This is a genomic window from Oxalobacteraceae sp. CFBP 8761 (assembly GCA_014841595.1).
Classification (GTDB): Bacteria; Pseudomonadota; Gammaproteobacteria; order Burkholderiales; family Burkholderiaceae_D; genus Telluria.
The window spans coordinates 1-115343 of sequence record JACYUE010000002.1 but is presented as its reverse complement, the minus strand read 5'-3'; the positions used below and the strand labels follow the sequence as shown (position 1 = coordinate 115343).

Genomic DNA, 115343 nt, shown 5'->3' with positions numbered 1-115343 from the left:
TCGTCGTCGAACGCCAGCTGGACGCGCAAAAGATTTCGCGCCATGACCTGGGCCGCGACGCATTCCTCGAAAAAGTCTGGGAGTGGAAAGAAAAATCGGGCAGCACCATTACCGGCCAGATGCGCCGCCTGGGCACGTCGCCAGACTGGCAGCGCGAATACTTCACGATGGACGAGCCGCGCTCGAAATCGGTGGTCGAAGTCTTCGTGCGCCTGTACGAGCAGGGCCTGATCTACCGCGGCAAGCGCCTGGTGAACTGGGACCCGGTGCTGGGCACGGCCGTGTCCGACCTCGAAGTCGATTCGCAGGAAGAAGACGGCTTCATGTGGTACATCCAGTACCCGCTCACCGACGGCAGCGGCCACCTGACGGTCGCCACCACGCGCCCTGAAACGATGCTGGGCGACGTCGCCGTCGCGGTCGACCCGACCGATGAGCGCTACCTGCATTTGCATGGCAAGACGCTCACGCTGCCATTGACCGGTCGTGAAATCCCGATCATCGCCGACAGCTACGTCGATAAAGAATTCGGCACCGGCTGCGTGAAGATCACGCCGGCCCACGACTTCAACGATTACGCGGTCGGCCAGCGCGCCGGCCTCGCACCGATCAGCATCTTCACGCTCGACGCCAAGATCAACGAAAACGGCCCGGCCCAGTATCAGGGGCTGGACCGCTTCGCCGCGCGCAAGCAGATCGTCGCCGACCTCGAAGCATTGGGCCTGATGGAACAGATCAAGCCGCACAAGCTGATGGTCCCGCGGGGCGATCGCACCAACGTCGTGATCGAGCCGATGCTCACCGACCAGTGGTTTGTCGCGATGACCAAGCCGGCGCCGGAAGGCACGTTCAATCCGGGCAAGTCGATCACCGACGTCGCGCTGGAAAAAGTCGCCAGCGGCGAGATCAAGTTCGTCCCCGAAAACTGGAGCACGACCTACAACCAGTGGCTGGGCAACATCCAGGACTGGTGCATTTCACGCCAGCTGTGGTGGGGCCACCGCATTCCGGCCTGGTTCGCCGAAGACGGCCAGATCGTCGTCGCGCGCGATGAAGCCGAAGCGCAGGCCAAGGCCGCAGCTGCCGGCATCACCGGCGCACTGCGCCGCGACGACGACGTGCTCGACACGTGGTTCTCGTCGGCGCTGGTACCCTTCTCGACCATGGGCTGGCCCGAAGAAACGCCCGACATGAAGATGTTCCTGCCGTCGTCGGTGCTGGTCACGGGCTTCGACATCATCTTCTTCTGGGTCGCGCGCATGGTCATGATGACCGCGCACTTCACTGGCAAGGTGCCGTTCGAGACCGTCTACGTGCACGGCCTGGTACGCGATTCGCAGGGCCAGAAGATGTCGAAGTCGAAGGGCAACACGCTCGACCCGATCGACCTGATCGACGGCATCGACGTCGAGACGCTGGTGGCCAAGCGCACCACGGGTCTGATGGACCCGCGCGCCGCCGAAAAGATCGGCAAGGCCACGCGCCGCGAATTCCCTGAAGGGATCCCGGCATTCGGCACCGACGCCGTGCGCTTCACGATGGCCAGCTACGCGTCGCTGGGCCGTAACATCAACTTCGACCTGGGCCGCGCCGAAGGCTACCGCAACTTCTGCAACAAGCTGTGGAATGCGACCCGCTTCGTGATGATGAACACCGAAGGCAAGGATTGCGGCGCCCCATTGCCTGAAGACTTATCTCAGGCCGATCGCTGGATCATCTCGCTGATGAACCGCGTCGAGCAGGATGTCGCCAAGGGCTTTGCCGACTACCGCTTCGACAATATCGCCAACAGCATCTACAAGTTCGTCTGGGATGAATACTGCGACTGGTACCTGGAAGTGTCGAAAGTCCAGGTCCAGCAAGGCACCGAAGCGCAGCAACGCGCGACGCGCTACACGCTGCTGCGCGTGCTGGAAGTGATCCTGCGCCTGGCGCATCCGATCATTCCGTTCGTGACCGAAGCACTGTGGCAGAGCATCGCACCACTGGCCGGCAAGACCGGCCCGACGATCATGCTGCAACCGTATCCGCAAGCCGATGCGACGCAGATCGACGAAGGCGCCGAAGCCTGGATGGAACAGTTGAAGGCGCTGGTGGACGCCACCCGCAACCTGCGCGGCGAGATGTCGCTGGCGCCGTCGCTGCGCGTGCCGCTGATCGTCGAACCGTCGAGCGACGCCGGGCGCGCCGACATGGCGGTGTTCGCACCGTACATCCAGCTGCTGGGCAAGCTGGCCGAAGTGCAGATCGTCGATGCGCTGCCGGAATCGCCAGCGGCCGTGTCGATCGTCGGCACGACCAAGCTGATGCTCAAGGTCGAGATCGACGTCGCCGCCGAACGCGAGCGCCTGTCGAAGGAAATCGCACGCGTGGCCGGCGAAATCGCCAAGGCCAACGGCAAGCTGTCGAACGAGAGCTTCGTCGCCCGCGCCCCGGCCGCCGTCGTGGCGCAGGAGCAGGAACGCGTGGCGAACTTCTCGGCCACGCTCAGCAAGATGCAGGAACAGCTGGAGAAATTGGCAGCAGCGTAAGCAGCCAGTCCCCAAAGAAAACGCGGCCCCGGCCGCGTTTTTTGTTTCTGCTCTGCTTACTCTAATCCATAAATTCAGCACAGCCGGGGTAAGGTCTGACATTAGGACACGACCTCAGCCCTAACTACTTGAGCACAGCCGGGGTCAGGTCTGACATTCGGACACGACCTCAGCCCTAACTACTTGCAATGGCTTCTTGCCCGGTATTAGCATGGCCCGGTGCAAGCTGGTTCCGACTACCCAATTGTCGAGTTCGTGTCCGAATGTCAGACCTGACCCCGGCTTTTAGTCGAGTTCGTGTCCGAATGTCAGACCTGACCCCGGCTTTTAGTCGTGGACCGCAACGTCGGTCAATGCAGGCCGGGCGGCCGTGCATGGCATCGAATTAGAAGGCAAGGCCACGATCGACCGGCTGGCGGCACGAGCGGGCGCATCGACGTCGGCGGCACCTATACCCACACCAGCGGCGTTGTCAGCCGCAGCAGCGCATCGATCGTCGATGCAGACAGCATGAAACGCCAGCTTGACCTTTACACACTGTGGAAGCGTGATGCAAGATCGCGCCTGCGACTGTCGGTCTCGGGCCTGCTGCAGCAAGACGTTCGCGAACGGCGCACGTTCGAAGGCAACGCGCCGTTGCTGCGCGTAGCGACATATCGGGTACGCGCAACCTGGCGCCTGGTTTGGGAACACTCCCTGTAGACGATGGCAGCAATCACCCTGGAAAGCACCGCATGACGACTTCCCGTCCCCACTGGCACGCCGCGCGGCGCAACGTCGGCATCGATTGCCTGCGTGGCCTGGCGATCCTGCTCGTGATCGTGCACCATCTGGCCTTGCCGTTTCGCCTGCCGCTGGGCCCAAGCCTGCTTGGCCAGTGGCTGCCCAAGCGACTGATCGACGCCATCAGCTTCAACGGCTACGAAGCAGTCTTCATCTTCTTCACGTTGTCGGGCTTTCTGATCACGCTGCGTATCATCGAACGCGATGGCGACGTTGGACAGGTCGACCTGCGCCGTTTCTACCGCGCCCGCGCGCGGCGCATCCTGCCCCTGCTCGGCCTGGCCCTGACGCTGCTCTCGCTGCTGGCCGTGTGCCAGGTACCGGGATTCGCGCCAGAGACCGACCGCCAGTCGCTGGCCGGCTTGCTTGGTTCGGCACTGACGTTCACGTTCAACTGGTACGAGGGCCGCACTGGCTGGGCGCCGCCGGGCTGGGATGTGCTGTGGTCACTGTCGATCGAAGAAGTGTTCTACGTGGGCTTTCCGCTGCTGTGCCTGTGGCTGCCGCGCCGTGTCCTGATCGGCATGCTGGTCATGCTGGCGCTGGGACTGCAACCGTTGCGCGCGCTGGTGCCGATGAGCGACGAGGTCTGGTGGGAAAAGGCATACCTGCCCGGGATGGCCGCGCTGGCCTGGGGCGTGCTCGCTGCACTGCTGGCGCGCCGGTGGCAGCCAGGCAAACGAGGGGCCCGCATCATGGGTCTGGCTGGTGCGCTGTGCCTTGTGCTGGTATTGGGCTGGTCGGACGTGGTCTACCGACATCTGTTCAAGTCGAACCTGTATGTGATTTGCGTCGGCGCCTGCCTGCTGCTGCTGGCCTTTCACGCGCAGCCACCTGCGCCGCGCCGTGGTCTGGGATGGCTGGCGCGCATGGGAAGCCTCAGTTATGAGCTGTACCTGTTCCACATGTTCATCGTGCTTGCCACGCAGTGGCTGTACAGGTCACTTCTGGGCGACGTGCAAACCTGGACCTTTGTCGTCTATTTGCCGGTGCTGCTGTGCTGTTACGCGCTGGCGCGCCTGCTCGAACACGGCGCCATGCATCTGGGTTTGCAGCGCAGACCATCCGTGGGCCAGGCGCCCGTCAAAGGCGTGTGATGCGACGACGAACCCGTTGGCTGTCGATCCTGCCCGCGATGGTGGCGGGCTATCTGCTCCTTGTCGTCATCTGGGCCTGGGCTACCTTTGACACTGTCACTGCGCACATGCCTGCAATCGCTGACGCGCCCCTGTCCGCGCGGCAGACGCAGATCCTGCTGCGCGTCGAAGATCCTGCCTTCTTCGTACACCACGGCGTGAGCCTGACCAGCGGCCAGGGCTTTGCGACGATCTCGGGCGCGGTGGCGCGCGACGTCTACCTGGAAGGGGCGGATCTGGGCGGGGCCGGCGGCGCGTTGCAGGCGCTGTACCGCAGCGTCTTCGCGTGCTGCAAACGGATCGATCTGGGCCGTGATGCGATGGCCGTGGTGCTCGACGCCAGGCTATCCAAGGCGCGACAACTGGCGCTGTACACCACCCATGTCTATTTGGGAACGCATAACGGCAGGCAGATCATGGGCTTGTCAGCGGCGTCCCGGAATTATCTCGGCAAGTCGCTGGAACAGACCAGCGAAGAAGAATTCATTGGCCTGGTTGCCATGATCAAGGCACCCAACGCGTACCATCCTGTCAGGCAGCCAGCCGCACATGCCACGCGCGTGGCACGGGTGCGTGCGCTGGTACATGGCACCTGCAAGGCGCAGGGCTGGTTCGATACAACACTGGCGCACTGCGGCGCGTGATCATTTGAGGCCATGCCACCAGCGCCCGCCGGCCTGCGGTGCATTCAGGTTCAGCGCTTCGCCCATCTGCGGCGTCGTCAGCTTGATCCCGCGCTCGTTGGCCAGCGCCTCGATCCGGTCGAGCGGCTCCTGCCAGCGGTGCAGCGCCAGGTCGAACGTCCCGTTATGCATCGGGAGCAACCAGGCTGCGTTCAGGTCCACGAACGCTTGCAGGGTTTCTTCCGGCTGCATGTGGATGTCCGGCCAGAGCTTGTCGTAGGCGCCGGTTTCGATCAGCGCCATGTCGAATGGCCCGAATTTGGCGCCGATCTCCTTGAAGCCCTTGAAATAACCGGTGTCGCCGCTGAAGAACAGGCGCAGGTTCTCGTGCCGGATCACCCATGATGCCCACAGCGTCGAGTTGCCGTCGCGCGGCCCGCGGCCCGAAAAGTGCTGGGCCGGCGTCGCGACGAACTGCACGCCGTCGATCTCGGCGCCCTGCCACCAGTCGAACTGGCGCACCTTGGCGCGGTCGATGCCCCAGTCGACCAGCCGGTCACCCACGCCCAGCGGCGTGATAAACACGGCTGTCTTTGCCGCCAGCGCCATGATCGCCGCGTAGTCGAGATGATCGTAATGGTCGTGCGACAGGATGATCGCCTTGATGGGCGGCAGGTCGTCGATCGAGATGGGCGGCGCATGAAAGCGCGCCGGGCCGAACCACTGCACGGGCGATGCGCGCTTCGAGAACACCGGGTCGGTCAGGTAGAACTCGCCGGCAAGCTTGATCAGCATCGTCGAGTGGCCGAGGCGGTACAGCGTGTTGTCGGGCGCGGCCAGCAGGGCTGCCCGGGTCAGCGGCTGCACCGGCACCGCCTGCTGTGGCGTGGTCCCGGCCGGCTTGTGGAACACGAAGGCCCACCACAGCTTGGCGATCTCGCCAGGACCGAGCTTGTGCATGGCGACCGGATTGCGGTATTTGCCGTCGTGATATTGGGGCGACTGCGGCGTGGTCGTGGTGGTCGCCGAGACCGGAGGGGAGATTGCCATGGTAGCGAGAGCTCCCAGAAGGATGATGCCGATCAGCGGGCGCATGAACGCGTCGATTCGATAAAAGTGCACTGCGGCCAATTCGGACGTTCGGGCGTTGGCGCGGGTGGAGGACGATCCGGCGGACGCCCCGGCCTGGATGGCCGGAGCATCACGCGACGCTATTTGACTGCCGCCGCGTCGCGCGCACCGTCGCCTTGCACCTTCAGCGCAGCAGCACGCCCCTCCCAGTAATGCGCATTCTTGATCCCCAGCGCGACCGGATCGAACTCGGGTTCCTTGCCGGCCTTCTTCTGCGCCTCGTAATCGCGCAGGCACTTGAAGGCGTCCTTGCGCAGCAAGAAGATCGCGACGATGTTCAGCCAGGCCATCAGGCCGACACCGATGTCGCCCAGGCCCCAGGCCACGTCGGCGGTCTTGACCGCGCCGTAGATCGTCGCGGAGACGATGCACAGCTTGAGGAGCACGCCCAGCCACGGATGGCGGTTATGGCGGTCCATGTAGGCGATATTGGTCTCAGCGATGTAGTAGTAGGCGACGATGGTCGTGAACGCGAAGAACAGCAGCGCGATCGCGACGAACAGTGCGCCGAAGCCCGGCAGCACGTTCTCGAGCGCCGTCTGCACGTAACCGGGGCCCGACGCCACGCCCTGCACGCCGATGAAGCGCGCCGTGCCGTCAGTATTTTCGACGTTGTACTGGCCTGTCACCAGCAGCATGAAGGCGGTCGCCGAGCACACAAACAGCGTGTCGATGTACACCGAGAAGCCCTGCACCAGGCCCTGCTTGGCCGGGTGGCTCACTTCGGCCGCCGACGACGCGTGCGGGCCGGTGCCCTGCCCGGCTTCGTTCGAATAGATGCCGCGCTTGACGCCCCACTGGATCGCCATGCCGAGCATGGCGCCGAAGCCAGCGTCCAGGCCGAAGGCCGAGCTGACAATCAGGCGCAGCACCCCTGGCAGTGCTTCGATGTTCATGGCCACCACCACGACGGCCACAAGGATGTAGGCGGCCGCCATGAACGGCACCACGATCTCGGCGAAATGGGCGATGCGCTTGACGCCGCCGAAGATGATCGCAGCGAGCACCACGGCCAGGCCGATGCCGGTGTAGAGCGGATCGATGCCGGCGGCGGTCTTGAGACCTTCGGCGATCGAGTTGGCCTGCACGCCCGGCAGCAGCAGGCCCGTGGCGAACAGCGTGGCGATGGCGAAGGTCCACGCGTAGCGCTTCATCCCAAGTCCTTTTTCGATGTAGAACGCCGGGCCGCCGCGGTACTGGTTGCCGATCTGCTCCTTGTAGACCTGGCCCAGCGTCGATTCGACGAAGGCCGAGCTGGCGCCCAGGAAGGCGACGGCCCACATCCAGAACACGGCGCCCGGGCCGCCGAACGTGATGGCGGTGGCCACACCAGCGATATTGCCGGTACCGACCCGGCCGGCCAGCGTCATGGCCAGCGCCTGGAACGACGACACGCCCTGCTCCGAGCTCTTCCCTTCACGCATCAGGCGCAGCATCTCGCGAATATGCCGCACCTGCAGGAAGCGGCCGCGAATCGAGAAATACAAGCCCGCCCCGAGGCACAGGGCGATCATGATGGGGCTCCAGATGATACCGTTGACTGCGTTGACCAGGTCGAGCATGGTGGTGCGACTCCTGCGTTGAGGGGTTCCGGAAGAGCGGCATGTGGCCGCCGTGACGTCGCACAAGTTACATGATTCCGTAAGGAATTCACATCATTTTTTCGGCCCTGTGGCGCCGTCGGCCGGGCTGACTCAGGATGGGCAGGAAATGAGCGCTGCTGGTGCAGGCGCGCCCGGTCGGTGCACCAATTGCTGGCGATCTAAAGCGTGGTGGACATGATACGATCCCACCATGGACCGACGAAGCGATTACAAGACCGCCCTCCTCATCGACGCCGTGCTGCACGACGTGTCGATCGAGGCCCGCCCTGCAGCGCGCGAACTGGCCACGCTGGGCGTGCCGCTCGAAGTGAGCCTGCGCGTGCTGACCCGCCCGGCCGAGCGGCGCCACCAGGTCACCCCGGAAGACGTGCGCAACGCGCCATAGGCCCGTGCTGCGCGATTGGAAGACATCCTCGGGCGTCAACCTGTCACACGGGCGAAGCGGTAGGCTACACTGGCGCCGTACCTACAACAACACTGGAGACACCACCATGCGCCACCTGATCCAAGCAAGCCTGATTGCCGCCGCCATGCTCACCCTGCCCGCCGCCGCATGGGCACAGGCCACCTCGCCTGTCGGCACCTGGAAGACCATCGATGACAAGACCGGCAAGCCGAAGGCGCTGGTGCGGATCACCGAAGAAGGCGGCATCCTGACCGGCAAGATCGAAAAACTGTACCGCGCGCCATCCGAAGAGCAGAACCCGCTGTGCGGCAAATGCAGCGACGCGCGCAAGGACCAGCCGATCATCGGCATGACCATCCTGTCGGGCCTGAAAAAAGACGGCGGCGACTACACCGGCGGCGAAATCCTCGACCCGGCCGCCGGCAAGACCTACAAGAGCAAGGCCACGCTGGCCGACAACGGCAACAAGCTCGAAGTGCGCGGTTATATCGGCGCGCCGATGTTCGGACGCACCCAGACCTGGCAGCGCGAGCAGTAATCGTTACCACGGCCCGGCAACGGGCCGTTTTCATTTTCCATGACCCTGAACCTCGCTTACCTTTATCTCGGATTTGCCATCGTTGCCGAAGTGATCGGCACCACGGCCCTCAAAGCGTCCGACAGCTTTACCCGTCCCCTGCCCAGCCTGATCACCGTCGGCTGCTATGCCCTGTCGTTCTACCTGCTCACCTTCAGCCTGCGCGTGCTGCCAACCGGCATCGCCTACGCGATCTGGTCGGGCGTGGGCATCGTGCTCATTTCGATCGTCAGCTGGTTGTATTTCAAGCAAAGCCTGGATCTGGCGGCGATTTCCGGGCTGGCGTTGATCATCGCCGGCGTGCTGGTCATTAACCTGTTCTCAAAAAGCGTCGGGCACTGACCATGTCAACCGCGCCGTGCGCCCGGACGTTACATCCGGCCCCATCCCGATCATCCCCCCCATGAAATCCACTCCGATCACGCGTACCGCACGCCCCGTTTTTCGCGGGCGCGAAATGCGCGTGCTGCGGCTTCTGAGCATGGCCGCCGGCGTGTTCGCCATCCTGCTGCCGGCTGCGCTGCTGGCCTCGACGGCGCATGGCATCCCGGACTGGCTCGAGCCGTACATCGTGCTGGTGGGCGTGGCGCTGGGTTCGGGCGGGTTCTTCCTGGTGGCGATGGCGGGCCATCGCATGGGGCGCGACGCCATGCTGCGCTCGTTCGCGGCGCTGCTGCTGATGGTGCCGTTCGGCGCCAGCGGCATCGTCATCTGGCATGGCAGCAATATGCTGATGGTCTACCTGTGCACGTTCTTCCTGGTGCACACGGTCCTGCTCTATTGCAGTTTCATCTATCCGCTGATGCATGTGCCACAACCACCAGCGCCACCCCGGCGCGCTAATAAAACGGTCGCCTGGAACCAGTTGAGCCGGCCCCGCCGCAATCCCGACGACTACAACCAGCCGGCATCGCGCGCCAACCGGTAGGCTTCGACGCGGTTCCCGGCCCCCAGCTTGCTGATCGCCTCGGACAGGTAGTTGCGCACCGTGCCTTCCGACAGGTGCACCTGGCGCGCGATCTCGCCGCTGCTGCGCCCTTCGCCTGCCAGCCGCAGCACCTGCCGCTCGCGCTCAGTCAGCGGATCGCTGCCGCTGTTCCAGCTCTCCAATGCCAGTTCGGGCGCGATTGCGCGGCCACCGCCGTGCACGACGCGGATCGCCGCGGCCAGCGCATCGACCGGCGCGTCTTTCAGCAGATAGCCGCGCACGCCAGCTTCCATCGCGCGGCGCAGGTAGCCGCTGCGCGCAAACGTGGTCACGACCACGACGCGGCAGGCCAGCTTGCGCTGAGCCAGGCCCTGCGCCAGTTCGAGGCCCGTCATGTGCGGCATCTCGATATCGGTCAGCACGATGTCCGGCACCAGCCGCTCGCACAGCGCCAGCGCCGCGCGCCCGTCTGCAGCGCCGCCCACGACGTCGAAATCCGGTTCGAGCCGCAGCAGCGCGCTGAGCGCGCCCAGCACCAGAGTCTGGTCTTCGGCGATCAGGATGCGGATCATGCCGATGCTCCCGCCGGCACGTGCAGTTCGAGCGCCAGACCGGCGCCGGCCTGCAGCGACAAGCGCCCGCCCAGGGCCGCGACGCGCTCGCGCATGCCGGCCAGGCCGTTGCCCGGCTGCAGGCCATCCGTGCTGCGCAGCTTGCCGTCGTCGAGCACGCGCAGCACGGCATGCGTCTGGCCATCCTGCTGCTCTTGCACCAGGCTCAGCGTGCAGCGCGACGCGCCGGCATGGCGCACGATATTCGTCACCGCCTCGCGCACGGCCAGCGCTACCACGTGTTCGGCCGCCGGCGCCAGGTCGATGCGCTCGATGCGCTCGTCGAGGAGTACGTCGGCGGCAAGCAGGCTGGCGCGGGCGCTGGCCAGCGCCTGCACCAGGCCACTGTGGCGAAACCCCGTCACGGCGGCGCGCACCTCGGCCAGCGCACCGCGCGCATTGGTTTCGATGTCGGCGATTTCGCGCTCGCAGGCAGCCAGGTCGCGCCGCGCCAGCTTGCGCGCCAGTTCGGCCTTCAGCGCGATCATCGACAGCGAGTGGCCCAGCAGGTCGTGCAGGTCGCGCGAGATGCGTTCGCGCTCGGCGATGCGCGCCATGTGCTCGACCTCTTCCTGCTTGCGCATCAGGAGCGTGCGCGACGTGCGCAGCCGTGCATCCATGATGCACGACAGGCCGACCGGCATGCCGGCCATCAGGATCGGCAGCAGGAACACCATCTGCATCTGCGGGATCAGCAGGGCAACCACCGCGCCACTGGCGATCACGGCCAGCATCGCGCCCACGGCGCGGGCCGTGCCGGGGATGCGGGCGCACATGGCACAGGCAAAGATGAAGAAGCAGGCAGCGCCCGGATTCCACGGCGCCCAGGCTGCGCCGATCAGGCAGGTGGCTGCCACGCAGGCGCCGACGCGCCAGCCGCGCGGCCAGAAGCTGGCGCAGTACAGCGGCACGAACAGGACGATCGTCAGCGCCAGCAGCACCGCCTCGGCCACGCCGGGCCTCACGTAATAAAACTTCCAGAACAGGTAGCCCAGTGACAGCAGCCACGTGTATTGCAATGCGCCGTAGTCGGCCGGCATCCACGGTCGCGCCAGTACCTGCCTGAAGGTCGTTGTCATCGTGACTCCGTGATGGTTATTGCGCCAGCAGGCGCACGTCGGCGAGCTCGAAGCGGTACTCGCCCGGCTGTGGCCCGGCACTGAATGCTAGCATGGCAACCGCCGCCGGATCGATGCCGGCAAAGGCCGACAGTGGCACGCTGATGTCCTCCCACTCTTTGCCAGCGACGAATGGCACGCTGCTCGGCCGGTTATTGGCCGCGCCCATGATCATCACCTGGTAGGTCTTGCCGTCGCCGCGCACCTTGAAACGTAACACCCGGGCCGCGCTCAGGTCGGCCGGCTGCATCGGCTGCGCGCCGGGCATGAACGCGACGCTCGACCACGCATACGGCAGGCCGGGGGCAACGCTGGCCTGCACCGCCAGCGGTATCTGCCCGTCGGGCAGCGCCGGCAGCACGTCGAGCTTGACGGTCGACTTGCCGCCGGCGAACTGGTCGGTCGACGGCATCCAGCCGCTGCCGAACGGGCTGGCCAGTTTCGCCGCGCTGAACTGGCTGATGCGTCCATCGGCCGGCAAGTTCTGGCGCGTCGATCCGCCGCGCTCTTGCGCGACCCGTTCACGCCTGGCGTCGCGCAACGCATTCGCGCTCTGCCCGTCCTTCCACACCTCGACGATGCGGCGCGTGGCCGTGATATCGCGTGTCGGGTCGCCCTCGACCAGCAGCAGGTCAGCCTTGCAGCCCGTGGCGATACAGCCGCGCCGGCCCAGCCGGAAGGCGGCGGCCGGTGCGCTGGTGGCGGCGGCCAGCGCGGCGGTCGGCGTCAAACCTGCCTCCACCAGCGCGGCCAGTTCGCGGTGCATGCTGATGCCATACAGCGTGCCGGCATTGCCGGCATCGGTGCCGGCCAGGATCGGCACGCCCGCCCTGGCCAATGCCGCGGTGACCGCCTTCGGCATGGCCAGCAATTGGGGCTGCACCTGCTGGCCGTAGCGCGCCTTGAGGGTCGTCGCGCCCTCGCGTTCGACCAGCGCCGCCAGATCCGCATCGCCCAGCAAGTCGTCGACGCGCACGCCGGCCATGCTTTCCATGACGCTGAACGTCGGGATCACGAAGGCGTTCTTGCGTTTGGCCAGTTTGGCCAGGCTGTCGACCGCCGTTGGATCGGGCGCGGCGCCCAGGAACAAATGGACCAGCGCGTCGGCGCCGGCCTCGAGCGCGGCGCGGGCGTCATGTTCGGTGCTGACGTGTACAACGGCCAGCTTGCCGCGCCGGTGCGCCGCCTCGATCAGCGCGGTGGCAGTCGCGATGTCGAGCGAGTGCATCTTGCCTGTGCCATGGCCGCCCGCTTCCAGCACGATCTTGATGAAGTCGGAGCCCTCGGCAATGCGGGCGTCGACAAAGGCCTGCGCCTCGCCCGGGCTGCTCAGGGTCGGGATCGGCACGCCGAACTGGGTGCCATGGCCGCCCGGCGCCGTGGCCAGGGTGCCGGCCGAGAACAGGTCGGCCTGCCCCGCATGCCTGCCTGCGGCCATGCTGCGTTTGGCGTCCTGCATGACCGGCACGGCGGTAAACATGTCGATCTGGGTCGTTACGCCAAACAGCACCGGCAAGTCGAATTGCCTGAAGGCGTGGGTATGGGCGTCGATCAGGCCCGGCAGCAGCGTGCGCCCGGCGCCTTTGACGATGCGCGCCCCTGCCGGGGCCGGCCCGCGAAAATCCGCATCGACGACGCGCGCATCATCGAACAGCACCGAGCGCCGTTCGTGCACGGCCTTGCCGTCGAAGACGCGCACGTCCTGGACCAGGGTAGCGGCGCCCAGCGCCAGGCAGGAGAGGGACAGACCGGCTGCGGCAAGTGCCGCTTTTGCGACGATGGTGGACATGGTTTCCTCACGGGTTGGTGTGAAACCAGTATGGCGATCGCGCTGGTATGCCGACAGGCGCAGTTGCCATCACTATCAGATGACAACTGTCATGTCCGGCCAGGCTCCCGCTACATCTGAACGACACATTCACGGCAAAACAAGGACAAATCTGTCGTGTGCCGATCACCTTATTCGGGCCCGCAATATTGCCTGTGTGATATCTTTATCACACTGCCGTGCTGGCTGAATAATACAATCGATCTCGTATGAGCCAGAACACCGTCCCTGTCAAATTTGCCGCGCGAAAAATCGCCATGACGATCCTGCGCCTGCTGTGCTTTGCCGCCGGCATGCTGGTGCTCGTCGCGCCAGCAATCGTGCTGCCGGCCGGCGCCATGACGCCGCACGCGGGCAAGGCAGCGGCAACGCTGGCCTGCCTCGTGCTCGGCGCGTGTGCCTTCTTCGTGACCGGGATGGCCGGGCATCTGCTGCGCCGCTCTGGCCTGCTGCGCGCACTGGCCGCCCTGCTGCTGGCCGTGCCCCTTGCGTTCTGCGCCGCGTTGTTGTGGCGCGGCGCCGCGCCTGCCTTCATGTGGACCGCCGGCGTGCTGCTCGGCTTCACGCTGACGCTGTACCTGACCATGGTGTATCCGGTACTGCGTACGCAGACGCAAGCGCTGCTGCGCTGGCGCGCCGCGCGGCAGGTGGTGTTGGTTCCCTGAACGTGGCGCGGCATCCTCATTGCCCGACAGTTGCGCAGCAAACCTGCTGCTATAATTTCGCCAAACCCACTGGTGATCGCCTTGCGTCGGATTCTTCACATCCTCTTGCTGCTGTGCCTGCCTCTGTACGGCTTCGCCATGCAGGGCGGCGTGCCATCAAACGGCAATCCAGTGTCGCTGGTGCACGAGCTCGAACATGACCAGGGTATTTCTCACCACCACCACGCCGACGACGGCACCATCCATTACGACGATTCCGACGCGTCGCGCGATCACGCGCAAGACCATACGTCGCCTTCCCAGCCCGCAGGCGTTGGCCTGCCGCCACTACCTGTCGCGCCCCAGCAACTGGTCTCGAAGCTCGTTTCGCATGTGACCCAGTGGGTTCCGGAACCGTTCCTCGACGGTCCGTCAAGACCGCCTTCCCCCGCCCCCGGCCAAGCTGCCGGGGGGCCGCTGCACGCATGATCGCAAGATAACGGCGCGACGCCTGTCGCGCCGGTGTGCTCGCCCCCGGTGATCGTCACTATCACCCGATGGAGAACACATGCGCATAATCCGCGTGTCGCTTTACCTTGCCGGTGCCGGCCTCGCGCTTCAATGCGTGGCAGGAGCAACACCGCCAATCATGCCGCCAATGAAGCCGCTTCCGGTCGGCACCACCCTGCAACAAGCCGTCGATAGCGCCTGGCGCCGCGCACCCGTTGCCCGGACGCTGGAAGCGCGCCAGGACGAAGCCGCCGCGGCCCGCGGCCTGGCCGGATCATGGCTGGCGACCAGTCCGACGCTTGGACTGTCGCAGCGCAATGACACCGGCGCGTCCGGCCGCGATCAACGCGAATCCGACCTGTCGGTATCGACCTCGATCTGGCTCCCGCACCAGAAGCGGGCGCGCGAAACGCTCGCCGAGCGCAGTAACGAAGAAATCGCCGCCCACCTGGGCGCCACGCGCCTCGAGATTGCCGGCCTGGTGCGCAGCCGCCTGTGGGAAGCGGCCGCCGCCAGGGTCACGCTCGATGAACGACAGGGCCACGTGCAGCATCTGGAGCAACTGGCCGAAGAAGTGCGACGGCGCGTTACCGCGGGCGACCTGGCCCGCAGCGACGGTCTGCTGGCAGAGCAGGAAGTGCTCGCTGCCAGGGTCCAGGTCCTGCATGCGCGCACCGCCGCCGCCGACGCGCTGGCGCGCTATCGGGTCCTGACGGGCCTGCCCGAACTGCCTGCGCTCGAACCGGAGCCGCTCCACGACACCGATGCGCCTGCCAACCCCAGGCTCCAGGCTGCGCAGGCGTCCGAGGGGCGTGCGCGGGCGTCATTGCGCCTGGCCGAGGCGAGCCGCGCGGCGCCGCCGACGGTGGCCCTGTCGGTGCGGCGCGAAGATGAGCGGGCCTTGCGCGAACCCGCTCGCAGCATCGGCATCGCCCTGCAGATCCCGCTTGGCAGCGCAGGACGCAATCGCAGCATCGAAGCGCAGGCCAGCACGGTCATCGCGACAGCGGCCGCCGAAGCGGCGCAGGCACAAGCGAGCGCCGTCGCCGACGTCGAGGTCGCGCGGGAGCGCCTGGTGAATGCCCGGCTTGCCCTTGCCACCGCCGAGGCACGCGCGGTCGCGCTGCATGAACACACGGCGCTGTTTGCCAAGGCATTCCAGCATGGCGAACGTGGCCTTGCAGAACTGCTGCGCTCGCATGCCCTGACCCACGAGGCCGACGTCGCCGTGGCGCAGCAACGCGTTGCGCTCGGCCTGGCGCATGCCTCCCTCAATCAAGCGTTGGGAATCCTTCCATGAAACACCTGTATCTGCTGCTGATCGCCATGCTGATCTCGTCGACCGCCTGTGCCAGCCCTGGCGCCCACGGCCCCAATGGCGAGCACCTTGACGGCCAGCCAACGGCCACCGGCGCCGTCACCTCCATACCGCGCATCGAAACCTTCACCGAATCGTTCGAGCTGCTTGGCCACCTGGCCGGTGGCGAGCTGTCGATCATGATCGATCGCTACGAAACCAACGAGCCGGTCCTGAACGGCGCGCTCGAGGTCCAGTACAAGCAACTGACAGCAAGGGCAACGTTCCACGCCGACCAGGGCGACTACGCCGTCGACGATCCGGCGTTGTTGGCCGCGATCGCGAGACCGGGCTCACACCCGCTGCTGTTCACGCTGGTCACTGGCGAGGAAAGCGACTTGCTGGAAGGCGTGCTGACGGTGCCAGAGCCTGCCACCGAGCACGACCACGAACATGGCGCTGACCGCCGCTGGTGGCTGGTGGCCGCTGCTGCCCTGGCGCTCGTTGCCGTTGCCGTTGCCGTTGCCGTTGCCGTATTCCTGGCGCGCCGTCGCCGCCAACGCAAGGGAGCCTGACATGATGATTTCACACCGTGTTATTGCCGGCATCATCGCCGCCGTCTGGGCAACCTCCCTGCTGGCCTCACCAGGTGCGCATGGTCCGAACGGCGAGCATCTCGACGGCGCGGCAAGCCAGTCGGCCGGTGGACTGGCGCGCCTGCCGGATGGCAGCGTCAACGTGCCCAAGCCAGCGCAGCGCCGCATGGGCGTGCGCACGCTGATGGTCAAGGAAGGCGAGTTCGCGCGCAGCGTGACGCTCAACGGGCGCGCTGCCATCGACCCGAACGCCGGCGGCCGCGTGCAAGCCCCGTTTGCCGGCCAGATCGCGCCCGGACCGCAGGGTTTGCCGGTCGCCGGCCAGCGTGTCGTCAAGGGCCAGCTGCTGGCACGGATTGCCCCTGTCGGCGCGGCCATCGAGCGTGGCAACCAGGCGGCGCAACTGGCCGCGCTGCGTGCCAGCCGCACCGTGCTGGAAAAGCGGGTGCAGCGCCTGGCGTTGCTGGAAGGCGTGGTGCCGGCCAAGGACATCGACGCCGCCCGTGCCGAATTGCAGGGCACCATCGGCCAGGAGCGCGCCGTCGCCAACTCGATCAGCGGCACGCAGGCGATCGTTGCGCCGGCCAGCGGCGTCATCGCCGGCGCCGCCGTGCTGGCCGGCCAGATCGTCGAGTCGCGCGACATCCTGTTCGAGATCGTCGATCCGCAGCGCATGGTGATCGAGGCCTTGACGACCGACGCATCGATCGCGCGCAAGATCCGCGGTGCGGCGCTGGTCGACGCCCCGGATGCCGAACTGACGCTGCTTGGGGGTGGACTGAGCCTGCGCGATGGCGCCGTACCCATCAGTTTCCGGGCGCGCGGCGCCGCACTCGGCCTGGCGGTGGGGCAGCCAGTGACGGTCCTGGCCAGACTGGACACGACGATCAAGGGCATTGCCTTGCCGGCGGCCGCCCTGGCGCGCAATCCGGCCAATGAAACGGTGGTCTGGATCAAGTCCGGCGCCCAGCGTTTCATTGCCCTGCCGGTCGAGACCACGGTGCTCGATGCCCGCACCGTCATCGTGACGAGAGGGCTCAGTCCCGACAACAGGGTGGTGATCATCGGGACCTCCCTGATCAACCAGATCAGGTGAGCGGCGATGTTCAATGCCATTGTCCGTTTCAGCCTGCATAACCGCCTGTTTGTCCTGGCGGCGGCCCTCCTGTTGATGATCTACGGCGCGGTGACCGCAACGCGCACGCCGGTCGACGTGTTCCCCGACCTGAACAAGCCGGTGGTCACCGTCTTGAGCGAAGCCGGCGGCATGGCGCCCGAAGAAGTCGAGCAGCTCGTGTCGTTCCCGATCGAGACGGCGCTCAACGGGATGCCTGGCGTGACACGGGTGCGTTCGGTGTCGGGCGTCGGCCTGTCGATCGTGTATGCCGAGTTCGACTGGGGTACCGATGTCTATCGCAACCGGCAACTCGTGTCCGAGCGCATCACGCTCGTCAAGGAGCAGCTGCCGGGCGCGATCTCACCCGTGATGGGCCCGGTGTCCTCGATCATGGGCGAGATCATGCTGATCGCGCTGCCGATCGACACCGCCAAAACGGATCCGATGAAGGCGCGCGAGTACGCCGATTTTGTCCTGCGCCCGCGCCTCTTGTCGATCCCGGGTGTGTCGCAGGTGATTCCGATCGGCGGTGAGGTGCGCCAGTTGCGCGTCGAACCCGACACGGCGCGCATGGCGCAATTCGGTGTCTCGCTGGCGCAGGTCACTGACGCATTGCGCGGGTTTGCCGCCAACACCAGCGGCGGCTTCGTCGACCTGAACAATCGTGAATACCTGATCCGCAACCTGGGCCGCACCAACCGCCTGGACGACCTGCAAGGCCTGGCCGTCGCGTTCCGCAATGGCGCGCCGGTCGTGCTCGACCAGGTTGCCAACGTGCGCTATGCGGCAGCCTTCAAGCGCGGCGACGCGGGCCTGAACGGCAAGCCGGCCGTGATCGTGAGCATCCAGAAGCAGCCTGCGGGCGACACGGTCAAGCTGACGCAGGCCATCGAGACGGCGCTGGCCGAACTCAGGCAGGGACTGCCGGCCGGCATCGCGCCGCCCGTGGTCCTGTTCCGGCAAGCCAGTTTCATCGACGCGTCCATTGGCAATGTCGTCGAGGCGCTGCGCGACGGGGCGATCCTGGTTGCCATCGTGCTGTTTGCTTTCCTGCTCAGTGTGCGCACGACGGTCATTTCGCTGGTCGCCATCCCGCTGTCGCTGGCCGTCACGGCGCTGGCATTTCACCTGCTGGGCCAGTCCATCAACGTCATGACGCTGGGCGGGCTGGCGATCGCCATCGGCGAGCTGGTGGACGATGCGGTGGTCGACGTGGAAAACATCGTGCGCAGGCTGAAGCAGCGCAGCGAGTCGGGGCAGTCGGTGCTGGACGTGATCTGGCACGCCTCGGTCGAGGTACGCTCGGGGATCGTCTACGCCACCGTCATCGTCGTGCTCGTGTTCGTGCCGCTGTTCGCGCTACCCGGCATCGAAGGCCGCCTGTTCGCGCCCCTCGGCATCGCCTACATCACGTCGATCCTGGCATCGATGCTGGTGTCGATGACCGTCACGCCGGCCCTGGCGTACTACCTGCTGCCACGCATGAAGCGCCTGCACCGTGGCGACAGCCCGGTCGTGCGGCGCATGAAGCAGTGGGATACCGCCGCACTGAACTGGTCGCTGCCCCGTACCCGCATGCTGCTGTCGGTGGCGCTCGTCGCCGTGGTTGCGGCGGCGGCCTCGGTACCGTTCTTCCCGCGCGCGTTCCTGCCGGCCTTCAACGAAGGCTCGCTGGTCATGGGGATGACCTTCACGCCGGGGACTTCGCTGGCCGAAGCCAACCGCATGGGCGCCCTGGCCGAAACCCTGATCGCCCAGGTGCCGGAGGTGACCCGGGTCGGGCGCCGCACCGGGCGCGCTGAACTGGACGAGCATGCGGAAGGCGTGCACTCGTCCGAGATCGACGTCGACCTCAAGCCGTCCGGACGCAGCCGCGAAGACATCATGGCCAGCATCCGCAACCAGCTCGCCGTGATCCCTGCCTCGGTGGCGATCGGCCAGCCGATATCGCACCGGCTCGACCATCTGCTGTCCGGCGTGCGCGCGCAGGTGGCGCTGAAGATCTACGGCGACGACATCGACACGCTCCGGGGCCTGGCGGAAACCCTGCGCACGCGTCTGGCGAGCGTGCCGGGGCTGGTCGACCTGTCGGTGGAGCGGCAGGTCCTGATCCCGCAGATCAAGGTGCGGATCGACTACCGCAAGGCCGCCCAGTACGGCCTGGCGGCGGGCGACGTGCTGCAGGCCTTGCAGGCGCTGGCCGAAGGCACGCGCGTGACCCAGGTCATCGATGGCCCCCGCCGCTTCGATCTGGTCGTGCGCCTGTCGGACGCCGACCGCACACCCCAGGATCTGGCGCGGATCATGCTGACAGCACCCGCAGGCCAGATTCCGTTGTCCGCGGTGGCCACCGTCGAGGAAGGCGACGGGCCGAACCAGATCGGGCGCGAAAATGGCCGGCGCCGCATCGTCGTCTACGCCAATACCGACGGCGCCGATATGGCACGGGTCATCGGCGACGTGCGCCAGGCGGTGGCCGCCAGCGCGCTCCCCGGCGGCTATTTCATCCGCGTCGAAGGGCAGTTCCAGGCGCAGGAACAGGCGCAGCAGCTGATCGCCGGCCTGTCGCTGGCCTCGCTGGTGCTGATCTTCCTGGTGCTGTACTCACGCTACCGCTCGACCACGCTGGCCCTCGTCATCATGGGCAACATCCCGTTCGCGCTGGTGGGCAGTGTCATCGCCATGTGGATCGCGGGGGTTGCGCTGTCGGTGGCGTCGATGGTCGGCTTCATTACCCTGGCCGGCATCGCGACCCGCAACGGCATCCTCAAGGTCAGCCACTACGTCAACCTGTGCAAGTTCGAGGGTGAGCAGTTTGGCTGGCCGATGATCGTGCGCGGCTCGATTGAGCGCCTCACACCCGTGTTGATGACGGCACTGGTGGCGGCATTCGCGCTGACACCACTGCTGCTGGCGGCCGATGCACCGGGCAAGGAAATCCTGCACCCGGTTGCCGTCGTCATCTTTGGCGGATTGATCAGTTCCACGCTGCTCGACTCGCTGCTGACACCGCTCATCTTCTGGAAGGTCGGCCGGCGACCGCTGGAGCGGTTGCTGGCGGACGACCGTGGCGAAGTGATGTGATGTGATGTGAGTTACATGGGCCATATGGCGGCGCCCATCCCGAGCCGCCATCGTTTTCTGGAGCAAACAATGAAGACCATCTTTGCAGTAGCGGCCCTCGCGGCCAGTGTCATCCTGTCGGGTAACGTCCACGCGCACGGCGCGAAAGCAAAACATGGCGGCATCGTGCAGAGCGCGGGCGACCTGTCGTTCGAGCTGGTGGCCAGCAATGGCGCCGCAACCATCCATGTCGACGACCATGGCAAGGACAAGCAGACCGCCGGCGCGACCGGCACGTTGACCGTCCTGAAAGGAAACGAAAAAACCGAACTGCCGCTCGTGGCCGGCGGCAGCAATACGCTGGTGGTCAAGGGTGACCCGAAGCTTGCTGCCGGCAGCAAGGCCGTCGCGGCGATCACGTTCGCTGACAAGAAGACGGTCAGCGTTCGTTTTTCGGTCAAGTAAGGTCTTGCCGGGCAGGTTCAGTGGGGCTGCAACGCCGGTGCCAGGGGCGACACGTCGCCCCGCCCCACCAGCCGCGCCACCGCCCGGATCAGCAGATGCGGCTGCAAGGGCTTGATCACGTACGCCTGATACCCCGCCTGCAAGGCGCGCTGCTGGTCCAGTGGCCGCGCGAATGCGGACATCGCCACCGCCGGCAGCATGTGTTCATCGAGCCGCATGTCGTTGCGCACCGTGCGGATCAGGTCATAGCCATTGAGCTTGGGCATGCTGATATCGCTGACCAGCACCTGCGGGTGCACATCGCCCAACTGCGCGAGCGCCGCCACGACCGAATTGACGGTGACAACACCGGCGCCCCGCTCTTCCAGAACACGCCTGCTCAGTTCCAGGATGTCTTCGTTGTCATCGACCAGCAGCACGCTCACGCCGTGCAGGTCGATCAGCATCAGCTGGTCGGCTTCCGCATTCGCTTCTGCTTCAGCAACCATGCCGGCCGCGTCGTCGCCTGCCGCATCGACAACGCGCAGCGGCAGCATTACCGTGAAGGTCGCGCCCTGGCCGACGCCCGCGCTGTCGCCGCTGACCGTGCCGCCATGCAGCTCGGTCAACTGCTTGACGATCGACAAACCGATCCCCAGCCCGCCATGCACGCGCGCAGCCTTGCTGTTTTCCTGGCTGAAGCGCGTAAACAACTGCGGCAGGAAACGCGCATCGATGCCCTCGCCGTTGTCGCGCACCGTCACCGCGACCTGTCCGTCATTGCGGCGCTGGGCTGTCAGGGTGATCGCGCCACCGCCCGGGGTGAACTTGAGTGCATTGCCCAGCAAATTGGCGAAGATCTGCTGCAAGCGGATCGGGTCGCCATCGAGGTCCAGCGGCGCGCCGTCATGGGTATCGATCCGGATGGCGACGCCCTTCTCGATGGCGAGCGGACGCAAGAATTCGGCGGCCGAATCGAGCAGTGCGCTCAGGTCGAGCCGCTGCAGATGCAGAATCAGCTTGCCGGTCACGATGCGGTTCATGTCCAGCAGATCGTTGATCAGCTTGGCCTGCAGGCCGGCATTGCGCGCGATCGCGTCGACGCCCCGCTTGACGGTGGCAGGGTTGTCCTGCGCGCGTTGCAGCACGCCGGCCCAGCCGACGATCACGGCCAGCGGCGTGCGCAGTTCGTGGCTGAGCGTGGCGAGAAATTCGTCCTTCAGCAATGCCACCCGTTCGCTTTCCAGACGCGCCGTGCGTTCGGCCTCGAACAGGTATTGGCGCTGGTTGTCCATCAGGTGGCGTTCGGCCATGACTTCGCGCGCGATCTTGCGCCGCTCGATGGCGTTTTCGACGGCCCAGGTCAGGCTTTCGCGGCCCAGCCAGGCCTTGCCCACGAAATCCTGGGCGCCGTGGCGCAGCGACGCGCGGCTCTCCGTCCCGGCCACGCCGGTGAGGATCACGACAGGCAGGTGCGGAATCCTGTCGGCGTCGCACGGCAGGCGCGCCAGCACGTCGAGCGCGTCGCCGTCGGGCAAAAAGAAGTCGAGAATCATGCAGTCGAATGGCGCCGAACTCGCGCACAGGTGCATCGCCTCGTTCGCCGACGTCGCTTCGACGAACTGGTAGCGGCGATCGTGCCCACCCAGCAGCGCCGCTTTCGCGTCGGCGCGGTCCAGCGCATTGTCATCGACCAGCAGGATGCGCCAGGGACGATCGGTGTCGTAAGTCACGGGCATAAGGGTTTTCCAGTCGATGATGTGTCTGCGCCCGGCAGCACGACGTGCGTCAGCCAGTAGCGGAAGATGCTCTCGAGGTTGGCCAGGCCTTCTTCGAAGCTCACCAGTTTGACGTGATAGGCGTTGCCGCCGGCCGCGTAGAATGCATCGCGGTCGCGCGGGTTGATGCTGGCGGTCAGCACGATGACGGGTAGCGTGCGGCGTTGTGGATGGCGGCGCACTTCTTCCAGCAGCGTCAGGCCGTCTTCACCGGGCAGATTGCAGTCCAGGAGCATGAAGGCGTAGGCGTCACCAGCCGCGGCGAACAGCCGGCGCCTGGCGTCATCGGCGTCACGGGCATGCACCAGCAGGTTGCCGATGCCGGCGCGCCGCGCGGCAATCGACACGGTGTCGACATCGTCGTCGCTGTCGTCGACGACCAGAATGGGCGGCAGGTCGCTCCGCACCAGGGGCATCATGCGCCGGACTGCTTCATGCCGGCGCCGATCAGCGTGAAGTAAAACGTGGTGCCGACGCCCACTTCGGACGTGAACCAGCTATGGCCATTGTGCTGCTCGACGAGCTTCTTGACGATCGCCAGGCCAGCGCCACTGCCGCCCCCGTAGGCGTCGCGCGTGTGCAGACGCTTGAACATCATGAAGACGCGCTCGCTGTGCTTGGCGTCGATGCCGATGCCGTTGTCGCGCACGTAGAACGTCGAGACGGCGTCGGCGCCATCGGCCGGATCGAGATAGCCGATCTCGATCCGGCGCTGCAGCTTGTCGTTGTACTTGGCGGCGTTGGAGATCAGGTTGGCGAACACTTCGCGTACGCGGATACGGTCGCATGAGATCGTCGGCAGCGGCCTTGGAATCTGTACGTCGATGTCGCGCCCCAGCAGACTCGCGCCGAGCATGTCCGTCGCTTCGGCCACCACGTCGCCCAGCGCGATCGGCTGGCGCGCGAGCGAGAGCCGGCCGACGCGCGAAAAGTGCAGCAGCGCGTCGAGCAGGCTGTCCATGCGCACGGTCAGCCGCAACATGGCGTCGATGCGTTCGCGGCCATGCGCATCGAGCGGGCGACCCGCCTTCGTTTCTTCGAGCAGGAAGTGCGCGTACTTGTGGATGCCGCGCAGCGGCTCTTTCAGGTCGTGGCCGGCGACGTAGGCAAAGGCGTCGAGTTCGTCGTTGCTGCGCACCAGATCCGTGTTCAGCGCCGCCAGCTGTTCGGCGCGGGCGACGACGACATCGAGCATCAACAGGCGCAGGTTTTTGGCCGCCTCGATCTCGACCGGCTTCCAGGGTTCGGCGCGGCCCCGCACTTCTTCCTGCCACACGGCGAAGCTCTGACGCGGCGTCAGGCGCGTGCCGTGCTCCCCGGTGGCCTTGCCGGCTTCGTACGGATTACCGCCCCAGCGATAAGTCTGCAACTGCTCGGGGCGGAACCAGATGACCCAGTCGCCCTGGCTGCGCTGCGAAATCGGAAACGCCAGCAGGCCGCTGCAGCAACCAAGCGCGTCGCCGCCCTCAGGATAAGCGCGGCCCAGGTCGTCCAGCGCGATGACTGTGCCGCCATCGGCAAGGCGCGCGCTGTGCAGCGTCAGCCAGGCTGCCAGTGCCGTGAGCTGCTGGGCATCCGGGGTGGCGCCGGCCATGCTCCAATGACCGTTTTCCGATACCGCCACGCCGCCCGCGTCGATGCCGTCGAGGAGCGAAGGCGCACCATGCGTCAGCGCGGCGTAGTTGCCGTCCGCGAGCGCCTGGCCCAGCACCGCATGGTGCGCGGCCTCGAGCTTCAGCCGGTATTCCAGATGCTCCCGGCCCTCGGCCGAGGCGATTTCGAGGGACGTGACCTGGCCGAGGAATTCGGCGGCCGCGCGCAGAGTATAGGGCAGGACGATCGGCGCGTAATGGTGGCAGGCGATCAGGCCCCACAGCCGGCCATCGCGCAGGATCGGCATCGTCAGCGTGGCCGCCACGCCCATATTGCGCAGGTAATCGGTGTACATGACGGAGGCGCCGCGCAGGGCGCAATAGGTCATGTCCAGTGGCCGCCCCGTCACGGGGTTCAGCAGCGGTACGATCTCCATCAGCGCGCCGTCCACGTCCGGCAAGGGCCGCACGCCGATGCGCTTGAAGATGGCGCGCGCGGGCACCGGAATATCGCTGGCCGGATAACGCAATCCCAGCCACGAATTGAGGTCGCTGCGGTGCGCGTCGGCGATCACTTCACCGGTCTCGTCACGATGGAAGCGGTAGATCATCACGCGGTCCAGGCCCGTCGTGCGGCGTACCTCGTTGGCGGCAATGTCGCAGAACGCGCTCAGGCTGCTGGCCGATTTCAGGCGCACCAGCGTCGTTTTCACCATCGAGTAATAGTCGCTGTCGGTCACGACCGTGTCGCCCGGGCGGCTGGCCGGCTCGATCTCGACGATCAGGACGCCGTCGGCCTGGTGGACCGAAAAGTCCATCGCGATATCGCGGCAAGGGGCATGGGGCAGCGGCGCGGTCAGCACGTACAGCGCATTGCGCTCCAGGACTTCGGTGCGCATCGCTTGCACGATGCACTGCACCGCCTGCGGGCCAATCACGGCGGCCAGGGGCTGGTCCAGGACCTGCTCCATGGCCAGGCCGGTACGCTGCGGCCAGTTTTCACTGGCCTGGCGCACGATCAGATCATCGGGGCTGAGCGCCAGCAGCAAGCCGTGCGCCTGGATGCAGCCCGGGGTCTGCACCGGTTCATCGTCGCAGTTGGACAGGGAGACGCCATGGCGCTTGATACTATACGGGAACGGCAGGGTGCTGCGACTCATTGAGTGACTCTTTATCGCATGGCCGTTTGCTAGACGAAGGGGCGAAGAGTAACACTAACGTCGGAACTGCGGATAATCGTCGCGCGACGACGGCACCTTTCGCTCTTGCGCCAGACGATGCTTACTCCATCAGCCTGCTACTGCAGTCACGGTTCACACGTTTCAGTCGGGTAGTGCCCTGACTGAAAAAATAGCGGCCCTGTGCGGCGCCATCGATATCGCGATTGTTGACAGCGCGACTCCATTGCAGTGCGGCGGTATCCGCATCGAGCTCGAGAAACGCATAAGTCTGGATTTCCACCCAATCAGGCTGCGTCGGCGCTGCGTGGAGATAGTAAATCATGTGACTGTCAGGAAGCGATTGGACGCGGTATTTCGTCCCCAGTCGCACATAGGCGCTATCCGGGAATTGGGGGCCCACGTCTCTCGCCCAGATGCGTACGACGCCCTTGCAGCTCGCGACCAGAAGGTCCGACGTGCCTTCCGCCACCGAATCATCAGGGCTGATCGTTTGCGACGTCAACGTCCCTGACCATACGCCGTCTCCCAGCGGAGAGGGTACGTCGCCCTGGATTGGCGGCGCGGCGCAGCCCAGCAGGGCCAGGGCCAGGACGGCCGGGAATAGCATTTTCACGATTGCTCCAAAAAGAGAATATTGCTGTGCGCTGACCATCGCGCGCACGAAGTCACATCAGGCCACGAGCCACTTCAGCCGCCCTGCCCTGGCGGCAGACTGTCCCACAGGTCGCCCGTCGGGCTGATGCGTGGCGCGGTCACGCCAAAGTGCTGGTAGGCCAGCGGCGTGGCGATGCGCCCGCGCGGGGTGCGCTGCAGATAGCCTTGCTGGATCAGGAAGGGTTCGAGCACGTCTTCGATCGTGTCGGCCGCTTCGCCGATGGCGGCGGCCAGGTTGCCGATGCCGACCGGGCCGCCGGCAAACTTGAACAGCACTGCTTCGAGCAGCTTGCGGTCCATCACGTCAAAGCCCACGCTGTCGACGTCGAGCATCTTGAGAGCGCGGTCGGCGATGTCGCGCGTGATCTCGCCGGTGCCTTTCACCTGCGCGAAATCGCGCACGCGGCGCAGCAGGCGGTTGGCGATCCGCGGCGTGCCGCGGGCGCGCTTGGCCACTTCGCGCGCGCCTTCTTCGTCGATCGGCGCCACCAGCAACGCGGCGCTGCGCAGCACGATCTTGGTCAGCTCGGGGACGTTGTAGAACTCCAGGCGCGCCACGATCCCGAAACGGTCGCGCAGCGGATTGGTCAGCATGCCGGCGCGCGTGGTCGCGCCCACCAGCGTGAACGGCTGCAGGTCGAGTTTCACGGAACGCGCGGCCGGGCCTTCGCCGATCATGATGTCGATCTGGTAGTCCTCGAGCGCCGGGTACAGGATCTCTTCGACCACCGGCGACAGGCGGTGGATCTCGTCGATGAACAGCACGTCGTTCGGCTCGAGATTGGTCAGCAATGCCGCCAGGTCGCCCGGACGTTCGAGCACGGGGCCCGAGGTCTGGCGCAGGTTCACGCCCATCTCGCGCGCGATGATGTGCGCGAGCGTCGTCTTGCCCAGGCCCGGTGGCCCGAACAGCAGCGTGTGGTCGAGCGCCTCGCGCCGGTTGCGCGCGGCCGTGATGAAAATCTCGAGCTGGTCGCGGATTTTTTCCTGGCCGACGTATTCGTCGAGCTGCTTGGGCCGCAGCGCGCGCTCGATCGCCTCTTCGTTGGGCGAGGCCGGCGCGGCGTCGATCACGCGCTGTTCGGTAAAGTTGTCGGTCTGGATACTCATTGCTTACATCCGGTCAGGCTTTGGAGAGCGCCTTGAGCGCAAATTTGATGCCATCCGAGACGCTGGCGCCGGCTGGCATGTTCTTGATCGCGAGCAGCGCTTCCTTGTCGGAGTAACCCAGCGCGGCCAGCGCGTTGAGCACGTCGGTCTGCGTGTCGTCGCGCGGGACACCGGCCACCATGCCGATATCGGCACCGAGTTTGCCCTTGAGTTCGAGCAGCAGGCGCTCGGCGGTCTTCTTGCCGATGCCGGGCACCTTGACCAGGCGGCCCGTCTCTTGCAGCGTGACGGCCTGCGACAGCTCGGCCACGGTCATGCCCGACAGGATCGACAGCGCCATGCGTGCGCCGACACCCGTGATCTTGATCAGTTGCCGGAACAGCGCGCGTTCAGACGCGGTGCCAAAACCGAACAGCAGGTGCGCATCTTCGCGCACGGTCAGGTGCGTAAACAGCACGACTTTTTCGCCCGTGTGTGGCAGGTTGTAGAACGTGCTCATCGGCACATCGACTTCATAGCCGACGCCATTGCAATCCACCAGCACGTGCGGCGGCGCTTTTTCGAGCAGGGTTCCGGAGAGACGACCGATCATCGAATGAGTTCCTTGTTATGAGACGAGACGGCTGTTTTTCATGCGCAGCCCGATCATGTCGGGCGCAATCGCGCCCAAGAGGGCCAGCGTGTCGATCGTGTGGGCATGGCAGATCGCGACGCCGAGCGCATCTGCGGCATCGCTGCCCGGCAGGCCCGGCAGCTTGAGCAGGCGCGCAACCATGTCCTGCACCTGCGGCTTGGCCGCGCGGCCTGTGCCCACCACCGCCTGCTTGACCTGCACCGCCGTGTATTCGGCTACATCGAGATCGGCGCCCACGAGCGCCGTGATGGCCGCGCCGCGCGCCTGGCCCAGCAGCAGGGTCGATTGCGGATTGACGTTGACGAACACTTTTTCGATGGCGGAACAGGCCGGCTGGTAGGTCGCGATGATCTCGCTGACGCCGTGCAGGATGACTTTCAGGCGTGGCGGCAAGGCGCCTTCCAGCCCGGTCTTGATGGTGCCCGAAGCGATGTAGCGCAGCTTCGTGCCGTGTTTTTCAATGACGCCGAACCCCGTCGTGCGCAGGCCCGGGTCGATGCCGAGAATAATCATGCTGGAATGTTACCCCGGCTGGGGGTGTTCGTGGGGAAAATACTGTGCAAAAACACAGGGGCGCACCATTTCGGCACGCCCCTGTTGGACTTCAGCGGGGGCGACAGGTTTCCCGCCGCCCTCGCCTTGTCATCGAATCAATGACGGAAGTGACGCGTGCCCGTGTACAGCATGACGACGCCGCGCTCGTCGGCGGCATCGATGACTTCCTGGTCGCGCATCGATCCACCCGGGTGGATCACGCAGGTCGCGCCGGCATCGACGACGACGTCCAGGCCATCGCGGAACGGGAAGAATGCATCCGACGCCACGGCCGAGCCGGTCAAGCTCAGGCCGGCGTTCTGGGCCTTGATCGACGCGATGCGCGCCGAGTCGATGCGGCTCATCTGGCCGGCGCCGACGCCCAGCGTCATGCCATTACCGCAGAACACGATCGCGTTCGACTTGACGAACTTGGCCACGCGCCACGCGAACATCAGGTCTTGCAGCTGCTGCGGCGATGGCTGCAGCTTGGAAACGACACGCAGGTCTTCCATGCCGACGTTCTTCGCGTCCGGCGATTGCACCAGCAGGCCGCCGCCGACGCGCTTGACGTCGTAGGCATTCTGGCCGGCGCCCAGCGCGATTTCCAGCAGACGCACGTTCTGCTTGGCCGACATGATCTGGCGCGCTTCGGCGGTGAAGCTCGGCGCGATCAGTACTTCGACAAACAGCTTGGCCAGCGCTTCGGCTGCCTTGCCATCGACTTCGACATTGAAGGCGATGATGCCGCCAAAGGCCGAGGTCGGATCGGTCTGCAGCGCGCGCGAATACGCGTCCAGTGCATCGACGCCGATGGCCACGCCGCATGGATTGGCGTGCTTGACGATCACGCAACCTGCCGCCTGGCCGAGACCGCCGAGCGACTTGACGCATTCCCAGGCCGCATCGGCATCGGCGATGTTGTTGTACGACAGCTCTTTACCCTGCAACTGGCGGTAGTTGGCCAGCGCGCCATCGATCGTGACGAGGTCGCGGTAGAAGGCGGCGCCCTGGTGCGGGTTTTCGCCGTAGCGCATTTCCTGGACTTTCTCGAAGCCCATGTTCAGCGTGGCCGGGAAGTTCGAGCGGGTCGCGTGTGCGCGGTCGTCGCCCAGGCTGGTCAGGTAATTGGTGATCGCGCCGTCGTACTGGGCGGTATGCGCGAAGACCTTCTTGGCCAGTCGGAACTTGGTCTCGTAGCTGACCGGACCGGCGTCGCCGCCCGAGCCCTTCATTTCCGCCAGCACGACGCCGTAGTCGGCCGGATCGACGACCACGACCACGTCGCGGTGGTTCTTGGCGGCCGAACGCAGCATGGTCGGACCACCGATGTCGATGTTCTCAATTGCATCTTCCAGCGAGCATTGCTCTTTGGCGACGGTTTGCTGGAACGGGTACAGATTGACCACGACCATGTCGATCTGCGGAATATTGTGCTCTTCCAGTTTCGCGATGTGCTCGGGGAAATCGCGACGGGCCAGGATGCCGCCGTGCACTTTCGGGTGCAGCGTCTTGACGCGGCCATCGAGCATTTCCGGGAAACCGGTGTAATCGGCCACTTCCGTGACTGGCACGCCATTTTCTTGCAGCAGCTTGGCGGTGCCGCCAGTGGACAGGATGTTCACGCCCAGCTGGTTCAGGGCGCGCGCGAAATCGAGCACGCCGGTCTTGTCGGATACGGAAATGAGAGCTTGTTTGATCATGGTGAGGCCTATGGTTGAGAATTCCTGGCGCCGGACGTGGAGACCGTTGGGTCTCCGGGGCCGCGCAGGAAGCGCAGCCAACCGGCAACGCTTAGAGCAGCCCGTGCTCTTGCAGTTTCTTGCGCAATGTATTGCGATTGATGCCCAGCATCTGCGCGGCATGCGACTGGTTGCCGTCGGCGCGCGACATGACCACTTCGAGGACGGGCTTTTCGACGGTCAACACCATCATGTCGTAGATGTTGGTCGGTTTTTGCTCGCCGAGATCGTTGAAATAGTCTTCAAGACTCTTCTGGACGACTTCCTGGATACTTTCTTTGCTCATGTCTTTGCTGCTTCATCCTGGTTGTGTGATTGCTGCCCGGCTTGCTGCACTGGCTTGCTGCATCTGCGGGCAGCGCGTCCCCAATTGTTCTTCTTGTCGCTTGTTGTGCTGGTCTTCTATGCCGCGATCGCGTCCACGGCGGGAAGCGCGGGGCGGTATTGTAACCGCTCGCCATGGCGGTGCTGGGATTTCAGGAAGTCATCCATCGCCGCAAGTTGCTCGGCGGTCGATTCCAGCAGATTCATGCGTTGACGGAATTCCTCGCCATCTGGCAAGTCCTGGACATACCAGCCGATGTGCTTTCGCGCGGTCCGCACGCCGATGAACTCGCCATAAAAAGCGTAGTGCGCCGGCAAGTGCTCGTGCATCAGTTCGCGCACCTCTTCCACCAGCGGCGCCGGCATGTGCTCGCCCGTGCGCAGGAAGTGGTCGATTTCGCGGCAGATCCATGGCCGGCCCTGGGCCGCCCGGCCGATCATGACGGCGTCCGCCCCCGTGTAGTCGAGCACGAACTTCGCTTTCTCGGGCGTGGTGATGTCGCCATTGGCCACCACCGGGATGCCGACCGACGCCTTCACGGCGCGGATGGTGTCGTACTCGGCGTCGCCCTTGTAGCCATCGGCCCGGGTGCGGCCATGCAGGGTCAGCATCTGGATGCCGGCCTGCTCGGCCAGGCGCGCGATGCGCAGCGCGTTCTTGTTTTGGCGATCCCAGCCAGTGCGGAACTTCAGCGTGACCGGCACGTCGACGGCCTCGACCACCGCGTGCAGGATGCGCTCGACCAGGTCTTCGTGCTGCAACAGGGCCGACCCGCACCAGCTGTTGCAGACTTTCTTGACCGGGCAACCCATGTTGATGTCGATGATCTGCGCGCCACGCTCGACGTTGAACTTCGCACAATCGGCAAGGTCTTTCGGATCGGCGCCGGCGATCTGCACCGCCTTGGGCTCCATCTCGCCCGCATGGTCGATCCGGCGTGACGTCTTTTCGCTGGCCCACAGGCGCGGATTGGACGCGGCCATCTCGGACACCGCATAGCCCGCGCCGAGCTGCTTGCACAGTTGCCGGAACGGACGGTCCGTCACACCAGCCATCGGCGCGACAAAGACGTTATTACGCAGGAGATAAGGACCTATTTGCACAGCTGGCAGACTCAAAAGTGACACGAGAACCTGCTATTTTACCTCAAGCGCTGCTCAATTTATCAGCACAATTTTTCAAATTGTTGTGTGTGCGATATTGGCAAGGCCAGGAAATGGGGAATGAGACGCTCACGTAGGGTGGACGGCTTTGCCGTCCACCCGGCGATCGCTATCGGCGACGGTCACGCGAGGGGCGAGCCCACCGCTAACCAATCGGTGCCGGTTGCGTGCCGGATAACCCCACCACCAACCATCACCGCGTGGAAGGCGGAGCCTTCCACCCTACGGCAACTCGTCGAGGGCGGGTTGCCGCAGGTGCTCGACTTCGCCCCAGCTCGTCAGGCGCAGCTTGCCCTGCTCGACCGCAAAGCGGTTGATGCTGGCATTGTGCACCTTGAAGTCGCGCGGGGTGTCCAGGGCCAAGCCCAGTGCAGCCCGGTAGGCGCACTCGAGCACGCCACCGTGTGCCACCAGCGCCAGCGTCTGCCCTGGATGGCGTGCGGCATGGGCCGCGATCGCCGTCGTGACGCGGTCGAAAAAGGCACGGAACGATTCACCCTGGTTCTTACCCGGTGGCAGGGTCGCGTCGACATTGCGCGCTTGCCAGGCGGCAAAGTCTGCCGGATAGCGGGCCGCGATCTCACTATAGAGCAAGCCTTCGAAGCCGCCGTAGCAGCGTTCGCGCAATTGGGGATCGACCTGCAAAGCCATTGTTGCGCCGCGCGCGCGCAGGATCGCCTCGGCAGTCTGCCGGGCACGGCCCAGGTCGCTGGACAGCACGTGGTCGATGGCTTCACCGGCCAGTGCCCCGCCAAGCAGCGCTGCCTGGCGCTCGCCTTCGGCGTTGAGCGGGATATCGAGATGGCCCTGCAGCCGGCGTTCGGCATTCCAGGCGGTTTCGCCGTGGCGGATGAGCAGGATCGTGGTCGCGCCCCGGGGCGCTGTGGTCATGGTCATGAGGTTCTTGTGCCCGAACCTCGGGGCAATCGGATGGAAGCGCTATTTTGGCAGATCGGCGACGGCGTGGGGATTGAGTGCATAGGTGCCGAAGATGCACGCCTCGTCGAGGATGTGCCCGTAGATCGCCATGCGCGCCTCGGGCCCCGTGAAGCGGCCCGTAAGCGGCAGGCGTGGCATATCGAGCGCATACAGGGTAAAGACATAGTGGTGCACGCGCTCGTCGTTCCAGGGTGGACACGGGCCGTCATAGCCATAGAACTCGCCGGCCATACCGGGCGCGCCGGCAAACCAGTCGGTATAGTCATTGAGGCCATGGCGCAACTGGTGCTCGGTGCCGTTCTTGATGGTGAATGGCACCAGCGGCCCCGGTTTGCCATGCGGCGTGACGCGATTGGAAAACCTGCCCTCGGCCAGCGTCGTGAGGCACACAGGGATATCGGCCAGCGTCCAGTGGAAAAAATCGATGCGCGGGGCCCTCAGCGGCACCGTGCAGCCGTCGACATTGACGCGGCGGCCATCGCGCGGGACGTCGGGATTGTGGCAGACCAGCACCAGCGATTCGGTGCCGTTCGGTACGTCGTCCCAGGCGATGTGCGGGTTGCGATTGCTTGACAGCCTGACATGGGCGGCAGAGTCGCCCACGGCAAACGCGCAGGCGGCAGGAATGGCGGCCCCGTTGGTAAACGAATTGCTCCAGATGCGCATGGCTCCTCCCGGCTACTGGTTTTGACACCTGCAGCCAGCCGGGGTTTCAGCGCGTTGTCACGACCGGATCAACCCGCAGCCAGAATGTCACCGGCCCGTCATTGATGAGTGACACCTTCATGTCGGCGCCGAACACGCCGGTTTCCACCTGCCCGTGACGCGTGCGCGCCTGGCGCACGGCGTAATCGAACAGGCGCCGGCCGTCTTCCGGTGCTGCCGCTGGCGTGAACGATGGCCGCGTGCCGGATTTGGTATCGGCCGCGAGCGTGAATTGCGGCACCAGCAGCAGGCCGCCATTGACGTCGGCCAGGCTGCGGTTCATCTTGCCCGCCTCGTCCGAAAAGACGCGGTAACCGAGCAATTTGGTCAGCAGTAAATCGGCTTCGCGCTCGGTGTCACCCTTTTCGGCGCACAGCAATACCAAGAGGCCGGGACCGATGGCGCCAACGGTCGCGCCATCGACGCGCACTGCCGCTTCGCCCACGCGTTGCAGCAGGCCGATCATGCCAGCGTCACGCGCGCGAACTTGCGCTTGCCCACCTGCACGACGAGTGTGCCGGCAGCCACCTGCAACCCTTTGTCGGCCACGACGGCACCGTCGATGCGCACACCGCCCTGGTCAACCATGCGCATGGCCTCGGACGTCGATGCGCACAGGCCAGCTTGCTTGAGCAATTGCGCCACGCCCATCGGCGCGCCCGACAGCGCCACTTCCGGCACGTCGTCAGGAATGCCACCCTTGGAACGGTTGACGAAGTCGGCCAGCGCATCGTCCGCCGCCTGGACCGAGTGGAAGCGCGTCACGATTTCCTTGCCCAGCGCCACCTTGGCGTCGCGCGGGTTGGCGCCGCCGTCGATCGTCGCCTTCAGTTGTGCAATGTCGTCCAGCGAGCGGAACGACAGCAAATTGAAGTACTTCCACATCATGTCGTCCGAAATGCTCATCAGCTTGCCGAACATGGTGTTTGGTGCTTCGGTGATGCCGATGTAGTTGTTTTTCGACTTGGACATCTTCTCGACGCCGTCCAGGCCTTCGAGCAGCGGCATGGTCAGGATGCACTGCGGCTCCTGGCCGTAGTCCTTCTGCAGTTCGCGGCCAACCAGCAAGTTGAATTTCTGGTCCGTTCCACCCAGCTCAAGGTCGGACTTCAATGCGACCGAATCGTAGCCCTGCATCAGCGGATACAGGAACTCATGCACGGCGATCGGTGTCCCACTCTTGTAGCGCTTGGTGAAATCGTCGCGCTCCATCATGCGCGCTACTGTATAGCGGGACGCCAGCTGAATCATGCCGCGCGCGCCGAGCGGGTCGCACCACTCCGAGTTGTAGCGCATCTCGGTGCGGCCGGCGTCCAGCACCAGCGATGCCTGACGGAAGTACGTCATCGCGTTTTCTTCGACCTGCTCGCGTGTCAGCGGCGGCCGGGTGGCGTTGCGCCCCGACGGGTCGCCAATCATCGACGTGAAGTCACCGATCAAGAAGATCACCTGGTGACCCAGATCTTGCAATTGACGCAACTTGTTCAGCACCACGGTGTGACCCAGATGCAGGTCTGGCGCCGTTGGGTCCAGACCCAGTTTGATGCGCAGCGGTGTGCCGGTTTGCTCCGAACGCGCCAGTTTTTGCGCAAAATCGGCCTCGACCAGCAACTCGTCCACACCCCTTTTTGCGATGGCGAGGGACTCGAGAACGCGGTCAGTCAGAGGAAGGCGCACAGGCGCATTTACCATGGAATTGCCGCCAGGAACTGCTGTTGAGGTCATAAATTCGTGTAGGAAATTGGCTAAAACGGTTGTAGGACCACATCTTTTGGTATAATTCACGATCCTGTTTTCGTTTCCCAAAGAAAACTTTGTTAAACGTCATGAACATGGCCCTTGAAAGTTCAGCCGCAAATTTTAACTGATTGCATGAACCCTATACAGAAAATTACCCGTCAGACACTGCTGCAGCTGGTGCCGAAGACCCGCAAAGCCCGCGTTTTGAGCGCCGGCGCCGTCTTCCTGAGCATGTGCGCCTTTGGCGCAGTAGGTGTCGCCCCGATCGCCAACGATCCTTCCGACCTGCCCGTGACCTCGGTCGCGACGAACCTGGAACTGCCAAATCTGGCATCCCAGATCGCCGCGCTCCAGCAAGACGAGCAGCAATTCATCCACGAAGAACGCATCCGCCGCGGCGATTCGCTCGGCTCGCTCTTCACCCGCCTTGGCATCGAAGATGCACAGGCACAGAAATTCGTTCGTTCCGACAAGCTGGCACGTCGCCTGCTGTCGCTCCAGACCGGCAAGCGTATCCAGGCCGAGACCGATGAAAACGGCCTGCTGCTGTCGATGCGCGCCACCGTCATCGATGGCAAGAACGGCAACGCACGCACGATCAGCATCGAACGCAAGGGCGAATCGTTCGTCGCCCTCGAAGCGCCGGCCAAGCTCGAGCGTCGCGTCGAAATGCGCTCGCGCGACATCGCGTCGTCGCTGTATGCAGCCACCGACTCCAACGTCGACGGCGGCAGCCTGCCCGATTCGATCGTTGGCCAGATCATCGAGATGTTCTCGACCGATATCGACTTCCGCACCGACGTCAAGCGCGGTGACCGCTTCAATGTGGTCTACGAGACCTTCTGGCTCGACGGCGAACAGGTCAAGACCGGCCGCATCTTGGCTGGTGAGTTCGTCAACCGTGGCGTGGCGTACCAGTCGGTCTGGTACGAAGATCCGATCACCAAACAGGGCGGCTATTACACCCTGGACGGCAAGGCACTGAAAAAGGCCTTCCTGAAGTCGCCACTCGAGTACTCGCGCATTTCGTCGGGCTTCTCGATGCGCGTGCACCCGCTGTCAGGCAAATGGAAAGCGCACAAGGGCGTCGATTACGCAGCATCGACCGGCACCCCGATCCGCGCCGTGGCTGACGCTACCGTCGACTTCGCCGGCAACGGCAATGGCTACGGCAATATGGTCGTGCTCAAGCACTGGTCGGCATATAGTACCGCCTACGCGCACATGAGCCGTATCGCACCGGGCCTGCGCAAGGGCGCCAAGATCAGCCAGGGTCAGGTCATCGGCTACGTCGGTTCGACCGGCTGGTCGACCGGCGCGCACCTGCACTACGAATTCCGTGTTGCAGGCGTGGCCAAGGATCCAAACCAGTACAAGTCGCTGGCACAGCAACCGCTGAGCCAGGCTGAACTGGGTCGTTTCCGCATGGCTGCCGCCGAGATGAATCACCGCTTCTCGCTGCTGGGTCCAAGCGGTTCGGCCATGGCCGCCCGCTAAGACAGCTTCACCCCTGTCCCGACGCCCTCCGCTGCATCTCGATGTCGGAGGGCGTTTTGCTTTGTATGGCCTGATTTTTTCATAACACCATGACCGAGACCCCGTCCCTTTTCATCGGCCTGATGTCAGGCACCAGCCTCGACGGCGTCGATGGCGTGCTGGCCGACTTTTCGCAAGGCGCGATCCGCACGATTGCAGCCGCGTTCACGCCCTTTCCTGCCGACTTGCGCGATGAGCTGATGGCGCTGCAGGCAGCCAGCCACAATGAGCTCGAGCGTGAGGCGCTGGCCGCCAATGCGCTGGCACTGGCGTATGCCGACTGCGTACGTGCGCTGTTGCCGTCCAGCCCCGGCAAGGTCGCTGCCGTGGCCGTGCATGGCCAGACGATCCGCCATCGCCCCGAACTGGGCTTTACGCGCCAGACCAATAATCCGGCGCTGCTGGCCGAACTCACCGGCCTGGACGTGATCGCCGACTTTCGCAGCCGCGATGTCGCTGCCGGTGGCCAGGGTGCGCCGCTGGTGCCGGCCTTTCACGCGGCCGCATTCGGCGCGCCAGGCACCGCGCGTGTCGTTGTGAATATCGGCGGCATCGGCAATATCAGCGTGCTGCATGGCGACGGGCGCGTGACCGGCTTCGATACCGGTCCGGGCAATGTCTTGATGGATCTGTGGATCGCGCGCCACCAAGGCCGCGCCTATGACGAGGATGGCGCCTGGGCAGCGAGTGGGACCGTGCACCCGCCATTGCTGGCAGCGTTGCTCGATGAGGCGTACTTTGCGCTGCCGGCACCCAAGAGCACGGGGCGCGACCTGTTCCATGCGGACTGGCTCGATGCCAGGCTGGCCGCTTTCCACGATGTCGCCCCGGCCGACGTCCAGGCCACGCTCACGCGCCTGACGGCTGTGACGATCGCACGCGCCATCCGTGATGAAGGCATCGCGCCGGATGCGGTGTACGTGTGCGGTGGGGGCGCCTATAACGGCGCGCTGCTGCGCGCAATCAGCGCCGAACTCGATGGTGTAAAAGTGGTATCGACGGCCGAACTGGGCGTGGCGCCGAACAGGGTCGAGGCGCTCGCGTTCGCCTGGCTGGGTTGGCGTTTTACGCAGCGCGAACCAGGCAATCTGCCAGCCGTCACGGGCGCACGCGGCCTGCGTGTCCTGGGTGCGCTGTACCCGGCGTGAACGCAAAAAGGCCCGCTCGAAGCGGGCCTTTTTCGATACTCCGGCAATTGCCGGGCAGCGCTGCGCTGCTTACGCCGAGAACGACGAACCGCAACCGCAGGTCGAGGTGGCGTTCGGGTTCTTGATCACGAACTGCGCGCCTTCGAGGTCATCCTTGTAATCGATCTCGGCGCCGACCAAGTACTGGTAGCTCATCGAATCGATCAACAGCTGGACGCCTGCTTTTTCCATCGTCGTGTCATCGTCGTTGATGATCTCGTCGAAGGTGAAGCCATACTGGAAGCCCGAGCAACCGCCACCCTGCACGAAGACGCGCAGCTTGAGGTCAGGGTTGCCTTCTTCTTCGATCAGCTGGGCCACTTTCTGTGCCGCGCTGTCGGTGAAGTTGATTGGTACGGGAATCGTGTCGAAATCTACTACTTCGGCGACTGCGGTCATGGAATGCTCCTGGATAATCAAACTCCGCCCATTATAGACGGTTGGGGGAACTCATGCTGCCGACCCTCAGGGAAAGTCGGCCAGATGAGACACCAGTTGTCACTCAGACAGGGTACCGTCCCTTGATGATATCAAGAGGACATGATCCTTCTGCAAGAGCTGGTGCAGTAGCCTCGAAGATGCGGCCAAGTGGCCGCAATTCAAGTCTGGCAGGCACCAGCGACGCCTGTTACGGCAGCAGCGCGATCTGCTTCAGCCCAGTCGCTTCATCCAGCCCGAACATCAGGTTCATGCACTGCACGGCCTGACCCGATGCGCCCTTGACCAGATTGTCCTGCACCACCAGGATCACGACCGTGTCGCCGCCATCCGGGCGATGCAGCGCCAGGCGCAGCACGTTCGAGCCGCGGGTCGAACGCGTCTCAGGGTGCGAGCCGAACGGCATCACGTCGACGAACTCGCTGTCCTTGTATTCATCTTCGAACAGCGCCTGCAGCGCCGCATCGTCGATCTCTTTCGTCAGGCGCGCGTACAGCGTCGCGTGCATGCCGCGGATCATCGGCACCAGGTGCGGCGTGAAGATCAGGCCGACCTTCTGGTCGGTGAAGCGCGCCAGCTGTGCCGTCGTTTCCGGCGTGTGGCGGTGACCGCTCACACCATAGGCCTTGAAGTTGTCGCTCGACTCGGAGAACAGCGTGGCGATCTCGGCCTTGCGACCGGCACCCGACACGCCCGACTTGCAGTCGGCGATCAGGTTGCCCGCGTCGATGATGCCGGCCTTGAGCAACGGGTAGTAGCCAAGCTGCATCGTGGTCGGGTAGCAGCCCGGGTTGGCGATCAGGCGCGCGCCCTTGATCGCGTCACGGTTCAGCTCTGCCAGGCCGTACACGGCTTCTTCAAGCAGTTCGGGCGCCGTGTGGTCGATCTTGTACCATTTTTCGAACGTGGCCTGGTCTTTCAGGCGGAAGTCGGCCGCCAGGTCGATCACTTTCACGCCGGCTGCCAGCAGCTCGGGCGCCTGCGCCATCGCCACGCCGTGCGGGGTGGCGAAGAACACGACGTCGCAGCTTTTCAGGTCGGCTTTATCAGGGCTCGAAAACGCCAGGTCGACGCGGCCGCGCAGCGACGGGAACATGTCGGCCACCGGCAGGCCGTCTTCCTTGCGCGACGTAATTGCCGTCAGTTGCACATCCGGATGCACGGCCAACAGCCGCAGCAATTCCACGCCCGTGTATCCGGTGCCGCCAACGATGCCAACTTTGATCATGTTCTGTTCCTCGATAATGGTAGAAAGGCCCTGCTTTCAGGACGAAGGGTGCATTTTAACAGCCTGGGAAATGCGGGGCGTACCGCTCTGAAAAGCAAAAAAGCCGCCCAACCTTGCGGTGGACGGCTTTTTCGGCACAGCGCCCAAAGGCGCTGGCAACAGCGAATTAACGCTTCGAGAATTGCTTTGCGCGACGTGCTTTGCGCAGACCAACTTTTTTACGCTCGACTTCACGCGCATCGCGGGTGACGAAGCCAGCACGGGCCAGATCTGGCTTCAGTGCTGCGTCGTAGTCGATCAGAGCGCGGGTGATGCCGTGACGGACGGCGCCAGCCTGGCCCGACTCGCCGCCGCCGTGCACGTTGACTTTGATGTCAAAACGCTCGACGTTGCCGGTCAGTTCCAGCGGCTGGCGAATGACCATCAGGCCGGTTTCGCGCGAGAAGTATTCCGAAGCAGGCTTGCCGTTCACGATGATCAGGCCGGTGCCAGTTTTGATGAACACGCGAGCGACTGCACTCTTGCGACGGCCGGTGCCGTAGTTGTAGTTACCGATCATGTCAGTTCCTTAGAGGGTCAGTGCTTGTGGTTGCTGAGCAGCGTGTGGGTGCGAACCTTCCGCGTACACTTTCAGCTTCTTGATCATTGCGTAGCCGAGTGGGCCTTTAGGCAGCATGCCCTTGACCGCTTTCTCGAGTGCGCGACCTGGGAAACGCTGTTGCATTTTCAGGAAGTTCGTTTCGTAGATACCGCCCGGGTAGCCCGAGTGACGGTAGTACGTTTTTTCGGTGGCCTTGGTACCGGTCACACGCAGTTTGCCTGCATTGATCACAACGATGAAGTCACCGGTGTCGACGTGCGGGGTGAATTCCGGCTTGTGCTTGCCGCGCAGTCGGAGTGCCACTTCGCTGGCAACACGTCCGAGGACCAGGTCCGTCGCGTCAATGACAAACCAGTCGCGCTGGACTTCATGGCCCTTAGCGGAAAAAGTTTTCATGTTTATTCCAAAATAAAAAATTGCTCAAATGGTGGTTCCGCCCTGTACTTCAGCGGACTCGGCCTTGTTATCTTTTCCTGAGCAAACGGAAAGCCGACGATCATAACCTGCACGGGCACTGCCGTCAATCGCCATCTGGTGATTTTCAGGGGCCAGCGCGACCACAATCCTGACCCGGTCCGCATGCCTTGATGCATAGTTGAAACAATGGGTTGACCATAGAAACAACGCGAACTTATCATCGTTGCAACCTGAGGAGATGTTGTGACGATATTCAAGATTTTGCCCACCCTGCTGGCGCTGCCTCTGCTGCTGGCCGCGGGTAGCGCCAGCGCTGCTGCACCGGCCATGACGGACCGCAGCTGCCACCTGCCCGGTGTGGTCGAGGCGCTGCGCTGCGTCAGCGTGACGGTGCCGCTCGACCATGCGAAGCCGCAGGGTCCAACGCTGGCGCTGCATGTGACCGTGGCCCCGGCCTTCCGCCAGGGCAGCCGTACCGATCCGCTATTCGTGCTGGCCGGTGGCCCGGGCCAGGCGGGCAGCGATGTGCTGGTGTTGCTCAAGGCCGCGTTCGACCGCGTGCGCGCCACGCGCGACATCGTCTTCATCGACCAGCGCGGCACCGGCCGCTCGGGCAAACTCGGCTGCGTCAGCAAGCCCGAACACGAAACCATGGGCGACGCCGAACTGATGGCCGAACTGCGCGCCTGTATCGCGGCCAACAAGTCGCCTTTGAGTGCGTACACCACGCTGGCCGCCGCGCGCGACCTCGAACGCGTGCGCCTTGCGCTGGGCTACGGCCAGGTCAATCTGTGGGGCGGCTCGTACGGCACGCGCCTGGCGCAAACCTACGCCCGCGCCTATCCATCCAGCGTACGCGCCCTCGTGCTCGACGGCGTGGCCGCGCCCGACCAGGTCATCCCGGCCGGGGGCCGCGACTCGCAGACCGCGCTCGACGGCGTGTTTGCTGCCTGCGCCAAGGACGCCGCCTGCCACAAGGCGTACCCGAACCTGCGCACCGAATTCGATGGCCTGGTCACCCGGCTCGAAGCGGGCGACCTGCGCCTGTCGCTGCCCAATCCGCGCACGGCCGAGCAGACCAGTTTCACGATGTCGTCCGACCGCTTCCTGGGCACCGTGCACAACATCCTGTATGCGCCGGCCGATGCGCGGCGCCTGCCATTCCTGATCCATAACGCGAGCCAAGGGCGCTGGCAGCCGTTCATCGCGCGCCAGAACCTGGCCGGTGACTTCGGCAACGATGCGAGCATGTCGATGCTGCTGCACTTCGCCGTGGTGTGCGCCGAAGACGTGCCCCGTTTCACGCCCGAGTTGATGAAGGCTGACGCCGCCGTGCTGGCGCGACCGCTGGCCGAGATGATGCCGAAGCTGTGCAGGGACGACATCAAGGTGCCGGCCGTGCCGTATGCAGAACCGACCCGCATCGACGCACCGGCCCTGCTGCTCTCGGGCGCGCTCGATCCGGTCACGCCGCCACACCGCGCCGCGAGCGCCGCCAGGTCGATGGCGCACGCCCAGCAGATCGTGGTGGCCAATGCCGGCCACGGCGTCTCGCAACTGGGCTGCGCACCGCGCCTGCTGCGCGCTTTTCTGGACCATCCGCAGGACAAGCTCGACGCGGCCTGCATGGCCGAGATCCCGGCGCCCACCTTCCAGCTCGGCAGCGCCGGGCCGCAACCATAAGATTCGGACACGCCATGATCGAAGTTCACGATGTACGCAAGGCCTTCGGCGCCGTCCAGGCGCTGGGCGGCGTTTCCTTTACCGCGCGCGATGGCCAGATCACCGCGCTGCTCGGCCCCAACGGCGCCGGCAAGACTACCCTGCTGCGCACGCTCGTCGGCCTGCTCAAACGCGACCACGGCAGCATCCTGATCGGCGGCGTCGACCCCGAACAGGACCCGATGGCGGTGCGCCGCAATATCGGCTTTCTCACCGACCAGTTCGGGCTGTACGAGCGCTTGACCACCCGCGAATACCTGCATTATTTCGGCGAACTCAATGACATGCAGGCCCCGGCACTGCGCACGCGCATCGGCGAAGTGGCCGAGCTGCTGGGCATGGAAGACATCCTGGATCGCCGGGCCAAGGGCTTCTCGCAGGGCCAGCGCATCAAGGTCGCGCTGGCGCGCACGCTGCTGCACCGCCCGCGCCACCTGCTGCTCGATGAACCGAGCCGCGGCCTGGACGTGATGAGCACGCGCGCGCTGCGCACGGCCCTGAACGCGCTGCGCGAGGACGGCAGCTGCGTGATCATGGCCACCCACGTGATGCAGGAAGTGACGCACCTGTGCGACGACGTCATCGTCATCGCACAGGGCCATACCGTGGCCCAGGGCTCGCCCGAAGAACTGTGCCGGCGCACCGGCATCACCAACCTGGAAGACGCCTTTGTCAGCCTGGTCGGCACCGAAGAAGGTATCGCATGAAGTCCAAGATCCGGATCGTGTTTTTGAAAGAGCTGCGCGAGATGCTGCGCGAGCGCCGCACGCTGGCGTTCCTGCTGGCCGCCTCGCTGATGTACCCGGCCATCATCGGCCTGCTGCTGAACCAGATGATCGAACGGAACACGCGCACCGAGCGTGAAGGCATCGAGATGGTCGTCATCGGCGGCGCCAAAGCGCCGACCCTGATGGCCCAGCTGCGCGAGCGCAGCGTGACCGTCACCGAGGCCGCGCCGATGAATGAGGACGCCATCGGCGACCTGCTGCGCGCAAAAAAAACCGTCGCCGTGCTGCGCGTGACGGACGACTACATCGCCAACTACCAGGCCATGCGCCCGGCGCGCCTGGAGCTGTGGTTCGATTCGTCCACCGAAAGCGGCCCGCAGCGGCGCGACGTCGAAGACATCCTGCAGGCCTACAGCAGCAATATCGCCAGCGCGCGCCTGCTCGCGCACGGCGTCTCGCCCGCCACACTCTCGCCCATCGAACTGCAGCGCCATGACACCGGCACCAATGCCTCGCGCTCGGCAATGGTCATCGGGGGCATCATCGGCATCCTGTTTTTGCCGGCGTTTTTCCTGAACCTGTCGGCGGCCGTCGACAGCACGGCGGGCGAACGCGAACGGCGCTCGCTCGAAGTGCTGATGGCGCAGCCGGCCCGCAGCTGGGAACTGGTGGTCGGCAAATGGCTGGCCGCGAGCGTGCCGTCGCTGCTGGGCGTGACGCTGATCCTGTGCGTCGCCCACGCGATCCTGCGCTGGCTGCCACTTGAGGAAATCGGCATGTCGTGGAACCTGGGCTGGGGTGAGCTGATGCTCGTGTGCCTGGTCACGGTGCCGCTGTCGCTGCTCTCGAGCGCCCTGTTCATCGGCCTGGCGATGAACGCGAAGACCTTCAAGGAAGCCCAGACCACGGTCAGCTTCGTGACCATCCTGCCCGTGATTCCGGGCTTCGTGGTCTCGTTCATGGAACTCAAGACCGCGACCTGGATGTACCTGGTGCCGATGCTGTCGAACCAGACGCTGGTCAAGGAACTGGCCAAGACGGGCGACATTGGCCCGCTGCCCTTCGTGCTGACATTCCTGTGCGCGCTGCTCCCGGCGCTACTGGTGGTGGCGTTCGCGAGCTGGCGCATGAAGAGCGAGAAATACGTGCTCGGTGTGTAATCCCGCCGTACAATCGAAGCCCCTTTTCAAGAACACAGCACAGCGGAGCAGAACATGGATGTAAAAGTCAGCTGGAACGGCCCGTCGGGCATGAGCTTCCGGGCCCAGACGGGCAGCGGCCACATGGTGGCGATGGATGGCGCACCGGAAGGCGGCGGCCACAATCTGGCGCCACGCCCGATGGAAATGGTGTTGATCGGCACCGGCGGCTGCGCCGCGTATGACGTGGTGCTGATCCTCAAGCGCGGGCGTGAAGACGTGCGCGGGTGCGATGTGACACTGCAGGCCGAGCGCGCCGAGGTGGATCCGAAGGTCTTCACGAAGATTAACTTCCACTTCGTGGTCACGGGCCGCAACCTGAAGCCGGCGGCCGTCGAACGCGCGGTGCAGCTATCGCATGACAAGTACTGCTCGGCGTCGGCCATGCTGGCCAAGACCGCCGAGATCACGCACTCGATCGAGATCGTCGAAAGTTAAGACGGGGCCTCAGATGCGGTAGGCGGCGGTGGTCATGACCTTGGCCATCGCCCGCATCGCCATCTTGACCGGCATCGGCAACGGGGCTGCGCCCATGCTTTGGGCCGCGTCGGCGTGCGCGATTTCATCGATGCGCATCTGGTCGACGATCGCGCGCGATTTGGCGTCCTGCTGCGGCAGCAGTTCGAGGTGGCTGTTCAAATGCGCCTCGACCTGGCGTTCGGTCTCCACCACGAAGCCCAGGCTGACCGGGTCGCCGATCCGGGCCGCCACCGCGCCCATCACATAGGCGCCCGCATACCACAGCGGATTGAGTACGCTCGGCTGCGAACCCAGTTCGTCCAGGCGCTGCGCGCACCAGGCCAGGTGGTCTTCTTCTTCCTGGCCGGCTTCTTCGAACTGCGCGCGCAGTTGCGGCGTGTGGGCAAAACTGGCCTGCGCATCGTACAGCGCTTGGGCGCACACTTCGCCGACATGGTTCACGCGCATCAGGCCCGCGCTGTGACGGCGCTCGGTGTCGGACAGTTCGCTGTCCATGGCGTGCGTGGCCGGGTTCGGGCGCGACATGGCGGTCACGCCGCCGACGACGCGCAAGGCCTTGTCGACGCCGACAATCAGGTGGTCCAGGGGGCTGATGAAACGATTCGCGGTCATGGCTGGCTCGGTAATCTAGTCGCTGAGGCCTTCATTATATGCCTTAGTTCTCGCGATCCACTCGACCAGCGGGCCTTCGGGTTCGATGCCCGAGATGTTCTTGGCCACGCCCAGGTTCAGTTCAAGCAGGTATGGCACCGACACGATCGGCACACCGGGACAGTGGCGCGAAAACGCGTCCAGAAAACGACTCGATTCCACGGTGGGCATGACCTTCTCGCCGCTCATGAACTGCAGCACGCTGGTGATCGTGTGGCCGTTGCCCAGCGTGTGGTAGATGAAGCGGTTGAATTCGCGGTCGACCGTCTTGAAGTCGATTTCGTCCTTCGTCATCAGGCCGGCCAGATACACCAGGCCCAGGCCGACGCGGAACCAGTCGGTCGATTCGGCCCGGCTGCGCCCTTCGCGCATCAGGATTATCAGTTTGTCTTGGGTGGCGGCGTCCATGTTGCCATTATCCATAATTTGGGCGGGCGCGGGCCGCACACCCGTTGCGCAGGACAACAAATTTATAGAAAGAAACCCGGCATGCACCCTGTCACCGGATAATGCAGCCTGTGGCCCGCTTTGGCCCGTGTATCGCACCGTGCCTGCCCTCGCCGTGACGATTGAATACAATGCCAGTGTGAAAAAAGAGTAGCTGCGATGTAAATACATCACTGCAGCCAGGAGTTGTCATGCAATTAAAGATCCGCAATTTGTCCAAGACCTACGCCAACGGCGTGGTCGCGCTCGACCGTGTCACGCTGAATATCCCGGCCGGGATGTTCGGGCTGCTCGGCCCGAACGGCGCGGGCAAATCGACACTGATGCGGATCCTGGCCACGCTGCAGGAATGCGACGCCGGCTCGGTGTTCCTCGACGATATCGATGTGCTGGACGAAAAAGACGCGGTGCGCCGCATGCTCGGCTACCTGCCACAGGACTTCGGCGTCTATCCGAAGGTCACGGCCTACGACCTGCTCGACCATTTCGCGCAGCTCAAGGGTCTGTCGCACCGGGCACGCCGGCGCGAGGTCGTCGACGGCCTGCTGCAACAGACCAATCTGTGGGACGTGCGCGCGCAGCGCTTGGGCACCTTCTCGGGCGGCATGCGCCAGCGCTTCGGCATTGCCCAGGCCCTGCTTGGCGACCCGCGCCTGATCATCGTCGACGAACCCACGGCGGGCCTGGATCCGCAGGAGCGCGTGCGCTTTCACAATCTGCTGTCGGACATCGGCGAAGAGCGCACCGTGCTGCTCTCGACCCACATCGTGTCCGACGTGGCCGACCTGTGCGCCAATATGGCGATCATCAACAAGGGCCAGGTGCTGCTGTGCGGCGAGCCGCAAGAACTCATCTACGGCATCGAAGACTTCATCTGGGCGCGTTTCGTCACCAAGGCCGAACTGCCGGCATTCCAGGCGCGCCACAGCGTGATCTCGAGCCGCCTGCTCAGTGGCCGCACGCTGATCCACGTGTATGCCGAGGACGATCCGGGCGACGGCTTCGAGCCGGCCCGCGCGAGCCTGGACGACGTGTACTTCGCCACCATCGCCGGCCGTCATAATCCCGCCGCCGGGGATTGCTGACCGTGCGCGCGCTGCTCGTCATTGCCCGTTTCGAGGCCAGGCAGCGCCTGCGGCTGCTGTCGACCTGGGTGTATTTTGGCGGCTTCCTGGCGCTCGGGATGCTGTGGATGGTGGCGTCGGGCGGCGCGTTTCGCGAGCTGTCGATCACGTTCGGCGCCCGCATCGCGATCGATGGGCCACGCCAGATCGCGCTGGCCACCGCGATGCTCGGCAGCCTCGGGGTCATTGTTGCCGCAGCCGTCATGGGCCGCGCGGTGCAGCAGGATTTCGAGCACGAGATGCACCACTTCTTTTTCAGCGCGCCGCTGCGCAAGGCCGACTACGTGTTCGGCCGCTTCCTGGGCGCGTATGCCACGCTGGCCGTGATCTTCGCCGGCATCGTGCTGGGCCTGTGGTTCGGCACCATGCTGCCCGGGATCGCGCCCGATCGCCTCGGCGGCGCGCCGCTGGCCGCCTGGCTCACGCCGTATCTGTTCACGCTCCTGCCCAACCTGTTCATCTTTGGTGCGATCTTCTTCGTGCTGGCCGCCCTCACGCGGCGCATGCTGCCGGTGTACGTGGCCAGCGTCATCATGACGCTCGGGTACACGGTCGCGCCGTCGCTGGCGCGCGACCTCGATTTCAAGACACTGGCCGCGCTGATCGACCCGTTCGGCACCACGGCCCTGATCCGCCTGACCGAATACTGGCCGCTGGCCGAGCGTAACGTGCGCCTGATTGCATTGACCGATGTGTACCTGGTCAACCGCGTGATCTGGGCCGGTTTCTCGCTGCTGGTGCTGCTGCTTGGCTACTGGCGCTTCCAGGCCGTCGGCGAGACCGAAGGCCAGACGCGCGCACGCCGCAAGCTGGCGCCCGAACTGCCGTCCGGGCTGCCCTCCGGGCTTACCCCGCCGTTGTCGCGGGCGGCGCGCGACACCAGCACGCCGCCCGATTTCGCGGCCCGCAGCCTGGCCGTGCTGCTCGTCAAATCGGGCTGGGGCGAGCTGCGCGAATCGACCCGCAACGCATACTTCGTGGCGCTGGCCACGGCCGGCGTGCTCGCACTGATCGCCAGCGCGCTCGACCTGGGCGCGGTGTATGGCACGCCGACCTATCCCGTCACGTACATGATGCTGGAACTGATCCGCGGTGTCACCGGCCTGTTCGTGATCATCACGACCATCTTCTATGCCGGTGAACTGGTCTGGCGCGAGCGCGAGATGCGCACCAGCCAGATTCTCGATGCGCTGCCGGTGCCAAGCTGGCTGCCGCTGGCCAGCAAGACGCTGGCGCTGATCGGGCTGCAAGCCTGCCTGCTGCTCGTCGCCATGGTCACGGCCATGCTGATCCAGCTCTTCAAGGGGTACTTCCAGCTCGAACCGGGCCTGTACCTGCAGGCGCTGTTCTCGGTCATGCTGCCGCACTTTGCGCTGCTTGCGGTGCTGGCGATCGCCGTGCAAGTCATCGTCAACCACAAATACCTAGCCAACTTCGTCATGATCGGCTGGGTGCTGGCGGCGCTCGCCTTCAATGGCGCGGGCCTGGATCATCCGCTGGTGCTGTACGCGGTCTGGCCCGACCTGACCTATTCGGCGATGAACGGCTTTGGCCACTACCTGCTGCGCGAACGCTTCTACCTGCTGTACTGGGGCGGCGCGGCGCTGATGCTGTTGGGCGCGGCGCGCGCGCTGTGGCCGCGCGGCGTCGATAGCGGCTGGCGCGAGCGCCTGCACCTGGCGCGCCGCAGCCTGAGCCTCCCGGTGCTGGCCACGATCGGCACCGGCGCCGTCGTGTTCGCGGGCAGCGGCGCCTTCCTCGCATGGGAAATGGCGCAGGGCGGCTACCTGAGCGCGCACCAGGCCGAACAGCTGCGCGCCGACTACGAACAGCGCTACCACCGCACCGCGTTCCTGCCGCAGCCGCGCATCACCGCCGTCAAACTCGATACGGCCATCCATCCCGCCGCGCGCGCGCTGCAGGTCAAGGGCAGTTATCAGCTCGAGAACCGCACCAGCCGCCCGTTGTCGGACGTGGTGCTGTACCAGCAGCGCGGCGCGCGCCTGAACGTGACGTTCACGCAGCCGGCAACGCTGGCAGCGAGCGACCCGGAACGGGGTTTCTATCGCTATCGCCTGGCCACGCCGATGGCGCCGGGCGCGCGCATGGGGCTGGACTTCACCGTCGACTACGCGCCGCGCGGCCTGCTCGGCCTGGGCAGCGAGACGCCGGTGGTGGGCAACGGCACGTTCTTTACGGATGACGTCATGCCGCGCATCGGCTACCAGCCGGCGGTGGAACTGCGCGACGAACGCGATCGTCGCCGCCACGGCCTGGCCCCGCGCGCGCGCATGGCTGCGCGCGACGATCCGGCGGCGCGTGCCAACCACCTGCTGGGCGTGGACGCCGACTGGATCGACTTCGAGACCACCGTCAGCACGAGCGCCGACCAGATCGCGGTGGCGCCAGGCACGCTGGTGCGCGAATGGAGCCAGGACGGGCGGCGCTACTTCCGCTACAAGATGGACCGCCCGATGCTCAACAGCTACGCCTTCCAGTCGGCGCGCTACGAAGTGCGCCACGAACGCTGGCAGGACGTGACGATCGACGTGTATTACCACCCGGGCCACGAAGCGAACGTGGAACGCATGGTGCGCGGCGCCCAGGCGGGCCTCGATTATGGCGCGCGCAACTTCGGGCGCTATCCGCTGCGCGAACTGCGCATCGTCGAATTCCCCCGTTACAGTGATGGCGCCGTTGCCTACCCCGGCGTGATCCCGTTCTCGGAAAGCGCCGGCTTCATTGCGCGCATCGATCCCGGTTCACCAAAAGACCTCGACTACCCGTTCTACATCAGCGCGCACGAGACGGCGCACCAGTGGTGGGGGCACCAGCTCATCGGCGCCAATACGCGCGGCAGCACGGTGCTCAGCGAAGGGGTGTCCGAGTACATGGCGCTCATGGTCATGCAGCGCGCTTACGGCGCGGGCAAGATGCGGCGCTTCCTGCGCTATGACCTCGACGGCTACCTCAGGGGCCGCGCGAACGAGCAGCGCAAGGAAGCGCCGCTGGCGCTCAATGAGCAGCAACCGTACATCCAGTATCAGAAAGGCGCGCTGGCGCTGTACCTGATGCAGGACATGCTGGGCGAGGATGTCGTCAACGGCGTGCTGCGCGGGCTGTTGGCGCAGCACGGCTACCAGGGCCCGCCCTACCCGACCGCGTCAAGCCTGATCGACGGCCTGCGCGCCGTGACGCCGCCGGCGAAGGCCTACCTGATCGACGACCTGTTCGAATCGATCGTGCTGTACGAGAACCGGGCCGACAGCGCCACGGCGCACCGGCGCGCCGATGGCAGGTACGACGTGACGATCCATGCCAGCGCCGGCAAGATGCGCGCTACCGACCAGGGCGAAGAGCAGCCGATGCCGCTACACGACTTCATCGAATTCGGCGTGGACGACAGCGACGGCAATCCTCTGGTGCGCGAACGGCGCCTCGTCAGCCGGGCCGAACAGCAGATTACGCTGGTGGTCAATGGCATGCCGGCGCGCGCCGGCATCGATCCCGATAACAAGCTGATCGATCGAAAACCGCGTGACAATATGCTTGCAGTCGACAAGCCGTAGTTCTCGCGCTATGATCAAATCAAAATATGGGGGAGGAAGCGTCATGTCAAACCTGGTCACGGAGATTACCGAAAAAATCCAGATGCTGAACGCAACAGAGAAACAGCAAGTGCTACACATGCTGCTGCAGGATATCGACGGTCCCGATCAGGACGCCGATGAAGCGTGGCGCAATGAAGTCGTGCGGCGCGTGCAAGCCATTCACAACGGCGAAGCAGCCATTCGCGCACTGAAGGAATGGCAGGACTGACAGCGTTCGGTTCGTCTGAAAAACAAAAAACCGCGGCATGCCGCGGTTTTTTTACGCCGGTGGGCGCTGGTTTATTTCGCCGCCGCCTTCTTGGCAGGCGCTTTCTTGGCCGCCGGCTTCTTGGCCACTGCCTTTTTGGCCGCAGGTGCCTTCTTGGCCGCTGGCTTGGCGGCCGCTTTGCGTGCTGCCTTCATCGGTGCTGCTGCGCCGTCGACGGTTGCCTCGGCATCTGCGGCGCCATCGGCAGCGCCCGCCTTGACCTTGGCGCCCGGCTTGGCCTTGCGCTCTTCGAATTCGAAGCTGATCTTGTTGTCCTTGCCACGCACCAGGAACGCCTTGAACGCGCGCCGCGTGCGCTGCGACACGAAGCCCGGCAGCAGGTCGGTCTTGCCTTCGTTGAGCAGCTTGCTCATCTGTTCAGGCAAAATCTCTTGCTGCAGGATGATGCGGCCGCTGCGGAAGTCGCACGTCTTTGGCTTGGCCACGCTGTGTTCGCACACATAGGCCAATGGCATTTCGAACACGCCACCAGTGCACTTCGGGCACGGGCCGACCGGCGTCTGGCCAGTAAAGTCCACGCCTTCGCCATCGGCGCCTTCATCGTCCTGGCCAAAATCGAACTCGAGCTTGAAGTTCTTGATCTCTTCGTCGCGCACGATGCGCAGGATGGCGGCAAACGGGCGGCCCATCTTCGAGCGGAAGCCTTGCAGCGGGCCGATCGTGCGTTTTTCGAGCAGCTCTTCGACTTCGCTGATCTCGAACTGGCGGCTGCCCGGCGTCTTGCTCATCGAGAAATCGCACTTGGTGCACGCAAAGCGACGGTAGTTTTCCTTGACCACGTTCGCGCAGTTCGGGCACGGGGTCGTCAGCGTTGCGTAGTCGCCCGGGATCGTGTCGTTGCTGTATTCCTTGGCGCGCTTGACGATGATCTGGGTCATCTGGGCAATTTCGCGCATGAATTCTTCACGCGAGATCTTGCCCTTTTCCATTTGCGAGAGCTTGAATTCCCATTCGCCGGTCAGCTCGGGTGCTGTCAGTTCATTCACACCCAGGCCGCGCAGCAAGGTCATCAGCTGCGATGCTTTGGCAGTCGGCATCAGCTCGCGGCCTTCGCGCAGCAGGTATTTCTCGGTCAGCAGACCCTCGATGATGGCGGCGCGCGTTGCCGGCGTGCCCAGGCCCTTGCCGGCCATCGCGTCGCGCAGCTCATCCGAGTCGATCAGCTTGCCGGCGCCTTCCATGGCCGACAGCAGCGTCGCTTCGTTGTAGCGTGCGGGTGGTTTGGTGACCAGGCCATTGGCCGTGATTTTTTCGGTCAGGACTTTCTCGCCCTTGGCCACCGGCACCAGGTTGGCGCCATCCTTGTCGTCGCCCAGGTCCTTGCCGTACACGGCCAGCCAGCCGGGATTGGTCATGACCTTGCCTTCGGTCTTGAACTGGTGACCGGAGACTTCGGTAAAGCGCGTCGTGACCAGGAATTCGGCCGCCGGGAAGAACACGGCCAGGAAGCGGCGCGTGACCAGGTCGTACAGTTTCTGTTCCGGCTCGGACAGGTTTTTCGGGACGATGCCGGTCGGGATGATCGCGAAGTGATCCGAAATCTTGGTGTTGTCGAAAATGCGCTTGTTCGGCTTGACCCAGCCGCCCTTGGTCACTTGCTTGGCGAACTGGTTATAGTTATTGGTCTCGGCCAGCGCGACCAGCGTTTCCTTGACCGTAGCGATATAGTCTTCTGGCAAGTGGCGCGAATCGGTACGCGGGTAGGTCAGCACCTTGTGCTTTTCGTATAGCGCCTGGGCCAGGCCCAGCGTGTTCTTGGCCGAGAAACCGAAGCGGCCGTTGGCTTCGCGCTGCAGGCTCGTCAGGTCGAACAGCGCCGGCGCCATCGACGTGGTCGGTTTGGACTCTTCGGTGACGGCGCCCTGCTTGCCGCGGCAGGCGGCGGCGATCGAGTCGGCCGCAGTCTTGCTCCACAGGCGCTCGGCGCGTTTTTCAGGGTCGTTCTCGTCCTTCTTGAACTTCTGGTCGAGCCAGCGGCCTTCGTAGATACCGGCGGCGCACACGAACTCGGCGCGCACTTCCCAATAGTCGCGCGGGACGAATTTCTTGATCTTTTCTTCGCGCTCGACGACGATCGACAGCGTCGGCGTCTGGACGCGGCCGACGGTGGTCAGGTAGAAGCCACCCTCTTTCGAGTTGAACGCCGTCATCGCGCGCGTGCCGTTGATGCCGATCAGCCAGTCGGCTTCGGAGCGGCAGCGCGCGGCATCGGCCAGCGGCAGCATTTCTTCGTCGCTGCGCAGATTGGCGAAGCCGTCGCGGATCGCGCCGGCCGTCATCGACTGCAGCCACAGGCGCTTGACCGGTTGCTTGGCCTTCGCGTTCTGCGCGATCAGGCGGAAGATCAGTTCACCCTCACGCCCGGCATCGCATGCGTTGATCAGGGTCGTCACATCCTTGCGCTTGATCAAACGATTCAGCACCTTCAGGCGCGATTCGGTCTTGGCGATCGGATTGAGCGCGAAGTACGGCGGGATCATCGGCAGGTGCGTGAAGCTCCACTTGCCGCGCTTGACGTCGTGCTCTTCGGGCACGGCGATTTCGAGCAGGTGGCCAACAGCCGACGAGAGCACGAATTCGTCCGATTCGAAGTACTCATCGTGCTTGGTGAAGCCGCCCAGCGTCTTGGCGATGTCGTTCGCGACCGACGGCTTCTCGGCGATGATGAGGGATTTGGTCATAGTGTTTCTCGTCGTACTGTCTATATAGTGTGGGGCTTGCGCATCATACATGCTCGGGCCAGCACCGGTGAAATTCTGGCCATCATGCCAGTTTGGTAACGTCCTGAATGAAGCGGCCAATGATAAGCGGGTTCCCGCGCATCCGGCAAGGGGCCGCCCCACGCTGGTGCATCATGGCAGGCAGGCCAGAAATACAAAACGGGGCGCGCAGCCCCGTTCAGTCGTTACCATTATTGCATCAGCTTCAATGCAATAACCGCGGCTCCTGCTCGTCGTCGTCGCTGAACAGATCGTCGAACATCAGCGCATCCGGCTCCTTGCCCTGACTCCACAGCACCATCAACACGATGATCTTGAGTTTGCTCAATGCAATGGGCGATTCGTCGCAGGCCAGCGCACGCTCGATGACGATTTCGCGCTGGATCGGGCCAAGGACCTTGGCGCTTTCGAGGAAGGCAATAAAGCCGATCGCTGCGCTGCCAAGCTCGATATATTCTTCGTCGACGTAGTAACGGGTGCCCGTGGATGCATCGATCGTTTCGGGCAACGGCGCGTCGGTCAATCCGCCCAGCCAGTCGAGCGCCTCCGTGATTTCGATGTCATCGAAACCAACGGCGGAGAGCTTGCGCGCCAGGGCTGCCGGCTCGGGGCAGGCGTCGGGACGGTAGTACGTCTCGTAGAGATAGACCAGGATGTCGAACATAGTGACGCTACTGTAGCAGCTAAACTTCGTGAGGTACAAGTGGAGCACGCCAGCCACGCCGCGCTACGGAAAAACCGTTGTATCCAAGCCTTGTTCAATAAGCCAGCTTATTAATAATGATTAAAAACAAGCACATACCATTCGCATAATACGGATCGGGAAGCACGACCCCGGTGTCATTGTCGGTCATAAATACCCCCTGCCACGGCGTTGTCAGTGCCAGATGCGCTGCATACGGCCACCCGGCAAACGGGCCACGAGGCCGGCCAGTTCCAGCTCGAGCAGGCGCGCGCTGAGCGCGCCGGGATCGATTGCCAGGCGGGCCAGCAGTTCGTCGAGCGCGACCGGTTCGTGGCCCAGGGCGTCAAGCAGGAGAGCGTCGTCCTCCGACGCAGGCGCGGCAGCATCGACCTGCGGCAACCCTGCCAGCGGCGACATGCGCATGGCCATCAACACATCGTCCACCGTCTCGACCAGTTGCGCGCCTTCGCGAATCAGGCGGTGGCAGCCCTTGGTCAGCGCCGAATGGATGGAACCGGGCAGCGCGAACACTTCGCGGCCCTGCTCGGCCGCCAGTTGCGCCGTGATCAGCGAGCCGGACTGCGCCGCTGCCTCGATCACCAGCACGCCCGCTGCCAGACCGCTGATGATGCGGTTGCGGCGCGGGAAGTTGGCGGCCAGCGGCGGCGTGCCCAACGGATATTCGCTGACGATGCAGCCTTGCGCGGCGATCCGGTGCGCCAGCGCCCGGTTGCGCGCCGGATAGACGCGGTCCAGGCCCGTGCCGACGACGGCGATCGTCGAGCCGGTTCCGCGCAGTGCGCCTTCGTGCGCCGCCGTGTCGATCCCCAGCGCCAGCCCCGACACCACGCACAGACCGGCACGGGACAACGCGGCGGCAAACGACTCGGCATCCACCCTGCCCTGCACGCTGGCATTGCGGCTGCCCACGACCGCAACGAGCGGTTGCGCGAGCAACGCGATGCGGCCACTGACATATAACAGCAGCGGTGGATCGGGAATCTCGGCCAGCGCCGGCGGATAGCGTGGATCGTCGAACGTGACGAGATGGTGATCAGGCCCGGCCAGCCAGGCAAGCGTGGCGTCGATGAGCGCCGCCAGCGCAGGCGTGACGGGGGCGCAGATGGCACGCGCCTGGGCGGGGGTGACGTGGGCGCCAAGGGCTGCGGGGCCCGCGCACAGGATGGCCCCGGGGGTGCCGAACACGGCCAGCAGCGCGTGCACGCTGCGGCGCCCTACCCCGGCCGCCTGTTCCAGGCGCAGCCAGTCGGCGATCGGGGTGGCATGCTGGTCCGGCGTTGGGCGGGGGTCCGTGGCCTGCACGGCGGGGTTACTCCGGTGATTTGACCACGTCGCCGACTTGTACGGGCGCTGTCACCGTCATGATCAAGCCGTACGAGACGTTCTTGAACACGCGGAAGATAAACAGGCTGCCGTTTTGCTCGTCAGGCATTTTCAACTGTGCACGCCCCATGCCGAGGAAACCCCGGCTCGCCGGGTCGGCCACAGTCTTCCCGACATGATAGAGCTGCAGCACGGCGCCGACATCGAGTCCGTCAACCGCGCCCCGGTTGACAGTGACGACCTGGCTCTGGCCGGCGTAGGTCACGCCGGCGTAAATCGACATCACGCGCGCATCGATCGGTTGCAGCGGCGCATGCGGCACATAATTGCGCACCGGCGTGGGTGGCTGCGGCACCAGCAGGTCGCCCACGCCCATTTCGCGCACGGTGTCTACGACCTGGAACGTGTGCGCATCGACGCCGGGGCCGGCCGGGGTAACGAGCTTGACGCTGCCCAGGAAGGCCGCTTCATGCGCCATCACCTTGCCGGTCTGCGGATCGCGCAACACGGTGCCAGGGCGGAACACCTGGTACACCGTGTCGCTCGTGAGCGCGCCATGGACGTACACGCGGTCGCCCATGCCCAGGTAGAAACGGCCTTCCTGCGAGGCCACGATGCGCGGCGCGCCGGCCAGCTCGTCGGCTTCGACCACCAGCGGCTGGGTCAGGTACGGCTCGATGGCCCCGGCGGGGATCGACGGCACCGCGCCCTGGCCCGTGCCTTCGCTGCGCACCTGCGGCGACAGGCGCGTCAATGGCGGCTGGCCACGGCCATCGCCGTCTTCGCCGGGCCGGTTGAACGACAGGCGGCCGCGCGCGCGGTCGAACCAGATCACCTGGCCCGGATAGATCCAGTGCGGGTTGCGAATTTCATCGCGGTTCATGCCCCAGACCTGCGGCCAGCACCATGGGTTGCGCAAGAATTTGCCGGAAATGTCCCAGAGGGTGTCGCGCTTGACGACGACGTGCTTGTCGGGGGCGTCGGGGCGGAACGCGCAGGCCGCCGACGGGGTGGCAGCATTCGTCTGGGCCACGGCGGGGCCGCTCGCGGCGCAGGCCAGCAAGGCCACCGCTGCAGCATGGGCCATGACTGTGCTAAAATTTTTCATTGAAGACGTCCGTTAAGTCCGGCGTTAAGACAGCGTAAATCCGAATACGATTGCAGGCCGCGCGTGAATTCCGCCCGGCCGCGGCGCCAGAAGCATCACGACGTACCGCTCCCCGCCCACGGAAGGGTTGCTGTATAGAATCAAATTCTGCACACAATTGCCTGAACTAGCAAGACAAACCGGCGTTTGTCCTGCGGGGCGTGTGGCGCATTTGCTGTCTGAAATTGCCTGCGCTCCAGCACCCCGTCAACCGCTCCCACCTCTCGAAATCCGAACTGATCATGGCCCTACTCGACATCCTTCGCTATCCCGACCCACGTCTGCACAAGATTGCCACGCCCGTGACCGAATTCGGCACCGAGCGCCTGCGCACGCTCGTGGCCGACATGGCCGACACCATGTATGACGCGCCCGGCGTTGGCCTGGCCGCGAGCCAGGTGGACGTGCACGAGCAAGTCGTCACGATCGATGTGACCGAAGCGCAGGACGACCTGATGGTGTTCATCAATCCCGAAATCACCTGGTCGAGCGACGAGCGCGCCGTGTACGACGAAGGCTGCCTGTCGGTGCCGGGCGTGTACGACGGCGTCGAGCGGCCATCGCGCGTCAAGGTACGCGCCTTCGATCTCGAGGGCAAGGAGTTCACGGTCGACGCCGATGGCCTGCTGGCCGTCTGCATCCAGCACGAGATGGATCACCTCAAGGGCAAGGTGTTTGTCGAATACCTGTCGCCTTTGAAGCGCAACCGCATCAAGGCCAAGCTGCAGAAAGAAGAGCGCGGCCTGGCGCGCGAAGCGGCCCAGCGCGGCGCGCGTCGTTGATGAAGGTCGTCTTTGCCGGCACGCCGGAATTTGCCGCCGTCGCCCTGCGTGCGATTCACGAAGCCGGTTTTACCGTGCCGCTGGTACTGACCCAGCCCGACCGCCCGGCCGGGCGCGGGATGCAGTTGCAGGCTTCCAGCGTCAAGCAATACGCGCTGGCGCATGGCATGCAGGTCGCGCAGCCGCTGTCGCTGCGCACCGACAGCAAGGATCCCGAGCGCGCCGAACAGGCACGCGCGGCCCATGCGCAGCTGCTGGCGCTGGACTACGACGTGATGGTGGTGGCGGCCTACGGCCTGATCCTGCCGCGCAGCACGCTGGACATCCGCCCCTGCATCAATATTCACGGCTCGCTGCTGCCGCGCTGGCGGGGCGCCGCGCCGATCCACCGCGCCATCGAGGCGGGCGACCCTGACGCCGGCGTCACCATTATGGAAATGGAAGAAGGCCTCGATACCGGCCCGATGCTGCTGATGGAAGGCTTGCCGATCGAGGCCACCGACACCACTGGCACGCTGCACGACAAGGTGGCGGCGCTGGGCGCACGCATGATCGTCGAGGCGCTGCACAAGATGGCCGCCGGCCAGCTGGTCGCCACGCCGCAGCCAGATGCCGGCGTGACCTACGCGGCCAAGATCACGAAAGAAGAGGCAAAGCTCGATTTCGCGCTGCCGGCAGGCGTCCTGGCGCGCAAGATCCGCGCATTCAATCCGTTCCCCGGTGCGAACGGCATCGTCGATGGCGTGGCGGTCAAGATCTGGCATGCCGACGCCGTTGATGGCAGCGGCGCGCCGGGCCAGGTGCTGCAGGCGGATGCGGGCGGGATCGTGGTGGCGTGCGGCGCGGGCGCGCTGCGCCTGACCGAGCTGCAAAAACCGGGCGGCAAGCGCCTGGCGGCGGCGGAATTCCTGAAAGGGTTTGCGCTGGCGGGATTGACGTTCAGCTGAGCCCCACGCGCTCCGGATACGACAAGGCAGCCCGCGGGCTGCCGTTTTTGTCTTCACATCGTGAAAAAGGCGCCTCGCCGGCGCCTTGCAACTGCTTACTCTGCCTGCGAATTACGCTGGGCATCCATATGTTCACGCAGAACCTGGTTGATGCGGGTCTGATAGCCAGGACCTGCGGTCTTGAACCATTCGAGCATATCCACATCCAGACGGATCGTGACGATCTGTTTCACACCATTGCTGGCGACTTGCGGCTTCGACGATGCTGCTGAGTCCGGGCTGCTGTCAATTGGCTGATCCCAATCCGGTCGGTATTCTTTGTTCATGCGTAATCCCATCTGTTCACGCCACTCGCGGTGGCTTGACTTCATTGTCGTCTCACCGTGTAACGTAAAGATTGCTGTTAAGTCGCGAATTGTAACGCCATGTAACACATACCATGTTACATACAAAAGGATACATACATGGGTCCGACTTTCAGCGATATCAACGGCTTGACGTATAATCGTAGACCGCCCAACAGGCAATATCTTCAAGCCGCCCTCCTCGAAAGACCTCACCATGAACGCCCGCTCCAACGCCATCTCGCCGATCGAAACCCAGCTGCGTGACATCCTCGCGCGCCGTATCATGATCCTGGATGGCGCGATGGGCACGATCATCCAGCAGTACAAGCTCGATGAAGCGGCGTACCGCGGCGAGCGGTTTGCGACCTTTGCCGCGCCCGAAGGCAGCGGTGCGCGCGAACTGTTCGTCAAGGGTAACAACGAGCTGCTGACGCTGACGCAGCCGCAGATCATCCAGGAAATCCACGAGCGCTATCTGGCCGCCGGCGCCGACCTGCTCGAGACAAACACGTTCGGGGCCACCGGCGTGGCGCAGGACGACTATCACATGGCGCATCTGGCCTACGAGATGAACGTGCAGGCCGCCAAACTGGCGCGCGCCGCCTGCGCCAAGTACTCGACGCCGGACAAGCCGCGCTTTGTCGCCGGCGCACTCGGCCCGACGCCCAAGACCGCGTCGATTTCGCCCGACGTGAACGACCCGGCGGCGCGCAACGTGACGTTCGACCAGCTGGTCGCGTCGTACCATGAGCAGGTGCGCGGCCTGGTGGACGGCGGCGCCGACGTGCTGCTGGTCGAGACGATCTTCGACACGCTCAACTGCAAGGCGGCGCTGTTTGCGATCGACCTGTACTTCGACGAACACCCGGACGTGCCGCGCCTGCCCCTGATGATCTCGGGCACCGTGACCGATGCATCGGGCCGCATCCTGTCGGGCCAGACCGTGCCGGCCTTCTGGAACTCGGTGCGCCACGCCAAGCCGCTGACGATTGGCCTCAATTGCGCGCTGGGCGCCGCCCTGATGCGCCCCTACGCACAAGAGCTGTCGAACATCGCCGACACGTTCGTCTGCATCTACCCGAACGCCGGCCTGCCCAACCCGATGAGCGACACGGGCTTTGACGAGCTGCCAGCAGACACGTCGGCGTTGCTGCGCGAATTCGCCGACGCGGGCTTCATCAATATCGCCGGTGGCTGCTGCGGCACGACGCCGGAGCACATCAACGCGATCGCGACCATCCTCGAGCAGCACGCGCCACGCGTGATTCCCGAAATCCCGGTGGCGATGCGCCTGTCGGGTCTGGAGCCCTTCACGATCGACGAGTCGTCGCTGTTCGTCAACGTCGGCGAGCGCACAAATGTGACGGGCTCGAAAGCGTTTGCGCGCATGATCCTCAACGAGCAGTTCGACGAGGCGCTGTCGGTCGCGCGCCAGCAGGTCGAGAACGGCGCCCAGGTCATCGACATCAATATGGACGAAGCGATGCTCGACTCGCAGGCGGCCATGACGCGCTTTTTGAACCTGATCGCATCGGAACCCGATATCTCGCGCGTGCCGGTGATGATCGACTCGTCCAAGTGGTCGGTGATCGAGGCGGGCCTGAAGTGCGTGCAGGGCAAGGCGATCGTCAACTCGATCTCGATGAAGGAAGGCGAAGAAGAATTCATTCGCCAGGCAGTCCTGTGCCGCCGCTACGGCGCGGCCGTGATCGTGATGGCGTTCGACGAACAGGGCCAGGCCGACACGTTCGCGCGCAAGACCGAGATCTGCGCGCGCGCCTATAAAGTGCTGACCGAGCAGGTGGGCTTCCCGCCCGAAGACATCATTTTTGACCCGAACATTTTCGCGATCGCGACCGGTATCGAAGAACACGACAACTACGCGAACGACTTCATTCAGGCGTGCCAGTGGATCCGCGACAATCTGCCGTACGCGAAGATCTCGGGCGGCGTGTCGAACGTGTCATTCAGCTTCCGCGGCAACGATCCGGCGCGTGAAGCGATCCACACCGTGTTCCTGTACCACGCGATCAAAGCGGGCCTGACGATGGGCATCGTCAACGCCGGCATGGTCGGCGTCTACGACAACCTGGCGCCCGAACTGCGCGAGCGCGTCGAGGACGTCGTGCTCAATCGCCGCAAGGACGCCACCGAACGCATGATCGAGATCGCCGGCACCCTCAAAGCCGGTGGCAACAAGCAGGAACAGAATCTCGAGTGGCGTGAAGCGACGGTGGAGAAGCGCCTGGCACACGCGCTGGTGCACGGCATCACGCAGTGGATCGTCGAGGACACCGAAGAAATGCGCCAGCAGGTGCTGGCCGCGAACGGCCGCCCGATCCACGTGATCGAAGGCCCGCTGATGGATGGCATGAACATCGTCGGCGACCTGTTCGGCCAAGGCAAGATGTTCCTGCCGCAGGTGGTGAAGTCGGCGCGCGTGATGAAGCAGGCCGTGGCGCACCTGGTGCCGTTCATCGAAGAAGAAAAGGCGCTCGAAGAAGCGCGCACTGGCATCGTCTCCAAGCCGAAGGGCAAGATGGTGATCGCCACCGTCAAGGGCGACGTGCACGACATCGGCAAGAACATCGTCTCGGTCGTCATGCAGTGCAATAACTTCGAGATCGTCAACATGGGCGTGATGGTGCCGTGCGCTGACATCCTCGCGCGTGCCAAAGAAGAAAACGCGGACATGGTGGGCCTGTCGGGCCTGATCACACCATCGTTGGAAGAGATGGCGCACGTGGCGCGCGAGATGCAGCGCGACCCGTACTTCCGCGACCGCAAGATGCCGCTCCTGATCGGCGGCGCAACCACCAGCCGCGCACACACGGCCGTGAAGATCGCGCCGTTCTACGACGGCCCGGTGGTGTACGTGCCGGATGCGTCGCGTTCGGTGTCGGTCGGCCAGTCGCTGGTCACGGACGACACGCGTGACGCCTACATCATCGAACTGGCCCAGGACTACGAACGCATCCGCATCCAGCACGCCAGCAAGAAGGCGCTGCCGATGCTCACGCTCGAGCAGGCCCGCGCCAACAAGGCGCGCCTTGATTTCGCGCCAGTGAAGCCGAAGTTCATTGGCCGCCGCATCTTCAAGAACGTCGACCTGGGCATGATCGCGCGTTACATCGACTGGGGTCCGTTCTTCCAGACCTGGGACCTGGCCGGCCCGTTCCCCGGCATCCTCACCGATGCGGTGGTGGGCGACGCTGCGAGCAAGGTGTTTGCCGAAGGCCAGGCAATGCTCAAGCGGATCATCGAAGGCCGCTGGCTGTCGGCCAACGGCGTCATCGCGCTGCTGCCGGCGAACACGGTGCATGATGACGACATCGAAATCTACACGGACGAATCGCGCTCGCAAGTGGCGCTGACCTGGTACGGCCTGCGCCAGCAGGGCGTGAAACCCATGGTGAACGGCGAGCAGCGTCCGAACCAGTGCATTGCCGATTTCATCGCGCCGAAAGACAGCGGCATCGCCGACTACATCGGCATGTTCGCGGTGACGGCCGGCCTGGGCATCGAAAAGTACGAACAGCGTTTCGAAGCCGCGCACGACGACTACTCATCGATCATGCTCAAGTCGCTGGCCGACCGCCTGGCAGAAGCGTTCGCCGAATACCTGCACGAACGTGTGCGCACCGACCTGTGGGGTTACGCCGTCGGCGAAGACCTGAGCAACGAAGCGCTGATCGCCGAAAAATACCTCGGCATCCGCCCCGCTCCCGGCTACCCGGCCTGCCCGGAGCACACGGTCAAGGCCGACATGTTCGCCACGCTGCAAGCCGAAGAAATCGGCATGCAACTGACCGAGTCCTACGCCATGTACCCCGGCGCCGCCGTCTCCGGCTTCTACCTGGCCCACCCCGACTCGAAGTACTTCGTCGTCGGCAAAATCGGCAACGACCAGGTCGACGACATGGCCACCCGCCGCAACATGGACAAACAAGAAGTCGAACGCCACCTGGCCCCCAACCTCTCCTGAACTCCAATGAGGGTCAGAGTAGAATTAATCAGTAATTTTTCCGAAAATCACGCTTTTTAATGAGGGTCAGAGTCGAATTGTTGAGCAATTGCTCTCGCCAATAACGGGCTCTGCCATTCGGCGCCTTGCGGATAGGAAAAGTTGTCAAACAATTCGACTCTGACCCTCATTGTTGGGTAATTGCTTTCTGTGGCGGGAATGCGCAACGGGCCGGCAGGTTATCCTGGCGGCCCGTTCGGGTGATGTTGCTGGTGGCGTCAGATCGCGTAGCGTACGACCTTGTCGCTCCACTCGAATGCGGCCACTTCGAGCTCGGCCAGGTCGTCGCCGTCGAAGGCCAGTGACTTCAGGCCTGCGAGCATGTCGTCCTGCTCGTCGTCCATGCGCTCGATCGATTCAGCCAGCTTGAGCAGCTCGCCAAAGAAGCCCGTGCGGTTCAGGAGCGCGGTGCGCACTTCGTCGATCACGGGAATCTGTTCGACGATGTCGCGCATTGGAATGCAGAACAGCGTGTCCATCAGCGACATCATGCCGACCGTGAATGCGATGTCGGCGACGTTGCGCTGCGCCGGGCGCATGCGTTGGGCCAGCAGCTCCATCAGGCGCGCGCGGGTCGTGGCCAGCATCAGGAGCGGACTCTGGCTGTGGCCGCGCACGTCGGGCTCGGCAAACAGCAGTATCTGCAGCCAGCGCTGCAACTGGCGCCGGCCCAGCAGGTTCAAGGCCTGGCTGATCGATTCGATGCGGCGCCCTGCCCCCACTGCCGGCGTGTTCACCAGGCGCAGCAGGTTCAGGCCGATCGTCACTTCACGTTTGACCACCTGCTCGATTTCGGCATTGTCGGCATCCGACGTGATCAGGTTCATCAGGTCGAGCACCGTCGTCTGTGACGGCGACAGCTTGCGCCCTGCGATCACGGATGGCTTGGCAAAGTAATAGCCCTGGAAATAGTCGAAGCCGACGTCCAGGCAAGTCCGGTATTCGGTGAGGTTCTCGACCTTCGCCGCCACCAGCCGCTTGCCGGTGTTGCGCAGGCGCGGTGCGAGCGACAGCATCGTCACGAGCGGCAGCGCGCGCAGGTCCATCTTGACGAAGTCGATCACCGGCAAGAAACGCGACAGCGCCGGGCCATGGGCCGAGGCTTCGGCAGCAAAGCGAAAGCCGTGCGACGCCAGATGCGTCATGCGCTCGATGACGTCGACATCAGGCTCGACCGAGCTGACGATGTCCAGCACCGTGCGCTCGCGCGGCATGAACGCAAACATATCGCTCATCAACGCGTCCTTGTCGACATTGATGAACGCCGTCGCATCGCCAATCGCACGTGGCAGGCCGAGCTGGGACGCATGGTGGATGACGCTGGCGCTGGCCGACAACCCGGACTCGAACTCCGCCGACCCCTGGGCACTGCCGCGGAACAGCAATTCGTAGCCATACAGTGCCTGGTTACGGTCCAGCACCGGCTGGCGCGCCAAGAAGAAATTGCGCATGCGCAGTGGCTGGGATGCCTCGTCGAGGCGGGCTGTATCGGTCATATCATTCTCAATATCGCGGCAACCGATCTACTTTACCGCATCCCAATGGCAGTTGGGTTTCCTAGCATAAATTTTTTGTGAGAATGTTGGGGAACGATCAACCCGCTGACAAGGTCGCTACATCCTGCGGCAAGCCATCGACGAACACCTTGAGTTCACCCGGCGCGAAATGGGTCCATGCCTCGTTCGTCGTCAGCGGTTCAGTCACGATGATCGCGACCCGGTCATCCGGCGTCGTCACCTGCGAAAAGTCGACCGACAGGTCTTCGTCCGACAGGCAGGCCGTCACGAACGGGTGCTTGCGCACGACGTAGCACAGCTTGGTCGAGCAATGCGTGTACAGCGCCGTCCCATCGGACAGCATCATGTTGAAGGTGCCATGGGCGGCGATGCCGGGAATGATGCGTTCGAGTGCGCCAGCGAGCGCCGCGCGCGTGGGCGCCGTATCGCCGAACTCGCGGCGCAGGCTTTGCAGCAGGAAGCAGAAGGCCAGTTCGCTGTCGGTCGTGCCGACTGGCCGGAACGCGCCATCGAGCACGGGCGCGAATGCCTTGAGGTCGCCGTTGTGGGCGAACACCCAATAGCGGCCCCACAATTCACGCACGAACGGATGACAGTTTTCCAGCGCCACCTGGCCGACGGTGGCCTTGCGGATATGGGCAATGACGTTGGTGGACTTGATCGGGTAACGCTTGATCAGCTCGGCGATTGGCGACGCAATCGCTGCCTGGTGATCGACGAAGTGGCGTACGCCCGTCCCTTCGAAGAACGCGATCCCCCAGCCATCGTGGTGGGTATCGGTGCGGCCGCCGCGATGGGCGAAGCCGGTAAAAGAAAAGACAATGTCAGTGGGGACATTGCAGTTCATTCCGAGTAACTGGCACATGGGTACAGCTTCGTAAGCTACTGAAATGAGAGCGCCATCACCTTGGCTGGCAATGGCGCGGCAGGTACTTCGACACCGGCTTAATGCAGCACCACTGGTTGGCTCATCAAGGTATCGTACTCGCCCAGGAACTCGTCGATTTCTTCCATCGTCGGTTCGCTGGCGATCAGGTTGTTGACATCGCGTCGGAACGATTGCGCGAGTCGGCCGCCGATGAACGCTTCGCGCCGGCCGGCCTTGTCGACGATCTCGAAGCCACCAAAGCGCAGTGCTTCGAGTTCACGGTCGACGCCGAATTCGACGACGCTGTACTGTTCACTGTTATAGATCATGTTCATGTTGACTCCTTCGATCAGAAAGTTGGTGCCAACCTGCCGGATGGCGGCGAATGGCAGGCTGTTCACTTCGATAAAGAGGTGGGGCTGGCCAGCTGGATTTCAAGTGAACGCACCCGTAAAACTCAGGCGTGCACGGTCGGTTCCAGGGCCAACAGCTGATCGTATGGCGGTGCTGCAAGCCACGATCGCAACTGATCAAGGTGTTCGCTGCTCGCCAGACCGATGAACAGGCGCCGAGGGCGTTGGCGCAGCAGACGATTCAATGTTACACGCAAAACCAGATTGCCGTCGCAGCACAGGCAGCCCGGGGCGATGCGCATGACGTGCAGGCCGGGACCGGTTTCGAGCGGCGTGGCCGCCACGCCCAGGCCTTCGAGAATGACAGCGTCGAACGGGATGGCGGGCACCGGCAGGCGGCTTGCGGGAGAGGTCGCTCCGTCAGCAGCGAGGCTGCTGACGGACGCTGAAGATGCAAACGCTGCATCGAATGGCATGGCCAACAGCGCCGCAATAGCCGCTTCGCGCGCCGCCGCCGTCGAACCGGTAACGAGACTGGTGGCCGCGCGGGCCATCAGCCCCCTTTCTTGGCCAGCTTGCCCGGCTCGACGCCCAGCTGCTTGAGCTTGCGGTACAAGTGGGTGCGCTCCAGGCCCGTCTTTTCGGCCACGCGCGTCATGCTGCCGCCTTCACGGCCCAGGTGGTGCTCGAAGTACATGCGCTCGAACGCATCGCGTGCTTCGCGCAGCGGCAGGTCGAACGACAGCGTGTAGCCGGTGCCCTCGCCCTGCGACATCGCATGCACCATGCGCGCGCCGTTGCCAAGGGCCGCGCCGGCGCCCGGCTGCGTATTGGCCGACGCGAACATCGGCGCCGATGGCGAGGTCGATGCGGATGCCGCGCCACCGCCGTCGAGCGCCATGCTCGGCACGCTCGGTGCAATCGGCCGCGGTGGCGCCATCGGCGCACGCGCGACTTCCTGCGCGCGGCTCAGGCCCTGCTGCACGGCCTTGAGCAGCTTTTGCAGTGCGATTGGTTTCTCGAGGAAGTTCAGCGCGCCGATGCGCGTTGCTTCGACTGCGGTGTCGATGGTCGCGTGACCCGACATCATGATGACCGGCATGGTCAACAGGCCGTCGCGCTGCCATTCCTTGAGCAGCGTGACGCCATCGGTGTCAGGCATCCAGATATCGAGCAGCACGAGATCCGGGGCGCCGGCCGCGCGCGCCTCACGCGCTTGCTGCGCGTTCTCGGCCAGGGTGATGGCATGACCTTCGTCACCGAGAATCTCGGAGAGCAGCTCCCGGATCCCCATTTCATCGTCAACTACCAGTATGTTCGCCATCTCTTCTACCTTCCTGATCTTCTACCCGACGTGTGTGCAATTTTATAAGTTTTTTGCACTGAAGGGGAGTTCGAAAAACCATTACGAGCGGAGCCACGATCGGCCGGAAAAACGCACTGTACTGACAAACACGGCGCAATGCACTGCCAGGCGGTGCGATTGGCAGGGCAACACGCAGCCGCTTGTTCAGTTGTCCTTAAGCCAAGCTTGCTTCGGGAGCTAACTTTAACAGCAAAATCGACACTGCTGCGCCAGTTCCATCGCTGCGGTTTCCGACATCGATCCGGCCACCGTGTTCATCGATGATTTTCTTGACCATCGGGAGGCCAAGCCCCGTGCCGCGCGCCTTGGTCGTCACGTATGGCTCGAACGCGCGCGCCAGGATGCGGGGCGCGAAACCGGGCCCATTGTCCACGATCGCCAGTCGCACCGCAGTGCCGGCCAGGCCGCCGGCGCCCGTGTACTGGATCGCCTCGGTCGTGATGTCCACGCGTGGCGCCGGTGCGTCCGGTCCGCGCTCGACCAGCGCATCCTGCGCGTTTTGCACCAGGTTGTGGATCACTTGGCGCAGCTGGGTCGCGTCACCCATCACGCGCGGCAGGTCCGGCGCGAGGTTCGCATGAATGATGTCGCTGCCATCGTCGGCCAGGTACAGGCTGAGGATCTCGGCGATCAGGCCATTCAGGTCGAGCTGGTCGAGCATCGCCGGCGGCGTGCGTGCATAGTCGCGGAAGTCGTCGACCATGCGCTTCATCGCATCGACCTGGTTGACGATCGTGGTCGTACCACGCTGGAGCAGGTCTGCCTGCGCTTGCGGCAGGTGTTCGGCCAGCTTCATCTGCATGCGCTCGGCCGCCAGCTGGATCGGCGTGAGCGGGTTCTTGATTTCGTGCGCCAGGCGGCGCGCCACTTCGCCCCAGGCCACCGAGCGCTGCGCCGTGATCACGTCCGAGATATCGTCGAACACGACGATGAAGCCGCTGTCGGCACCCACCGGCAGGCGCGAGCCGCGCGCCAGCAGCACGATGTCGTGCTCCTGTTCGTCGGCCGCGCCGGTCTTACGCTGGGCGTCGCGCGGGATCTCGATCTGCTGCTGCCAGTGTGCGCGCTTGCGGCGCTCGGCCGCCACGTGCGCGCTTTGCGCCGAGAACGAGCGCGTGACCGTGTTCGAAAAATGTTCGAGGCCGGCGATGCGGTTCAGCGGCCCGGCCATCGCGCCCGGCTCCACCTGCAGGATGCGGTATGCCGCATCGTTCGAGTTGACCACCACGCCTTCGGCATCGAGCACGATCACGCCGGCCGACATATTGGCCAGCACCGATTCCAGGTGGGCCTTGGCGCTTTGCAGCGCGGCGCGGTTGCGCTCCACGGCGCTCCTGGCCTCGAACAGCTGGCCCGTCATCGCATTGAACGATCGGGTCAAGGTGCCCAATTCATCGTTGGTCTCGACGATCGGGCGCGGCGACAGGTCGCCCTCGGCCACCGCCTGCGTGCCTTCGGCCAGCACCAGCAGTGGCTGCGCCAGATTGCCGGCGATGAGGAAGGCACTGCCGATCGCCCCGAAGATCGCCAGCAGCAGCGTCAGAGTCAAGGTCACGATGTACATCTTGCGCAGGCCCGTGCGCGCTTCGAGGCGCAGCCGGTATTCGGTGGAGGCCGAGCGCAGCACCTCGGCGTTCGATGCCAGGCCGACCGGCACCGCCTGCAGCAGTTGCAGGTAGCGCTGCTGCACGCCGGGCGGTTCGGGCACGGCCATCACCACGCGCAGACGCAGGCCGGTCACGGCGTCGAGCGCATTCGAGGCGCCGTCTGTGGCCTCGTCGCCCGCATCGGCTGGGCCGACACCGCCCTCGGCCTGGGCATACCCGCCCGGCATCCCGGCGCTGCGCAGCATGCGTTCATTGGGTGCATCGGCCGCCAGATTGGCGCCGCGGTCTTCGGTAGCAGCCGACAGCACGGCGCCGTTGGCGTCGACCAGCATCACGCTTTGCAGACCGCTGGTGTCATGCAGCAGGCGCGCCAGCACGGGTTGCGCGGTCATGTCGCTCTGCCCTGCCAGCGTGGCGGCGGCAGTCTGCGCGGTGGCGCCCAGTTCGGACAGCGATTCGTCGAGCGCGGCGCGGCCCAGGTTCAGGCCCGATTCGATGGCCGATTCGATCTTGACGTCGAACCACGAGTCAATGGAGTGCGACACGAACTGCACCGACACGATGAAGATCACGAGACCAGGCAGGATGCCGATGCCGGCAAACAGCAGCACCAGCCGGGCCATGAGGCGCGAGCCGAACTTGCCGGCCTTGTAGCGGGAATACAGGCGCCCCAGCGCCACGACCACGACGATCAGGAGCAGGAACGCCATCGCGGCGGTCAGACCCAGGAGCCAGCTGTAGTAGCGGCCGAAGAAGCCGGAATTGTCGGATGCGCCAGCCAGCAGGAACAGCAGGATCGAGACGATGGCGCCGCCAACGATCAGCGCGTAGCGCACCCCACCGCTGATCACTTCACTCCGCACGGTAGGTGAACGTCTTGCGGCTGGAGGTCAGGCGCCAGTCCGAGTCGTTGAAGGCATTGACCTGCAACGGCTTTTGCAGGTACTCGCGGTCCATGAACATGCGCAGCGAAACTTCATAGACTTCGCCGGTCTTGAGCGCGCCCTTGGGCGCGATCAGCCAGCGCGTCGGGCGCCGGATCATGAACATCGCGTCTTCAAAGGTCTGGAAGCGCTCCTGAAACGAGCCCACCACGACCACGTAATACTGGCGCGTGAGCACGTCGTACGAAATGCGGATGGTGCGTTTTAATGAGACGGCCTTTTCGTCACGCCAGTACCAGCGCGGGCGCGTGAGTTCGATCTCGGTCGTGAAGTGCAGCTGAACCCCATGCTGGATCGCGTCCTTCAGGCCGTGGTTCAGCTCGAAGTTGTAGGCCGTGTTGAGGCGGTAGCCATCGTCGCTCGCTTCGATGGTTGCGCGGGTGATTTCGATGTCGTCGGCCGCCTGCGCCGGCGTGCCCATGGCAACGCACGCGATCGCCAGCAGCAACTGACAGGCGAGAAGGCGGAAAAATCGTAACGTCACGGGGGAGCCGGGGCCTTAAATAATGCGCGTAGTGAAAAGAACTTCACGCCGCTTTCTTCTGGAACAGGGCGTAGAACAAACCGTCATGATCCTGTCCGGCGCCACCGACGGGCAGCAGTTGGCCCGGCGCATCGAGGCGGACCGCGTCGTGGCGGGCCGCGAAGGCAGCCGCCTGCGCCTCCGATTCCTGGGGCCAGAGCGAACATGTCACGAATAGCAATTTACCATTCGGCAGCAGCATCTGCCAAAGGTTGTCGAGTATTTTGGCGGAAAGTGTTGCAAGTTGGGATGTATCCGACTTGCGGCGCAACCACCGGATATCCGGGTGGCGGCGCACGATGCCCGACGCCGTGCACGGCACGTCGGCCAGGATGCGGTCGAATTGACGGCCATCCCACCAGTCCATTGCGCCGGCATCGGCCGTGACGAGCTGCGCGGCCAGGCCCAGGCGGCCGAGGTTGTCGCCCACGCGACCGAGGCGCAGCGCATCGGTGTCGACGGCGGTGAGTTCGACATCCGCGGTCTCGAGGATATGACCGCTCTTGCCGCCGGGCGCTGCGCACGCGTCGAGCACGCGCATGCCGTCCTGCAGGTCGAGCAGCGGCGCGGCCAGCTGGGCCCCGGCATCCTGCACCGACACCACGCCTTCGGCAAAGCCGGGAATCTGACTCACATTGATCGCCTGCGCCAGGCGCACCGCGTACGGGCCGACCTGTTCGGCGTCCAGGCCCGCATCCTGCAGCGACTGCAGGTAGGCCGCGACATCCTGCCGGCGGCGGTTCACGCGCAGCGTCAGTGGCGGATGTGCGTTGCCCGCGGCAAGCACGGCTTCCCAGTCACGCGGGTAGGCGGCGCGCGCCGTGTCGATCCACCACTGCGGATAATTCCAGCGCGCCAGCGGCGTGCGCAGCGCTTCGTCGACGAGCGATTCACGCTCGCGCAGGAAGCGGCGCAGCACCGCATTGACCATCGCCTTGGCATGCGCAAAATCGGGATGCGCCGCCGCGCCGGTGACGGCCTGGTCGACCACGGTGAACGCTTCGTACGGCGCCGGGGTGCCCTCGGGCGGGTCGAGCAGCGACAGCGCCGCGCACAGCAGCGCGCCCAGCATCGGCGGCTCGGGCGCCTTGCTCGTCATCAGGCCCAGCAGCGTTTCGCTGCGGCCCAGCTGGCGCATCGTGCGGTAGGCGATGTCCTGGATCGCGCCGCGCGTTTGCGGCGTGACGTCGTAGGCGCCGAACACGATCGACAGCGCCTGCGGCAGCGCCATGCCGCCCTGCACGCGGGCGACGGCGCTGGCTGCGCCCAACAGCGCCAGCGCCAGCGAGTCGGATTTCAGGTCGGGCTTGTAGTCGCGCTGCGGCGCCACCTTCACTTCATGACTGGCGCGCAGGCGCGGCTCTTCACGCGGCGCGCGCACGACATGGTGCTTCAACTGATAACCGGACGGCGCTGCCGGCTGGGCCGGTGCCCGTTCGCCTTGTGCCTGACTGCCCTGCCCTTGTCCCTGTGCGCGTGGTTGCGCGCGCTCGGCGGCCTGGGCCGGCTTGCGGCCTGCTGCGCCGGCGCCGCGCCGGTCGGACGCCGGCTTGGCCTTGGGTTTCAGGGAGAGCGTTGGACGCTTGTCAGTCATGGCGAATAAAATGTTGCGAAAATGGGCTCCCATTGTAACGGTTATGCCTTTGAAGACGCTTAATATAGTGGCCGATGTGGTTATCCTGATGGTGGGTGCCACACTGGCCACTGGCGCCGCAGCCCGCCAAAGCGGCCCGTCAAGCTAGTATAATGTGCACTGTTTGCCTGACCTCCAGGCGCCGCCTCATTACATTTTCGACCATTCCCATGCTCGCCCAACAAAAACAACAAATCGTTGCCCTGTTCCAGGCCGCCCTCGCGCCGATCGTTGCCGGTACCGATCTCACCCCGAACGTGGTGCTCGAACGGCCGCGCGATCCATCGCACGGCGACATCGCCTGCAATATCGCCATGCAGCTGGCCAAGCCACTCAAAACCAATCCGCGCGAACTGGCCACGCGCCTGGTCGCCGCACTGCTGGCCGAACCTGGCGCAACAGGCCTGATCGATGCGGCCGACATCGCAGGCCCCGGCTTCATCAACCTGCGCGTGGCGGCCAGCGCCAAGCAATCGGTCGCGCGCAGCGTGCTCGAACAGGGCGCGGCATTCGGCAGCGGCACCAGCGGCGCCGGCCACCACGTGATCATCGAATTCGTCTCGGCCAACCCGACTGGCCCGCTGCACGTCGGCCATGGCCGCCAGGCCGCGCTGGGCGATGCGATGGCCTCGCTGTTCCTGTCGCAGGGCCATGACGTCACGCGCGAGTTCTATTACAACGACGCGGGCGTGCAGATCGCCACGCTGGCCAACTCGGTACAGGCGCGCGCGCGTGGCTTCAAGCCCGGCGACGCCGAATGGCCCGAATCGGCCTACAACGGCGACTACATCGCCGAAATCGCCGCCGACTTCCTGGCCAAAAAAACCGTTTCGGCCAGCGATGGCGAACCGGCCACCGCCAGCGGCGACGTCGACGACCTCGAATCGATCCGCCGCTTCGCCGTCACCTACCTGCGCAACGAGCAGGACCAGGATCTGCAGGCCTTTGGCGTCAAGTTCGACAACTACTACCTCGAGTCGTCGCTGTACGCCGACGGCAAGGTCGACACCGCCGTCAAGACGCTGGTCGACTCGGGCAAGACCTATGAAGACGGCGGCGCGCTGTGGCTCAAGACCACCGACTACGGCGACGACAAGGACCGCGTGATGCGCAAGTCCGACGGCACTTATACGTACTTCGTGCCGGACGTCGCGTACCACATCCAGAAATTCCGCCGCGGCTTCGACCAGGCGATCAATATCCAGGGCAGCGACCACCACGGCACAATCGCGCGCGTGCGCGCCGGCCTGCAGGCCGTGGACATCGGGATCCCGCAAGGCTATCCCGACTACGTGCTGCACAAGATGGTCACCGTGATGAAGGACGGCGAAGAGGTCAAGATTTCCAAGCGCGCCGGTTCGTACGTCACCGTGCGCGACCTGATCGACTGGTCGGGCGCAGGTGACGTCACGCGTGGCCGCGACGCCGTGCGCTTCTTCCTCATCTCGCGCAAGGCCGACACCGAGTTTGTGTTCGACGTGAACGTCGCGCTCGAAACGAGCGACGAGAACCCGGTGTACTACGTCCAGTACGCCCACGCGCGCATCTGTTCGGCGCTGGCCAACTGGGGCGGCGATGTCGCTTCGCTCGCCGGCGTCGACCTGTCGCCGCTTACCTCGCCGAAGGAATTCGAACTGCTGGCCAAGCTGGCGTCGTACCCTGAAGTGCTCGAGCGCGCCTTGGCCGAACTGGGCCCGCACCAGGTGGCGTTCTACCTGCGCGAACTGGCCGGCGACCTGCACAGCTACTACTTCGCGCACAAGTGGCTGCTGGACGACGACGAGCCGCTCAAGCTGGCCCGCCTCGCGCTGGCCGCGGCCACGCGCCAGGTGCTGCGCAACGGCCTCGCGCTGATCGGCGTGTCGGCGCCGGACAAAATGTAATCACTGCATCCCACTGCCCAACCAGAAAGCGTCATGACCGCCATTCGATCCTTCTCGCCCCTCCGCCAGCGCGGCAGCACCCTGACGGGCATCATCATCGGCCTGATCATCGGGTTGGGCATCGCAGTGGCGGTCGCACTCGTGATCACCAAGGGTGCCTCGCCCTTCACCGACCGCTCCAACAAGATGGGGCGCCCGGCCGACCTCGAGCCGAGCCAGGCCAACGACCCGAACAAGCCGCTGTACGGTACCCGCACACCGGTGCGCGAGACGCCCAAGCCGGCACCGAGTGCACCAGCTGCCGCACCGGCAGTGCCGGCCGCACCTGCCGCGCCAGCTGCAGCGCCCGCAGACGCCGATCCACTGGGCGCCGCGATCGCCGGCATGCAGGCACCGCGCCGCGCGCCGACGCCGGCGCCATCGCAGGCACCCGTCAACACGGTCGCCGCAGCGCCGGCGGCAGCCGCCGTCACCGACGGCTACATTTATTACCTGCAAGCGGGTGCATTCCGTGAAATGTCGGACGCCGAAAACACCCGCGCCAAGCTGGCCCTGCTGGGCTTCGAGGCCGCGATCACCGACCGCACGACCGACAGCGGCGTGCTGCACCGTGTGCGCGTTGGCCCGTTCACGCAGGTCGAAGCCGTCAACCGCGCACGCGCCAAACTGCTCGACAGCGGCATCGACGTCGCCATCGTGCGCAACCAGCGCTGATCCGGCATGTCGCTGCCGGCGAAGCGCGTCTTCATCACCGGCGCCTCGAGCGGCATCGGCGCCGCGCTGGCGCGCGAATATGCCGCGCGCGGCGCGACACTGGGCCTGCTCGGCCGGCGGCGCGACGCGCTCGACCAACTGCGTCAATCGCTCCCTGATTCATCGCGCCACCAGGTATATGCAGTCGACGTGCTCGATCGCGCGGCCCTCGCCGCTGCAGCGCAGGATTTCATCGCCGTAAACGGCGGCGCCGACATCGTCATCGCCTGCGCCGGCATCTCGCAGGGCACGCTGACCGAACAGGCCGACGACCTGGCCGTGTTCGACGCCGTCTTCGCCACCAATGTGAATGCCACGGTGGCGACGTTCGCGCCGTTCATCGCCCCCATGAAAACCCAGTCGAGCCCATGCCGCCTGGTCGGCATCGGCAGCGTGGCCGGCATTCGCGGTATGCGCGGCGCCGGCGCCTACTGCGCCAGCAAGGCCGCGCTGCACAGCTATTGCGAAGCGCTGCGCGTGGAACTGCGGCCGTCGAACATTCGCGTGGTGACCATCGCGCCCGGCTACATCGATACCCCCATGACCCGTGCCAACCGCTTTCCCATGCCCTTTTTGATGCCCCCCGAACGCTTTGCCACGCGGGCTGTCGCCGCGATTGCGCGCGGCGACAGTTACCGCGTGCTGCCGTGGCAGATGGGCGTCGTCGCCAAGCTGCTGCGCCTGATGCCCAACGCCCTCTTTGATCGTCTCTTTGCGCGCGCGCCGACCAAGCCGCGCCGGGAGCAACCATGAACGCCGCCGCCATCGCCGCCCTGTCGCGCGCAGGCGTCGCCGTTGAAGTCGTGGCGCAGACCGGGTCGACCAACGCCGACCTGCTCGCGCGCGCCGACACACTTGCCGCCCCGCTGCTGCTGGTGGCCGAACACCAAAGCGCCGGCCGCGGGCGCGCCGGGCGCAGCTGGCTGTCGTCGCCCGAAGGCTCGCTGACGTTTTCGCTGGCCTGGCGCTTCGACGGCGGGCCACAGGCACTGCTTGGCCTGCCGCTGGCGGTGGGCGTGGCGCTGGCCGACACGCTTGGCACGCTGGGCCAGCAGGTGCAGTTAAAGTGGCCGAACGATGTCCTCAAGGATGGCGACAAATTGGCCGGCATCCTGATCGAAACCCAGTCCGCCCCTGGCGGCGGCACCTGGTCCGCCCCTGGCGGCGGCACCTGGTGCGTGATCGGCATTGGCCTGAACCTGTTGATGCCCGACACAATGGAAGCGCAGCTGGGCCGCAGCGCGGCCGGCATGCCATGGCTGGCGCGCATGGACCGTGACGCGTTGATGGCGGCGCTCCTGGATGGCCTGGCCGACTGCCTGCGCGAATTTACCGCGCGCGGGTTTGCCGCCTTCAGCGCGCGCTGGAACCTGCGCCATGCGTGGCAGGGCGAGACCGTCGTTCTGCTTGATGGCGGTGTCGTGCTGCATGAAGGCCGCGCGGCCGGTGTCGACGATAGCGGGCGCTTGCTGCTCGATACGGCCGAAGGCCGCATCACCGTGATGGCCGGCGACGTCTCGCTGCGGGTAAAAGCATGATGCTGCTGATCGATGCCGGCAATACCCGCGTCAAGTGGGCGCTGGCAGACGCCGGCGCGGCGCCTGGCGCCTGGTCGGGCACTGGTGCAGTAACGCATGCCGGGCTGGATGCATTGGCGTCCGACTGGGCCGGCGTCACGCGCGTGCTGGTCTCGAACGTGGCGGGTCCCGCGCTGGCCGCACGCATCGCCGCCCTGCTGCCGGCGCATGCGCAGGTCGAGTGGTTCGCGTCCACGCCGCAGCGCGCAGGCGTCACCAACGGCTACCGCGAGCCGGCGCGGCTCGGGTGCGATCGCTTTGCCGCCGCCATCGGCGCGCGCGCACTGGTGCCCGGCCAAAACCTGATCGTGGCCACCTGCGGCACCGCAACCACGGTCGACGCGGTACGCGCCGACGGCCGCTTCATCGGCGGCATGATCCTGCCCGGCCTGGCCTTGATGGCCGCGAGCCTGGCGCGCAACACGGCGCAACTGCCGCAGGTCGATGCGGGCGCACTGCCGCCGCTGTTTGGCGACAACACGCATGATGCGATCCTGTCCGGCCTGCTCTCGGCGCAGGCGGGCGCGATCGAGCGTGCGGTGGCCGGACTGGGTGGCGCCATCTGCATCATCTCGGGCGGCGCCGCACCCCATATCGCGCCGGCCCTCAAGGTTGGGCACCAGGTGGTCGATAACATCGTACTGGTCGGCCTGCATGCAGCAGCCGCCGGCTCGACGGGAGATATGCAGTGCTGAAATTCTTGTTCTGGGTGCTGCTGGGCGCCAATGGGGTATTGCTGGCGTATGGCCAGGGCCTGCTTGGGCAGCCGGCCGATGCGGCGCGCGAGCCGGCGCGCCTGAAGAATCAACTCTCGCCCGAACGCATGCAGCAGCTCACGCCGGTGCAAGCCAGGCAGGCGGCGGCGAGCGCTGCACCGGCGCCGCAAGCCGAGGTGGCCGCGCCCCTGCCCGAGCCAGCGCCCGCGCCAGCACCAGTGCCAGTGCCAGTTGCTCGGGATCTGGTCGCCTGCGTGCAGGCCGGCCCGTTCAGCACGGCCGATGCGCGCCGCTTCGAGGCCCGTGTCGCACGGCTTGGCCTGGCGCCGCGCCAGTCGCGCATCGAGATACCGTTCCAGGAAGTGACGAGCCGTCTCGTCTATCTGCCACCGAACGGCGGCCGCGAAGGCGCCCAGCGCCGCGTCGCCGAGTTGAAGGAACGCGGGGTGACCAACTTCTTCATCATGCAGAACGACACGTCGCCACTACGCTATGGGATTTCGCTCGGCGTGTTCAAGTCGGACGGTGCGGCGCAAAAGCTCGTGGCCGACCTGCAGCGCCAGGGCGTGCGCGGCGTGCGCATCATGCCGCGCGGACCGCAAGTGACGCGCGCCGGCTACCAGTATCGCCAGATCGATGCTGCCGAGCACGACCGATTGTCTGGCATTGCCGACAACTACAGCGGCGTTGCCCTCACTCGTTGCAGCTGAATCGTACTGCCGCCCATCGATGGCGCACCTGCGGGTGCGCTTTTTTTCGTCCATGCGTAGTGCGCAGACGCTAAAAAGTGTCGAATTTCTTTACACTAATTTTTTTTAAGAAAATAAGATTGTTTATAATCAATGAGTTGTAGAGCTGGCATGATGATTGCTATATACAAATTATTGTTTCTTAAATTAAAACTTCGAACTTGCCATGAAAAAACTGATCACCACCGCTTTGCTGACCACCCTGTGCACCATCTCCGCTGCAGCATTGGCCACCCCAATCGCCATGACCGGCGCGTTCGCGTCGAGCGACCTGGCAAATAACAATTACAGCGCCGTGTTCAGTGGCAAATCGTTCCTGCCGACCGACTACACGGTCAACAGCCTGGCGTACTCGTTCTCGTTCCGTGATGATGGAAACGATATGTTCACGACGTCGGCCCCGGTCTCTACCGGCAGCAGCATGACGGGCTGGCGGCCCCATACCGCGGTGAGCTTCGCACGTTATCTGACAAAATACGCGACGGTAGAACGCACGAGCCAGCAGGAAAGCGCTGCGCTGTCGATCGGCGACGTCGTTCTCGGCACGGGCAGCACTGCACTGACCGAATCGAGCAAGACCACCTCCAGCCCACTTCATGCCAAGTATGAAGGCAAGGGTTGCTTCTACCACCACTGCTACGCCTTTTATACGAAGAGCTGGACCGACACCACGACCATCACCCGCGACTACACCGGCGCTTTCACGATCAGCGGCATTATCTCGAACCAGTCGATCATCGACGAACTGCTGCGCAGCGACCAGTTGACGCTGAACCTGAAAGTCGCGGGCGACCTGATTCTGACCAACTCGCAGCTGCTGCTGGATTACACGGAAGTCGTGGCAGCCGCTGAAGTGCCGGAGCCATCGAGCATCCTGCTGGCGCTCGCCGGTCTGGCCGGTCTGGGCGCCGTGCGTCGCCGCAGCAAGCGCGCGGCTGCATAAGACAGTTCGTAAAGAGGCGGCGAGACGTCAGCGCCGCACGACGATCGGCTTCAACCCCAACGAAGCCGGTAGTGCGTCCATCGCCTCGACCGCCTCGGCACGCGTCGGATACGGCCCGCCGTACAGGCGATTGAATGCCCCCACCTTCACCACTTCGAGTCTGCCCACGTCCACGCCGGCGCGGGTGATCTGGCCGCTGATCGCTTCGGCGGTACCACTGCGGCCATACGCGCCAAGCTGGATGTAATACTCGCCAGTAGCGGCGCGCGCCGCCGGCGCCGCCGGTGTTGCCGGTGTTGCCGGCTCCACCAGGCGCACGACGGCGCCGCTGTCGGACTGCACCCGGTCTTCGAGCATCAGCGCAGCGATCTCGGGCGGCGCCGATTGCGCCTGCGATGTCGCTTCACGCCGCGCGGCGGCAATCTGCGCGGGATTGACGATCGGATCGCCCGGGAACAGGCGCTCGATCTCGACCTCGTGGCTGCCGTTGCCGAGCAGGCCCAGTTTCAGCGCGGCCGTGTACGACACGTCGATGATGCGCGTGGAATGGAACGGGCCGCGATCGTTGATGCGCACGACCACCGACTGGCCGCTTTCCAGGCTGGTCACGCGCACGTACGACGGAATCGGCAGCGTCGGGTGCGCCCCCGTCATCTTGTACATGTCGTAGAGCTCACCGGAGGCCGTGCGCTGGCCATGGAATTTCTTGCCATACCAGGTGCTGATGCCGCGCTGGGTCAACCGTTCATCGTTGCCCAGTGGCGTGTAGGTCTTGCCCAGCACCGTGTAGGGACGGCTGGTGAACTTGTTGAACGGTTCGGCCACGACGACCGCGTCGGGCGTCTCGAGCAGGCCGTCGGGCGGATTCTCGCCCGGGCCGTCGTCCTTGTAGTAGCCGCCCCGCCCTGAATTGGCGGGCGGCAACTTGGGCGCGGGGCCGTGCTTGGCGGTGGGCTTGTGCGGCCACGGGAATGGCGACAAGCGCTTGTGTTCACCGGTACTGCTGCACGCCGTGACAAGAAAGGCAACCGCTACGACCGCCGGGATGTTTTTGCGAACGCCCATTGGCAGTCCTCCTGCTAGTTAAGTCTTCACCAGTTTACGGTGTCTTTGAATACTCATCAATATGCCGGCGCCAAGGCCGAGTGTGATAAAGGCAGTGCCGCCATAGCTCATGAAGGGCAGCGGCACCCCGACCACGGGCAGGATGCCCGCCACCATGCCCATGTTGACAAAGGCATAGGTAAAGAAAATCATCGAGATCGACCCGGCCAGCAGGCGCCCGAAGGTATTGGCTGCATTGGCCGCGATCATCAGGCCGCGCCCGATCAGGAGCAGGTACACGAACAGCAGGAACAGGTTGCCGATCAGGCCGAATTCTTCCGAATATACCGAGAACACGAAGTCGGTGGTCCGCTCGGGCACGAATTCCAGGTAACCCTGCGTGCCCTTCATATAGCCCTTGCCGCTCACACCACCGGAGCCGATCGCAATGATCGACTGGATGATGTGGAAGCCCTTGCCCAGCGGGTCGGAAGTGGGATCGATCAGCGTCATCACCCGCTCGCGCTGGTAGTCGTGCATCATCGACCAGCCCACCGGCAGGCCGGCCAGCCCCAGTACCGACACGGCGGCGATGGCCTTCCACGACAGGCCGGCCAGGAAGATCACGTACAGGCCCGACGATGCCACCAGCAGCGACGTGCCCAGGTCAGGCTGCTTCATGATGAACGCCACCGGGATCATCAGGAGCGCCCCGGCGACCAGGTAATTCTTCCAGCTCGCGACCTGCGCCCGGGTCTGGAAATACCAGGCCAGCATCAGGGGCACGCCGATCTTCATGATCTCGGACGGCTGGATGTCGATCACGCCGATGTGCAGCCAGCGCCGCGCGCCCTTCTTGATCAGGCCAAACATGGCCACTGCAAGCAGCAGCGCCACGCCGATGGTATAGATCGGCACGGCCAGACGCATCAGCGTTTGCGGCGCGATGTTCGCGGCGATCCACATCACGGCAAACGACAGCAGGAAGTTACGGATCTGGTGCTCGACCCGGTCCGGGAAGTCAGCGCCGGCCGACGACATGGTGACCATGCTGATCGTGACCAGGACCGCCAGGATCAGCGTCAGCGGCAAGTCGAATACCGTGAAATAGGGGCGCAGGCGCCGCCGCAGCGAACGCCGTTCTGGGATATGGGCCATGGTTTACTCGGTTCGGGTGACGGCGGACACGCTGGCCGTCTGGAGCGGTGCGGTCACGGGCGCTGGTGCTGGCGCTGGCGCGGTCTTCTTGACGGTGACGGGGCGCTCGGCCTTTTTTGGTTCGGCCGGCGGCGCCGGGCGCTTGCCCAGGATGGCGTAATCGAGCACCTTGCGCGCGATCGGCGCGGCCACGGCGCCGCCAAAGCCGGCATTTTCGACGACCATCGCCAGCGCGATGCGCGGCTGCTCGGCCGGCGCAAACACGGTAAACAGCGCATTGTCGCGGTGGCGTTCATCGATCGCGTTGGCATTGTATTTCTTGCCGCGCAGGCCGATCACCTGGGCGGTGCCGGTCTTGCCGCCGGCCGTGTACAGGGCGCCGGCAAAGGCTTTCTGGCCGGTGCCTTCGCGAATCACGCCCGCCATCGCATCCTTGATGAAGGCGATGTGCTCGGGCTTCATGGCCAGGCGCCGGGTTTCCTTCGGCACGGTCAGCGTGCGCTCGCGCGTGGCGCCATCCTCGATCATCTTGACCAGGTGCGGCTTCATCACCACGCCATTGTTGGCCAGGATCGCGGTCGCATGCGCCAGTTGCAGCATCGTGTAGTTGTTGAAGCCCTGGCCGATCGACACCGAAATGGTGTCGCCGCCGACCCACTTCTGGGCTGCAGGACTGCGCTTGAAACGCTCGGCCTTCCACTCCTTCGAGGGCAGCACGCCCGTCTTTTCGTAATCGAGGTCGATCCCGGTCGGCTGGCCAAAGCCGAATTCGCGCATGAACTTCGAGATGTTATCGATGCCCATCTCGTTGGACAGCTGATAGTAATAGGTGTCGCACGAGTGGGCGATCGAGTGGTACATATTGACGATGCCATGGCCGCCCGGCTTGTCATCGTTGAAGCGGTGCCCGCCCAGCATGAAGAAACCGGGGTCGCGGATCGCATCCTGCGGCCGGCGGAACCCCAGCTCGAGCGCTGCCAGCGACATGAACGGCTTGAAGGTCGACCCGGGCGGATAGGTGCCCGACAGCGGCCGGTTCATCAGTGGTTTGTCGAGCGAAGTATTGAGTTCGTTCCAGCTCTGGGTATCGATGCCGTCGACGAACAGGTTCGGATCGAAGCCGGGGCGCGACACATAGGCCAGCACGTCGCCGGTGGCCGGTTCGATCGCCACCAGGGCGCCGCGCTGGTCACCAAACGCTTCTTCGGCGATCTTTTGCAGTTCGATGTCGATCGACAGGATCAGGTTACTGCCTGGCGTTGGCGCCGTGCGGCGCAGCGTGCGGATGGCGCGCCCGCCAGCGGAGCGCTCGACCTGCTCGTAGCCGGTCTGGCCGTGCAGCTGGCGCTCGTAGCGCTTCTCCACACCTTCCTTGCCCATGTGGTCGGTGCCGTTGTAATTGGCAGCATCGTCGCTCTCTTCCAGCGCGTCGGCTTCCTTCTGGTTGATGCGGCCGATATAGCCGATCACGTGCGAGGCCACCTCGCCCATCGGATACTGGCGAAACAGGCGCGCCTGCACTTCGACGCCGGGAAAGCGGAAGCGCTGGGCCGTGAAGCGCGCCACTTCGTCATCGGTCAGGCGCGTGCGCAGCGGAACGCTGGCGAAGCTGCGCGACTCTTCCAGCAAACGCTTGAAGCGGCGCCGGTCGCGCGGCTCGATCTGCACCAGCTTGGCCAGTTCGTCGATCACCGACTCCATGTTCGCCTGCAGCTTGGACGGTGTCAGTTCGAGGGTGTAGGCCGAATAATTGCGCGCCAGGACCACGCCGTTGCGGTCGACGATCAGGCCGCGGTTGGGCACGATCGGCACCAGCGCGATGCGGTTGTCCTCGGCTTGGGCGGCGTACTGGTCGTGGTGCAGCACCTGCAGCCACACGACACGCGCGACGAGCAGGCCAAAGCAAATGAAGACCAGGCCGATCAGCACCGTCAGGCGCATCCGGAACTGGTGGATCTCGCGATCGCTGTCTTTGAATTCGGTCATGCGCTTATTGGTCGATTCAGGTCGGTCAGATCGGACGGGTGTGGTCGCGGTCGACCGCGCGGCGCTGGGGCGCCAGCAGCAGCCAGGTGATCACGGGCCACAGGATCACCGCCACCACGCTCTCGATGAACTGCAGCAGGCCCGGAAAGCGCCCGGAGACGATGAAATGCACGATCAGCTGGATCGCCTGCGCCATCAGGAGCAGCGGGAACACGTGCATGGCCTGGGTAAGCGTCGGGAACCACAGCACCCGGCGGTGGATCATGATGGCGAAGTACGACAGCAGCGTATAGGCCAGTGCGTTCTCGCCCAGGAGGCTCGCATCGTGCACGTCCATCAGGAGGCCCATGCAAAAGGCGACGCCGATGCCGACCTTGCGCGGCTGGTGGATGCCCCAGAAGACCAGCACCAGTGCGACGAAGTCGGGCGCGCCGAGCCAGCGGCCCCACGGCATCAGGTTGAGCATGAAGGCGCACACCAGGCTGAACGTGATGAACAGCGGGCTGACGGGCAGCAGGATGTAATGCGGGCGGTTACCTGGCATGGTGGCTTATCGGGTTGGGGTCGGTGCGGCCGGCCTAGGCGCGGCCGGCGTCGATGCGGCCGGCACCGGTGCAGTACCTGGCGCGGCGCCCGGGGTGACCGGCGCCGCCGGCGCAACCGGCGACTGCACCGCGGTTGGCGCACCAGCCGCCGGCAATGGCGACGCGGGCAACGGCGGCGTCGGCACCGGCGCCATTGCCGGCAACTTGCGGCGGTTGCCGGTTGGCGGCGTTTCCTGCGGCGGACGCGCTGGCAAGGCGTGGTTCGACATGATCACGAGCACCTGGCGATTGCGGTCGATGCCGGCCAGCGGCAGGCCGACCACGCGGCCGAACGAACCGGTCGCTTTTTCAACCTGCGTCACGCGCGCCACGGCCAGGCCGGCCGGATACATGCCGTCCAGGCCCGACGTGACCAGCACGTCGCCAACCTGGATGTCGGCATCCTGGGCCACGAAGCGCAGGTCGAGCTGGCCGGAATGACCGCGGCCGTACACGATGCTGCGCAAACCGCTGCGCAGCACCTGCACGGGAATGGCCTGGTCCTTGTCGGTCAGGAGCGTCACTTCGGACGTGAACGGGAACACGCGCGTGACCTGCCCCACCACGCCGGCATGGTCGATCACCGGCAGGCCGGGCGTGACGTCGTCGCGCGAGCCGCGGTTGATGACGATGCGGCGCGTCGACGGATCGCGCGCGTCGTACAGGATTTCGGCCATCTGCGATTGCACGGGCAGTTGCTGCTTGCCGTCCATCAGGCGCCGCAGGTGGATGTTCTCGGCCATCTGGAACTGCGCCTGCTGCAGCAGGCGGGACTGGGCCAGCTCCTGGTTCTTCAGCGCCTGGACCTGTTTTTGCAGCGTGGAGACCGACGAGAAATAAACGCCCATATTGCCCACTGCATCGCGTGGCAGCATGGCGGCCATCTGCATCGGATACAGCACGGTGGCGGCGACCGTACGCACGCCGGCAAGAAGCCCCATACGGGCATCGACCACCAGCAGAACGATCGCGATCAGCGCGAACACCGTCACCTTGACACGCGCGGGCGCGCCTTGTTTGAACAGCGGCGGAGGACTATATTCCATGAGCTCTGGTGGTGGTAACGCGGGAGTTCATATCAAGACGGGCAGATGCGCGCAGCTTGTGACCGCACGCCCTGCCCGTCCTGGAAGACCACGTGCGGCTTATTCGTACGAGAAGATGGAACCGAGTTTGTCCATCCGTTCCAGCGCCATGCCCGAGCCGCGCACCACGCAGGTCAGCGGGTCTTCGGCCACCAGCACCGGCAGGCCGGTTTCTTCCATCAGCAGGCGATCCAGGTCGCGCAGCAGCGCGCCGCCGCCGGTGAGCATCATGCCCTTTTCGGCGATGTCGGCGCCCAGTTCGGGCGGGGCCTGTTCCAGCGCGTTCTTGACGGCCGAGACAATCTGGTTCAGCGGGTCGGTCAGCGCTTCGAGGATCTCGTTGCTCGAAATGGTAAACGAGCGCGGGATGCCTTCGGACAGGTTGCGGCCCTTGACTTCCATCTCCTTGACTTCCGAACCCGGGAACGCCGAGCCGATCGCCTTCTTGATCGCTTCGGCGGTCTGTTCGCCGATCAGCATGCCGTAGTTACGGCGGATGTAGTTGACGATGGCTTCGTCGAACTTGTCACCGCCCACGCGCACGGAGCCCTTGTAGACCATGCCGCCCAGCGAGATGATGCCCACTTCGGTGGTGCCGCCGCCGATGTCGACCACCATCGAGCCGGTCGCTTCCGACACTGGCAGGCCAGCGCCGATGGCCGCAGCCATCGGCTCTTCGATCAGGTACACCTGCGAGGCGCCGGCGCCAAGCGCCGATTCACGGATTGCGCGGCGCTCGACCTGGGTCGAACCGCACGGCACGCAGATGATGATGCGTGGCGACGGGCGGAAGAATTTGGACTCGTGCACCATGCGGATGAACTGCTTGAGCATCTGTTCGGTGACGGTGAAGTCGGCGATCACGCCATCCTTCATCGGGCGGATCGCCTCGATATTGCCCGGCACCTTGCCCAGCATCTGCTTGGCTTCCTTGCCGACCGCCTGGATCGTCTTCTTGCCATTTGGCCCGCCCTGCTGGCGGATCGCGACGACCGACGGCTCGTCCAGCACGATACCCAGGCCACGCACGTAAATCAGCGTATTGGCGGTACCGAGGTCAATGGCGAGGTCGTTCGAGAAATAGCTGCGTAAAAAACCAAACATGGGTGTCCTGATGCGCATCAATGTGCGCCTAAACATTGATCGGGGATTCTGTGCCGCACCTGCCAACCGAGGGCACCGCGGACTTTCATTGCGCGGGAGCCATAGCTTTCGGCACGACAACGCATTAGCCCGCCATTCTACCTTATAATTTGTCGTTTACATGCCCAATACAGGTGGATTTCCCCACCGAATTGCAAGCGGTTTGCGCGATATTTGAAGGGTTTTATCAACTTTAAAATGCTGTTCGCTGACAACTTGCCAACATTCTTTATTCGCCTAATCACATTCTGCGTAGCCTTGGGCCGCGCCACCTTGCCATGTCCCTGACCCTATCTGACGTAAAACGCATTGCCAACCTGGCCCAGCTCGAGATGAGCGAGGCCGATGCCGAAATCGCCCTGACCGAGCTGAACGGCATTTTCGCGCTGGCCGAGCAGATGCAGGCGGTCGACACCACCGGCGTGGCGCCACTGGCCCAGCCGCTGTCGGCGATCCTCGCCCTGCCGCTGCGCTTGCGCGACGACGTGGTGACCGAACAGAACCACCGCGACGATTACCAGGCGCCGGCCCCGAAAGCGCAGGACGGCCTGTATCTGGTGCCGAAAGTCATCGAGTAATCCCGGCTTTTGAATCGCTCACGAATCCGCTTTTAGAATCGACACGCACATGCATAACAAGACCCTCAAGGAGCTGTCCGCGCTCCTGCACTCGAAGCAGATCTCGAGCACCGAACTGACGCGCCACTACCTCGGCCGCATCGACGCCAGCGAGCATAACGCCTTCCTGCACGTGGACCACGCGCGCTCGCTGGCCCAGGCCGCCGAGGCCGACGTGCGCTTCGCCGCCGGCACGGCCGGCCCGCTGACCGGCGTGCCGATCGCGCACAAGGACATCTTCGTCACGCGCGACTGGCGCACGACGGCCGGCTCGAAGATGCTCGAGGGCTACGTCAGCCCGTTCGATGCGACCGTGGTCGAGCGCTTCCGCAATGCCGGCATGGTCACGCTGGGCAAGGTCAACCTCGACGAATTCGCGATGGGCTCGGCCAATGAAAACTCGGCCTACGGCGCAGTGAAGAATCCATGGGACACGACAGCGGTGCCGGGCGGCTCGTCGGGCGGCTCGGCGGCGGCGATCGCTGCGCGCCTGGCGCCGGCGGCCACCGCCACCGACACCGGCGGCTCGATCCGCCAGCCGGCCGCGTTCTGCGGCGTCACCGGCATCAAGCCAACGTACGGGCGCGTATCGCGCTTCGGCATGATCGCGTTTGCCTCGTCGCTCGACCAGGGCGGTCCGATCGCCCAGAGCGCCGAGGATTGCGCGCTGCTGCTGAACGAAATGATCGGCTTCGACGAGCGCGATTCGACCAGCCTGACGGTCGACCAGGGCAACGTCGCGGAAGACTACGCGCGCGCGCTGGATCACCCGTTGACCGGGCTGCGCATCGGCGTGCCGGCCGAGTATTTCGGCGAAGGCCTGGCGGGCGACGTCGAAGCTGCCGTGCGCGCGGCGCTCGAACAGTTCGTGAAACTGGGCGCGACGCTGGTGGACATCTCGCTGCCGAAGACCGCGCTGTCGATCCCGACCTATTACATCATCGCGCCGGCCGAAGCCTCGTCGAACCTGTCGCGCTTTGACGGTGTACGTTATGGCCACCGCGCCAGCGAGTACAAGGATTTGCAGGACATGTACCGCAAAACCCGCGCCGAAGGTTTCGGCACCGAGGTCAAGCGCCGCATCCTGGTGGGCACCTATGTACTGTGCCACGGCTACTACGACGCCTATTACGTGCAGGCGCAGAAGATCCGGCGCCTGATTGCCGACGACTTCCAGGCTGCGTTCGCCGACAAGTGCGACGTGATCATGGGCCCGGTCGCGCCGACCGTGGCGTGGGACCTGGGCGCCAAGTCGAACGACCCGGTGGCGAACTACCTGGCCGACATCTACACGCTCTCGACCAGCCTGGCGGGCCTGCCCGGCATGTCGATCCCGTGCGGCTTCGGCGCCGGCGAGAAGAACGGCAAGCGGCCGGTCGGCCTGCAAATCATCGGCAACTACTTCGCCGAAGCCAAGCTGCTCAACATCGCGCACCAGTACCAGCTCGCGACCGATTGGCATACGCGCACGCCGGACGGCGTTTGATTCGCGCCGACACAGAACAAAGAGAGAACACTATGCAATGGGAAGTCGTCATCGGTCTTGAGAACCACGTGCAGCTCACGACCCAATCGAAAATCTTCAGCGGCAGCGCGATCCGTTTCGGCGCCGAGCCGAACACGCAGGCCAGCCCGGTCGACCTGGCGCTGCCAGGCGTGCTGCCGGTGCTGAACCGCGGCGCGGTCGAACGCGCGATCCGTTTCGGCCTGGCGGTCGGCGGCACCATCGCGCCGGAGTCGGTCTTCGCGCGCAAGAACTACTTTTATCCTGACCTGCCGAAGGGTTACCAGATCAGCCAGTTCGCCGATCCGGTGGTCCAGGGTGGCACGCTGACCTTCGCCTACGAAAAAGACGGCAAGCTCGAAATGAAGACGGTCAACCTGACCCGCGCCCACCTCGAGGAAGACGCGGGCAAGTCGCTGCACGAAGACTATGCGGGCATGAGCGGGATCGACCTGAATCGCGCCGGCACGCCGCTGCTGGAAATCGTGTCCGAGCCTGAAATGCGCAGCGCTGCCGAAGCGGTGGCGTATGCCAAGGCGATGCACTCGCTGGTGATGTGGCTGGGTGTTTGCGACGGCAATATGCAAGAGGGCTCGTTCCGCTGCGACGTCAACGTCTCGGTGCGCCCGGTCGGCCAGCAGGAATTCGGCACGCGCTGCGAAATCAAGAACTTGAACTCGTTCCGCTTCATGGAAGAAGCGATCCACTACGAAGTGCGGCGCCAGATCGAACTGATCGAAGACGGCGGCAAGGTCATCCAGGCCACGCGCCTGTGGGACCCGGACCGCAAAGAAACGCGCTCGATGCGCACGAAAGAAGACGCGCAGGATTACCGCTACTTCCCCGACCCCGACCTGCCGCCGCTGGCAATCGGCCAGGACTGGATCGAGCGCGTGAAAGCGGAGATGCCGGAACTGCCAGGCGCCATGCGCGCACGCTTCACGGGTGAGTACGGCCTGCCCGAATACGACAGCCTGGTCCTGACGTCGTCGCAGACGATGGCGACGTACTACGAAGCGGTGGTGGCGAACGCCGGGAAAGAAAACGCGAAGTCGGCTGCCAACTGGATGATGGGCGACGTGTCGTCGACGCTGAACCGCGAAGGCGTCGAGCTGCAGGCTTCGCCAGTGAGCGCCGCGCAACTGGCGCTGCTGCTCAAGCGCATCGCCGACGGCACGATCTCGAACAAGGCCGCAAAAGAAGTCTTCGCAGCAATGTGGGATGCGAAATCGGACGACGAAGCGCTGGCCGACACCGTCATCGACCAGAAAGGCCTGAAACAGATCTCCGACACGGGCGCACTGGAAGCCATTGTCGACGAAGTCCTGGCCGCCAACGCCAAATCCGTCGAACAATACCGCGCCGGCAAAGAAGCAGCGATCAACGCCCTGATCGGCCAGGCCATGAAAGCCTCCAAAGGCAAAGCCAACCCAGCGCAAGTGACCGAACTACTGAAGAAAAAGCTGACCAGCTAACCCTTCCCCCTCAATTAGGGTCAGAGTCGAATTATTGAGCAATTGCCCACAATTGCCAGCAATGCGACGCTGACCCTGATTCATTTTTACCCACAGCAATTGCCCAGCCTAGGGACTCTGTCCCCACTTATCGGGCGACCGCGAGCAATTGCCCAACAATTCGACTCTGACCCTATTTGTTTGGATGGCCCAAACTGTCCACAAAGCAGGAAAGCTGATTCGATTCCTGGTCAAATCATTAAACTGACAAGCGATATTCCAAGCGGAAAATAAATCGATTCCTATAAGCACATAAACAATGAGGGTCAGAGTCGAATTGTTTGACAACTCTAGAAAATTGCCCAATAAGTCGACTCTGACCCTAATTAATTTGCAAGAGTTTCCACCAATCTAAATTAGGGTCAGAGTCGAATTGTTTGACAACTTTGGGTAATTGCCCAACAAATCTACTCTGACCCTCATTGTTGGGCTATTGCTTTTGGATGCCGTAGCGGGTGCGGTAGGCGGAGACGGCGTCTTTGTGTTGCGACAGGCGGGGGTCGGCGGTGTGGGTGTCGAGGTAGGTGAAGAGGTCGGCCAGGTTGGCGATCGAGATCACCGGGATGTTGAATTCGCGCGAGACTTCCTGGACTGCCGACAGTTCGGAGAGCGCGTCATCCGTGCCCGAGCGCTCCATGCGATCCAGTGCGATCAACACGGCGGCTGGCTCGGCGCCGGCGGCGCGGATCATGGCGACCGATTCGCGCACCGAGGTGCCGGCGCTGATCACGTCGTCGATGATCACGACCTTGCCCTGCAGCTTGGCGCCGACGATCGTGCCGCCTTCGCCGTGGTCTTTCGCTTCCTTGCGGTTGTACGCGTACGACGTGTCGCGGCCTTTCGCGGCCAGGGCCACTGCCGTGGCGGAGGCCAGCGTGATGCCCTTGTAGGCCGGGCCGAACAGCATGTCGAATTCGACGCCCGAGTCGAGCAGCGTCTGCGCGTAGAACTGAGCCAGCTTGCCCAGCGTGGCGCCGTCGTGGAACAGGCCGGCGTTGAAGAAGTAGGGCGACAGGCGCCCGGCCTTGGTCGTGAATTGGCCGAACTTCAATACTTCGGCCTCGACCGAAAACCCGATGAATTGCTGGCGCAGATCAGTCATGTACTTCTCCCTGGATGTCGAAAGCGGCTATTTTAATCGCTCACGGCCCTGCCGGCGACGACCCGTAGTGCTTCGGCCCCGCTGATCGGCTTGACCATGTGCGCCGCGAAGCCGCTGGCCTGGCTGCGCGCACGGTCCGTGGCCTGGCCGTACCCGGTCAGCGCGACCAGCCGGCACAGGCGTCCCGCCGGCAGCGCGTGGATGCGCGCGGCGAGCTGGTAGCCGTCGAGCACCGGCAGGCCGATGTCGAGCAGCGCGACGTCGGGCCGGAAGCGCTCGATCGCCGCCAGTGCCGCCACCGGATCGTGATACACCTCGACCATGTGCCCGTGCGCCGTCAGCAGGCGCGCCAGCGTATTGGCGCCGTCGGCATTGTCGTCCACCACCAGCACCCGCTGCGGCGCGCTGTCGATGGCCGGCCCGGCCGAAACGGCCACAACCGCCACCGGCACGGCCAGCCCCGTCACGCCGTGCAGCGGCAGGCGCACCACGAACTCGCTGCCCAGGCCGCGCCCTGCGCTGCGCGCTTCGACGCTGCCGCCATGCAGTTCGACGATGTTCCTGACCAGCGCCAGCCCGATCCCAAGCCCGCCCTCCGCGCGGTCGATGCTGCGTTTGCCCTGGAAGAACAGCTCGAACACCTGCTCGCGCATGTCCGGCGCCAGGCCGATGCCCGTGTCGCGTACGCTGATCTCGACCATGTCCGCGTCGTCGCGCCGTGCGCGCAGCCAGATCCGGCCGCCCGGTTCGGTGTAGCGTGCGGCATTGGTCAAGAGGTTCGACACCACCTGCACCAGCCGTGCCGGATCGCCTTCCCACGCCAGGCCCGCTTCGACATCGACCTCGAGATGGTGACCGCGCTGCTCGACCAGCAGGCTCGCCATCTCGAGCGCGCGGCCCGTCACCTGCGCCATCTCGACCTGCTCGACCTTCAGTTCGATCTTGCCGCGCGTGACGCGCGAGACGTCGAGCAGGTCGTCCACCAGCCGCACCAGATGGTCGACCTGGCGCTGGATGATCTCGCCCTCGCGGCCGTATGCGCCATCGCCCCGCATGCGCATCAGTTGCAGCGCGGTGACGATCGGCGAGAGCGGATTGCGCAGCTCGTGGCCCAGCATCGCCAGGAATTCATCCTTGGCCTGGCTGGCCGCGCCCAGGTCGACCAGCAGCTGCTCGCGCTCGCGGGCGGCATGCTCGATCGCCAGGCGGTTGCGCACGTGCTCGGTCACGTCGACCGCCACCACGATCACGCCTTCCGGCCGGCCGTCCAGATCCAGCAGCGGCTCCAGGCTGAACTTGAAGAAGCGCTCGACCGGTTGACCATCAGCATCCAGGCGCGAGACTGACAGCTCCTCGGCCTGGTATGACACGCCGCTGGCGTAGACGCGCGCGACCGCGTCGGCCACGCCGGCACCGCCCAGATGCGGGAACGCTTCGTCGAAGGTCTGGCCCAGCATGCTGCTGGTGTCGATCAGGTCGCGGTAGCGGTTGTTCACCAGCCGGAAGCGCAGCTCGGGCCCCATCAACAGTGCCGCCGCGACCGGCGCGGCCATCAGCATGGCATCGCGCTGCGCCAGCGCCTGGTCGCGCTCATGGCGTTCGGACGCATCGCGCGTGAAGCAGCGCGTGTAGCGCAGCTGGCCGTCGACGAAATGCCCGTTCGAGTGGATCAGCACGTGCCTGATCGAGCCATCCTTGCAGCGCAGGCGCGCCGGCTGGTCGTACAGCGCCTCGCCCGCCAGCAGCGTGCGCAGGATGAAGTCGATCGTGGCCGGGTCTTCGTGGAAGTCGGCGATATGCCGACCGACGTAGTCTTCCCAGCCGTAGCCGAGCATCTGCAATTCGGCGCGATTCGCCCACAGGATGGTGCCGTCGGGGCCGACGCGGTGCAGCCCTTCGACGGCGTTCTCCACGAAATCGTAGAGTTCAGCGGCCGTGGCGTCATCGTGCGCGCGCACGGGAATAGCGACGACGTCCGCAGGGAGCGGTTTGTCAGTGTTCATGGGATCGGGAAGGGAAAATGCGGCGTGCCATCGACGCGCAGGGGACTGACAGTGTAGCAGATCGTTGCCATTCATCACCGCCAGTCCCCATAAAGCAACAGGCTCAAGGCATGACGGGAAGCATCAAAACACGCTACACTTGCCGGCTATCGGCGTGCCTCCGGGTGCGCCCTGCCCTCTTTCATCTGCCTGACCATCTTCATGCCACGAATCATCTCCGCAAACCTCAACGGTATCCGCTCCGCCCACAAGAAGGGCTTCTTTGACTGGCTGGCGACGCAGGACGCCGACTACATCTGCGTCCAGGAACTCAAGGCCCAGGAAGCCGACATGACCGAAGACTTCCTGCGCCCGCACGGCTACCACGGGCGCTTCCACTACGCCGAGAAAAAGGGCTACTCGGGCACCGGCGTCTACAGCCGCACCGAACCCGACCAGCACCGCATCGGTTTCGGCTGCCTCGAGTTCGATGCGGAAGGCCGCTACACGCGCTGCGACTTCGGCAACCTGACCGTCATCTCGGTCTACTGCCCGTCCGGCTCCTCGTCGCCCGAGCGCCAGCTGGCCAAGTTCCGCTTCATGGAAGTCTTCCTGCCACATCTGCAGGCACTGCAGGCCGAAGGCCGCGAAGTCGTCATCTGCGGCGACTGGAACATCGCGCACAAGGAGATCGACCTGAAGAACTGGAAGGGCAACCTGAAGAATTCAGGCTTCCTGCCCGAGGAACGGGCATGGATGACGCGCATCTTCGACGAGCTGGGGATGGTCGACGTGCACCGCGGCCTGGATGCGCGCCCTGACCAGTACACATGGTGGAGCAACCGCGGCCAGGCCTACGCGAAGAACGTCGGCTGGCGCATCGACTATCACGTCGCCACGCCCGGCATCGCGGCGCGCGCCAAAACCGTCTCGGTCTACAAGGACGTGAAGTTCTCGGACCACGCCCCGCTCATCATCGACTACGACCTGTAATCAAGCCGGCCAGCGCAAATCGAAGCGGCTGGCGAAACTGCGCGCCTGGCGCGTGAGCGGATCGTCGAACGCGATGGCGCGCGCCAGCAACTGCAGCGGCGCGCTGAAATCGTCGCTGCCGCAGGGCCGCGCCACCGGATAGAAGCTGTCGCCGACAATCGGCGCGCCAAGCGAGGCCAGATGCAAGCGCAGCTGGTGCTTGCGCCCCGTGTGCGGATGCAGCCGGTACCGTGCCAGCGGCCCGCGCTGCTCGATCAATTCGATCAGGGTTTCCGAATTGGGTTCGCCCGCCACTTCTTCGCTGAGAAAGAACTGCGCCGCATCCTGCATGCGGCTGCGGTACGTAAACGGCAAGCTGCGCCCCTGCAGCAGCGGCGCGATCGCTTCATAGGTTTTGGTGACCACGCGCTTCTGGAACATCGACTGGTAAGCGCCACGCGAGACAGGATTGTGCGAAAAGATCACCACGCCCGCCGTCTCGCGATCGAGCCGGTGGATCGGCACCAGGTGCGGCAAGTCATGCGTGCGCTTCAGACGCACCAGCAACGTCTCCCTCAGGAAGCGCCCGCTCGGAATCGTTGGTAAAAAATGCGGCTTGTCGGCGACCAGGATGTGATCATCCTGGAACAGCACCGCCTCCTGGAACGGGATCGGCACCTCAGGCACGTCGAGCTCGCGGTAGTACCAGATGCGCATGCCCTGGCGCACCGGCGTATCGAACGCCACCCGCGCGCCCTTCGCGTCGACGACTTCACCCCGTTCCAGCCGCGCTGCCCAGGATTGCATCGGCACGTCGGGAAAGCGCTCGCATAAAAAGCGCAGCATGCCGCCGGCGCGCGTCTCGGTCAGCCACAGATAGCTGGGCGCGACGCCGTCACGCAGGGGCAGCGGGACGACCGCATTGGCTTCGGCCTGACGGCCCCTGGCGCTACTGCCCATCAACGCCTCAATTCAGCGCAGTGCTCTTGTAGGCCGGCAGCTTGGCGACCGTCGTCTTCTTGGCACGCGCATACAGCGGCAGCAGTACGTTCATGTGCGCTTCCATGTCCTTGATGCGGGTGTCGCCGCCCGGGTGGGTCGACAGGATTTCCATCGGCGCGCTCTGGTTCAGCGTGGCCATCTTGCGCCACAGGACGATGCCGGCGCGCGGATCGTAACCGGCGCGCGACGAGATATCCAGGCCCACCAGGTCGGCCTCGCGTTCTTCGTCGCGCGAGAATTTCAGCACCAGCATGCTGCCCAGGCCATTGGCCGCGGTAGCAGTCAGGTTGGGATCGACGCCGAAAATGCCCGACAACAGCGCGCCGCCGACACGCGCGCCCAGCGCGGTGACGTTGGACTTGGCCAGGCGCTCGCGCCCGTGCTCGCGCAGTGCGTGGGCGATCTCGTGGCCCATGATGGCCGCGGCTTCGTCGTCGGTCAGCTGCAGCTTGGTGAGGATGCCGGTGTAGAAGCCGATGCGGCCACCCGGCATGCAGAACGCGTTGACCTCGTCGGCCTGGATCAGGTTGACCTGCCAGTCCCACTTGCTGGCCACCGGATTCCAGCGCGGCGTGAACGGGATGATGCGCTGGGCGATCGTGCGCAGACGCTTGAGCTGCGGGTCGGTGGCCGGGGCCAGCAAGCCTTTCTCCTTGGCCTGGCTCATCATCTCGGTGTACTGCAGGCGCGCGGCTTCGTTGACCTGCTCTTCGGGCGCCAGCACGCGCATGCGCGACAGTGGCTTGACCTCGATGCCATCCTGGACGACGACGCCGGCCTCCTGCGCCGTGGCCAGGCCGGTCGCGGCGAACAGGGTCAGACAAACGGCTAGTTGTTTCAGTTTCATCATCATGGCTCCGGCAGGCTGTTGTTGGCAGCCGGCCTCTTAAAATTGGTTATAAATGGGCAGCGCCCGCGCAGAATCGACGTGATCATGCCGTATGTACCGGCCCCGCTCAAGCCGCCAACGCACATAAGTCGCAACCTGCCCCGCGTTACGCTGCCGGCGGCGCTTTTTTACGCAGGCGGAAGACCGCCATGCTGCCGCGCAGGTTCGGCAGGAACTTGACCACCTTGCCGTCGGCCAGCGCCACGCATTCCAGCACTTCCAGGCCGCACTCCACCGCCAGTTCCTGGAAATCGTAGATCGTGGCGCAGCGCACGTTTGGCGTGTCATACCACTGGTACGGCAGCGCACGCGAAACCGGCATGCGCCCGCGCAGCAGCGCCAGGCGGTGCGGCCAGTGCGCGAAGTTCGGGAACGAGACGATCGCTTCGTGGCCGACGCGCACGATGTCGCGCAGCAGGCCTTCGACATGCTGCATCATCTGCAGCGAATTCAGACACAGCACGGTGTCGAACGTGTTGTCGCCAAAAAGGCCCAGGCCCTTTTCCATATCGTGCTGGATCACGTTGATCCCACGCGCGGTGCTTTCCAGGACCTTGTCGTCGGCGATCTCGATGCCGTAGCCCGAGCAGCGCTTGCCGGATTCGAGGTAGCGCAGCATGGCGCCGTCGCCGCAGCCGACGTCGAGCACGTGGGCGCGCTCGCCCACCCAGTGCGCGATGAAAGCGAGGTCGGGCCGCAGCGTATTGAGGTCGGCGAAATTCATGCGGCCTCCGTGGCGGTGGTGATGGCGCCCGGGGCCAGCTCAAGGGCGATGCGGTTGTAATACGCGCGCACCACGTTCATGTAGCGCGCATCGTCGAGCAGGAAGGCATCGTGGCCGTGCGGCGCGTCGATTTCGGCGTAGGTCACGCGGCGCCGGTTGCTGATCAGGGCTTCGACGATCTCGCGGCTGCGCTCGGGCGAGAAGCGCCAGTCGGTCGTAAACGACGCGATCAGGAACTGCGCTTTGGTGCCAGCGAGCGCCTTTTCGAGATCGCCGTCGTACTCGCGCGCCGGATCGAAGTAGTCGAGCGCCTTGGTAATCAACAGGTAGGTATTGGCGTCGAAGTATTCCGAGAACTTGTCGCCCTGGTAGCGCAGGTAGGATTCGATCTCGAAGTCCACGCCGAAGTCGAAGTTGTAGTCATTGGTTTCGGCCGCGTTGCGCAACTTGCGCCCGAATTTCTCGGCCATGTCGTCGTTCGACAGATACGTGATGTGGCCGATCATGCGCGCCACTTTCAGGCCGTTCTTTGGCACCACGCCATGCTCATAGAAGTCGCCACCGTGGTAATCGGGGTCGGTCAGGATCGCCTGGCGCGCGACGTCGTTGAAAGCGATGTTCTGGGCCGACAGCTTCGGCGTGGACGCGATCACGATGCAGTGGCGCAGGCGCTCGGGGAACTTGATGCTCCACGACAGGGCCTGCATGCCGCCCAGCGAGCCGCCCATCACGGCGGCAAACTGGTCGATGCCGAGGCGGTCGGCCAGCAGCGCCTGCGCGGTCACCCAGTCTTCCACGGTCACCAGCGGAAAGCTCGCGCCATACGGCTTGCCGGTGGCGGCATTGAGATGCATCGGGCCGGTCGAGCCGAAGCACGAGCCCAGATTGTTCACGCCAATGACGAAGAAGCGGTCGGTGTCCACGGGTTTGCCCGGGCCGACCATATTGTCCCACCAGCCGGCGCTCTTGGGCGAATCGTACTGGCCGGCGACGTGGTGCGAGGCGTTCAGGGCGTGGCAGACCAGCACCGCATTGGACCTGTCGGCGTTGAGCGTGCCATAGGTTTCATACATCAGCGTGTAGTTGCTGAGCTGGGCGCCGCTTTGCAGGCGCAGCGGCTCGGCGAAGTGCATCGCCTGCGGTGTGACTATTCCTAGAGATCCCATGGGACTGTGTGCTTTGATTGATGATGCGGTGGTGGCGCCGTTGCCTGGCATGGCAACGGCGCGCGACTCACAGGGTCTGCAACTGCTCGACGGCGCTGGCAATTTCACCCGGCTCCATCGCGCGCAGGATGCGCCGGGTACGGGTCGTGACCACGCCCAGGTCGGTATTCAAAATTTCCTGTTTCACCGCCAGCAGCTGCGCCGGGTGCATCGAAAACTCGCGCAGGCCCATGCCCAGCAACAGGCGCGTGAGCTTGACGTCGCCGGCCATCTCGCCGCACACCGCCACATCCAGCCCGGCCTTGTGGCCCGTGGCGATGGTCGAGGCGATCAGTTGCAGCACCGCCGGGTGCAGCGGATTATACAGGTGCGCCACTTCGTAATCGACGCGGTCGATCGCCAGCAGATACTGGATCAGGTCATTGGTACCGATCGATAAAAAATCCATGCGGCGCACGAACAGCGGCAGCGCCAGCGCGGCAGCCGGGATCTCGATCATGGCGCCGACTTCGATGCCTTCGTCGAAGCGGATCTTCTCGTCGCGCAGCTGGATCTTGGCCTGCTCGATCATGCCCAGCGTCTGGTCGATCTCGAACGCGTGCGCAAGCATCGGGATCAGGATGCGCACCTTGCCGAAGGCCGACGCGCGCAGGATCGCGCGCAGCTGCACCAGGAACATCTGCGGCTCGGCCAGGCAATAGCGGATCGCGCGCAGGCCGAGCGCCGGATTGAGCGCCGTGTGGTCGGTCTGGTCGAGCGGCTTGTCGGCGCCCACGTCGAGCGTGCGGATCGTGACCGGGCGGCCCTTCATCGCCAGCACCGCCTTGCGGTACTGCTCGAACTGTTCTTCTTCGTCCGGGATGCGCAGCGCCTGCGCGCCGCGGCCCATGAACAGGAATTCGGAGCGGAACAGGCCCACGCCATTGGCGCCGGCTTCCAGAGCCGCCGGACAATCATCGGGCAGTTCGATATTGGCCAGCAGCGTGATCGTGGTGCCGTCGCGCGTGATGGCCGGCGTTTTCTTGAGCTTGAGCAGGCGCTTGCGTGCCTTGGCCATCGTGATCTGGCGCGCGCGGTATTGTTCGAGCACCAGCTGGCTCGGGTTGCAGATGACGACGCCGGCGTCGCCATCGACGATCAGCCAGTCATCCTGCTCCACCAGGCGCGACGCCTGGTCCATGCCGACGACCGCCGGAATATCCAGGCTGCGCGCGACGATGGCCGTGTGTGAATTCTGGCCGCCGACGTCGGTGACGAAGCCGATGAACGACCGGTCGCGAAATGCCAGCATGTCGGCCGGCGAGATGTCGTGGGCCACGACGATCATCTGTGGCGGTGGCTGGTCTTCGTCGGCAAACACCGGCGCGACGCTCAGCGCGGTGCCGGTCAAGACCTTCAGCACGCGCTCGGCGACCTGCTGGATGTCGTACTTGCGCTCGCGAAGGTAGGGGTCTTCGATCTCGTCGAACTGCGCCGAGAGTTCATCGATCTGTGTCACCAGCGCCCATTCGGCGTTGTAGTGGCGCGCACGGATGATGTCCAGCGGCGCTTCCGAGATCATGGGGTCGGACAGGATCAGCGCATGCACGTCGATGAAGGCGCCAAGTTCGGTCGGCGCATCCTTCGGCAGGCCGGTCCAGAGTTCCTGCAGATTGTGGTGGACGGCGGCGATCGCATCCTGCAGGCGCTGCACCTCGGCCTCGACCTGTTCTTCAGGGACCAGGTAATGCTTGACGTCGAGTGCGGCTGGCGTGAGCAGGTGCGCGCGGCCGATCGCGATGCCGCGCGAAACCGGAATGCCGTGAAGGAGAAAGGAAGCCATGGAAGAATCCGTTGAACGCGAGGGGACCGCTTCACGCGGCATTATTCACCTTCACCGAACTTGTCGTTGACGAGCGCCGTCAGGGCGGCCAGCGCGGCTTCTTCGTCGGCGCCATCGGCTTCGAGCGTGACCTTCGCGCCCTTGCCGGCGGCGAGCATCATGACACCCATGATCGACTTGGCATTGATGCGCCGGCCGTTGCGGGTGAGCCAGACGTCGCTCTTGTACCTGGCGGCCAGTTGCGTGAACTTGGCGGAGGCCCGTGCGTGCAGGCCCAGCTTGTTGATGATCTCGAGTTCTTGTTGAATCATAGTCGCTTTATCGTTTTTGTAATGTGTCTGACTGCGCCCGGTATCTCCTCGCACGCATCGCCATTGCCAACGCCGCCTGCCCTAGCCCACCCGGATCCGGTTATCCACCCGCACTGCCCCGTTCTGCGCGCCGGCCAGCGCCATCTCGACGACCACGTCGAGCGAGTCGCGCCGGTAGGTGATCGCGCGCAGCAGCATCGGCAGGCTGATGCCGGCGATGACTTCCACGTGGCCCGCGTCGGCCAGCGAATTGCAGCAGTTCGACGGCGTGCCGCCCTTGACGTCGGTGATCACCAGGACGCCGTCGCCATCGTCAAGACGCGCGATGGCTTCCTTGGCCAGGCAATTGATCTGGCCGATATCCTGGTCAGCGGTCACGTCGATTGCCTCGACGCGCTCGGTGGGGCCGCGAAACACGTGCGTTGCCGCGGCGATGAATGCCTGGCCCAAAGGTGCGTGGGTCAGGAGCAGAATGCCTACCATGTCGTTATCCAAGTACTTTCTGTTCGACCGCGTCGATGAACATCGCGGCCACGTCAAAACCGGTCTGGTCGAAGATCTCCTGGAAGCAGGTCGGGCTGGTCACGTTCACTTCGGTCAGGTTCTCGCCGATCACGTCCAATCCTACCAGTAACAGGCCACGCTCGGCCAGCAACGGGCCGAGGGCTTCGGCGATCTCGCGATCGCGCTCGCTGATCGGCTGCGCCACACCGATGCCGCCGGCGGCCAGGTTGCCGCGCACTTCGCCGTTTTGCGGAATCCGCGCCAGCACGAACGGCACCGGCTTGCCGCCGATGACCAGCACGCGCTTGTCGCCCTTGTCGATCGCCGGGATGAACTTTTGGGCCATGATCGTGTGGCGGCCGTTGGCCGTCAGCGTCTCGATGATCGACCCCAGATTGAGCGCATCGCTCTTCACGCGGAAGATGCCGGCGCCGCCCATGCCGTCGAGCGGCTTGAAGATCACGTCGCCGTGCTTGGCGTGGAAGGCGCGCAGGCGCGCTTCGTCCGAAGTGACCATCGTCGGCGAGGTGTATTGGCTGAACTGGCCGATCGCCAGTTTCTCGTTGTGGTCGCGGATCGCCGACGGGCTGTTGATCACGCAGGCGCCCTGGCGCACGGCCAGTTCGAGCAGGTAGGTGCCGTAGACGTATTCCATGTCGAACGGCGGGTCCTTGCGCTCGATGATCGCGTCGAATTCGGACAGCTTCACGTCGACTGCGGCATCGGCGGTGTACCAGACATCCGGCTCGCCCGTCAGGTGAATCTGCATCACGCGCGCGCTGACGATGCCCTCTTCGAGCACCATGTCGCGCTGTTCGAAGAAATACAGGGCATGACCGCGCCGGGCCGCCTCGCGCATCATGGCGAAGGTCGAATCCTTGTAAATCTTGAATCCGGACAGCGGGTCGGCGAGAAAAGCGATTTTCATGGGGCGTCCAATCGATGTAATACCTTGATTTTAGCCCGAATCGGCAAACCTCGCGGGCGAGGCCCCGAGGTTTGCCGGACGCAGTGCGTCAGTACACTTCCGGATTCGGATCGGTGCGTTCGAGTTCCAGCGATGCGGCCAGCATGCCCAGGCGCGCGACCACGCCATACACGTAAAAGCGGTTGGGCGCGGCGGTGCCCGGCTTGGCCTTCGGATCGGGCATCGCATGCTGCTGCGCGAACGCCAGCGGCACGAACTGCGAACCGGGGGCATTGAGGTTCTGGTCGATGCCGCGCTCGGCGTGCACGCGGTAGAAGCCTCCGACGACATAGCGGTCGATCATGTAGACGACCGGCTCGGCGACGGCATCGTCGATCGATTCGAAGGTGGGCACGCCTTCCTGGATGATCAGATCGGTCACGGCCACGCCATCCTTGACCACCGACATCCGTGCGCGCTGGGCCGGGGTCAGGTCGCGCACTTCACTCGCGTCCTTGATGGTCATGATGCCCATGCCGTAGGTGCCGGCGTCGGGCTTGAGGATCACGAAGGGCTTGCGCTCCTTCATGCCGTATTCCTTGTACTTCTTCTTGATCTTCGAGAACAGCGCCGAGACGTCGTCGGCCAGCGCTTCGGTGCCAACGTTCTCGCGCAGGTCGACTTCGGCGCAGGTGCTGTGCAGCGGGTTGACCAGCCACGGATCGATGTCGATCAGCTTGCCGAACTTCTTGGCCACTTCGTCCAGCGCCTTGAGGTGATTGCTCTTGCGGCGCAGCGCCCAGCCGGCGTGCAGTGGCGGCAGCAAAGCTTGCTCGTGGACGTTCTCGAGGATCGACGGAATGCCGCCGGACAGGTCATTGTTGAGCAGGATGGTGCACGGATCGAAGTCGGGCAGGCCGACCCGGCGGCCATTGGCCGAGCGCACGAGCGGCTCGAGCACGAGCATATTGCCGTCAGGCAGCGCCAGCGGCGTCGGCTCGGTGATGTCGGGCGAGAACGTGCCAAGACGGACATGCAAGCCGGTCTGGCGGAAGATCTGCATCAGGCGCGCGACGTTCTGCAGGTAGATCGGGCTGCGGCGGTCGGCGTCCGGCACCAGCAGCAGGTTGCGCGCATCCGGGCAATACTTGTCAACGGCGGCCATGGCGGCCTGCACCGTCAGCGGCAGCATCTCGCTGGCCAGGTTGTTGAAGCCGCCCGGGAACAGGTTGGTGTCCACCGGCGCGAGCTTGTAGCCGGCGTTGCGCAGATCGACCGAGCAATAAAATGGCGGCGTGTGCTCCTGCCACTCGAGGCGGAACCAGCGCTCGATGGCAGGCGTGGCTTCGAGGATTTTCTTTTCCAGGTCCAGCAAAGGACCGGTCTGGGCGGTGGCGAGGTGCGGAACCATTGATTGGACGTCCTTGTTGTGCGCTTCTTGTTGTTAATTAAGGTGGGAATCGCATATGGGGTTGGTCCGGGTATTTTAAAGGGCAATGCGAAGAATGCAAAAAACGCCGTCCCCGCTTGTGCGGAGACGACGTTTTCAGGGACAACCGACGACTGAGCGGATCAGTAACGGTAGGCCGACTCGCCGTGGCTCGTGATGTCCAGACCTTCGCGTTCCTCTTCTTCCGGTACACGCAGACCGATCACGATATCCACCAGCTTGAAGGCGATGAAGGCGACGACGGCCGACCAGATGACGGTCACGCCGATCGCATGGGCCTGGATCCACAGCTGGCCGACGATCGAGTAGCTCGTGTTCATGGCATTGGTCGTGTAATCCCACACGCCCTGCCCGCCCAGTGCCGGCGACGCAAACACGCCGGTCAGCATCGCGCCCAGGATACCGCCCACGCCGTGCACGCCGAACACGTCGAGCGAATCGTCGGCGCGCAGCAGGCGCTTCAGACCCGTCACGCCCCACAGGCAGACGATACCGGCCAGCAGGCCGATGACCAGCGCGCCCATCGGACCGACGAAGCCGGCGCCCGGGGTGATCGCCACCAGGCCCGACACGGCGCCCGATGCGGCGCCCAGCATCGATGGCTTGTGCTTGAAGATCCACTCGCCCAGCACCCAGGTGAGGGTCGCACCAGCGGTGGCCAGCAGCGTGTTCAGGAACGCCAGTGCCGCCACGTCGCCTGCTTCGAGTGCCGAGCCGGCATTGAAGCCGAACCAGCCGACCCACAGCAGCGATGCGCCGACCATCGTCATCGGCAGCGAGTGTGGCGCCATCGATTCACGGCCGTAACCGATCCGCTTGCCGATCACATAGGCACCCACCAGGCCGGCCACGGCCGAATTGATGTGCACCACGGTGCCGCCCGCGAAGTCGAGCGCGCCCTGCTGCCACAGGTAGCCGGCAGCTGCGGTAACGGTTTGCAGCGAGGCGGCGTCGGTGATGGCGTCAGGACCGGCCCAGAACCAGACCATGTGCGCGACCGGCAGGTAGCCGAACGTGAACCACAGCACGACGAACACCAGCACGGCCGCGAACTTGGCGCGTTCGGCAAAGGCGCCGACGATCAGCGCGCAGGTAATCGCTGCGAAGGTGCCCTGGAAGGCGACGAAGATGAATTCGGGGATCATCGTCTCTTTGCTGAAGGTCGCGGCCATCGCAAACTTGCCGGCAACCGGATCCCAGATGCCTTGCAGGAAGGCGCGGTCGAAGCCGCCGATGAACGCGTTGCCCTGCGTGAAGGCCAGCGAGTAGCCGTACAGGCACCACAGCACGATGACGAGGGCAAACACCATCATCACCTGCATCAGCACCGACAGCATGTTCTTGGCGCGCACGAGGCCACCGTAGAACAGCGCCAGGCCGGGAATGGTCATCAGGATAACCAGCAGCGTGGCGACAAACATCCAGGCCGTATCCCCCTTGTTGATGGACGGCGCCGCCATGGCCGGCAGGGCGATGCCCAGGCCCAGCAAGGCGGTCAGTATCGTTGTAGTTATGCGCTTCATGAAAACATTCCTTCTTACAGTGCGTCGTTGCCGGTCTCGCCGGTACGGATACGGATGACCTGGTTCAGGTCGGCCACGAAGATCTTGCCGTCACCGATCTTGCCGGTACGGGCAGCGCCCTGGATCGCATCGATCACCTGGTCGACGATGGCGTCGTCGACAGCGGCTTCGATCTTGATCTTGGGCAGGAAGTCGACGACGTACTCGGCACCACGGTACAGCTCGGTGTGGCCCTTCTGGCGACCGAAACCCTTCACTTCGGTCACCGTCATGCCTTGCACGTTGATTTCCGACAGTGCCTCTCGCACCTCGTCGAGCTTGAAGGGCTTGATGATGGCGGTGATCATTTTCATGGTATTGCCTCTTTTGCAATCAAAAAGTTTTTGAGACGGACAGCACGGCGGCGGACTTGCCGAGGTTCTTGCCTTCCGGGCTCAGGTAGGCGTCGGTATTCGCCTTGTGCCACGCCAGCGCCACGGTGGCGACGCCGAAGTCCTTGGTAACGCCGACCTTGTAGTCGGTGTACGAAAACGCGCTGTTGTTCTTCAGTTTCTGGCGCCCGACGTGCAGGTTCAGGATGAAGCCGTTGCTGACGTCGATGTCGGCGCCCACGTCCAGGTAGCCGCTGCGTTTGCTGTCTGCGGTGCCGAACAGATTGGTCGTCGAGTGCGAGTACTTGATGTAGGCCGGGCCGTAGCCGAGTTTGCCGTACAGCTCGAACGTGTTCGCGCTCGGGTTCAGGCCATTGTCCGGGTAGTAGTAATACAGGCCGCCGATGTCATAGCTGATCGCGTCGCTCAACTGACCGCGCTTGCCGCCATAGACGTCCCATTCGATATTGCCGTCGCCGCCCAGGTCTTTCGTCCATTTGATGGTGGAAAGCCAGGTGCCCACGTAGAAGCCGGATGGGCCATGTACGTAGTCGACGCCGCCCTGGAGGGCCGGGTCGAGGGCTGTTTGCGACAGGCCGCGGTAACGGTAGTCGCTGGTGATGCTCGCGTTGTAGCTCACCTGGTGTTCGGCGGGTTGTTCCTGTGCCATGCCCGGAGCGCTGGTAAGCGCCAACACTGCCAGGACAACTGCGCTGAATTTTGCTTTGCACTTCATGACAAACCCCCTTGATGAACAACATGAAAAATGACTGCTTGTGGATCCTTGTGATGTTCTTTATCTATGCTTTATTTAGCAGGATGCGTGCCAGCTCATAAAGAGGAAAAAGGTCCTTGTTTTTTTGGTAAACACGCCCCACATCGGTTTTGCTACAACACAACGGACCGCATACGGCACCCAGACGGCCGTTCGGCGCACCACATCAGGTCACATTGCACCATCATGGAGCGTGCGGCCTCGGCAGAAAGGGAAATGGATATGAGTAATAGCAACTTCTTCAGCGACTTGCAGGGCAAGATCAACCAGGCGCTCGAGAGCGGTCCGGCCAAGGACATTGAACGCAATGTGAAGGCAGCCATGACGTCGGGCTTTTCCAAGCTCGATCTGGTCACGCGCGAGGAATTCGATATCCAGGCCCAGGTGCTGGCCAAGACCCGCAGCAAGCTCGAGGCGCTTGAACTGCGCGTGAGCGAGCTCGAAGCCAAACTGGGTGCGGGCAGCACCACGGCGTCGTCGGCAACCTCATCGGCAACCTCGGCGACAGCGGCCTCGGCATCGGCCGCTTTCCCAACCTCGGGCAGCTCGGCGATTCCGATGCCAGGCGCTGCGCCATCGGCCACCGCGCCATTCCCGGCTGCACCGGAAGACCCGACGATCGTCGTGCCGCCAACGCTCGACAAGCATTAAACAGTCCATGGGCCAGCCCGCCTCGCGCGGGTGGCCTCAGTACCAGCGGCACGCCCGTGTCGCCATCTTTTGACGCGCATCCCGGCTTATACTGGTTGTCTTTACGGAGACCACGATGACCCGACAGTTTGCCGCGCTGTTCACCACCTGTACCCTGCTGGCCATACCAGCCCAGATCCACGCGCAGGCAACCGCTGCCGGTGGTGACGTCCGTCCCGAGATTCTGCGCCAGCTCGATGGCGCCTGGACCATGACGGGTGATGTGCGGGGCAAACCGGTCACCTACCGCATGGTGGCCAAGCCGGCCTTGCACGGCACATTCACCGAGCTGCGCATGCAGGACGTGCAGATGCCCGCGCAGTATGAAGCAGCCGTCTTCGTCGGCTACGACGCCGCCAGCAAGACCATCATCGCGCACTGGATGGACAGCTTCGGCGCAAAGTACTCGGTCCCGCACGGCAGTGGCGACATCACCGGCAACGTCGTCACATTCACCATTCCCTACCCGAGCGGCCCGTTTCGCAATACCTGGCGTTTCGATCCGGCCAGCGCGACGTGGCAATTCGCGCTCGAGGCGGCGCAGCCGGACGGCTCGTGGAAGCACTTCGCCGGCTACGCGCTCAGGCGCGACTGAGTGCAACTGAGCGCGCCCGGGCCGGCGGGCTTCAATCGATACTGACCTCCTTGCGGTTGTCACGGGCCACGCGGTCGATCAGCTTGTTGTACGGGTCAATGCCAACGTCGAACGGCTGTTCCTTGACAGTCACCGTCACGGTCGGATTCTCGCCCCGCAGTACGCGCTTCTCCAATAACAGCACCCGCTCGTCCGATTCCTTGGCATCCTTCGCGCGTGCGAACACGCCGATTTCCACGGCTTCGTCATAGGTGCGCGGCGTTTCCTGCCCCTTGCCGTCGGCCTGCATCTTCGCCAGATGCAGTTTCATCGTCACGTCCCACTGGCCGTCCGGGCGCTTGACGGCCTTCGCCTCGGTCACGCGGTTATCGTAGAACACGATGCGCTCGAACAGGTCGGCGATCAGCGCGTGCTTGCCGACCGGGGCTTCGGCGCGGATGTAGTCGACCAGTTCGGCGGAGGTCGCAAACGGCGCCTCCTGGTAGCCCTTGTCCTGCAGGAAGCGCTTGAGGGCGCGGTTGAGCGCCGCTTCGCCGATCTCGTCGCGCAGGCGGTAGAAGACCAGGCTGCCCTTGCGGTAGTGGATGTAGTCCTGGTTTTCCACGCGCACCAGCGGCAGTTCCTCGATCTTCTCGGCGCCGCGCGAACTGAGATAGCGGTCCAGCTCATAGCGCAGGAAACGGCGCATCTTGTGCGGGCCGTATTCCTTCTCCATCACCATCAGCGCCGAGTACTGTGCCAGCGATTCGATCAGCATGCTCGCACCCTGCACATTCGCGGCCGTGACCTGGTGGCCCCACCACTGGTGCGCCATCTCGTGCGCCGTCACGTAGAAGACGTAGTCGATGTCCTCCTTGTTGCGCAGGTCGGCGATAAAGCCGATCGATTCCGAGAACGGGATCGTGTTGGCGAACGATTGCGCAAAGCGCTGGTAGTTCGGAAATTCCAGGATGCGCACCTGCTTGTGCTGGTAGGGCGTGAACTGGTTCGTGAAGTAGTCGAGCGACTTTTGCGTGCCCGCGATCATCCGGTCCACGTTGTAGGCGTGCTTTGGATCGTGATAGATCTCGATCGGAATGCCGTGCCAGTCGCCCTTCTTCACCTGCCAGTTGGCTGATAAGTAGGCGAAGAACGGCATCATCTTCTGGTCCATCTTGTAGCGATGGTAGTTGCGGCCGTTTTCCTTCCACGCCTTTTGCAGGTAGCCCGGCGCCAGCGCAATCTGGTCACCGCTGGTGGAAACGGTGGTGTCGAAACTGATCCAGTCGGCGTCGTCCCCGAACATCGTGTTGGCGCGGGCCGCCTGGTTTTCGAGCTTGGCCATGCGCTCCGGTTCGCCCAGGCCGCGCTTGCGGCGCTCGTTGCGGTCCAGTAGTTCGAACTCGCTCTGGTAGCCGACCAGCGGGAAGAACTCGCGGTTGTTGAAGAACGTGCCGTTCAGGTTGAGCGTGTCGCCCCTGCCCGCGTTGGAAAAACCGGGGCGGCGCACGTCGACCGTGAAGTCCAGCGCCAGGCGGGCGCCCGGCGCCGTTGGCTGCGCGAGCTTGAGTATCCGGAAGCCTGCCACCTGGTCGTCCAGGACGACCGTGTGCGCGGGCAGACCAGCAAACGTGGTCACGACGTCCGGATTGACCTGCAGGCGCAGCGTGTCGAGCGGCTGGCTCGTCTTGTTCTCGAAGACGTAGCGGCCCTTGACCATCACGCGTCGCTCGGCCGGGTAGATGTCCACCGCGGCGCGCACGTCGACGATCTTCACGTGCGGCAGGTCCTTGTACTTGCGGTAGGTCTTTTCGTATCTGGCCTGCTTGTCCATCGCCACGTTCTGCGCTTCGTAGCGGCCCTGCGTGACGGTATTGTGGAAGATCCAGCCACCCACCAGCGCGAACGCGATCGTGCACGCAGCCAGCGCAACGCCCGATGCACTCTTGAGGCGCCGCGTGGCTTCACGCGTGCGGGTGCGCCACTCGACCGACAGGCCGCGCACCCAGAACGCCTGGGCCACGATCAGGCCCGCCACGACAAACAGGGTCCAGTACAGCGCGAACCACGACCAGCCTGCGACGAAGTGGCCGAAGCCGTTCATGTCCGAGTACGGCGTCTCGGGTAGCAGACCGATGTTGTACAGGTTGTGATCGAAGTGCAGGACCGACAGGACAATCTGCGCCACGATCAGCACGATCATGAACAGGTAACCCAGAAACTTGTTGTTCGTGACGACCTGCAGCGCCACCGCGATCAGCGCCATCAGGATGTACGGCGTGCCGGCCATGAACACGCCCTGCAGATACACCATTGGTTCGATCGGCGCGCCGCCCTTGTACAGCTGGATGGCGATCGCGGTCAGGATGCCGGCAAACAGGAAGGCCAGCACCACGCCAACGAGGGCCAGACTTTTGGCCACCAGCGGCGCCCAGTTCGGCATTGGCATTGCGTCGCTCACGTCGGCGATGCCGGCCTGGCGCTCCTTGAAGATCAGTTCACCGGCATAGAAGATCACGATGATCAGCAGCAGGAAGTTGTAGCTGCCCTTGAGCAGCTCGATCATCAGGTAGGTGCGCGAATAGACATCGGTGCCGAACATCTGGTGCAGTTGACTCGAGCTGCCCACCATATTGAGCACGCCGAACAGCAGCATGACCAGGAACGGCACGCTCTTGAAGACGGCGACCGCATCGAAGACGAAGATGTGCCAGCACTGGGTCCAGCGCGTGGCGCGTGTGAATCGCGGCGCGATGCGTGGCAGCGCGACGTGCGCCGGCATCCCGGCTGCCGGTGCTGCCGCTTTGGCCTTGCCGAAAAGGCGCTTGCCGGTACCGGCGCGCTGCGGCTTGAACAGCGCCAGCGTCAGGCCAAGCAGGGCCAGGCCGACCACGCTCCACAATAGCCGGTTGGCCAGCATATAACCGCCGATGGCCGGCAGGCCGGCATTCGATTCGGCGGTGGAGAAGTAACGCGTAGCGCGGCCCAGGGCGCGCAGGCCGAACGGGTCGGCCAGCACGGCGATCCACTCGTTGTCGATATTGCTGGTGAACTTGCCGGCCAGGATCCACAGCACGAAGAACGCCATCACGCCGACATACACCATCATGATCGAGCGCGTGGTTGCGGCCAGCAGCATCAGCAAGGCGCCGATGAACAGCAGGTTCGGCACCACCAGCACGCACAGCGCCCACAGGTAGGCGGCGCCGGGGAACGGCCCCACGCGCTCGGCGTCGATCCACGGCATCAGGGGACCAAGCATCATGCCCGCCACGATCACCGCGAAGATCACCATGCAGGCCAGCAGGCCCGCCAGGAAGCGGCCGACGAGGTAGTCGTGCTTTTTCATCGGCGTGGCAAACAGCATGTCGGAGATGCCGACGTCGCCATCGCGCAGCACCGAGCCGGCGATGAAGATGGTGACGACAAACATCGACATCAGGCTGAAGACGCCGAGCAGTTGCGCGACGACGACCGGTGCATTGCGATTGACGTTGCCGATGCTGCCGCCGATCTGGATCGCATCGGTGGTGGTCGCGCCAAAGGCCAGCGCGCCGAAGATCAGCGCGCACACCCACAGCAGCGGCTGGCGCAGCTGGATGCCCAGCTCGAACTTGAAGAATTCCCGTAGCATGCCGGCTCCTTACGCCACGACTGGTGCGGTGGACGCCGGCGCCGCATCGGTCGTTGAAACGGCCGCGCGGTTGGCATTGCGGATCTGGAAGAAGTAGACGTCTTCCAGGTCCGGCTCGACGCTGACGAAGCCGTCGTCCGGCTGCGACTCGGCAAACACGTTGATCTGCGGGCGCCCCGCCACCAGGCGCGTGGAGAGCACGTTGAAATCGCGCTGGTAGTCAGCCAGCGCTTCTTGGCTGACGGTGCGGCGCCACACGCGGCTCCTGAGCGTATCGATCGCGGCTTGTGGCTCGCCCTGCAGCAGCACAGTGCCCTTCGCGATCATCGCCATGCGCGGGCACAGGTCGGTGACGTCTTCGACGATGTGGGTCGACAGGATCACGACCACCTGTTCGCCGATCTTGGCCAGCAGGTTCAGGAAGCGGTTGCGTTCATCGGGATCGAGACCCGCGGTCGGTTCATCGACGATCACCAGGCGCGGCGCGCCAAGCAGCGCCTGCGCGATGCCGAAGCGCTGGCGCATGCCACCCGAAAAGGTACCCAGGCCACGCGAACGCGCTTCCCACAGATTGGTCTGGTGCAGCAGCGCTTCGACCATCTCCTTGCGCTCCCCCTTGGCCGTCAGGCCCTTGAGGACGGCGAAGTGGTTCAGCAGTTTTTCGGCGCTCACCTTCGGGTAGACGCCGAAGTCCTGCGGCAGGTAGCCGAGCTGGCGGCGCAGGCCTTCCTTGTCCTTCAACACATCCAGGCCATTGAAATCGATGCTGCCGCTGTCGGGGTCCTGCAGCGTGGCGATCGTGCGCATCAGCGACGACTTGCCGGCACCGTTGGGCCCGAGCAGGCCGAACATGCCGTTCGGGATCTCGAGACTGACGTTGTTGATCGCCTTGACGCCGTTGGCATAGGTCTTGTTGAGCTGCTTGATCGATAGCATGGACTGATTCTCCGGGGACGGTTGCGGTTGTGGTGCTGTTCACGATCAATGTAACGTTAACAAAAAGCAATGTCAGCATTTTGTGACAGACGGTATGAATTGCGGCATGAACGACGAGATGACCGGTATATGCACCTGTCATGAACGGGCAAGCGCGCACGCCTGTTCGCTCTCAAACGGTGGCGCGGTGCCCGCTTTAGGATGGGGCACCCTGGCGTCATGCGGAAGGAATCCAATGAGTCTTGCCGTCCTCAAAAGCCGCGCGCTGGCCGGCATGGCCGCGCCGCCCGTCAATGTCGAAGTGCATCTGGCCAACGGTCTTCCGGGCTGGACGATCGTGGGCTTGCCAGACACCGAAGTGCGCGAAGCGAAAGACCGCGTGCGCGCGGCGTTGCAGAATTCGGGCTTCGATATCCCGCCGCGCCGCATCACGATCAATCTCGCGCCGGCTGATCTGCCCAAGGAATCCGGCCGCTTCGATCTGCCGATCGCACTGGGTATCCTGGCTGCATCGCATCAGATACGGGGCGATACACTGGCGCGCTACGAGTTTGCTGGCGAATTGTCGCTGTCGGGCGAGCTGCGGCCGATTCGTGGTGCATTGGCGATGGCGTTTGCGATGGTATGTGCGGGTTCTTCAGAATCTGCTTCACAGACCGACCTGCAGGACCGGGCTTTCATCCTGCCGCTGGCCAATGCCGACGAAGCGGCGCTGGTCGACGCAGCCGAGATCCTGCCGGCGCGCACGCTGCTCGAAGTCTGCGCGCACTTCGCCAACGCACCCGATGCGCCCAAGCTGGTGCGGCATGTGGGGCCGCCCCTTGCGCAGGCGGTGTACTACCCTGATTTCGCCGACGTCAAGGGTCAGCAGCATGCCAAGCGCGCGCTCGAGGTGGCGGCGGCCGGCGCGCATTCATGTTTGCTGGTCGGCCCGCCCGGCGCGGGCAAGAGCATGCTGGCGGCGCGCCTGCCTGGCTTGCTGCCATTGATGAGCGATGCCGAGGCCCTTGAATCGGCTGCCGTGCAATCGCTGGCAGGGGGCTTCTCGCCACAGCGCTGGCGTCAGCGGCCGTTTCGCAGCCCGCATCACACGACGTCCGGCGTAGCGCTGGTGGGCGGCGGCAGCGTGCCGCGGCCTGGTGAAGTCTCGCTCGCGCATCATGGGGTATTGTTTCTGGACGAGCTGCCCGAGTTCGACCGGCGTGTCCTCGAGGTGCTGCGCGAGCCGCTCGAATCGGGCCAGATCACGATTTCGCGCGCGGCGCACCAGGCCGATTTTCCGGCACGCTTTCAGCTCATCGCGGCTATGAACCCGTGTCCGTGCGGCTGGCTCGGTCATGCCAGCGGCAAGTGCCGCTGCCTTGAGGCTTCCGTGCGGCGTTACCAGAGCCGCATCTCGGGGCCTCTGCTCGATCGCATCGATATCCAGTTGCCGGTCGCGGCGCTGGGGCCGGAGAGCATGGGCGCAGGCGCCGACGGGGAACCGAGCAGCGTGATTGCAGTGCGTGTGGCGCAGGCGCGCGCACTGCAGATGGCGCGCCAGGGCTGGCCCAACAGCCACCTCGGCCCGCGCGACATCGACCGTTATTGCGCGCCTGACGACGCCGGTGGGCGCCTGTTGCATGCCACGGCCCGGCATCTGCACTGGTCGGCGCGCGCGTATCACCGCGTTCTTAAAGTGGCGCGCACGGTGGCCGACCTGGCCGGCAGCGAACACGTGGCAGCCACGCACGTGGCCGAGGCGATCGGGTACCGGCGCGCGTTGCAGGGCGATTAGCAGGTCTTGCGTTCTGCGGCGCTGCTGTTACCATCGACGCATGCGACCCTCTACCGTACGTGCCTTGCAGATTGTCCCGATCCTCCTGGCCGGCGCGCTGCTGGCCGGCTGCAATCCGGTCTATAACTGGCGTGACTACACGAGCGAGGACGGTCGCTTCAAGGCGCTGTTTCCAGCCAAGCCCGCGACCCTGACCCGCACGGTGGACCTGAACGGCCTGCAGGTCGAGATGACGATGACGGCGGCCAAGGTCGACAACACGACGTTCGCCGTGGGTACTGCAGTCGCACCCGATGCGGCGCGCGCGCAGGCGGCGCTGCCGGCCATGCGCCTGGCGCTGCTGCGCAATATCGGTGCGCCCGACGCTGCGGCCACCAATGACCTGAGCGTCGATGTCACGGGCGCCGGCCAGGGTACGCCAATGCACCTGAGCGGGCGCTTCGCCGCGAAGGGCAACCGCGTCTACCAGGTCATCGTGCTTGGCCCTGCAGGCAAGACGCCGCCGGAACAGGTCGAGCAGTTCCTCACATCCTTCACGAGCTTCTGAGGTCTTCCATGGATGACCAGCTCCCCGCCCTGCGCCTGGTCGGCCTGCGCAAGCAGTTCGGCCGCCCTGCCGTCGATGGCCTCGACCTCTTGGTCCGGCGCGGCGAGTTCTATGCGCTGCTCGGGCCAAACGGCGCCGGCAAGACGACGACGCTGCGCCTGGTCACGGGCCTGCTGACACCCGACGCCGGCACGATCGAGGTCCTGGGCGTGGACATGACTGCGGCGCCGGCCGCGGCCAAAGCCAAGCTGGCCTACCTGCCGGACGAGCCAATGTTGTACGGGAAGCTCAAGCCGTTCGAGTATCTCGAATTCGTCGCGGGCCTGTGGGGCGTGCCGGCGCAGGATGCCGAACCGCGCGCACGCGAACTGCTCGACTGGCTCGACCTGAGCCAGCATGCGCACGAGCTGACCGAAGGTTTTTCGCGCGGGATGAAGCAGAAGCTCGCGCTGGCCGGCGCCCTGATCCACGACCCGGAACTCTTGATTCTCGACGAACCTCTCACTGGCCTGGATGCAGCGGCAGCGCGCCAGGTGAAAGACCTGCTGCTGGCGCACGTGGCCAAGGGCGGCACCGTCATCCTGACAACGCACATACTCGAAGTGGCCGAGCGCCTGGCGCACCGCATCGGCATCATCCGCCAGGGCCGGCTGATCGCCGAAGGCACGCTGGACGCGCTGCGCGAGCGTACGCAGGGCGGCAGCCTCGAAGACATGTTCCTGCACCTGATGGCGGCGCCATGAGGCTGGCGCCGGGCAGCGTCGGCTGGCTGCTGCGGCACGAGCTGCGGCTTGCCTGGTTCAATGCGGCGGGCGGCAAAGCGGCGGACGGGCGGCGCCGGCCAGGCAATCTGGCGCTCGGTCTGGCGGCTGCTGGCTGTATCGTCATGCATGTCGCAAGCTGGTTTGTCGTGCGCCAGCTGGCCGGCATGCCGGGGGACGATCCGCGCATCCTGCTGGCGGTGTCCGCCCTGCTGATCGTGGCCACGACCTTCATGCTGTCATCGGCGATCAAGGCATGCGTCGTCGTGATGTTCGAGCGCAGCGACCTCGATTTGCTGCTGTCGTCACCCCTGCCCTCGCGCAGCATTTTCACGGTGCGGCTGTTGGGCGTGTGCGCGGGTACGGCGGCGCTGTACCTGTTTTTGCTGGCGCCGTTCGCGCATGCGGGGCTGCTGCAGGGCCAATTTCGCTGGCTCGGGATCTATCCGGGCGTGATCGCCCTTGCGGTGCTGTGCAGCTGTGGCGCCATGCTGCTCACGCTTGGCCTCGTGCGCGTGCTCGGTGCGCGCCGTACACGCGTCGTAGCGCAGATCGTGGGGGCGCTGGCTGGCGCGCTGCTGGTCATCGCGTCGCAGCTGCATGCGCTCACATCCAGGCAAACACAGGACGGCATTCGCGATACCGTGCTGGGGATGGTGCAGGCCGAGAATGCGCGGGATAACCTTCTCTGGCTGCCGGCGCGGGCGATGCTGGGTGAGCCGTTGCCGGTGCTGCTGCTCGGTGCCCTCGCATGCGGCATGTTCGTGCTGACCACCTGGCGCACGCATCGCTTCTTTGCGCGCGGACTGCAACTGGCTGCGTCGACGCCTTCGATCGCTGCGGGCAAGGCATCATCGACAACGGCGCAGCCCCGCTTCGGGCGTAGCCTGTTTCGCACGGTCGTCATCAAGGAATGGCGCCTGATCGTGCGCGATCCGCAGTTGCTGTCGCAGGTGATGCTGCAAATACTGTTTTTGCTGCCGTTGTTCTTCCTGATTTTCAAGCGCGCCGATGTGCAGGTGCAAGCCATCGGCGCGGGCCTGGCGTTGCTGTGCAGTTCGCTAACTGGTGCGTTGGCATGGATTGCGTTGTCGGCCGAGGATGCGCCGGATCTGCTGCTGGTATCGCCTGCATCGCAGCGCACTGTACGGCGCGCCAAGCTGGCAGCGGCCATGATCCCGGTGCTGGGGTTGGTGGCTGTTCCTCTGCTATGGCTGACAGTGCGGATGCCGACCGCCGGGCTGGTCGGACTCCTGGTCGTGTGCGGCGCTGTCGTGGGCGCCGGCCTGGTGGTGTTCTGGTGCGGGCGCCCTGGCGTGCGCAGCAATTTTAAAGGGCGTGGCAAAGGAGGCCTGGTGATGAACGTGCTTGAATTGTTCAACAGCCTGGCGTGGGGCGCGTTGGGATGGCTGCTGTCGGCTGCCGCGCTTGGGCCTTTGGACCACATGGGCATCCTCGTCGCAGCGGGGGCTGCGTTGTTCGCCATTGCTGTACCTGGCATTGCCTGGATGTTGCGGCGTCGGACGGTGTGAGCGCGACCGCACTGTGAAGGGGCGCGAGTCGTGCTATCGTTTAATTACTAACAAAACCAAGAGATAGCTATGTTGATTACATTTAAATGCAAAACGTATCCAGAAGTTCTGATGTATCAGGAACATGCCAAACGTATCCTTGACCTGCTGCACAAGGAGCCGGAACGCGGCGTGATCACGTCGGCGGAGGCCACCCAAGTGATTTCGCTGATCGAGGACGAGATCGAAGAGTCCCGCAAGCATCAGGTGTCGGATCAGGTGGCGCACGATGTGCATGCGCATCACCGCGATGAAGACGACCATGAGCATCAGGCGATCGAGGTCGTCAGTTTCTCGACCCGCATGTATCCGCTGCTGGAAATGCTGCGCTCGGCGCGTGATAACAAGACCGATATCCTTTGGGGTGTGTAAGCAGGCTTTGGTTTATCCTTGTCTGCATGTAAAAAGCCCGCTGATGTGAATCAGCGGGCTTTTTTACGTCACATCAGTCGAGTGGTACCAGTTGTTTGATTGCGTGAATGCCGATCGCCCAAAGCGAAAAGCCCCACTCAGATCACTGAATAGGGCTTCTCTATATAACTAGCCTGACGATAACCTACTTTCACACTGGTTGCAGCACTATCATCGGCGCAAAGTCGTTTCACGGTC

Annotated in this window: 103 protein-coding genes and 2 pseudogenes (1 of these 105 running past the window's edge); 45 read left to right on the top strand and 60 right to left on the bottom strand. The window is 64.5% G+C overall.

From position 1 onward, the window contains the following. From IFU00_12935 to IFU00_12920, 4 genes are all read left to right on the top strand, one after another. On the top strand, positions 1 to 2531 hold the 3' portion of the coding sequence (locus tag IFU00_12935; protein MBD8543182.1) for a valine--tRNA ligase. The gene continues 268 nt to the left of window position 1, outside the view; only the last 2531 of its 2799 coding nucleotides appear in the window; its start codon lies off the left edge, out of view; its stop codon occupies positions 2529 to 2531. A gap of 333 nt (positions 2532 to 2864) precedes the next feature. Then, on the top strand, positions 2865 to 3233 hold the full coding sequence (locus tag IFU00_12930; protein MBD8543181.1) for a hypothetical protein: 369 nt from the start codon (positions 2865 to 2867) through the stop codon (positions 3231 to 3233). A 32-nt stretch (positions 3234 to 3265) separates the two neighbouring features. After that, entirely contained in the window at positions 3266 to 4411 is a 1146-nt protein-coding gene (locus tag IFU00_12925) for an acyltransferase (GenBank protein MBD8543180.1), read from the top strand. Continuing rightward, a complete protein-coding gene (locus IFU00_12920; protein ID MBD8543179.1) occupies positions 4411 to 5094 on the top strand; it encodes a transglycosylase domain-containing protein in 684 nt (227 codons plus the stop codon). The genes IFU00_12925 and IFU00_12920 overlap by 1 nt, the downstream gene beginning before the upstream one ends. On the opposite strand, the gene IFU00_12915 is transcribed toward IFU00_12920, so the two are convergent. Continuing rightward, complete coding sequence (locus IFU00_12915; GenBank protein MBD8543178.1) at positions 5095 to 6168, bottom strand: MBL fold metallo-hydrolase; 1074 nt, start codon at positions 6166 to 6168, stop codon at positions 5095 to 5097. Positions 6169 to 6284: 116 nt separating this feature from the next. Continuing rightward, positions 6285 to 7766 carry an alanine:cation symporter family protein gene (locus IFU00_12910; GenBank protein ID MBD8543177.1) on the bottom strand — a complete coding sequence of 494 codons (1482 nt, stop codon included), beginning with the start codon at positions 7764 to 7766 and terminating at the stop codon, positions 6285 to 6287. A 232-nt stretch (positions 7767 to 7998) separates the two neighbouring features. Between IFU00_12910 and IFU00_12905 the strand changes: the two genes are divergently transcribed. From IFU00_12905 to IFU00_12890, 4 genes and pseudogenes are all read left to right on the top strand, one after another. Continuing rightward, positions 7999 to 8193: a hypothetical protein gene (locus IFU00_12905; protein ID MBD8543176.1), complete on the top strand. Its 195-nt coding sequence runs from the start codon at positions 7999 to 8001 to the stop codon at positions 8191 to 8193. Positions 8194 to 8299: 106 nt separating this feature from the next. Then, on the top strand, positions 8300 to 8752 hold the full coding sequence (locus IFU00_12900; protein ID MBD8543175.1) for a DUF2147 domain-containing protein: 453 nt from the start codon (positions 8300 to 8302) through the stop codon (positions 8750 to 8752). Positions 8753 to 8797: 45 nt separating this feature from the next. Further along, positions 8798 to 9133 (top strand): QacE family quaternary ammonium compound efflux SMR transporter, encoded by a 336-nt coding sequence (locus IFU00_12895; protein MBD8543174.1) that lies wholly within the window; start codon positions 8798 to 8800, stop codon positions 9131 to 9133. Positions 9134 to 9248: 115 nt separating this feature from the next. Next, positions 9249 to 9614, top strand: a pseudogene (locus IFU00_12890) (hypothetical protein). A gap of 71 nt (positions 9615 to 9685) precedes the next feature. On the opposite strand, the gene IFU00_12885 reads toward IFU00_12890, so the two are convergent. Genes IFU00_12885 through IFU00_12875 form a run of 3 tightly spaced genes read right to left on the bottom strand, consistent with a single transcriptional unit; the run spans position 9686 to position 13237 of the window. Continuing rightward, positions 9686 to 10291, bottom strand: coding sequence for a response regulator transcription factor (locus IFU00_12885; GenBank protein ID MBD8543173.1), 606 nt, complete (start codon positions 10289 to 10291; stop codon positions 9686 to 9688). Continuing rightward, entirely contained in the window at positions 10288 to 11409 is a 1122-nt protein-coding gene (locus tag IFU00_12880; GenBank protein MBD8543172.1) for a sensor histidine kinase, read from the bottom strand. The genes IFU00_12885 and IFU00_12880 overlap by 4 nt, the downstream gene beginning before the upstream one ends. Positions 11410 to 11425: 16 nt before the next feature. After that, entirely contained in the window at positions 11426 to 13237 is a 1812-nt protein-coding gene (locus IFU00_12875; protein ID MBD8543171.1) for a CIA30 family protein, read from the bottom strand. A 248-nt stretch (positions 13238 to 13485) separates the two neighbouring features. Here IFU00_12875 and IFU00_12870 point away from each other — a divergent pair, with 248 nt between their 5' ends. From IFU00_12870 to IFU00_12840, 7 genes are all read left to right on the top strand, one after another. After that, positions 13486 to 13941 (top strand): hypothetical protein, encoded by a 456-nt coding sequence (locus IFU00_12870; GenBank protein ID MBD8543170.1) that lies wholly within the window; start codon positions 13486 to 13488, stop codon positions 13939 to 13941. 81 nt (positions 13942 to 14022) lie between these two features. Continuing rightward, positions 14023 to 14409 carry a hypothetical protein gene (locus IFU00_12865; protein ID MBD8543169.1) on the top strand — a complete coding sequence of 129 codons (387 nt, stop codon included), beginning with the start codon at positions 14023 to 14025 and terminating at the stop codon, positions 14407 to 14409. A 79-nt stretch (positions 14410 to 14488) separates the two neighbouring features. Continuing rightward, on the top strand, positions 14489 to 15730 hold the full coding sequence (locus IFU00_12860) for a TolC family protein (protein ID MBD8543168.1): 1242 nt from the start codon (positions 14489 to 14491) through the stop codon (positions 15728 to 15730). After that, positions 15727 to 16302, top strand: a complete 576-nt coding sequence (locus tag IFU00_12855; GenBank protein MBD8543167.1) for a hypothetical protein — start codon at positions 15727 to 15729, stop codon at positions 16300 to 16302. Before IFU00_12860 ends, IFU00_12855 begins: the two co-directional genes overlap by 4 nt. 1 nt (position 16303) lies before the next feature. Beyond that, on the top strand, positions 16304 to 17419 hold the full coding sequence (locus IFU00_12850; GenBank protein ID MBD8543166.1) for an efflux RND transporter periplasmic adaptor subunit: 1116 nt from the start codon (positions 16304 to 16306) through the stop codon (positions 17417 to 17419). A 6-nt stretch (positions 17420 to 17425) separates the two neighbouring features. After that, positions 17426 to 20524 carry an efflux RND transporter permease subunit gene (locus IFU00_12845; GenBank protein MBD8543165.1) on the top strand — a complete coding sequence of 1033 codons (3099 nt, stop codon included), beginning with the start codon at positions 17426 to 17428 and terminating at the stop codon, positions 20522 to 20524. Between the two features lie 69 nt (positions 20525 to 20593). Continuing rightward, the gene (locus tag IFU00_12840) at positions 20594 to 20968 is read left to right on the top strand and encodes a hypothetical protein (protein ID MBD8543164.1); all 375 of its coding nucleotides are present in this window, start codon (positions 20594 to 20596) and stop codon (positions 20966 to 20968) included. 17 nt (positions 20969 to 20985) lie between these two features. On the opposite strand, the gene IFU00_12835 is transcribed toward IFU00_12840, so the two are convergent. The 14 genes from IFU00_12835 to IFU00_12770 form a co-directional block, all read right to left on the bottom strand. Next, positions 20986 to 22686: a response regulator gene (locus IFU00_12835; protein MBD8543163.1), complete on the bottom strand. Its 1701-nt coding sequence runs from the start codon at positions 22684 to 22686 to the stop codon at positions 20986 to 20988. Further along, positions 22677 to 23144, bottom strand: a complete 468-nt coding sequence (locus IFU00_12830; protein ID MBD8543162.1) for a response regulator — start codon at positions 23142 to 23144, stop codon at positions 22677 to 22679. The genes IFU00_12835 and IFU00_12830 overlap by 10 nt, the downstream gene beginning before the upstream one ends. Beyond that, positions 23141 to 25477 carry a GAF domain-containing protein gene (locus tag IFU00_12825; protein ID MBD8543161.1) on the bottom strand — a complete coding sequence of 779 codons (2337 nt, stop codon included), beginning with the start codon at positions 25475 to 25477 and terminating at the stop codon, positions 23141 to 23143. Before IFU00_12825 ends, IFU00_12830 begins: the two co-directional genes overlap by 4 nt. Before the next feature lie 121 nt (positions 25478 to 25598). Further along, complete coding sequence (locus IFU00_12820) at positions 25599 to 26111, bottom strand: hypothetical protein (protein MBD8543160.1); 513 nt, start codon at positions 26109 to 26111, stop codon at positions 25599 to 25601. A 74-nt stretch (positions 26112 to 26185) separates the two neighbouring features. Next, positions 26186 to 27262, bottom strand: coding sequence for a Holliday junction branch migration DNA helicase RuvB (ruvB, locus tag IFU00_12815; GenBank protein MBD8543159.1), 1077 nt, complete (start codon positions 27260 to 27262; stop codon positions 26186 to 26188). A 13-nt stretch (positions 27263 to 27275) separates the two neighbouring features. Then, the gene (gene ruvA, locus IFU00_12810; GenBank protein ID MBD8543158.1) at positions 27276 to 27854 is read right to left on the bottom strand and encodes a Holliday junction branch migration protein RuvA; all 579 of its coding nucleotides are present in this window, start codon (positions 27852 to 27854) and stop codon (positions 27276 to 27278) included. A 15-nt stretch (positions 27855 to 27869) separates the two neighbouring features. Further along, on the bottom strand, positions 27870 to 28409 hold the full coding sequence (gene ruvC, locus IFU00_12805; protein MBD8543157.1) for a crossover junction endodeoxyribonuclease RuvC: 540 nt from the start codon (positions 28407 to 28409) through the stop codon (positions 27870 to 27872). A 137-nt stretch (positions 28410 to 28546) separates the two neighbouring features. Then, positions 28547 to 30133 carry a bifunctional phosphoribosylaminoimidazolecarboxamide formyltransferase/IMP cyclohydrolase gene (purH, locus tag IFU00_12800; protein MBD8543156.1) on the bottom strand — a complete coding sequence of 529 codons (1587 nt, stop codon included), beginning with the start codon at positions 30131 to 30133 and terminating at the stop codon, positions 28547 to 28549. Positions 30134 to 30224: 91 nt separating this feature from the next. Continuing rightward, positions 30225 to 30458, bottom strand: coding sequence for a Fis family transcriptional regulator (locus IFU00_12795; protein ID MBD8543155.1), 234 nt, complete (start codon positions 30456 to 30458; stop codon positions 30225 to 30227). A 116-nt stretch (positions 30459 to 30574) separates the two neighbouring features. Continuing rightward, positions 30575 to 31600 (bottom strand): tRNA dihydrouridine synthase DusB, encoded by a 1026-nt coding sequence (gene dusB, locus IFU00_12790; GenBank protein MBD8543154.1) that lies wholly within the window; start codon positions 31598 to 31600, stop codon positions 30575 to 30577. Positions 31601 to 31882: 282 nt separating this feature from the next. Beyond that, positions 31883 to 32557 (bottom strand): histidine phosphatase family protein, encoded by a 675-nt coding sequence (locus IFU00_12785; GenBank protein ID MBD8543153.1) that lies wholly within the window; start codon positions 32555 to 32557, stop codon positions 31883 to 31885. Positions 32558 to 32599: 42 nt separating this feature from the next. Further along, positions 32600 to 33265, bottom strand: coding sequence for a YbhB/YbcL family Raf kinase inhibitor-like protein (locus IFU00_12780; protein MBD8543152.1), 666 nt, complete (start codon positions 33263 to 33265; stop codon positions 32600 to 32602). A gap of 46 nt (positions 33266 to 33311) precedes the next feature. After that, positions 33312 to 33770, bottom strand: coding sequence for a D-tyrosyl-tRNA(Tyr) deacylase (locus IFU00_12775; protein MBD8543151.1), 459 nt, complete (start codon positions 33768 to 33770; stop codon positions 33312 to 33314). Continuing rightward, a complete protein-coding gene (locus IFU00_12770) occupies positions 33767 to 34996 on the bottom strand; it encodes a tyrosine--tRNA ligase (GenBank protein MBD8543150.1) in 1230 nt (409 codons plus the stop codon). The genes IFU00_12775 and IFU00_12770 overlap by 4 nt, the downstream gene beginning before the upstream one ends. 180 nt (positions 34997 to 35176) lie before the next feature. Here IFU00_12770 and IFU00_12765 point away from each other — a divergent pair, with 180 nt between their 5' ends. Then, positions 35177 to 36541, top strand: coding sequence for a M23 family metallopeptidase (locus IFU00_12765; GenBank protein MBD8543149.1), 1365 nt, complete (start codon positions 35177 to 35179; stop codon positions 36539 to 36541). An 89-nt stretch (positions 36542 to 36630) separates the two neighbouring features. Then, complete coding sequence (locus tag IFU00_12760) at positions 36631 to 37728, top strand: anhydro-N-acetylmuramic acid kinase (protein ID MBD8543148.1); 1098 nt, start codon at positions 36631 to 36633, stop codon at positions 37726 to 37728. Between the two features lie 69 nt (positions 37729 to 37797). Here the strand turns inward: IFU00_12760 and erpA are convergent, their stop codons facing one another. The 4 genes from erpA to rplM all read right to left on the bottom strand — a co-directional run bounded on the left by erpA (position 37798) and on the right by rplM (position 40430). Further along, on the bottom strand, positions 37798 to 38166 hold the full coding sequence (erpA, locus tag IFU00_12755; protein MBD8543147.1) for an iron-sulfur cluster insertion protein ErpA: 369 nt from the start codon (positions 38164 to 38166) through the stop codon (positions 37798 to 37800). A 229-nt stretch (positions 38167 to 38395) separates the two neighbouring features. Beyond that, a complete protein-coding gene (locus IFU00_12750) occupies positions 38396 to 39433 on the bottom strand; it encodes an N-acetyl-gamma-glutamyl-phosphate reductase (protein MBD8543146.1) in 1038 nt (345 codons plus the stop codon). Positions 39434 to 39599: 166 nt separating this feature from the next. Further along, the gene (rpsI, locus tag IFU00_12745; protein ID MBD8543145.1) at positions 39600 to 39992 is read right to left on the bottom strand and encodes a 30S ribosomal protein S9; all 393 of its coding nucleotides are present in this window, start codon (positions 39990 to 39992) and stop codon (positions 39600 to 39602) included. Between the two features lie 9 nt (positions 39993 to 40001). Beyond that, a complete protein-coding gene (gene rplM, locus IFU00_12740) occupies positions 40002 to 40430 on the bottom strand; it encodes a 50S ribosomal protein L13 (protein ID MBD8543144.1) in 429 nt (142 codons plus the stop codon). A 264-nt stretch (positions 40431 to 40694) separates the two neighbouring features. Here rplM and IFU00_12735 point away from each other — a divergent pair, with 264 nt between their 5' ends. Genes IFU00_12735 through IFU00_12720 form a run of 4 tightly spaced genes read left to right on the top strand, consistent with a single transcriptional unit; the run spans position 40695 to position 44538 of the window. Then, positions 40695 to 42134 (top strand): alpha/beta fold hydrolase, encoded by a 1440-nt coding sequence (locus IFU00_12735; protein ID MBD8543143.1) that lies wholly within the window; start codon positions 40695 to 40697, stop codon positions 42132 to 42134. A 14-nt stretch (positions 42135 to 42148) separates the two neighbouring features. Further along, positions 42149 to 42880 (top strand): ATP-binding cassette domain-containing protein, encoded by a 732-nt coding sequence (locus IFU00_12730; GenBank protein MBD8543142.1) that lies wholly within the window; start codon positions 42149 to 42151, stop codon positions 42878 to 42880. Then, positions 42877 to 44061 carry an ABC transporter permease gene (locus IFU00_12725; GenBank protein ID MBD8543141.1) on the top strand — a complete coding sequence of 395 codons (1185 nt, stop codon included), beginning with the start codon at positions 42877 to 42879 and terminating at the stop codon, positions 44059 to 44061. The genes IFU00_12730 and IFU00_12725 overlap by 4 nt, the downstream gene beginning before the upstream one ends. A 54-nt stretch (positions 44062 to 44115) precedes the next feature. After that, positions 44116 to 44538: an OsmC family protein gene (locus IFU00_12720; GenBank protein ID MBD8543140.1), complete on the top strand. Its 423-nt coding sequence runs from the start codon at positions 44116 to 44118 to the stop codon at positions 44536 to 44538. A 9-nt stretch (positions 44539 to 44547) separates the two neighbouring features. On the opposite strand, the gene coq7 is transcribed toward IFU00_12720, so the two are convergent. Together coq7 and IFU00_12710 are read right to left on the bottom strand one after the other, a co-directional pair. Then, on the bottom strand, positions 44548 to 45192 hold the full coding sequence (coq7, locus tag IFU00_12715; GenBank protein MBD8543139.1) for a 2-polyprenyl-3-methyl-6-methoxy-1,4-benzoquinone monooxygenase: 645 nt from the start codon (positions 45190 to 45192) through the stop codon (positions 44548 to 44550). 15 nt (positions 45193 to 45207) lie between these two features. Then, entirely contained in the window at positions 45208 to 45639 is a 432-nt protein-coding gene (locus IFU00_12710) for a hypothetical protein (GenBank protein MBD8543138.1), read from the bottom strand. Positions 45640 to 45869: 230 nt separating this feature from the next. Here IFU00_12710 and IFU00_12705 point away from each other — a divergent pair, with 230 nt between their 5' ends. Genes IFU00_12705 through IFU00_12695 form a run of 3 tightly spaced genes read left to right on the top strand, consistent with a single transcriptional unit; the run spans position 45870 to position 50621 of the window. Then, entirely contained in the window at positions 45870 to 46763 is an 894-nt protein-coding gene (locus IFU00_12705; protein ID MBD8543137.1) for an ABC transporter ATP-binding protein, read from the top strand. An 11-nt stretch (positions 46764 to 46774) separates the two neighbouring features. Beyond that, positions 46775 to 50371, top strand: coding sequence for an ABC transporter permease (locus IFU00_12700; GenBank protein ID MBD8543136.1), 3597 nt, complete (start codon positions 46775 to 46777; stop codon positions 50369 to 50371). Positions 50372 to 50414: 43 nt separating this feature from the next. Further along, positions 50415 to 50621 carry an addiction module protein gene (locus IFU00_12695; protein MBD8543135.1) on the top strand — a complete coding sequence of 69 codons (207 nt, stop codon included), beginning with the start codon at positions 50415 to 50417 and terminating at the stop codon, positions 50619 to 50621. Positions 50622 to 50692: 71 nt separating this feature from the next. On the opposite strand, the gene IFU00_12690 is transcribed toward IFU00_12695, so the two are convergent. The 4 genes from IFU00_12690 to IFU00_12675 all read right to left on the bottom strand — a co-directional run bounded on the left by IFU00_12690 (position 50693) and on the right by IFU00_12675 (position 56538). Next, positions 50693 to 53362, bottom strand: a complete 2670-nt coding sequence (locus IFU00_12690; GenBank protein MBD8543134.1) for a DNA topoisomerase III — start codon at positions 53360 to 53362, stop codon at positions 50693 to 50695. A gap of 244 nt (positions 53363 to 53606) precedes the next feature. Further along, positions 53607 to 54065: a DUF494 domain-containing protein gene (locus IFU00_12685; protein MBD8543133.1), complete on the bottom strand. Its 459-nt coding sequence runs from the start codon at positions 54063 to 54065 to the stop codon at positions 53607 to 53609. 213 nt (positions 54066 to 54278) lie between these two features. Continuing rightward, positions 54279 to 55409 (bottom strand): DNA-protecting protein DprA, encoded by a 1131-nt coding sequence (gene dprA, locus IFU00_12680; protein MBD8543132.1) that lies wholly within the window; start codon positions 55407 to 55409, stop codon positions 54279 to 54281. 7 nt (positions 55410 to 55416) lie between these two features. Continuing rightward, positions 55417 to 56538 carry a LysM peptidoglycan-binding domain-containing protein gene (locus tag IFU00_12675; GenBank protein ID MBD8543131.1) on the bottom strand — a complete coding sequence of 374 codons (1122 nt, stop codon included), beginning with the start codon at positions 56536 to 56538 and terminating at the stop codon, positions 55417 to 55419. A gap of 281 nt (positions 56539 to 56819) precedes the next feature. Here IFU00_12675 and def point away from each other — a divergent pair, with 281 nt between their 5' ends. Continuing rightward, the gene (def, locus tag IFU00_12670) at positions 56820 to 57359 is read left to right on the top strand and encodes a peptide deformylase (GenBank protein ID MBD8543130.1); all 540 of its coding nucleotides are present in this window, start codon (positions 56820 to 56822) and stop codon (positions 57357 to 57359) included. Further along, positions 57359 to 58306 carry a methionyl-tRNA formyltransferase gene (locus IFU00_12665; protein MBD8543129.1) on the top strand — a complete coding sequence of 316 codons (948 nt, stop codon included), beginning with the start codon at positions 57359 to 57361 and terminating at the stop codon, positions 58304 to 58306. Before def ends, IFU00_12665 begins: the two co-directional genes overlap by 1 nt. 95 nt (positions 58307 to 58401) lie before the next feature. On the opposite strand, the gene IFU00_12660 is transcribed toward IFU00_12665, so the two are convergent. After that, positions 58402 to 58632 (bottom strand): BrnA antitoxin family protein, encoded by a 231-nt coding sequence (locus IFU00_12660; protein ID MBD8543128.1) that lies wholly within the window; start codon positions 58630 to 58632, stop codon positions 58402 to 58404. Between the two features lie 235 nt (positions 58633 to 58867). On the opposite strand from IFU00_12660, the gene metH reads away from it, so the two are divergent. Beyond that, positions 58868 to 62638: a methionine synthase gene (gene metH, locus IFU00_12655; protein ID MBD8543127.1), complete on the top strand. Its 3771-nt coding sequence runs from the start codon at positions 58868 to 58870 to the stop codon at positions 62636 to 62638. A gap of 257 nt (positions 62639 to 62895) precedes the next feature. On the opposite strand, the gene IFU00_12650 is transcribed toward metH, so the two are convergent. The 8 genes from IFU00_12650 to rsmB all read right to left on the bottom strand — a co-directional run bounded on the left by IFU00_12650 (position 62896) and on the right by rsmB (position 71251). Beyond that, on the bottom strand, positions 62896 to 64173 hold the full coding sequence (locus IFU00_12650) for an EAL domain-containing protein (GenBank protein MBD8543126.1): 1278 nt from the start codon (positions 64171 to 64173) through the stop codon (positions 62896 to 62898). 97 nt (positions 64174 to 64270) lie between these two features. Beyond that, the gene (locus IFU00_12645) at positions 64271 to 65059 is read right to left on the bottom strand and encodes a class II glutamine amidotransferase (protein MBD8543125.1); all 789 of its coding nucleotides are present in this window, start codon (positions 65057 to 65059) and stop codon (positions 64271 to 64273) included. A gap of 80 nt (positions 65060 to 65139) precedes the next feature. Next, positions 65140 to 65397 carry a DUF3567 domain-containing protein gene (locus IFU00_12640; protein ID MBD8543124.1) on the bottom strand — a complete coding sequence of 86 codons (258 nt, stop codon included), beginning with the start codon at positions 65395 to 65397 and terminating at the stop codon, positions 65140 to 65142. A gap of 122 nt (positions 65398 to 65519) precedes the next feature. Then, positions 65520 to 65969, bottom strand: a complete 450-nt coding sequence (locus IFU00_12635) for a GTPase (protein MBD8543123.1) — start codon at positions 65967 to 65969, stop codon at positions 65520 to 65522. Further along, a complete protein-coding gene (locus IFU00_12630) occupies positions 65969 to 66739 on the bottom strand; it encodes a response regulator (protein ID MBD8543122.1) in 771 nt (256 codons plus the stop codon). The genes IFU00_12635 and IFU00_12630 overlap by 1 nt, the downstream gene beginning before the upstream one ends. 196 nt (positions 66740 to 66935) lie before the next feature. Beyond that, on the bottom strand, positions 66936 to 69251 hold the full coding sequence (locus IFU00_12625; protein ID MBD8543121.1) for a HAMP domain-containing protein: 2316 nt from the start codon (positions 69249 to 69251) through the stop codon (positions 66936 to 66938). Next, on the bottom strand, positions 69241 to 69816 hold the full coding sequence (locus IFU00_12620; GenBank protein MBD8543120.1) for a DUF4390 domain-containing protein: 576 nt from the start codon (positions 69814 to 69816) through the stop codon (positions 69241 to 69243). Before IFU00_12620 ends, IFU00_12625 begins: the two co-directional genes overlap by 11 nt. 43 nt (positions 69817 to 69859) lie before the next feature. After that, positions 69860 to 71251, bottom strand: a complete 1392-nt coding sequence (rsmB, locus tag IFU00_12615; GenBank protein ID MBD8543119.1) for a 16S rRNA (cytosine(967)-C(5))-methyltransferase RsmB — start codon at positions 71249 to 71251, stop codon at positions 69860 to 69862. 407 nt (positions 71252 to 71658) lie between these two features. Between rsmB and IFU00_12610 the strand changes: the two genes are divergently transcribed. The 7 genes from IFU00_12610 to IFU00_12580 all read left to right on the top strand — a co-directional run bounded on the left by IFU00_12610 (position 71659) and on the right by IFU00_12580 (position 78109). Further along, positions 71659 to 73371 carry an arginine--tRNA ligase gene (locus IFU00_12610; GenBank protein ID MBD8543118.1) on the top strand — a complete coding sequence of 571 codons (1713 nt, stop codon included), beginning with the start codon at positions 71659 to 71661 and terminating at the stop codon, positions 73369 to 73371. 33 nt (positions 73372 to 73404) lie between these two features. Beyond that, on the top strand, positions 73405 to 74085 hold the full coding sequence (locus IFU00_12605) for an SPOR domain-containing protein (protein MBD8543117.1): 681 nt from the start codon (positions 73405 to 73407) through the stop codon (positions 74083 to 74085). Between the two features lie 6 nt (positions 74086 to 74091). Continuing rightward, on the top strand, positions 74092 to 74877 hold the full coding sequence (locus tag IFU00_12600; GenBank protein ID MBD8543116.1) for an SDR family oxidoreductase: 786 nt from the start codon (positions 74092 to 74094) through the stop codon (positions 74875 to 74877). Beyond that, complete coding sequence (locus IFU00_12595; protein ID MBD8543115.1) at positions 74874 to 75662, top strand: biotin--[acetyl-CoA-carboxylase] ligase; 789 nt, start codon at positions 74874 to 74876, stop codon at positions 75660 to 75662. The genes IFU00_12600 and IFU00_12595 overlap by 4 nt, the downstream gene beginning before the upstream one ends. Continuing rightward, a complete protein-coding gene (locus IFU00_12590; GenBank protein MBD8543114.1) occupies positions 75659 to 76396 on the top strand; it encodes a type III pantothenate kinase in 738 nt (245 codons plus the stop codon). Before IFU00_12595 ends, IFU00_12590 begins: the two co-directional genes overlap by 4 nt. Then, positions 76390 to 77127 carry an SPOR domain-containing protein gene (locus tag IFU00_12585; protein ID MBD8543113.1) on the top strand — a complete coding sequence of 246 codons (738 nt, stop codon included), beginning with the start codon at positions 76390 to 76392 and terminating at the stop codon, positions 77125 to 77127. The genes IFU00_12590 and IFU00_12585 overlap by 7 nt, the downstream gene beginning before the upstream one ends. A gap of 205 nt (positions 77128 to 77332) precedes the next feature. Next, complete coding sequence (locus tag IFU00_12580; protein MBD8543112.1) at positions 77333 to 78109, top strand: PEP-CTERM sorting domain-containing protein; 777 nt, start codon at positions 77333 to 77335, stop codon at positions 78107 to 78109. A 27-nt stretch (positions 78110 to 78136) separates the two neighbouring features. On the opposite strand, the gene IFU00_12575 is transcribed toward IFU00_12580, so the two are convergent. The 6 genes from IFU00_12575 to IFU00_12550 form a co-directional block, all read right to left on the bottom strand. Next, the gene (locus IFU00_12575) at positions 78137 to 79174 is read right to left on the bottom strand and encodes a septal ring lytic transglycosylase RlpA family protein (GenBank protein MBD8543111.1); all 1038 of its coding nucleotides are present in this window, start codon (positions 79172 to 79174) and stop codon (positions 78137 to 78139) included. Positions 79175 to 79192: 18 nt separating this feature from the next. Next, complete coding sequence (gene rodA / locus IFU00_12570) at positions 79193 to 80311, bottom strand: rod shape-determining protein RodA (protein ID MBD8543110.1); 1119 nt, start codon at positions 80309 to 80311, stop codon at positions 79193 to 79195. A 3-nt stretch (positions 80312 to 80314) separates the two neighbouring features. Next, complete coding sequence (gene mrdA, locus IFU00_12565; protein MBD8543109.1) at positions 80315 to 82297, bottom strand: penicillin-binding protein 2; 1983 nt, start codon at positions 82295 to 82297, stop codon at positions 80315 to 80317. Positions 82298 to 82322: 25 nt separating this feature from the next. Further along, positions 82323 to 82841 carry a rod shape-determining protein MreD gene (gene mreD, locus IFU00_12560; protein MBD8543108.1) on the bottom strand — a complete coding sequence of 173 codons (519 nt, stop codon included), beginning with the start codon at positions 82839 to 82841 and terminating at the stop codon, positions 82323 to 82325. Between the two features lie 6 nt (positions 82842 to 82847). Then, positions 82848 to 83927, bottom strand: coding sequence for a rod shape-determining protein MreC (mreC, locus tag IFU00_12555; GenBank protein ID MBD8543107.1), 1080 nt, complete (start codon positions 83925 to 83927; stop codon positions 82848 to 82850). Positions 83928 to 84026: 99 nt separating this feature from the next. Next, positions 84027 to 85070, bottom strand: coding sequence for a rod shape-determining protein (locus tag IFU00_12550; protein MBD8543106.1), 1044 nt, complete (start codon positions 85068 to 85070; stop codon positions 84027 to 84029). Positions 85071 to 85387: 317 nt separating this feature from the next. On the opposite strand from IFU00_12550, the gene gatC reads away from it, so the two are divergent. Genes gatC through gatB form a run of 3 tightly spaced genes read left to right on the top strand, consistent with a single transcriptional unit; the run spans position 85388 to position 88705 of the window. After that, on the top strand, positions 85388 to 85687 hold the full coding sequence (gene gatC / locus IFU00_12545) for an Asp-tRNA(Asn)/Glu-tRNA(Gln) amidotransferase subunit GatC (GenBank protein ID MBD8543105.1): 300 nt from the start codon (positions 85388 to 85390) through the stop codon (positions 85685 to 85687). Positions 85688 to 85736: 49 nt separating this feature from the next. Beyond that, positions 85737 to 87212, top strand: a complete 1476-nt coding sequence (gene gatA / locus IFU00_12540; protein MBD8543104.1) for an Asp-tRNA(Asn)/Glu-tRNA(Gln) amidotransferase subunit GatA — start codon at positions 85737 to 85739, stop codon at positions 87210 to 87212. Positions 87213 to 87244: 32 nt separating this feature from the next. Then, entirely contained in the window at positions 87245 to 88705 is a 1461-nt protein-coding gene (gene gatB, locus IFU00_12535; protein ID MBD8543103.1) for an Asp-tRNA(Asn)/Glu-tRNA(Gln) amidotransferase subunit GatB, read from the top strand. A 469-nt stretch (positions 88706 to 89174) separates the two neighbouring features. On the opposite strand, the gene pyrE is transcribed toward gatB, so the two are convergent. Together pyrE and IFU00_12525 are read right to left on the bottom strand one after the other, a co-directional pair. Next, a complete protein-coding gene (gene pyrE / locus IFU00_12530) occupies positions 89175 to 89846 on the bottom strand; it encodes an orotate phosphoribosyltransferase (GenBank protein MBD8543102.1) in 672 nt (223 codons plus the stop codon). A 32-nt stretch (positions 89847 to 89878) separates the two neighbouring features. Then, positions 89879 to 91849, bottom strand: coding sequence for a PAS domain-containing protein (locus IFU00_12525; protein ID MBD8543101.1), 1971 nt, complete (start codon positions 91847 to 91849; stop codon positions 89879 to 89881). 201 nt (positions 91850 to 92050) lie between these two features. On the opposite strand from IFU00_12525, the gene xth reads away from it, so the two are divergent. Then, positions 92051 to 92821: an exodeoxyribonuclease III gene (xth, locus tag IFU00_12520; GenBank protein MBD8543100.1), complete on the top strand. Its 771-nt coding sequence runs from the start codon at positions 92051 to 92053 to the stop codon at positions 92819 to 92821. Here the strand turns inward: xth and IFU00_12515 are convergent, their stop codons facing one another. The 12 genes from IFU00_12515 to IFU00_12460 all read right to left on the bottom strand — a co-directional run bounded on the left by IFU00_12515 (position 92822) and on the right by IFU00_12460 (position 104205). Further along, complete coding sequence (locus IFU00_12515) at positions 92822 to 93760, bottom strand: pseudouridine synthase (protein MBD8543099.1); 939 nt, start codon at positions 93758 to 93760, stop codon at positions 92822 to 92824. It abuts the gene before it with no gap. 7 nt (positions 93761 to 93767) lie between these two features. Beyond that, complete coding sequence (locus tag IFU00_12510; GenBank protein MBD8543098.1) at positions 93768 to 94652, bottom strand: M48 family metallopeptidase; 885 nt, start codon at positions 94650 to 94652, stop codon at positions 93768 to 93770. A gap of 145 nt (positions 94653 to 94797) precedes the next feature. Further along, positions 94798 to 95415 (bottom strand): methionine biosynthesis protein MetW, encoded by a 618-nt coding sequence (gene metW / locus IFU00_12505; protein MBD8543097.1) that lies wholly within the window; start codon positions 95413 to 95415, stop codon positions 94798 to 94800. Then, a complete protein-coding gene (locus IFU00_12500) occupies positions 95412 to 96581 on the bottom strand; it encodes a homoserine O-acetyltransferase (GenBank protein MBD8543096.1) in 1170 nt (389 codons plus the stop codon). Before IFU00_12500 ends, metW begins: the two co-directional genes overlap by 4 nt. A gap of 67 nt (positions 96582 to 96648) precedes the next feature. Further along, positions 96649 to 98403: a phosphoenolpyruvate--protein phosphotransferase gene (gene ptsP / locus IFU00_12495; GenBank protein ID MBD8543095.1), complete on the bottom strand. Its 1755-nt coding sequence runs from the start codon at positions 98401 to 98403 to the stop codon at positions 96649 to 96651. Between the two features lie 41 nt (positions 98404 to 98444). Next, the gene (locus tag IFU00_12490; GenBank protein ID MBD8543094.1) at positions 98445 to 98714 is read right to left on the bottom strand and encodes an HPr family phosphocarrier protein; all 270 of its coding nucleotides are present in this window, start codon (positions 98712 to 98714) and stop codon (positions 98445 to 98447) included. A gap of 81 nt (positions 98715 to 98795) precedes the next feature. Next, positions 98796 to 99197 (bottom strand): PTS fructose transporter subunit IIA, encoded by a 402-nt coding sequence (locus tag IFU00_12485; protein ID MBD8543093.1) that lies wholly within the window; start codon positions 99195 to 99197, stop codon positions 98796 to 98798. 4 nt (positions 99198 to 99201) lie between these two features. Beyond that, a complete protein-coding gene (gshB, locus tag IFU00_12480) occupies positions 99202 to 100146 on the bottom strand; it encodes a glutathione synthase (GenBank protein ID MBD8543092.1) in 945 nt (314 codons plus the stop codon). 88 nt (positions 100147 to 100234) lie between these two features. Then, a complete protein-coding gene (gene gshA / locus IFU00_12475; protein MBD8543091.1) occupies positions 100235 to 101536 on the bottom strand; it encodes a glutamate--cysteine ligase in 1302 nt (433 codons plus the stop codon). Between the two features lie 161 nt (positions 101537 to 101697). Further along, complete coding sequence (gene amt, locus IFU00_12470; GenBank protein ID MBD8543090.1) at positions 101698 to 103098, bottom strand: ammonium transporter; 1401 nt, start codon at positions 103096 to 103098, stop codon at positions 101698 to 101700. A gap of 14 nt (positions 103099 to 103112) precedes the next feature. Next, positions 103113 to 103451 carry a P-II family nitrogen regulator gene (gene glnK, locus IFU00_12465; protein MBD8543089.1) on the bottom strand — a complete coding sequence of 113 codons (339 nt, stop codon included), beginning with the start codon at positions 103449 to 103451 and terminating at the stop codon, positions 103113 to 103115. A gap of 19 nt (positions 103452 to 103470) precedes the next feature. Continuing rightward, positions 103471 to 104205 carry a hypothetical protein gene (locus tag IFU00_12460; protein ID MBD8543088.1) on the bottom strand — a complete coding sequence of 245 codons (735 nt, stop codon included), beginning with the start codon at positions 104203 to 104205 and terminating at the stop codon, positions 103471 to 103473. A 255-nt stretch (positions 104206 to 104460) separates the two neighbouring features. Here IFU00_12460 and IFU00_12455 point away from each other — a divergent pair. Both IFU00_12455 and IFU00_12450 read left to right on the top strand, forming a co-directional pair. Continuing rightward, positions 104461 to 104694 (top strand): annotated as a pseudogene (locus IFU00_12455) (accessory factor UbiK family protein). Positions 104695 to 105010: 316 nt separating this feature from the next. Further along, positions 105011 to 105529 carry a DUF1579 family protein gene (locus IFU00_12450; GenBank protein MBD8543087.1) on the top strand — a complete coding sequence of 173 codons (519 nt, stop codon included), beginning with the start codon at positions 105011 to 105013 and terminating at the stop codon, positions 105527 to 105529. Positions 105530 to 105560: 31 nt separating this feature from the next. Here IFU00_12450 and IFU00_12445 read toward each other — a convergent pair whose 3' ends face one another. Then, positions 105561 to 109142 carry a hypothetical protein gene (locus IFU00_12445; protein MBD8543086.1) on the bottom strand — a complete coding sequence of 1194 codons (3582 nt, stop codon included), beginning with the start codon at positions 109140 to 109142 and terminating at the stop codon, positions 105561 to 105563. A 9-nt stretch (positions 109143 to 109151) separates the two neighbouring features. Next, positions 109152 to 110078 carry an ATP-binding cassette domain-containing protein gene (locus tag IFU00_12440; protein MBD8543085.1) on the bottom strand — a complete coding sequence of 309 codons (927 nt, stop codon included), beginning with the start codon at positions 110076 to 110078 and terminating at the stop codon, positions 109152 to 109154. Positions 110079 to 110313: 235 nt separating this feature from the next. On the opposite strand from IFU00_12440, the gene IFU00_12435 reads away from it, so the two are divergent. From IFU00_12435 to IFU00_12415, 5 genes are all read left to right on the top strand, one after another. Continuing rightward, positions 110314 to 111855: a YifB family Mg chelatase-like AAA ATPase gene (locus tag IFU00_12435; GenBank protein ID MBD8543084.1), complete on the top strand. Its 1542-nt coding sequence runs from the start codon at positions 110314 to 110316 to the stop codon at positions 111853 to 111855. A 40-nt stretch (positions 111856 to 111895) separates the two neighbouring features. Further along, the gene (locus IFU00_12430; GenBank protein ID MBD8543083.1) at positions 111896 to 112402 is read left to right on the top strand and encodes a hypothetical protein; all 507 of its coding nucleotides are present in this window, start codon (positions 111896 to 111898) and stop codon (positions 112400 to 112402) included. 8 nt (positions 112403 to 112410) lie between these two features. Further along, the gene (locus IFU00_12425) at positions 112411 to 113145 is read left to right on the top strand and encodes an ABC transporter ATP-binding protein (GenBank protein ID MBD8543082.1); all 735 of its coding nucleotides are present in this window, start codon (positions 112411 to 112413) and stop codon (positions 113143 to 113145) included. Then, entirely contained in the window at positions 113142 to 114695 is a 1554-nt protein-coding gene (locus tag IFU00_12420) for a hypothetical protein (protein ID MBD8543081.1), read from the top strand. The genes IFU00_12425 and IFU00_12420 overlap by 4 nt, the downstream gene beginning before the upstream one ends. 69 nt (positions 114696 to 114764) lie before the next feature. After that, positions 114765 to 115106, top strand: a complete 342-nt coding sequence (locus tag IFU00_12415; GenBank protein ID MBD8543080.1) for a DUF1840 domain-containing protein — start codon at positions 114765 to 114767, stop codon at positions 115104 to 115106. Positions 115107 to 115343 lie beyond the last annotated feature (237 nt).

Excerpts from the sequence above, each read along its gene's own strand:
- IFU00_12750 (MBD8543146.1), bottom strand. The coding sequence starts at position 39,433 with ATGATCAAAGTTGGCATCGTTGGCGGCACCGGATACACGGGCGTGGAA.
- IFU00_12490 (MBD8543094.1), bottom strand. The coding sequence starts at position 98,714 with ATGATTCAACAAGAACTCGAGATCATCAACAAGCTGGGCCTGCACGCA.
- IFU00_12880 (MBD8543172.1), bottom strand. The coding sequence starts at position 11,409 with ATGACAACGACCTTCAGGCAGGTACTGGCGCGACCGTGGATGCCGGCC.
- IFU00_12870 (MBD8543170.1), top strand. The coding sequence starts at position 13,486 with ATGAGCCAGAACACCGTCCCTGTCAAATTTGCCGCGCGAAAAATCGCC.
- ruvB (MBD8543159.1), bottom strand. The coding sequence starts at position 27,262 with ATGAGTATCCAGACCGACAACTTTACCGAACAGCGCGTGATCGACGCC.
- IFU00_12725 (MBD8543141.1), top strand. The coding sequence starts at position 42,877 with ATGAAGTCCAAGATCCGGATCGTGTTTTTGAAAGAGCTGCGCGAGATG.
- erpA (MBD8543147.1), bottom strand. The coding sequence starts at position 38,166 with ATGACCGCAGTCGCCGAAGTAGTAGATTTCGACACGATTCCCGTACCA.
- IFU00_12775 (MBD8543151.1), bottom strand. The coding sequence starts at position 33,770 with ATGATCGGCCTGCTGCAACGCGTGGGCGAAGCGGCAGTGCGCGTCGAT.
- IFU00_12875 (MBD8543171.1), bottom strand. The coding sequence starts at position 13,237 with ATGTCCACCATCGTCGCAAAAGCGGCACTTGCCGCAGCCGGTCTGTCC.
- IFU00_12830 (MBD8543162.1), bottom strand. The coding sequence starts at position 23,144 with ATGATGCCCCTGGTGCGGAGCGACCTGCCGCCCATTCTGGTCGTCGAC.
- coq7 (MBD8543139.1), bottom strand. The coding sequence starts at position 45,192 with ATGACCGCGAATCGTTTCATCAGCCCCCTGGACCACCTGATTGTCGGC.
- ruvA (MBD8543158.1), bottom strand. The coding sequence starts at position 27,854 with ATGATCGGTCGTCTCTCCGGAACCCTGCTCGAAAAAGCGCCGCCGCAC.
- IFU00_12850 (MBD8543166.1), top strand. The coding sequence starts at position 16,304 with ATGATGATTTCACACCGTGTTATTGCCGGCATCATCGCCGCCGTCTGG.
- IFU00_12635 (MBD8543123.1), bottom strand. The coding sequence starts at position 65,969 with ATGGCCCGCGCGGCCACCAGTCTCGTTACCGGTTCGACGGCGGCGGCG.
- IFU00_12610 (MBD8543118.1), top strand. The coding sequence starts at position 71,659 with ATGCTCGCCCAACAAAAACAACAAATCGTTGCCCTGTTCCAGGCCGCC.
- IFU00_12710 (MBD8543138.1), bottom strand. The coding sequence starts at position 45,639 with ATGGACGCCGCCACCCAAGACAAACTGATAATCCTGATGCGCGAAGGG.
- purH (MBD8543156.1), bottom strand. The coding sequence starts at position 30,133 with ATGATCAAACAAGCTCTCATTTCCGTATCCGACAAGACCGGCGTGCTC.
- IFU00_12415 (MBD8543080.1), top strand. The coding sequence starts at position 114,765 with ATGTTGATTACATTTAAATGCAAAACGTATCCAGAAGTTCTGATGTAT.
- IFU00_12915 (MBD8543178.1), bottom strand. The coding sequence starts at position 6,168 with ATGCGCCCGCTGATCGGCATCATCCTTCTGGGAGCTCTCGCTACCATG.
- IFU00_12525 (MBD8543101.1), bottom strand. The coding sequence starts at position 91,849 with ATGAACACTGACAAACCGCTCCCTGCGGACGTCGTCGCTATTCCCGTG.
- IFU00_12825 (MBD8543161.1), bottom strand. The coding sequence starts at position 25,477 with ATGAGTCGCAGCACCCTGCCGTTCCCGTATAGTATCAAGCGCCATGGC.
- IFU00_12605 (MBD8543117.1), top strand. The coding sequence starts at position 73,405 with ATGACCGCCATTCGATCCTTCTCGCCCCTCCGCCAGCGCGGCAGCACC.
- IFU00_12510 (MBD8543098.1), bottom strand. The coding sequence starts at position 94,652 with ATGATGAAACTGAAACAACTAGCCGTTTGTCTGACCCTGTTCGCCGCG.
- gatA (MBD8543104.1), top strand. The coding sequence starts at position 85,737 with ATGCATAACAAGACCCTCAAGGAGCTGTCCGCGCTCCTGCACTCGAAG.
- IFU00_12780 (MBD8543152.1), bottom strand. The coding sequence starts at position 33,265 with ATGCGCATCTGGAGCAATTCGTTTACCAACGGGGCCGCCATTCCTGCC.
- IFU00_12835 (MBD8543163.1), bottom strand. The coding sequence starts at position 22,686 with ATGCCCGTGACTTACGACACCGATCGTCCCTGGCGCATCCTGCTGGTC.
- rodA (MBD8543110.1), bottom strand. The coding sequence starts at position 80,311 with ATGGCCCATATCCCAGAACGGCGTTCGCTGCGGCGGCGCCTGCGCCCC.
- rplM (MBD8543144.1), bottom strand. The coding sequence starts at position 40,430 with ATGAAAACTTTTTCCGCTAAGGGCCATGAAGTCCAGCGCGACTGGTTT.
- IFU00_12425 (MBD8543082.1), top strand. The coding sequence starts at position 112,411 with ATGGATGACCAGCTCCCCGCCCTGCGCCTGGTCGGCCTGCGCAAGCAG.
- IFU00_12845 (MBD8543165.1), top strand. The coding sequence starts at position 17,426 with ATGTTCAATGCCATTGTCCGTTTCAGCCTGCATAACCGCCTGTTTGTC.
- IFU00_12645 (MBD8543125.1), bottom strand. The coding sequence starts at position 65,059 with ATGTGCCAGTTACTCGGAATGAACTGCAATGTCCCCACTGACATTGTC.
- IFU00_12910 (MBD8543177.1), bottom strand. The coding sequence starts at position 7,766 with ATGCTCGACCTGGTCAACGCAGTCAACGGTATCATCTGGAGCCCCATC.
- IFU00_12730 (MBD8543142.1), top strand. The coding sequence starts at position 42,149 with ATGATCGAAGTTCACGATGTACGCAAGGCCTTCGGCGCCGTCCAGGCG.
- metH (MBD8543127.1), top strand. The coding sequence starts at position 58,868 with ATGAACGCCCGCTCCAACGCCATCTCGCCGATCGAAACCCAGCTGCGT.
- IFU00_12575 (MBD8543111.1), bottom strand. The coding sequence starts at position 79,174 with ATGGGCGTTCGCAAAAACATCCCGGCGGTCGTAGCGGTTGCCTTTCTT.
- IFU00_12440 (MBD8543085.1), bottom strand. The coding sequence starts at position 110,078 with ATGCTATCGATCAAGCAGCTCAACAAGACCTATGCCAACGGCGTCAAG.
- ptsP (MBD8543095.1), bottom strand. The coding sequence starts at position 98,403 with ATGGCTTCCTTTCTCCTTCACGGCATTCCGGTTTCGCGCGGCATCGCG.
- IFU00_12760 (MBD8543148.1), top strand. The coding sequence starts at position 36,631 with ATGACCGAGACCCCGTCCCTTTTCATCGGCCTGATGTCAGGCACCAGC.
- glnK (MBD8543089.1), bottom strand. The coding sequence starts at position 103,451 with ATGAAAATGATCACCGCCATCATCAAGCCCTTCAAGCTCGACGAGGTG.
- IFU00_12640 (MBD8543124.1), bottom strand. The coding sequence starts at position 65,397 with ATGAACATGATCTATAACAGTGAACAGTACAGCGTCGTCGAATTCGGC.
- IFU00_12855 (MBD8543167.1), top strand. The coding sequence starts at position 15,727 with ATGAAACACCTGTATCTGCTGCTGATCGCCATGCTGATCTCGTCGACC.
- IFU00_12785 (MBD8543153.1), bottom strand. The coding sequence starts at position 32,557 with ATGACCATGACCACAGCGCCCCGGGGCGCGACCACGATCCTGCTCATC.
- IFU00_12660 (MBD8543128.1), bottom strand. The coding sequence starts at position 58,632 with ATGAACAAAGAATACCGACCGGATTGGGATCAGCCAATTGACAGCAGC.
- IFU00_12590 (MBD8543114.1), top strand. The coding sequence starts at position 75,659 with ATGATGCTGCTGATCGATGCCGGCAATACCCGCGTCAAGTGGGCGCTG.
- ruvC (MBD8543157.1), bottom strand. The coding sequence starts at position 28,409 with ATGATTATTCTCGGCATCGACCCGGGCCTGCGCACGACGGGGTTCGGC.
- IFU00_12595 (MBD8543115.1), top strand. The coding sequence starts at position 74,874 with ATGAACGCCGCCGCCATCGCCGCCCTGTCGCGCGCAGGCGTCGCCGTT.
- IFU00_12515 (MBD8543099.1), bottom strand. The coding sequence starts at position 93,760 with ATGGGCAGTAGCGCCAGGGGCCGTCAGGCCGAAGCCAATGCGGTCGTC.
- IFU00_12665 (MBD8543129.1), top strand. The coding sequence starts at position 57,359 with ATGAAGGTCGTCTTTGCCGGCACGCCGGAATTTGCCGCCGTCGCCCTG.
- pyrE (MBD8543102.1), bottom strand. The coding sequence starts at position 89,846 with ATGACTGATCTGCGCCAGCAATTCATCGGGTTTTCGGTCGAGGCCGAA.
- IFU00_12550 (MBD8543106.1), bottom strand. The coding sequence starts at position 85,070 with ATGTTTGGTTTTTTACGCAGCTATTTCTCGAACGACCTCGCCATTGAC.
- IFU00_12705 (MBD8543137.1), top strand. The coding sequence starts at position 45,870 with ATGCAATTAAAGATCCGCAATTTGTCCAAGACCTACGCCAACGGCGTG.
- xth (MBD8543100.1), top strand. The coding sequence starts at position 92,051 with ATGCCACGAATCATCTCCGCAAACCTCAACGGTATCCGCTCCGCCCAC.
- IFU00_12420 (MBD8543081.1), top strand. The coding sequence starts at position 113,142 with ATGAGGCTGGCGCCGGGCAGCGTCGGCTGGCTGCTGCGGCACGAGCTG.
- IFU00_12720 (MBD8543140.1), top strand. The coding sequence starts at position 44,116 with ATGGATGTAAAAGTCAGCTGGAACGGCCCGTCGGGCATGAGCTTCCGG.
- mreC (MBD8543107.1), bottom strand. The coding sequence starts at position 83,927 with ATGGAATATAGTCCTCCGCCGCTGTTCAAACAAGGCGCGCCCGCGCGT.
- IFU00_12765 (MBD8543149.1), top strand. The coding sequence starts at position 35,177 with ATGAACCCTATACAGAAAATTACCCGTCAGACACTGCTGCAGCTGGTG.
- IFU00_12900 (MBD8543175.1), top strand. The coding sequence starts at position 8,300 with ATGCGCCACCTGATCCAAGCAAGCCTGATTGCCGCCGCCATGCTCACC.
- gatB (MBD8543103.1), top strand. The coding sequence starts at position 87,245 with ATGCAATGGGAAGTCGTCATCGGTCTTGAGAACCACGTGCAGCTCACG.
- IFU00_12690 (MBD8543134.1), bottom strand. The coding sequence starts at position 53,362 with ATGACCAAATCCCTCATCATCGCCGAGAAGCCGTCGGTCGCGAACGAC.
- def (MBD8543130.1), top strand. The coding sequence starts at position 56,820 with ATGGCCCTACTCGACATCCTTCGCTATCCCGACCCACGTCTGCACAAG.
- IFU00_12580 (MBD8543112.1), top strand. The coding sequence starts at position 77,333 with ATGAAAAAACTGATCACCACCGCTTTGCTGACCACCCTGTGCACCATC.
- IFU00_12460 (MBD8543088.1), bottom strand. The coding sequence starts at position 104,205 with ATGAAGTGCAAAGCAAAATTCAGCGCAGTTGTCCTGGCAGTGTTGGCG.
- IFU00_12650 (MBD8543126.1), bottom strand. The coding sequence starts at position 64,173 with ATGACCGATACAGCCCGCCTCGACGAGGCATCCCAGCCACTGCGCATG.
- gshB (MBD8543092.1), bottom strand. The coding sequence starts at position 100,146 with ATGAAAATCGCTTTTCTCGCCGACCCGCTGTCCGGATTCAAGATTTAC.
- IFU00_12860 (MBD8543168.1), top strand. The coding sequence starts at position 14,489 with ATGCGCATAATCCGCGTGTCGCTTTACCTTGCCGGTGCCGGCCTCGCG.
- mrdA (MBD8543109.1), bottom strand. The coding sequence starts at position 82,297 with ATGACCGAATTCAAAGACAGCGATCGCGAGATCCACCAGTTCCGGATG.
- IFU00_12435 (MBD8543084.1), top strand. The coding sequence starts at position 110,314 with ATGAGTCTTGCCGTCCTCAAAAGCCGCGCGCTGGCCGGCATGGCCGCG.
- IFU00_12600 (MBD8543116.1), top strand. The coding sequence starts at position 74,092 with ATGTCGCTGCCGGCGAAGCGCGTCTTCATCACCGGCGCCTCGAGCGGC.
- amt (MBD8543090.1), bottom strand. The coding sequence starts at position 103,098 with ATGAAGCGCATAACTACAACGATACTGACCGCCTTGCTGGGCCTGGGC.
- gshA (MBD8543091.1), bottom strand. The coding sequence starts at position 101,536 with ATGGTTCCGCACCTCGCCACCGCCCAGACCGGTCCTTTGCTGGACCTG.
- IFU00_12675 (MBD8543131.1), bottom strand. The coding sequence starts at position 56,538 with ATGAAAAATTTTAGCACAGTCATGGCCCATGCTGCAGCGGTGGCCTTG.
- IFU00_12430 (MBD8543083.1), top strand. The coding sequence starts at position 111,896 with ATGCGACCCTCTACCGTACGTGCCTTGCAGATTGTCCCGATCCTCCTG.
- IFU00_12450 (MBD8543087.1), top strand. The coding sequence starts at position 105,011 with ATGACCCGACAGTTTGCCGCGCTGTTCACCACCTGTACCCTGCTGGCC.
- IFU00_12445 (MBD8543086.1), bottom strand. The coding sequence starts at position 109,142 with ATGCTACGGGAATTCTTCAAGTTCGAGCTGGGCATCCAGCTGCGCCAG.
- IFU00_12840 (MBD8543164.1), top strand. The coding sequence starts at position 20,594 with ATGAAGACCATCTTTGCAGTAGCGGCCCTCGCGGCCAGTGTCATCCTG.
- IFU00_12685 (MBD8543133.1), bottom strand. The coding sequence starts at position 54,065 with ATGTTCGACATCCTGGTCTATCTCTACGAGACGTACTACCGTCCCGAC.
- gatC (MBD8543105.1), top strand. The coding sequence starts at position 85,388 with ATGTCCCTGACCCTATCTGACGTAAAACGCATTGCCAACCTGGCCCAG.
- mreD (MBD8543108.1), bottom strand. The coding sequence starts at position 82,841 with ATGCCAGGTAACCGCCCGCATTACATCCTGCTGCCCGTCAGCCCGCTG.
- IFU00_12905 (MBD8543176.1), top strand. The coding sequence starts at position 7,999 with ATGGACCGACGAAGCGATTACAAGACCGCCCTCCTCATCGACGCCGTG.
- rpsI (MBD8543145.1), bottom strand. The coding sequence starts at position 39,992 with ATGATCGGTAACTACAACTACGGCACCGGCCGTCGCAAGAGTGCAGTC.
- IFU00_12795 (MBD8543155.1), bottom strand. The coding sequence starts at position 30,458 with ATGAGCAAAGAAAGTATCCAGGAAGTCGTCCAGAAGAGTCTTGAAGAC.
- IFU00_12770 (MBD8543150.1), bottom strand. The coding sequence starts at position 34,996 with ATGGTAAATGCGCCTGTGCGCCTTCCTCTGACTGACCGCGTTCTCGAG.
- IFU00_12920 (MBD8543179.1), top strand. The coding sequence starts at position 4,411 with ATGCGACGACGAACCCGTTGGCTGTCGATCCTGCCCGCGATGGTGGCG.
- IFU00_12885 (MBD8543173.1), bottom strand. The coding sequence starts at position 10,291 with ATGATCCGCATCCTGATCGCCGAAGACCAGACTCTGGTGCTGGGCGCG.
- metW (MBD8543097.1), bottom strand. The coding sequence starts at position 95,415 with ATGAATTTCGCCGACCTCAATACGCTGCGGCCCGACCTCGCTTTCATC.
- IFU00_12485 (MBD8543093.1), bottom strand. The coding sequence starts at position 99,197 with ATGGTAGGCATTCTGCTCCTGACCCACGCACCTTTGGGCCAGGCATTC.
- IFU00_12500 (MBD8543096.1), bottom strand. The coding sequence starts at position 96,581 with ATGGGATCTCTAGGAATAGTCACACCGCAGGCGATGCACTTCGCCGAG.
- IFU00_12925 (MBD8543180.1), top strand. The coding sequence starts at position 3,266 with ATGACGACTTCCCGTCCCCACTGGCACGCCGCGCGGCGCAACGTCGGC.
- IFU00_12630 (MBD8543122.1), bottom strand. The coding sequence starts at position 66,739 with ATGGCGAACATACTGGTAGTTGACGATGAAATGGGGATCCGGGAGCTG.
- IFU00_12695 (MBD8543135.1), top strand. The coding sequence starts at position 50,415 with ATGTCAAACCTGGTCACGGAGATTACCGAAAAAATCCAGATGCTGAAC.